We start from the raw sequence: 115,343 nt of genomic DNA, 5'->3' as shown, positions 1-115,343 counted from the left end.
TGCGCCACGGCTGCCTGCAATAAGGTTACCGGTGGAAACAAGATGCCTGCCAATGCGGCCGGTAAACGGCGCCGTGATGCGGCAGCGATCCAGATCGAAGCGGGCGTCGCGGATCTGCGCCGCAGCATCGTCGAGTGCGGCTTGCGCAGCATTCAGTTCGGACGTGCGCTGCTCGACGTTCTGCGTCGTGCCAGCATCATTGCGCTCAAGCTCCCGTGCGCGCGCCAACTCCTGCTTTGCCAGAACGAGGCGCGCCTCAGCGGTGCGCCGCAAGGCAGTCGCCTGCGCGAGCCGAATCTCATACGGCACGGGATCGATGGTGAACAGCAGATCGCCCTTGTGAACGATGTCGCCGTCCCTGAAGTGAATACCCGTGAGCGTACCGCCTACCTGTGCGCGCAGTTCCACCTGATCGACGGCCGAGAACTGCCCAAGAAATCCAAGTCGGGTGTCGAGGTCGCGTACCAGCGGCCGGCTGATCGTTACCTCATGGGGCGGCACGGGTCGAGCATTGGCGACGCTATCACCGCCATCATGCGAGTAGAGAAACCACGCGCCCCCGCTTGCCATGATCACAGCGGCTGCGGCAGCCCAGGTTCTGGCGCGTCGGCCCACCGTGCCATATCGCGCACGACGAACTGTTCTGCCGTCTTCCAGCCTTGTTTTCGTATCCAACTTCGATCACCTCGAAAAGTGTTGTCGTTCGCCTCGTCGCGAAACGGCGTCTCGACCAATCGGCGCACCAACTGATTGCGCGGACCGGACAACGCGGCTATTTAGATTTTGCACAACTTCTAACTGGCGTTAGATTACATGTGAAATCTAATACGTCAAGACTTTTCAAGGCGCTAACCAGTAGCTCTACCGGCCCTCAACCGATGCATCTCAGAACCAGCAACGCTTCGCCCGATTGTTCGCGCCTGGCAGCATGTGTATTCATCATCGACGGATTTATGCGAACAACTGGATCCGCTATGCTGTGCACGCTTTTAACTACTGTGCGCGTGGAATCGCTTTCGCGTGCCATGGCAGGTGATTGCGTTTGTTCTTTTTGCGGCATGAAGGAGCGCTCCTCCATACCGGTCCTTCTTTTGTCGCGGCGCACGTTCCCTGAAGTGCGCTTTTTTTTTGAGGCGCAAGACATGATCGGCGACGACGCGATGAGGCGATCCATTTATGAGCGCGAATCGCGTGCACACAGGCTGTCCCGGCAAGATGTGCTTTCCGACGTTCTCGATCTGATACGGCTACGAGGCGAATCAATCGAGATATACGAGACGGTCGAGGCGCAACGCAAGCCCTTTGATGCTGGACGCGCCCGCTTTCACTTTATTCAGGACGGCGCCTTCCGGCTCGACGCGATCGCTATCGGTACGACCACGTTAGTCGCCGGTGATCTTGTTTTGCTACCTAAGGGATGTGCGCATGTTCTCTCCGCAATCCATGCGCGTGACTCTCTGCCCGGATCACCCTCGCGACCCGATGAATGTCGCAGCTTCGCCGAAAAGCCCTTTCGCGTCCTGACGGGCTCGTTCGTATTCGAATCCGCATCCGCCGGCTCATTGATCGCGGGTCTCCCGGACGTCATTCATCTCCGGGCCGACGCATCGGGTACACCGGAATGGCAACACGCGATCCTGCGGTTCGTGCGGCTGGAAGCGAGCGAGCCGTCGCCAGGCGCTGCGCTCATGAGCGATCGCGAGTTCCTCCAGCGCAATCGCCACACGAAGACAGTTACCCGTCTTCGCGCCATACAGGGTAACGTCGGCGGACATTGTCAGGGAGCCGGCGTTTCGGGCATGACGATGCGCTCGTACTGGCCTCCGGCCGCAGCTTGCCGGTACGCAGGCGCGTCAATCATTGACTGCGGAAAGATCGGAGCCAATGCACTGGCATCATCCAGCCGCTCGACGTGATGCTGTGCAAGCGTGAGCTTTGCAGCGCCAAGGTATGCCGATAGCTGTTCGCTCGTCCGAGGTCCAATGATCGGCAGCGAACCCTTTAGCAAGACCCACGCTACTGCCACCTCGGATGGCGTGACCCCAAGCTCGGTCGCAACCGCGAGGGTGGCATCGACGATCGCCGTACGCTGGCCGGAATTTTCCTGCTGGAATACGGCACCGCCCAGTGCTTCAAGGCGCCCTTTCTCGCCCCGACGGTACTTGCCCGAAAGCAGTCCACCACCGAGCGGCGACCACGCCACCATCCCAAGTCCAAGTGCCTGGCCTGCCGGCATCAGTTCGTGCTCGGCTGTGCGCTCGACCAGGCTGTGCTCGAACTGCAAGCCGGCAACTCGCGCCCAGCCACGCAACTCGGCGATCGTTGCCGCCCGCGCAACGCGCCACGCAGGGAAGTCGGACAGTCCGATATAGAGCACCTTGCCGCTGCACACCAGGTCGTCCAGGCCTCGCACGATCTCGTCCGTTGGTGTGATGCCATCGGAAAAGTGCACCCAGTAGAGGTCAATGCGATCGGTCTTGAGACGCTTGAGGCTCGCCTCAACAGACAGGCGCATCGCGAGCCGGCTATTGCCCGTCGCCAAAGCGCCCGCGTTGGGCGCCGCTGCCTGAGTGTACTTGGTCGCAACCACGAAGTTATCGCGACGGCCCGAGAGGAGCTTACCGAGAAACTCCTCGGATTCTCCGAACTGATACACGTCGGCGCAATCCAGAAAGTTACCACCCGCGTCCGCATATCGGTCGACGATCTCGCGTGCGGCATCAAGATCTGATCCGTACCCCCACCGGCCGCCGAAGTTGGCTGTACCAAGAACCAGCTCAGACACGCGCAGGCCCGTATGTTTACCGAAGACACGATATCGCACGATTACACCCCTTGAAGCTTCGGGAGATACGGCGCCACGGCAGCTGCCGATGTGTCGGCAGGCGTGAGGACACGACTGGTGGTCGAACCGCCGATATAGCGCTCATAGATCCTCCACCCCGCCGCCGTCTTGCGCAGCCGGTCACGCATCGGCGAATACAGCCAGATCGCGGGCAGCCCGGTATCGTTGTGCATCACCTGGCCCGCACCGAGTTTCGACGCATCCTCGGGCGAGGCATAGCGGACCAGCAGGTTTTGATATCGCACGACCACGCCGTCTTCGTCCTCATCGACGATATGGTTTGTGGCATGACGCCCCACGCCAGGTATCAGATACGGATAGTCATGCTCGAAGAAGCGCCGGATTTCGGTGTGTCCATTAATCGTTCCGTGAAAGTGGTACGCCACGGCGTCGGGCAGGAATGCCTCGATCATGGCTTCGACGTCCCATGTCTCGAAGAACCAGTTGACGCGATTGACGAAGTCGACGGCGCTCGCCCGGTCTTCGGCGCTGACTGTGCTCACATGCGGAACGGAAGGAAAGGCTGTCATGCAAAGTCCTTGAAAGAAGACGTTGATCGGAATGAGACAGATAATATGTGCAATTACACATATGAACGAAAAATTTTCAGCCTGCAAAGACGACGGTCAACAGACCTGCCCGCAGTGCAGCCGCCTGTTTGCGACTGACGCCAGCTTCGAACTCCGCCTGCGCTGCTCGCCAGCAGGGCTCAGCCTCCGACAGCTTCGCCTTGCCCGCAGCGGACAGCGTGAACGTCAGTGCCGCTTTCGGACCTTCCGCATCGCTCGTCAACCAGTTTGCGTCCCTCAGGGGTCTGAGTGCACGTACCAACGTGGTCCGCTCCATCACCATCAGGTCCGCCAGATCGGCAACCGCGATTCCTGGATGCTCTTCAACGAGCGCAAGTATCGAAAATTGCGAGATCGAAATGCCCACGCCTGACAGATGGCTATCGTAAATACGCGACACGTACCTGGCAGCGCGACGTGCAGCCAGACAGTGACAAAGATCGGGACCAGTGAGCGGTTTCATGTTTCTTATTCTCATGTGCTATTACACATTTGTCAATGCTTCGGGATAGCGGCTCACGACTCAGCCAAAGAGGTGCTTTTGTGAGGGGCCGCCTCAGAGATCGGCCGACTTTTCCGTCGCCCACGCTTCGCCGGCCGACATTGCAACGGGCTGGCGGATACGGTCGTATCGACCATCGAAAAATCTTCTCTCTTATCTTTCGGACGCAATGTCATTGAAACCGGACGACGTGCAATAGGCGGCGCCCCTGAGCCCGGTTACCGTTCGTGTTGGCGTCGCGCTCGTCCTGATACTTCCTGTCGCTAGACGGGCGCGATATTGAAATCTCATTTGGCGTCTTAACGTTCCTAACATGAAGTCTTACATTCTGCGGCTCTTTGCTGCTCTTGTCGTATCGCTCGGTCTCGTCACCCTCGCATCCGTTGCGGCATGCGGCAGCTCTTCCGCAAGCACCACGGGCACGGTCGTACTCGTACACGGGGCGTGGGCCGACGGGTCTAGCTGGTCATCAGTCACGCGCGTACTGCAGGCGCGTGGCCTGAAAGTAGTGACTGTTCAGCTTCCCCGCACGTCGCTAGCCGACGATGCCGCAACCGTCACCCGTGCCATCGATGCCCAGCAGGGCCCCGTCCTCCTGGTCGGACACTCCTACGGCGGCGCCGTCATTACGCAAGCCGGCAGCATTAACAAGGTTGCAGGTCTCGTTTATGTGTCAGCATTCGCGCCCGCAGACAATCAGTCGATCTCGGATCTGACGAGTCCCTTTCCGAAGCCGGCCTGGCAGGCGGGTCTGGTATCCGACGAAACTGGATTCCTTACGCTCAACACTGACACCTACCTGAGCAGTTTCGCACCGGACCTTCCGAAAGACACATCCAGTGTGCTCGCCACGGCTCAGGGGCCGCTCAATGCGCGCTGTCTTACCGATAAGGTGTCTGTGGCCGCCTGGAAGTCCAAACCGTCGTGGTGGGTCTATGGCGACCAGGACCAGATCATTCCCGCGGCGCTCCAGCAGGCCGAGGCTAAACAGATCGGCGCGAAGATTACGTCGATTGCTGGCGCGAGCCATGTAGCACTGATGTCTCAACCTGCCGCAGTGGCCGCGGTAGTTCTCGACGCGGCACGAGCCACCGGCGTGCTCTGACTGGTCTCGAAAGCATCAGCGCGGCGGGGCTAACGCCCGCCGCGCCCGCCCTCTTGCGCAATAGCTCACGCAGTGACAGAGATATCATTTTCCTGACGACCTTAAAATGATCACACGCAAAATATTCGTGGTAGCTGCGACGCTTCTGTCGTCATTGCTATTTTCCGCTTGCATGGCAACCACATCCGGCCAATCAGCTACGCAACGGATCTCACCCGTCAGCGCTTCGCCTAATGAAACTGGCGTGAGCAGGAGCGACGTAGATGGCCAGCAGGATCAACATGCCGGCGACGCGGAAAAGCATAACCTCGAGATTCTTCGCTTTGTCCGCGGTTTCTAGCCGACAAGGAATGACGGTCACAGCGAGCGTAATGCGTTGCGATCTGGTGACGGGGTGATGTACCCCCAAGCAGAGATTTTAGGAAGGGGCAGCGACGTCTTCGTCCTGCCAATCTCCACGGCGTGCAGCATAGCGAGACCGTATTCAGCGATGGACCGCGTGTTGCGCCTTTCGCCGCTGCGTCGCATCGCGCCATGAAATACCGCAGTGGGTTATGACGTACGTCTCACTACGACTGGCTCCTTCCAAAGGGTGCGGCCAAAAAACGTCAGTGTGCGGTCCCACGCGAGTTGCGCCCAAATCGGATCGTATTGCGTGCCTGATATGCGCCCATCGCCCACGGCGGTTTCATTGGCGAACGCATGATGTGCAAGATAGCGATGGAATTCCGCCGAGACCTCACTGCGGGCGAACCTCTCCTCAAGCACATCCACACCCGCGGCAGGAAAGAATGCATCCTGTGTGGCCCAGTGCGCCTGGATGGGCGCTTTGATGCCAGAAGCGTCCAGGCGATCCAGCGGCGGGAATCCATACCATATAACGCCAGCCGCAAATTCAGGGACAGCGCTGAGGGCAAGAAGCGTCAATGCGCCGCCCATGCAAAACCCGGTCACACCGATATTTCTCGTGTACGTACTCAGGTATTGAACCGCGCCGCGAACGTCCTGAGAGATTGCGTCAGCAAAGTCCAGACTATCCATGTAGTGGTGAGCCTCTTCTTCCTCGACTGTAGACTTTCCTCTGTAGAGGTCGGGCACCAGCGCGATGTAGCCCGCGTGAGACAGACGGTCCGCCACGCCCCGGATCTGAGCGTTAAGCCCCCACCACTCCTGGATCACAACGATTGCCGGCGCGCCTTCCAGCTTCGCCGGATTAGCAAGATAGCCCTCAACGGCTTGACCGTCCGGACGGCAAAAGCTGACCATGGTTCCCACGTTGCGCATCGGATTTCCTCCCATAATTTATCGACAGTTCAAGTTAAGCGCGGCTGCCTGCTTATTGCGTGGTCAACCGGCTTTCAGAGTCGCAAAGGGCATCCGTGTACCGCCTATGACCACGGAACCCCGCGCCTGAGAGTTGAAAAACTCGTCTCTTGTCGCTGCGAGGTTTCTCCGTGGCTAGCAGCTATGAGACGATGAACATAAGCGAGCACCGGCTGCTGCATGAAGGTTCTAGTCTTCGCGATCGAGAAAGGCCGTGACATCGGCCACGAAGCGCTTGGGATACTGATACTGCGCCCCATGACTCGAGTCAGGGTACAGAATCAGCTGAGCGTTCGGCAGCTTCTCCTCCAGGGTGAACGAATTCACCGGATAATGAACGATGTCGTGATTGCCGCCCACGATGAGCACAGGCTGCTTGATGTTTTTCAGGTATGCATCCGCATCAGCGTGAGGCGCGCCCCATGCCGCGAACGCCGCTACCTGCGCCGGTGCGACCTTATCATTCACGTCCGGGTCACGATCGCGCGAACGAGCATGAAGGCGATTGAGGAATTCACGTCCCGCAGCGCGACTCGCGTCTGATTGCGTGAAGAACACATCAAGCAGCAGTTGATCGTTGTTTCCGCTGTCCTTCTTGATCATTTCCTGGAACTCTGGCGTAAGCGTGGCCATTCCAGCCCCGCCGCGAGGTCCGCTCCCCACCAACACCAGATGTCGAACAACTTCAGGGCGCTCAACGGCAACTTCCTGTGCTACGAGACTTCCCAGAGAAAATCCGAGAAGATCAGCCCTTTTGACGTTGAGTGCGTGAAGCAGGTCGATAGCATGCCGTGCCATCCCCTCGACGGTGCTGGGAACTTCTCCTTCTGAACTGGCGACGCCGGCGTTGTCGAACAGAATTACCTCTCGATTTTTAGCAAAACCGTCAATGACCGCAGGGTCCCAGTTGTCCATGTTGCCCACAAAGTGCTGGAAAAAGACCAGCGGCACATTGCCGGGTTTTCCGAAACGGCGATAGGCGAGCTTCGTACCGTTTACATCGATAAACCTCGTCGGCGCTGTCTGATGCGTGTAGACGGCGCGCAGATTCTGCCCTTCCCCTGCCGCATTGGATGGCGTAGTTGCGAAAGCGGCAGCTGTAGCAAGTACTAGCACCCCCGCCTTGACCGTCGCGATTTTTATCGGTTTTCTCACTTCAGTACTCCTGAATTCAACACATTAAAAAATATTCTTACTGCGCTCCGAGAACTGGCGTGGTGTTGGGGACGAACGCTGCTTACGCCGGATTCTTGACGGAAGAGCGCTCGTCAACCGTCTGCCGCCAATTGAGCAGCGCGGTGCATTCCTCGGGGACCCGAATGTTTGCAAAACCAGCGAACACGAGTCCCGCCCAAACTGTGATATCCGCCATTGAGAAGGATTCGCCCGCAACGTACGGTTGCGCCGTGAGCACCTTGTCAAAGTAGCGCATCCCGGCAACAGCCTTGTCGCGTGAGCGTTCACCCCATTCTCGGCGGCCCTCCCAATCGGGGCTCTTGTACGCCTGAAGCGCCGGTCCAAGACCCGGCGTCGCATGGTGAAAGTAGATCCCTACCGCATCGATCAGTTCTGACTCAGCCCGCTTCTGCATCATATGAACCAGCGCTTTCTCTTTTGGCGACTTGCCCGTCAGCACCGGATTGCCGTCAAGATTGTCAAGATACTCAGTGATGGCCGTGCACTCCGAGATGTACGTTCCGTCATCCAACTGCAGAACGGGCACAGTCCCGGTGGGGTTGATGGCGAGGAAGGCGGCTTGCTTGTGTTCCGCAGCGGGAAGATCAACTTTGATGAACTCAACCTTGGAAGCAAGATTTTTCTCCGCCAGCACGATCCGGATGCGAAGCGGGTTGGGAAAACCTGGAATGTCGAAAATTTTCATGGTCGGTCTCAAAAGGGTCGTTACCTATCGATAGGTAAGTGAAGCGCACTTTAGCGAGGCGTCCTCCCCGTGTCAACACTTACTTATCGATAGGTATCGTGTTAGAGTCTCCCACATGACAACTGACACCAAACAGCGCATTCTCGGCTCTGCCCGACGCATGGTTCAGGCGCGTGGATACAACGCGCTGAGTTTCCGCGAAATCGCCAAAGAGGTCGGCATCAAGAGCGCAGGCGTGCACCACCACTTTCCGACAAAGGGTGATCTAGGCGCGGCGTTGGCGCGCCAGTACACGGAGGAAGCGGTCACTTTGCTGCATGACCTTCTCGAACGGTTCGATAACGAGCAGCTGACGCTGGAGCGCTATGCGAGCATCTTTCGTTCGGCACTCGTGCAAGACAATCGAATGTGTCTTTGCGGCATCATGGCGGCAGAGCATCATGACCTTCCCGCCGAAGTCCGGGTAGAAGTCGATCACTTCACCGAGGTAAACGTCGACTGGCTTTTTAAGGTTCTGTCTCTCAGAGAGGACGGAAGAGATGCCGAGTCTATTAAGCGCCACGCGCTAGCAATTTTCGCGGCTATTGAAGGCGCGCAACTGGTCGCTCGTGGACGCGGCGACGTGTCGGTCTTCGACGCTACGGTCCAGGCATATCGAAGTACCGGCCTTTTTGCGTAAACAGCGCAGGCGCTGTGACTTTGCGATGCCGATCGGGTGCGGGAAAGTGAACATACCCTGTTCGTAGATTGCCCTCATCATGGCGGACGGCGCCAGCGGGCTTTTGACTACGTATCCGAGGTTCTGACCGTATTGTCGGTGGCGTTCGTTCCGGGCGAGGACCGCTGCGAATCGTGAGTTTCCGCCGGCCAAACGAGATGAACAGTGCGCCTATCGGGAGTGGCTCGAAAATCACTTCGATGACTAGCGCGGAAATGCACGATGTTCGCTCGCGCGGCGAAAGCTGCACTGACTGGGAACGTGTGCGCCGAAAAGCGGATCAGGATACGGAAGCGGCCATGGAAAACCACGCCATCGGCGAAGCCATTGGGCGCAAGCGTGACTGGCCGGTGGGCCGGTGAGCCGAAGGCCGCCATATCGGGCAATCTGCCGGGCTCCGTGGCGGGACAGTATGGACTGCTACCGGAAGTACTTCTGCCGAGGGCGGAGGACGAATTAAAAAGGAAAACGAAGCATTCATTCCAGCGGTACGACCGAGCAACTCAAGGTCCCGCAAGTCCGTGTTCTGTCGCGCTCCGATGGCTTCTGATGTCACGCAAACCGCCGCGACAGAATGGAACCAAGCTAGGTTGCTCCGCGCCCACTGGCCTCAACGCGGTCGACAATCCATGCATCAACGTCGGTCTCTAGCCATGCAACCCTACCACCACCGATTTGCACTGGCCGTGGAAACTTACCTCCGGCCAGATACCGATAGACAGTACTTGTGCCCAGGCCAACACGCAGACGCACCTCGCGAAGGCGAATCAAACTTTGCTTTGCCGGATTCTCCTTCGGGGGCGTAATAGACACGACGCTCGCAGACATCCCCGCGCAGTACTGCGACCAGTGGTCCATCATCTTCGGCGCCTCTCGAGCATGTCACCTCGCTGATACGCACGGCGGGCCTTGTTGCTCGTCTTGTGGGCAATCGCCTTGTCGGCTAGCACTTCGGGATACTCACCATACTCCTCCGCCCAGTCCTGAAATGTCGAACGGAACCCGTGCACCGTGATGTCTGTATATCCCATGCCATCGAGCAGTTCTAACATTGCCATATTCGAAAGCGGAGCGCCCTTTTTGTCGCCCGGAAAGAGGTAGCCATACCTGGCCGTCCGCATAGCTCTCTTCACGAGATCGCAGGCCGTATCACACAAGGGCACGCGGTGAGGAAGGCCCATCTTCATCCGCTCGCTGGGGATCGTCGAAATCTTGTGGCGTAAGTCAAACTCTTCGGGCCGCGCTCGCCGGATCTCATTCGTTCTACAGACGGTCAGGATCACCAGGTGCAACATCGCGGCCGAGCGTGAACCTTGGTCTTCCTTCACCTTAAGCTTTGGTATGAATTCAGGGATGTCGGCCCACGGCAACGTCGGAAAATGCTTCAGGGCGCGCCTGCGCTTTGCCAGCATCTTATCCAGGTGACCACGCCAGCGTGCAGGGTTGTCGCCGTCACGGTGCGCCGCGCCTCTTTACGCGCCTCGATCGGGTCAATCTTGTCCTTCACGAGTGCCCTGCATCGAGCCGCCTCGGTACGCGCTTCTGCAAACGAGACAGTCGTCATCGGCCCAAGCCCCATCTCGCGCGAACGCCCGAATAGTTGAACTGATAGATCCAGGAGCGCGAACCCGAGCCAGAAATCTGGAAATAAAGGCCGCCACCATCGGCGTAGTAACCGCGATCAACCAGCTTCGCTATGCGAAGCTGGCGAGAGCCAATGAGGTTGCCTGGATTGAGATTCCGCCATTTCCCACCCCTACTTTCACCCCAACTTGATGGGTCGATTCTGTCGGTACGAGCCGGAAGCAGCAAAGAAAAAACCCCGGAAGGCGCTTGTGGCGGCCTTCCGGGGTTTAGTCCGGGACATCGTGAAATGTCCCGGAAGGTGCTCCTGGCGGAGACGGAGGGATTCGAACCCTCGATCCAGGTTTTGGCCCAGATGCTCCCTTAGCAGGGGAGTGCCTTCGACCTCTCGGCCACGTCTCCCAAACTTTCGCTCGCGCAGGGAGTCAGCGCGACGAAGCCAAGATAATAGCGGGCCGGACCGCCAAGGTCAATGTCCGACGAACACTTTTTGTGCCAATGTCGTCATTGACGAAGGATTTTTTTCGCCAGGCCACGCATATGTACAACAACGAACGAGGCGCTCCTGCACGCCCCGCCGCTTCTACCAAATCACACCCAGTTACGCCTGATCCAGTTCGAACGCCTTATGCAGCGCGCGCACTGCGAGCTCCATATACTTCTCGTCGATCAGCACCGAAATCTTGATTTCGGACGTCGAGATCATCTGGATGTTGATGCCCTCTTCCGACAGCGTGCGGAACATCGTGCTCGCGATGCCCACATGCGAACGCATGCCCACGCCGACCACCGAAACCTTCGACACCTTCGGATCGCCCAGCACCTGCTCGGCCTGCACGTGACCCTTCACCTGGTTCGTGAGAATGTCCATCGCGCGCTGATAATCGCCGCGGCCCACCGTGAACGTGAACGCCGTTTTGCCTTCGACGCTCTGGTTCTGGATGATCATGTCGACGTCGATATTCGCGTCCGCCACCGGGCCGAGAATCTGATACGCGATGCCCGGCTTGTCGGGCACACCCATCACCGCGATGCGAGCTTCGTCGCGCTGGAACGCGATGCCCGAGATGACTGCTTTTTCCATGGTCTCGTCTTCTTCAAAAGTAATCAGGGTGCCCGACTTCATTTCAGCGTCGAGCGGGATGAGCGGATCGGTCAGGCTCGACAGCACGCGCGTCTTCACCTGATATTTGCCGGCGAATTCCACCGAACGGATCTGCAGCACCTTCGAACCCAGGCTTGCCATTTCCAGCATTTCTTCGAACGTCACGCGATCGAGCCGGCGAGCCTCTTCGACCACGCGCGGGTCGGTGGTATAGACACCGTCGACGTCCGTGTAAATCAGGCACTCGTCGGCCTTCAACGCAGCCGCGACCGCGACCGCCGACGTGTCCGAACCGCCGCGGCCAAGCGTCGTGATGTTGCCGTCCGGGTCGATGCCCTGGAAGCCCGTGATCACGACCACCTTGCCCGCGTCGAGATCGCGCAGCACGCGCTCGCCGTCGATGTCGCTAATGCGCGCTTTCGTGAACGCGCTATCCGTTTTGACCGGCACTTGCCAGCCCGCGTAGCTCACCGCGTCGACGCCGGCTTCCTGCAGCGCGATGGCGAGCAGCCCTGAGCTGACCTGCTCGCCGGTCGCGGCGATCATGTCGAGTTCGCGCGGGCTCGGCTGGCTCGTGATCTCTTTCGCGAGGCCGAGCAAGCGGTTGGTTTCGCCGGACATTGCCGACGGCACGACGACCATCTTGTGGCCGGCCTTTTGCCATTTCGCGACGCGCTTGGCGACGTTCTTGATGCGCTCGACCGAGCCCATCGAAGTGCCGCCGTATTTATGTACGATGAGTGCCATTGTCGTTCTGAACTGAAGGAGAAACCGCGCTGGCGCGCTCGCGACGACCGCACAAAAGCACACGGGCGCAACGTCTTGTGAACGGCGGCGGAGTGTATGGCGGCGTAGATGCAGCGCGCGTGCAGCACGCGCGGATTTGCCCGTGATTGATCGCTAATGGCTTACCGGAAAACTCGGATCACGATCGGAAAACCGACAAAAGCGAGGGCAAAAGCGGGTCGGGCAAACAAGTTAACGTACCCGATCAGAGGCAAAAAGACAAGCCGCGAAGGCCGTGGCGACGCGTGCCGCGGCGCTTGCGCGGCGTTCCGTAATGCATATTCGCGCTTTAGCTCGCGCTCAGAATCGCGCCCTATTTGGACGACAACCCGTTCGATGAAGCCAGTGCCCGACCGGCCGGTCAGGCGATCAGCAAGTCCTCGCGCCAGACGATTCGCACGCGCGCTTCGTCGGGCGCTACGTCAGCGTGCAACGCCGCGTGGTTCACGCCGAGCAACGGGACGAACAGCAGTTCGTCGCCGAGAAAAAGCAGCGGCACTTCGCGCTTCCACGCGGGAATGCCGTGCTCCTGGAACAGGTTCTTCAGCGTTCGACTACGCGCGCCCGGCGCGTCGCTCGCGCGCATGCGTTCGCCGCCGCTGCGCGAACGCGCGCGCAGTGGTGCGTGTTGCAGCAGGCTCATCGGAATGGTGTCGTTGAGCGCGGCGTTAATGGCATTGCTGGCATCCGCCGCGTTCACCGCTAAAGCGTCAACCGCTTCAAACACAAACGTCCCGCGCCATTGCGGCAAGCGCCACGTCGCTTGTCCCTGCCACACCAACTCGCTGACCTCGCGCGCCGCAAGCGAAGTTTCGTCGGCAGGATCGCTGCTGTCGCCCGCTTCCCAATACACCAGCCCGCGATAGCTGCGCAGCGCATGACCCGCATGATCGACGCGCAGACGATGCCCGTCACCGCCCTCGCCCACTTCGCGTAGTTGCCGCAGCGCATCGCCAAGACGCGCGCTCGACGCCGCGATGAAGCCCTGCGAGCGCATCCAGTAACGCATCAGATTGAGCGCGCGGTCGTCATCGAGTGCGATGAGCGCGTCATGCGAGAGCGCGTGCCCGTCGTCGCGCGAGACGGCGTCGAGGTCGATGCGCGCAAGCTCATCGAGCAAGCGCTGCGCCGACGCCGCATGCGACGCCGTGCGCGCGAGCGCGTCGCGGAAACCGGGGAAGTGAACGGCCAACGCGGGCGTGACCTGGTGGCGCAGCGCGTTGCGCGCATAGCGCGTGTCCGCATTCGATTCGTCGTCGATCCAGCGCAGTTCGTGCGCACTCGCATAGCGTTCGATCTGTGCGCGCAGCAGATGAAGCAACGGCCGCACGCGCGCCGCCGCGGCGCCCGCAGGCGAAAACTCCGGCGCCATCGCCGCGAGGCCCGCGAGGCCCGCGCCGCGCAACAGTTGTAGCAGCACGGTCTCCGCCTGATCGTCCGCGTGTTGCGCGAGCCATAACCAGCCAATGCCGTGTGCCGCGCACAGTGCGTCCAGCGCGCGATAACGCGCATCGCGCGCCGCGGCCTCCACGCTCACGCCGGCATCGCGCGAAACGTCGACGTAACGCACGACGAACTCGACCTCGCGTTCGCGCGCGAACGCCTCGCAATGCGCGAGCCACGCATCGGCGTTCGGACTCAGGCCGTGATGCACATGAAACGCGATGCAACGCGACGAGCCGGCGACACGCACGGCCGCGTCCAGCAGCACGCTCGAATCGACGCCGCCGCTAAACGCAACGGCAACGCGCGCGCTCGCGGGCAGCGCGGCAAACGCAACGCGGACCGCCTCGAGAACGAGGCGGTCCGCAGGCGATTCGGCAGTGGGAGTCATGTCGCTAGCGCGGTTGCATTAGTCATGCGTCGCGCCGATGGACGAAAGAAAACGCGCGGGCTCAAACGCCCGGCGTCGTTTCCTTGAACTTGCCGTACGACATCAAACGTTCGAAACGGCGTTCGCGCAAGTCGTTGATGCTCATGCCCTGGAACTGACGCAGCGAATCGGCGAGCGCACGGCGCAGCATCGCCGCCATGCCCTTCGGATCGCGATGCGCGCCGCCGAGCGGCTCGTTGACGATCTTGTCGATCAGACCCAGCGCCTTCAGACGATGCGCGGTGAGACCGAGCGCTTCGGCGGCTTCCGGCGCCTTGGCCGCGCTTTTCCACAGAATCGACGCGCAGCCTTCCGGTGAAATCACCGAATAGGTCGAGAATTGCAGCATCAACACGCTGTCGCCGACCGCGATAGCCAACGCGCCGCCCGAACCGCCCTCGCCGATGATCGTCGCGATCAGCGGCGTCTTCAGTTCGGCCATCACGTACAGATTGCGGCCGATTGCTTCCGACTGCCCGCGTTCTTCCGCGCCGATGCCAGGATAGGCGCCGGGCGTGTCGATGAACGTGAAGATCGGCAGGCTGAATTTTTCGGCGAGACGCATCAGACGCTCGGCCTTGCGATAGCCTTCCGGACGCGGCATGCCGAAGTTGCGCAGCGCGCGCTCTTTCGTGTCGCGGCCCTTCTGATGGCCGATCACCATGCAGGCCTGGCCATTGAAACGCGCGAGGCCGCCGACGATCGACAGGTCGTCCGCATAGTGGCGGTCGCCGTGCAACTCGTGGAAATCGGTGAAGAGTTCGTTCACGTAGTCAAACGTGTACGGGCGCTGCGGATGACGGGCGATTTGCGAAACCTGCCACGGCGTGAGGTTCGCGTACAGATCTTTCGTGAGCTGCTGGCTTTTCTTGGACAGCCGCTCGATCTCTTCCGAAATATCGACGGCCGAATCGTCCTGCACGAAGCGCAATTCTTCGATCTTCGCTTCGAGTTCAGCGATCGGCTGTTCGAAATCCAGAAAGGTGGTCTTCATTGGTTTTAATCCTTGGACTTACCGGCAGCGCGTATTCTAACCGCGCTCGCCGATGTCAAAACCACTTCGCAACTATCAAAATCTAACAATTGATAGTTTCGCCAAGCGGCATTGCTTCTTCTGCTTTCAGTAGTCGACCGGCAACGGGTCCAGACTACGCCACATATACCAGGTGGCGACGGTGCGCCACGGCTCCCAGTTCGCCGCGACCTCGCGCGCTTCGCTGCGCGTGACCGGTTCGCCGCTAAAGTAATTCACGCTGATGGCGCGGATCAGACCGAGATCGTCGAGCGGCAGCACATCGGGACGCGACAGGTTGAAGATCAGGAACATCTCCGCGGTCCAGCGGCCGATGCCGCGAATCTGCGTGAGTTCGGCGATCACCGCCTCGTCTTCCATGGACCGCCACTTGCCGACGTGCAATGCACCCGACACGAAATGCTGCGCGAGGTCGAGCACATACTCCGCCTTGCGCCTCGACAAGCCGCATGCCGTGAGCTTTTCCTGACCCAGCTTGATGAACTGCTGCGGCACGAGCTTCGGACAAGCCGCCGCGACCTTGGCCCAGACGGCCTGCGCGGACGCCACCGAAATCTGCTGACCGACCACCGAGCGCGCGAGCGTGACGAACGGATCGCCGCGGCTTAATAGATGCACCGGACCGAACTTCGGAATCAGCTTCTTCAGAATGCGGTCGCGTTTGACGAGGTCGGCGCACGCCTTGTCCCAGTAGTCCGGACGCGTGACTTCGGGCGCAAGCCCGGCGATCTGCACCGGCACCGCGACCTCGCTTGCGCTCGCCGCTTCGCCGCCCGCCGAAGACGACGCGCGCGTCTTGCGCACGATCTCGCCTTCCTGGTTCTCTCGCGTTTTCGCGACGCGCGCGAGCTCCTGCACGTCGCCCGCAAGTTCGGCCGGCAACGCGCCGTTCGCGCTACTCGGCTTCGCACGCGATGCCTTCGCGGACGACGCCTTCGTGCGCCGCGTGGCGGACGAAAGCGACGACGCCGCGGACGAACCCACATGCGCAGGCGCGGACGCGCCGTTCAACGCGCGCTTGACCGCCGTCTTCTTCGAGGCGCCCGCGGCGGTTTTTGCCGCCGCTCCCGCGCCTTTCGACGTTGCTGCCTTCACCGCGCCGCTTGCCGTGCGCGCCGACGTTCGAGTCGACTTGGGCGCGGCTGCCGCGTTTGTTTGAGACGTGGCTCGTTTAGCCGGCGTCTTCGTGGCCGTTGCCATCCTGCCTCCTGCCTGGCGAGTCGTTCAGAGGGAAGTACGAGGTGCGCTCACACGCGCCGCCACTCGGTTAGCCCGCCGGGTTTGTCTTCAAGTGCAACGCCGGCCTCGAGCAATTCCGCCCGGATCCGGTCTGCTGCTGCATAGTCCTTCGCCTGCTTGGCGGCCACGCGCTCGGCGATCTTCGCTTCGATCGCGGCGGGTTCCAGCGCGCCTTTTACCGCGGCGCCCGCTGCCTGCTGCAGGTATGCACGCGGCTCGCGCCCGAGCAGCCCGAGCACCGCGCCGAGCGAGCGCAGTTGACGGGCCAGCGCGGGGTCGCGCGTGCGGTTCACTTCAGTTGCCAGCTCGAACAACACCGACACCGCAACCGGCGTGTTGAAGTCGTCGTTCATGGCTGCCTGGAAACGCTGCGCATGCGCTTCGTTCCAGTCGAGCGCGGCGCCGTCCGGCGTCACGTCTTTCAGCGCCGTGTAAAGGCGGCCGAGGGCGTTGCGGGCGTCGTCGATATGCACGTCGCTGTAGTTCAGCGGCGAACGATAGTGCGCGCGTGCGATGAAAAAACGCACGACCTCGGCATCGTACTGCGCCAATACCTCGCGAATCGTAAAGAAATTATTCAACGACTTCGACATCTTCTCATTGTCGATCTGTACGTAGCCGTTGTGCATCCAGTAATTCACGAACGTTTGACCGGTCGCAGCTTCGCTTTGCGCGATTTCGTTTTCGTGGTGCGGAAACTGCAGGTCCTGTCCGCCGCCATGAATGTCGAAACGTTCGCCGAGCAGCGCGCACCCCATAGCCGAGCATTCGATATGCCAACCAGGACGGCCGCGGCCATACTTCGAGTCCCAGCCCGTGTCGGCGGGTTCGCCCTCTTTTGACTGCTTCCACAACACGAAGTCGAGCGGATCTTCTTTCGCGTCGTTCGCGGCGACGCGCTCGCCCGCACGCAGATCCTCGAGCGACTTGCCGGAGAGCTTGCCGTAGCCCGCGAACTTGCGCACCGCGTAGTTCACGTCGCCGTCGCTCGCCTGATACGCGTAGCCGTTCGCCTCGAGCGTCTCGATCATGCCGAGCATCTGCGGAATGAAGTCGGTGGCGCGCGGCTCGATGTCGGGACGCGCGATGCCGAGCGCGTCCGCATCTTCATGCAACGCATTGATGAAGCGATCGGTCAGCGACTTGATCGTCTCGCCGTTTTCGACGGCGCGGCGAATGATCTTGTCGTCGATGTCCGTGATGTTGCGCACGTACGTGACCTGGTAGCCGAGCGTGCGCAGCCACCGCTGCACGATGTCGAACACGACCATGACACGCGCATGACCGACGTGACAATAGTCGTACACCGTCATCCCGCAGACGTACATCCGCACGACGCCTGCTTGCAGGGGCACGAAAGTTTGCTTGTCACGCGCGAGCGTGTTGTAGATGCGCAGTGATTCCATAGAGAACGGTGCGTGGGCCGAAAGAAATCCGCAATGTGTTTCGTGCGTGCCGCCCCCGAACACGACGGCGGGGACGAATTGTTGCCGACTGTTGCCTATTGCCTGTTACCTGTTCGGACGGGCTCTGATCAGACTTCTTGATGACCAGACTATTGCCCGACGTGAAACACGCACAGCGGCGACTGTTGAAACACGCACAGCAGCAAACCGGTGCACCTGGTGCGGCGGTCAGACTGCTATCAAGGCGGAGACGACCACGAGTGGCGAAAAGACAGCCGGCGGTTCGACGGAACGCGCAGACCTTTTGTTAGAATGGCTCGGAGTATAACACCCAGACCCGAGCCTATGAAACCTTCCAGCGGCCGCGCGCGCAGCGCTGCGACCCTCGCCGCGACGGCGTTTGGCGGCCTTGCCGGCACCCTTGTTCGCGCCTCTATTCGCGGCCCTGTTCGCGCCCCGCTCCGCGCCTCTGTTGGCGCTTCGGTGCGTGGCTCAGTGCACGGCGCTGGCGGCAAGTTCGCGCGCGCCGTCACGCTGCGCGTCGCCGTGGCCGTCGCGCTCGGCATGCTGCCGGGCGCCGCCGCCTTCGCGCAGAAAACGCCTACCATGCCGCAAGGGCCCGCCGTGCGCGACAACACGCCGGAGATCGACGCGTCCATCGCGCAAAAGGACTGGCAAGCCTCGCTGACGCAACTCGATGCGCGCATCGCGTCGAATCCGCGTGACGCGCAGGCGAAGTTCAAGCGCGCCACCGTGCTCGCGCATCTGAACCGCGACGACGAAGCGATCACCGCGTTCACCGAACTCACGCAGTTGTATCCGGAGTTGCCCGAGCCGTACAACAACCTCGCCGCGCTCTACGCCAAGCACGGCCGCTATGCGGAAGCACGCGCGGCGCTCGAAACCGCGACCAAGGTCAACCCCGGTTACGGTCTCGCTTACGAGAACCTGGGCGACCTCTATCTGCGCATGGCCAACGAAGCGTATCGCCGCGCGCAAAGCCTCGGCAAGGCGAACGCCACGACCACGCAGCGCATCGCCGACATCCAGAAAATCGTATCGCCGCCGAAGACCGCGAAAGCGCCGAAACGGGCCGCGGCCGCGCCGCAGGAATACACGCCCGGCTCCACCGCGAACATGACGCAAACGCCGAGCTTCCAGTACGGCGGGCCCAACGGCTCGCTCGCCATGCCGCCTTACATGGCACCCTCGCAATAAGGCCGCCGTCGCGGTCATACGTTTTTTCCAACCCTGAGGATTTTCATGAAATGGTTGATGTTGGCGCTCGGCAGCGCCGCCCTGATCGCGAACGCACCCGCGTTCGCCCAGTCCGGTTCGCAAGCCGCGCATCCGTCCGTCCTCCTCAAGACGTCGGAAGGCGATATTCGCGTCGAGTTGTATCCTGAGAAAGCGCCCAAAACGGTCGCCAACTTTCTCGACTATGTGAAGTCCGGCCAGTACAGCGGCACGATTTTTCATCGCGTGATTCGCGGCTTCATGATCCAGGGCGGCGGCTACACGCAGAGCTTCGCGGAGAAGCCCACGCGCGCGCCGATTCCGCTCGAAAGCCGTAACGGTCTGAAGAACACGATGGGCACGCTCGCGATGGCGCGCACCAGCGACCCGAACTCCGCGACCGCGCAATTCTTCATCAACACGGTGGACAACGCGGGCCTCGACTATCCGAATCCGGACGGCAACGGCTATGCGGTGTTCGGCAAGGTCACGAGCGGCATGGACGTCGTGAAGAAGATCGAAGCCGCGCCGACCACCACGCGCGGTCCGATGGGCGACGTGCCGCAAAAGCCGATCGTGATCGAATCGGCTGCCGTGGTCGGCGGCAAGTAACGGAACAACCCAGAGCAACACGGAACAACACTGAACATCGCGCACGCGTAGAAGCGTCGAACTCACGCCCCGCGCGGCCCGCCGTCAAACGCATCGACGCGCACAGATTGCACAGCGCACGACGGCTCGCCGCGTCTTTTCCACCCACCCCGTTCATCAAAGGATTCCATCATGGTTGAACTGCATACGAACCACGGCGTCATCAAACTGGAACTGGACGCCGAGAAAGCGCCGAAGTCGGTTGAGAACTTCCTCAACTACGTGAAGGCCGGCCACTACGACAACACGGTGTTTCACCGCGTGATCGACGGCTTCATGATTCAGGGCGGCGGCTTCGAACCCGGCATGAAGCAGAAGCCGACGGCCGAGCCGATCAACAACGAAGCGAACAACGGTCTGAAGAACGTGAACGGCTCGATCGCGATGGCTCGCACGAACGACCCGCATTCGGCAACCGCGCAATTTTTCATCAACGTGAACGACAACGACTTCCTGAACCACTCGTCGCCGACGCCGCAAGGCTGGGGCTATGCGGTGTTCGGCAAGGTGGTCGAAGGCATGGACATCGTCGAGAAGATCAAGAAGGTCAAGACGGGTTCGAAGGGCTTTCATCAGGACGTGCCGGTCGACGACGTCGTGATCGAAAAAGCCGTGGTCGTCGACTGATTGCGGACGCGCCTTAACTAGAAAAACTGCGATACAGGCACCTTCAATGCTGCAAGAAAAGCCGCTGCGAAGCGTCGCCGCGGGCGTGCCTGGCGAGGGCAAACGCCCGCACGCCGCACGCCCGTTTTTGTTCCTCTCCGACATTCATTTGAGCGAGGCGATCCCGCGCACGGTCGCCGCGTTCGAACACTTCATTCGCGTCAACGCCGACCAGGCCGACTCGGTCTTTATTCTCGGCGATCTGTTCGAGTACTGGATCGGCGACGACATGCTCGCCGAGCCGTTCGTCGCGCGGATGGCCGCGCTGTTGCACACGCTGACCGAGCGCGGCATTGCGCTTTACATCATGCACGGCAATCGCGACTTTCTGCTCGGCAAGCGTTTCATGAAAGCGGCCGGCGCGATCTGGCTGCCCGACCCGTTCGTGATCACCGCATTCGGCACGCGCATTGCGGTCGCGCATGGCGACCGTCTGTGCACCGCGGATCGCGGTTATCAACTGTTTCGCGGATTCGCGCGCAACCGCCTTGCGCAGATGCTGTTTCTCGCGTCGCCCTTTTCGTGGCGTCAGGCGCTCGCGGAAAACATGCGGGCGAAGAGCGAGGGCGGCCGCATGCGTCCCGTTTCGCTCAAATACGACGTGACGCCCAAAGGCGTCGCCGCGTTGTTCAAGTGGTCGAAAGCGGCGACGATGATTCACGGGCACACGCACCGCCCCGCGCGTCATCGCGAGCCAGGCGGCATACGCTGGGTGCTGCCCGACTGGGATCTCGATCATGGCGAGCGACGCGGCGGTTATTTGCGCGTCGATTCGGAAGGGATTCGGGCGTTACCGCTCGATTGAGAGTGGTGGTGAGAGGTGGTGCGTTGCGCGGCGTGATGAGGTGGCGTTTCACCCGCGGCGTGACGAGGCGATGCGCCGCCACGGCGGCATGAAAAGGTCGTGTCTCACGCGTAGCAGCGAGACCACGCTGCGCCCCGCCTCCGGCCGCATGATGATGTGCTGCGCCGCCGACGGTGGCATGAAGAGGCGGCGCCGCGCTCACGGCTCCGCGCATCTTCGAGCCTTCAACGCGCGGCCACCGTCCCCTCCACCTTGCCCGCGATCGCCGCGGACAAACGGCGCAAATCGAGCAGCGCGGCATCGGCGCCTTGCAGGCCTTCCAGGCTCGTGCCCAGATGCTCGAGCGCCACGACGATTTCATCGATGCGCTTCGCTTGCGTCGCGGCATGATCGATCAGCCCGTGGATGGCGAGCGACACAGGATCGTCTGCATTCGGCGTGATGCCGTACGCGCAAAAATCGCTGCGCCTGGCGGCTAGCTTGCCGCGTTCATCCTCACGCGTTACGCCATTCGACGCAGCAGCGCCGTTCGCCGTGGCATCCGACGCTACACTCGCGCGGCCATTGACCGGCATGCCAACAGCGGCAGCCTTCGCCACGACAGATGCAGCAGCAGCCGCCGCCGGCACGATGATTCGCGCCGGATTGCCGACCGCGGTCCCGCCGGCGGGCACAGGCTTCGTCACCACCGCATTCGATCCGATCTTCGCGTCCGCGCCGATCGTGAACCCGCCGAGCACCTTCGCGCCCGCGCCCACGATCACGCCGCGCTCCAGCGTCGGATGCCGTTTCGCGCCGCGTGTAAGCGACGTGCCGCCGAGCGTGACGCCCTGATAGATCGTGCAATCGTCGCCGATCTGCGCGGTCTCGCCGATCACCACGCCCATGCCGTGATCGATGAAGACTCGCCGTCCAACCGTCGCACCCGGATGGATCTCGATGCCCGTCATGAAGCGCGCCATCTGCGAAACGAAACGCGCGAGCCAACGGCGCCGCGCACGCCAGCACGCATGCGCGAACCGGTGCAGCACCAGCGCGTGCAAGCCCGGATAACACGTGAGCACTTCCCAGGCACTGCGGGCGGCGGGATCGCGCTCGCGGATCGTGGCAATGTCTTCGCGAAGTCTCGTGAACATGGCAGGGACTATGTTATGTGGGGGAAGCCGCGCGCGAAACGTCATGCGCGCGTGCGCGGCTGCCGCATAGCAGATCGGCAGCTTTGCTTAGAAGGTTTCGAGGATTGTAGGACGGTTCGCGCAAACCTGCCGCAAGTCCATGTAGCGCAAAAGGTCGTCGTGCTAGTCGGTGGCCGCCAGCACGGCCGCTGATTGCTTGCTCATTGGCCGCTCATTGCTCGCTTATTGCTCGCTTATTGCTCGCTCATTGCTCGCTCATTGGCCCTTCATTCCCCGCGCCGCGCGCTAGCGTGCGCTGTCGTCCTTGCGGCCGGTTTTCAGCAGGATGTGCTTCGCAATCCCGCGCACGATGTTCACCTCCTCGCGCTCGAGGCCCGAACGCGCGAAGAGCCGCCGCAAGCGCGACATCAGCTTCTTCGGATTCGCGGGATCGAGAAACTCGAGTGCGACGAGCGCGCTTTCGAGATGCGCAAACATGCTTTCGATTTCATCGCTCGCGGCACGCGGACCTGCAGGCTCGGCCGATGCAGCGGCGCCGGTCGATGCAGCCGATGCAGCCGATGCAGCCGACCCAGTCGACGCTTGCGGCGCGCGGCTCGCCGATGCGTTGGCCTCCGCACCGCTCGTCAGATAGATCATGCGCAACTCATACGCGAGGACCTGCACGGCCTGAGCGAGATTCAGGGAACTGTAGGCGGGATTCGCGGGAATATGCGCAAGCGCGCTGCATCGCTCGACGTCTTCATTCGACAAGCCCGTGCGCTCGTTGCCGAACACGAGCGCGATCTCGCCGTGCAACGCCTCGTCGCGTGCGAGGCTTGCGGCTGCGCGAGGCGTCCATTGCGGCGGGCCGTACTCGCGCTGCCGCGCGGTCAATGCGATCGACCAGTGCACGCCGGAGAGCGCATCGGCAAGCGTCGGCACGACGTGCGCGGAGGCGAGCACGTCATCGGCGCCGCTTGCCATCGCTATCGCCTCCGAATCGCTCTGCACGTGCGGCACGCGCGGGGAAACCAGCACGAGCCGCGAGAAACCCATGGTTTTCAGCGCGCGCGCCGCGGCTCCGACGTTGCCCGGATGGCTCGGCTCGACGAGCACGAAACGCGTCGACGTGAAGCCGCCGCGCAAGTCCGCCACGGCGGGATCGGAAGAATGGTGGGTATGGTCCACGATGAAAGCCTGCGAGTCGGAGAACGCGTATGGTAGCGCCAACGCGCGAAGCCGCCGAACGGCGTGTGTGTGGGCGGGGGGGATTCAGGCTGCAAATGCGTCGTCAAGCGCGGCTGGAAGGCTGCGCGCCGGCGCGTGGGCAAGCGCGGTTGCAAGCAGTTCGAACGCGTCGCCGAGTGCGTGTGCAAGCGCGGCTGCGCGCCCGTGAGCGAGCGCCGCCGCAAGCAGTTGGAGCGCGTCTCCGAGCAAGTGCACGAGCGGCTGGGAGCGCTGTGCAAGCGCGGTTGCAAGCCGCTCAAGCGCGTCTCCAAGCGCGGGTTCGAGCGCGGCTGGAAGACCGTGCGCGAGCAGCTCACGCGCGCGCGAAACCGCGGCTCAAGCCCGTGCGCAAGCGGGTTGCAAGAGGCTCGAGCGCGTCTCCGACCGCCTCTTCAACATCACATTCAAATCCGCATGCAAGCGCCCACGCACGCCCACCAGCGCCCTCCCCAACCCGAACCCTGCCGCGCCTGGCAGACTCGGGTAAAATACCGGAATTCGCGTCCGGCCTGCGCCACGCCGATCTGCATACCGCACCAGTTCAAAGCAGTGCACGCAGTCAGGCAGAGCTATCAGCCAGAACCCGGCGCCTCGTTCTTATTCAATTCGTCTCCGTTGGCGGAATGCGCGCCGGTCCTGTACCGGGTGAGCGTTCCGTGCTGTTTCCGCGCCTCATCGAGGGCGCCCATTAGCGCGCGCGTCGCGCTTATTTACCGGCAAGCAGCCGTGCTGCCCCGGCACAAGGATCCGTCCATGCATCCCATGCTCAACATCGCTGTGAAGGCCGCGCGCCGCGCAGCCCAGATCATCAACCGCGCGTCGCTCGATCTCGATCTGATCCAGGTCAGCAAGAAACAGCACAATGATTTCGTCACGGAGATCGACAAAGCGTCCGAAGCCGCGATCATCGACACGCTGAAGACCGCTTATCCCGATCACGCGATCCTCGCCGAAGAATCCGGCAAGTCGGACAACGAGTCCGAGTACCAGTGGATCATCGATCCGCTCGACGGCACCACCAATTTCATTCACGGCTTTCCGTACTACTGCGTGTCGATTGCGCTGGCCCACAAGGGCATCGTGACGCAGGCCGTCGTGTACGACCCGACCCGCAATGACCTCTTCACCGCCTCGCGCGGCCGCGGCGCGTTCCTGAACGACCGCCGCATTCGCGTCGGAAGGCGCGATCGTCTCGCCGACGGCCTGATCGGCACCGGCTTCCCGTTCCGCGAAACCGACGGTCTCGAAGCATATGGCCGCCAGTTCGCCGAAATGACGCAAGCCTGCGCGGGCCTGCGCCGTCCGGGCGCGGCCGCGCTCGATCTGGCGAACGTGGCCGCGGGCCGCATGGACGGCTTCTTCGAGCAAGGCCTGAACCCGTGGGACGTCGCCGCGGGCAGCCTGCTGATCACCGAAGCCGGCGGCCTGGTGGGCAACTACACCGGCGACTCGGACTTCCTGCACGTGGGCGAAGTCGTCGCCGGCAATCCGAAGATTTACGCGCAGATGGTGCCGATCCTCTCGCGTTACAGCCGCACGCGTCAGCAAGCGGCATGAGTTGCGCGGCGGGCTGGCGGGTCGATCCGCAGCCCGACTGTAGCGGGCGCATGCGCGAGCTGTTGCTGAGTGAGGAGTGCATGAGTTTCGCGGCACGCGCTTCCGCGGCGTAGCGTCTGAAGCTCCAGTCCACAACAGCGCAACGAGTAGCGCGGCACTGCGCGCCTGCAATCACAACAAACACTCGACACAAGCGGCTTCGGCCGCTTTTTCATTAGCGCGCCTGCATCGTGCGAGCGTTCGTGCTACAAAGCGGGAAGCCGCGCCGGCCCTACGCTTTTCGCCGGCTGCATTCCGCGTCCCACGCTGCGCCCGCCTGCGCGTTGTGTGCGCAGCGATCCGCGCTCGCATCCGTGCGTCGTTCCTGCGTCCTTCGCGCCTCGTCTCGCGCGCCGCTTCCCATCCGCTTCATGAAAAAAGGCTTCTACACGATCATCGCGGCGCAGTTCATTTCGTCGCTTGCCGACAATGCCCTGCTGATCGCCGCCATCGCATTGTTATCGGTGATCCGCTCGGCTGCGTGGGTCACGCCCTTGCTGCAGATCTTCTTCACTGTCTCGTACGTGCTGCTCGCGCCATTCGTGGGCGCGTTCGCGGACGCCATGCAAAAGCGCCATGTGATGTTCATCTCCAATGCGCTCAAGGCGAGCGGCTGCATGATGATGATTGCAGGCGTGCATCCGATGATCGCCTACGGCGTGGTCGGCTTTGGCGCAGCCGCGTATTCGCCGGCGAAATACGGCATTCTCACCGAGTTGCTGCCCGCCGAAAAACTCGTCAAGGCCAACGCATGGCTCGAATCGGCGACAGTGCTCTCGACGATCGTCGGCACCATGGTGGGCGGCGCGCTCATCAGCACATTCGCCGATAAATTCGTCGCGCGCGCGCATCTGCCGCTGATCGGCTCGTCGGCGGATCTGGCGATGTTCGCGGTCATGCTCACGTACGCGATCGCCGCCGCCATCAACATCTTCATTCCCGACACCGGCGCGCGCTATCCGAATCGCCTGACCGAGCCGACGAAGCTCGTCGGCGACTTCTATCATTGCTTTAACGTGCTGTGGGCCGACAAGCTCGCGCAGATCGCGCTGTGGGTCACGACGCTGATGTGGGGCGGCGCCGTCACCCTGCAATTGCTGGTGCTGAAATGGGCCAACGTGAACCTCGGCCTGTCGCTCTCGAAGGCCGCGGTCATGCAAGGCGTGACCGGCCTCGGCATCGCTGTCGGCGCTGCGGCGGCGGCCGCGCTGATTCCGCTGCGCCGCTCGCTGACCGTGCTGCCGGTCGGCATCGTCACGGGCGCGGTGGCCATTGCGATGGCCTTCTACAACAAGAACCTTTTCCCCGCGGGCGCGGGCATCCACATCGGCTCATATGTCGTGCCGATCTACATCCTGCTCGCGTATCCGCTGATGATCCTGCTCGGCGCATTGTCCGGCTTTTTCATCGTGCCGATGAACGCGATTCTTCAGCATCGCGGCGCGACCCTGCTGTCGGCCGGACACTCGATCGCGGTGCAGAACTTCAACCAGAATCTCGCCGTATTGCTGATGCTCGGCGCGTACGCGCTGCTGCTCACGGCGAAGATGCCGGCGCAATGGATCATCGTCGTATTCGGCGTTTTTATTACGTTCATGATGTGGCTCGCAAAGCGGCGGAGTGCGGTAAACGAACGGTCTGCGAATATGCATGCGCTGCTGGAGGAATGACGGCGGCATGGGTGGCACGGGCGGACGCGAAAATGCAGGTCGCGCCATTCCCTAGCCGCACCCCTCGCAACCCGCATTGGCCATTCGGCCAGGGTCCGCTCGCGGCGTCGGCGGGTTAAACTCACGCCCTGAACAGCTAAAGCAGAAAGATACCGAGGATGGGCACTCAAACCGCAGCGGCCAGCGACGTCGCACAACACACCCCGATGATGCAGCAATACCTGCGCATCAAGGCGGAGCATCCGGGCACGCTCGTGTTCTACCGGATGGGCGACTTCTACGAACTCTTTTTCGACGACGCCGAAAAAGCCGCGCGTCTGCTCGACCTCACGCTCACGCAACGCGGCGCGTCGGCGGGCAATCCGATCAAGATGGCGGGCGTCCCGCATCACGCGGTCGAACAGTATCTGGCGAAGCTCGTGAAGCTCGGCGAATCGGTGGCGATTTGCGAGCAGATCGGCGACCCGGCCACGTCCAAAGGTCCTGTCGAACGCAAGGTCGTGCGCGTCGTCACGCCGGGCACGCTCACGGACGCCGCGCTGCTGTCCGACAAGAGCGACGTGTTCCTGCTGGCCATGTGCGTCGCGCACAATCGCCGCGGCGTCGCGACGAGCGTCGGCCTCGCATGGCTGAATCTCGCGAGCGGCGCGTTGCGGCTCGCCGAAGTCGCGCCCGATCAGGTGGCCGCCGCGCTGGAACGCATCGACCCGGCGGAGATCCTGGTCGCCGACACGACGGCCGATTCCACGAGCTGGACGCCGCCTACGGGCGCTCGCGCGCTCACGCGCGTGCCCGGATGGCACTTCGACGTCGCCTCGGGCACGCAGCGCTTGTGCGATCAACTGGAAGTCGCGGGCCTCGACGGCTTCGGCGCGCATTCGCTCACCTGCGCGTGCGGCGCGGCCGGCGCGTTGCTGTTGTACGCGGCGGCCACGCAAGGCCAGCAACTGCGGCACGTGCGCAGTCTGAAGGTCGAGTACGAATCGGAATATATCGGCCTCGACCCCGCGACGCGGCGCAACCTGGAAATCACGCAGACTTTGCGCGGCACCGAATCGCCCACGCTGTGTTCGCTGCTCGACACCTGCTGCACGACGATGGGCAGCCGTTTGCTGCGTCACTGGCTGCATCATCCGCCGCGTGAATCGGCGGTTGCACGCGCGCGTCAGCAGGCTATCGGCGCGTTGCTCGACGCGCCCGCGGGCGCGGGCACGGACGTCGACTCGCTGCGCGGCGTACTGCGGCACATCTCGGACATCGAGCGGATCACCGGCCGTCTCGCACTGCTGTCGGCGCGCCCACGCGATCTGTCGAGCTTGCGCGACACCTTCATCGCGCTGCCTGAACTGCGCGCGAGGCTCGTCGCCGTTTCGTCGAATGCGGAATCGCTTGCGCGCATCGACGCATCGCTCGAGCCGCCGCAAGCGTGCGTCGAGTTGCTCACGCGCGCCATCGCACAAGAGCCGGCCGCGATGGTCCGCGACGGCGGCGTGATCGCCCGCGGCTACGACGCGGAGCTCGACGAACTCAGAGATATTTCGGAGAACTGCGGACAGTTCCTAATCGATCTGGAAACGCGTGAGCGCACGCGCACGGGCATCGGCAATCTGCGCGTGGAATACAACAAGGTGCACGGCTTCTATATCGAGGTCACGCGCGGCCAGACCGACAAGGTGCCGGACGATTATCGCCGCCGTCAGACGTTGAAGAACGCCGAGCGCTACATCACGCCGGAACTGAAGACGTTCGAGGACAAGGCGCTGTCCGCGCAGGAACGCGCGCTCGCGCGCGAGCGTTCGCTCTACGACTCGCTGCTGCAGGCGCTGTTGCCGTTCATTCCGGACTGCCAGCGCGTCGCGTCGGCGCTCGCCGAGCTCGATTTGCTCGCCGCTTTTGCCGAACGCGCTCGCGCGCTCGACTGGGTCGCGCCGAGCTTCTCGCCGGATGCGGGCATCGAGATCGAACAGGGACGGCATCCCGTTGTCGAGGCGCAGGTCGAGCAATTCATCGCCAACGACTGCACGCTCACGCCGGAGCGCAAGCTGCTGCTGATCACCGGCCCGAACATGGGCGGTAAATCGACCTTCATGCGCCAGACTGCGCTGATCGCGCTGCTCGCGTACGTCGGCAGCTACGTGCCTGCACGGCGTGCGGCATTCGGGCCGATCGACCGGATTTTCACGCGCATCGGCGCGGCGGACGATCTCGCCGGCGGCCGTTCGACCTTCATGGTCGAGATGACCGAAGCGGCCGCGATTCTTAACGACGCGACGCCGCAAAGCCTCGTGCTGATGGATGAAATCGGCCGCGGCACATCGACCTTCGACGGCCTCGCGCTCGCATGGGCCATCGCGCGGCATCTGCTTGCGCATAACGGTTGCCATACGCTGTTCGCGACGCATTACTTCGAACTCACGCAGTTGCCGGCGGAATTCCCACAAGCGGCGAACGTGCATCTGTCGGCGGTGGAACACGGACATGGCATCGTGTTCCTGCACGCCGTCAACGAAGGTCCGGCGAACCAGAGCTACGGTTTGCAGGTCGCGCAACTGGCCGGCGTGCCGAACGCGGTGATTCGCGCGGCGCGCAAGCATCTTGCGTATCTCGAGCAGCAGTCAGCGGGGCAACCGGCGCCGCAGCTCGATCTGTTCGCGGCGCCGTCGCCGATGCTGCTCGAAGATGCGGACGACGAGCCGCAAACTGCTGACGCGTCGCCGGCTATGCAGGCGCTTGTCGAGCGTTTGCGCGGCATCGATCCGGACGATCTGCGGCCACGCGAGGCGCTCGATCTGCTGTATGAACTACACGAGTTGGCCGCTGCGCCGGATGCGGATCATTGAGGCACGCGGTCTTGCCGATCGTCCGCGCGAATTCCGCGCGGGGTCGGCTATAGCTATGGCGCCGAGGGTAGCGAGCAGAGTTGGGCTGCGCGTTGCAGGTCTCGTATCCACACTCGCCTTCGCACTTCTCCTTCCCACACCGCGGGCTCATGCAGCCGCGCCGAATTACAGCTTCGCGGTCATCGCGAACACGATGCAAAGTCCCGCCGACGAGGCCCCGACCCAACGGCTCATCGACGCAATCGGCCGCGAACGCGACGTCTCTTTTATCGTCTACGACGGCAATCTGAAAGGCCCGAAAGAAGCCTGCCGCGATGCGCTGTATGAACGGCGCCACGCGGTGCTGGAAACGTCGCGGCCCGCGCTGTTTTTTATTCCAGGCCAGCACGATTGGGTCGATTGCGCGAGCGCCGAGGCAGGCGGCTTCGACCCGGTCGAACGGCTCGACCAGTTGCGCCAGACGCTTCTCGGCGATGCCAACTCGATGGGCCAGAACCCGCTTGCACTGACGCGAGAGAGCGAGGTATCGCGCTTTCGCCCGTATCGCGAGAATGTGCGTTGGCAGGTGGGCGACACGGTGTTCGTCGGGCTCAATGCGCCGAGCCCCAACAATCACTATCTGACCGCCGGCGGGCGCAACGGAGAATTCGAAGACCGCGTGATCGCCAACGCATTCTGGCTCGAACATGCCGGCGAATTTGCGAAGCGCCGTGACGCACGCGCGATCGTCGTGTTCATTCAGGGCGACCCCGACGCCGAGCGCTACGAACGGCCAGAGCGTTTCGCATGGCTGCGCTTCGGACGCAATCCGCGCCGCGACGGCTTCCTCGAGTTCAAGCGCAGCCTCGTGAAGCTCGCGCAGATCTTCCACGGACCGGTGCTCGTCGTTCATTCCGACGACGAACACGCGAGCGCCGGCTTCGCAATCGACCAGCCGCTACGCAATGACAAAGGGAATCTGGTGACGAACCTCACGCGTATCGCGCTCGCGCCGCATGATCGTCTTAACCAGTGGATTCAGATTGATGCGGACTTCGGCAGAAAACCGCCGTTCCGCGTGACGGTGCGCGAGGTGCCGCGGCATATGCCGATGCCCACGACGCAGCCTCTGTTGCCGAGGGACGAGCCCGCCGCTTCGATGCCGGCGGTGCCGTCGCTCGGGCCGGCGTCCGACTTGCCGCCGCTTCTTCCTACGCCCGGCCAGTCACAACCCGACTCGCAGCAACTCGATCAGTTGCCGCGCATTCCGGCCGACCAGGGCGGCGGCGGATACGGACCCGCGACGTCGACTCCGCCAGGGCAGCGGAGTGCGCCGGGAGCCTCCAGCGCTTCAGGCACTTCAAGCGCTTCGGGTGCGGCCGGCTCAGGCGCTACCGGCTCGCAGCCGCACTCAGTGCAGCGTGGGCCCTGACTTGCCGCTCTCGTCGTCCGCGTCGTCGTCTTCGTCGAGCACTTCCAGGCCATCCGCGCCATGCGCATGCTCGTGCTGGATTTCGTCTTCGGTCGCGGGGCGCACGTCTTTCACGGTCAACGCGAAACGCAGCGCCATGCCGGCGAGCGGATGGTTGCCGTCGAGCACGACCTTGTCTTCAGCGACGTCGGTCACCACGTAGACGAGCGAATCGAGGTCGTCATCGCCTTCTTCCGGCGTGCCTTCGAACTGCATGCCGACTTCGAGCGGTTCCGGAAAGCGATTGCGCGGTTCGATCTTCACGAGTTCCGGGTCGTACTCGCCGAATGCGTCTTGCGGCTCCAGCTGGATCTGGGTCTCGAAGCCGGCCTCGTGGCCGTCGAGCTCTTCCTCGATCTTGGGGAACGTGCCATCATAGCCGCCGTGCAGATAGACCATCGGCTCGTCGCTTTCTTCAATCAGATTGCCCTGCGCATCCGACAGCTTGTAAGCGACCGACACGACGGTGTTCTTTGCGATTTTCATTCGATTCTCCAGAATACAACTCACATTATACGATGCCCAAGCGGCCCACTGACCACCCGGCCGAAGCAGCTTCGGCACGCAATTCTTCACCGGCTGCAAAGCCGGCTTCCGCGATTTTCCCGCCCTCGCCCGACACGCCCACGCCGCTGCTCGGCAACCTCACGCCGTCGCAATTCATGCGCCGCTACTGGCAGAAAAAGCCGTTATTGATCCGCCAGGCAATTCCCCACGTCGAAGCGCCGCTTTCGCGCGACGAGTTGTTCGAACTCGCGGACGAAGACGACGTCGAGGCGCGCCTCATCACGCACTTTCGCAATAAATGGCAACTCGAGCATGGCCCGTTCGCGCCTGACGAACTGCCGTCGCTGAAGCGGCGCGCGTGGACGCTGCTCGTGCAAGGCGTCGATCTGCACGACGACCGCGCGCGCGCCCTGCTCGACCGCTTCCGCTTCGTGCCAGACGCGCGCCTGGACGATCTGATGATCTCGTATGCGACCGACGGCGGCGGCGTGGGCCCGCACTTCGATTCCTACGATGTGTTTCTTTTGCAAGTAAAAGGCAAGCGGCGCTGGCGCATCAGCGCGCAGAAAGATCTGACGCTGCAGCCGGACTTGCCGTTGAAAGTTTTACAGAACTTTGAGGCAGAACAAGAGTGGGTGCTGGAGCCCGGCGACATGCTGTATCTGCCGCCGCATATCGCACACGACGGCGTCGCCGAGGGCGAATGCATGACCTGCTCGATCGGGTTTCGCGCGCCGTCGGCGGGCGAACTGACGGCGCAGTTCCTTTACCATCTGGCCGAGCGCGGCGAAGAGAACGGCCGGACCGGCGCGCTTTACCGCGATCCTCAGCAGCCCGCCGTCGACCGGCCGGCGGAACTGCCGGCGGCGCTCGTCGAACGCGTTGGCGCAATCCTTGCTGAGGTCAGATGGAATGAGCAGGACATTGCGTCGTTCCTTGGCACGTATCTCAGCGAACCCAAGCCGAGTGTCGTCTTTGATCCGCCGCAAAGGCCGCTCAACGAAGCGCGTTTTATCAGTGAAGCATCGAAGTCCGGAGTGCGACTGGACCGCAAGACGAGTTTGTTGTACAACCGCCGCTTTTTCTTCATAAACGGAGAGAAATTTCCGTTTGACGGCTCGAAAAAGTGGCTCTTTGATCTCGCAGATCACCGATGTCTGAGTGCGAAACGCTTTGTAACACTCTCACACGATTCGTCGGTGACAGCACGGCTACACGAGTGGTATCGTGCGGGCTGGATACGGATGGGCGAGCTTGCCTAGCCTCGCGTGTCTGTTATACACAGTACAGTGAAATTTTGTATGAGAAAGACAACGTATTGACCCCGGATTTATGGATTGTCAGTACGAAAGTGCATATAATTTCCGCCCAAGCCGTAGGGAAGATTCCTGCTCGTCAAAAGAGCGTCTCCACCAGCGGCCGAAGTCGGTGTTGGAGCACATTACCGGTATTATTTTGCGCTGTTGCTTACCTTTAACCATAAAAGGACGTGATCATGAAGAAATCCCTCCTCGTAGCATCCCTGTTGGCAGCTGTGGCACTGGCTGCATGCAACAAGAGCAACGATCAGGCCGCTGCACCGGCTAGCGACGCAGCTGCCGCTTCGGCACCGGCTGCCGCTGCTTCGGATTCGGCTGCTGCTGCATCGGGTGCGGCTGCTGCTGCGAGCGACGCTGCTGCTTCGGCTTCGACCGCTGCTTCGGACGCAGGCGCTGCTGCTTCGGCTGCTGCTCCGGCTTCGGGCGCAAGCCAGTAAGCTGTCGCGTAGGGTTCGCCTTCGGGCGAAAACCGCATCGGGAAATCATCGCGATTTCCCGAGCGGTAAAGCGAAACGCCACGGACTCACATCCGTGGCGTTTTGTTATTTCAGCGCCGTTATTCCAGCGCCGTTTTTCGCGGCGTGGAAATACGGCGATGCCATTTCGCCTATTGCGCGGCTTTGTCGTTCTCTTCAAAGAATTCGCGGACGACCTCGATTTCACGCGTGCGCTTAAACGGCGGCAGGCTTTGCCAGATCCGGCGCCCATAAGGTTTATCGACGAGACGCGTATCGCAGATCATCAGCACGCCGCGATCGGTTTCCGCGCGAATCAGCCGCCCTGCGCCCTGCTTGAGCGTAATGACAGCCTGCGGCAACTGATGAACCGCGAACGGGCTCAGACCTTTCTTCGTGAGCGCATCGAGCCGCGCCGACAGAACCGGATCGTCGGGCGGCGCAAACGGCAGCTTGTCGATCACGACGAGCGATAGCGCGTCGCCCCGCACGTCGACGCCTTCCCAGAAGCTCTGACTGCCGACAAGAATCGCGTTGCCGTACGCGCGAAAACGATCGAGCAATTCCGTGCGGCTCGCATCGCCCTGAACCAGCAGCGGATAGTTCCAGCCGCGCGCCTCGATCACATCGCGCAATTTCGCGGAGATGCGGTCCACGGCGCGCAACGTCGTGCACAACATGAAGACGCCGCCGCCCGAGGCCTCGATTGCCGGCAAGGCCGCGTCGAACACCGCGTCTGTGAACATCGGCGACGATGGCTGCGGCAGATTGCGCGGCACATACAACAGCCCTTGCGACGGATAGTCGAACGGGCTCGGCAAGGTCATCGAACGTTTGGCGTTCAGGCCCATTTGCGCGGCGTAGTGCGTGAAGTCGCCGCGCACCGACAACGTGGCCGACGTGAAGATCCACGCGCGCGGCACGCCGGCGCGCTGCTTCGCGAAAATCGGCGCGACCGAGAGCGGCGTCTCATGCAACTGCACCGTGTGCGCGAAGACTTCGATCCAGCGCACTTTTTCGTTCGGATCGGCGCGCTCGTTTTTGGCTTCGGCGGAAGCGCTTCGATCCGTATCCGCAGTCTGACGTTCGAGTTCGGTAGGCGGAGTCGTCCAGCCGGCGAGCACGCCCTGCAACTCGCGCGCGCGGCGCAAACAGGCGCCGATCGACTCCGCGCGCTCGGCCTGTCCGGCGAGCGCGGACTCGAGTGCGTCGAGTTCCGCTTCGAGCGCTTCGAGCGCGGCGAACAGCGGGTGATCGTCGGGCAACTGACCGATCGACAAGCGCACCGAATCTTCCTTGAACGCAAGCCGCACGTCGCGCGCGGCACGCTCCAACGTCGAACCGAGCTTGACCCAGTCGACGGCGTCGCGGGCATGCCCCAAGCCCTCGGCCACCGAATCGCGCGCGAGTTCGAGAAACTGCGCGGTGGAAAGCGTCTCGCCGAAAAACAGCGTGGCCGTTTCGGGAAGCTGATGCGCCTCGTCGAAGATGACCGTATTGGCCGTGGGCAGCAGCTCGGCCATGCCGGTGTCGCGCAGCATGATGTCGGCGAAAAAGAGGTGGTGATTCACCACCACGATGTCGGCCTGCTGCGCCTCGCGGCGCGCCTGCATCACGAAGCAGTCCTTGTAATGCGGACACTCCTGGCCGAGACAGTTGTCCCGCGTCGACGTCACCATCGACCACACCGCCGCCGTTTCCGGCACGCTCGCGAGTTCGGCTTTGTCGCCGGTTCGCGTGATCTTCGCGAAGCGGACGATGTCCTGCAGATACGAGGTTTCCTGGCGCGACGGCAAGCGGCCGTTATCGGCCGTGCGCTGCAGATAGTAGTGACACAGATAGTTCGCGCGGCCCTTGAGCATGGCCACCGACACGGGCACCGCCAGTGCGTCGCGCACGGTCGGAATGTCGCGCTGAAAGAGCTGGTCCTGCAGGTGCTTGGTGCCCGTGGAGACGATCACCTTGCCGCCCCACAGCATGGCCGGCACCAAATACGCATAGGTCTTGCCCGTGCCCGTGCCGGCCTCGACGATCAGCGTGTTCTCGGCGCCGTCGAGCGCCTTCGCTCCGTCGGCTTCGACGGTCTCGCTTGCGGCATCCGCGCCGGCAGTTTGCAGACGCCGCGCCGGACGTTTTTGCGCCTCGAACATCGCGGGCTCGGGCATCGCGCGGCCCGATGCTTCCATGGCGGCAGCGACGGCGCGCGACATTTCGATTTGCGACGCCCGTGAGCGATAGCCGTCGATCTGCCGCGCCAGCAAACCGTTGTCGGCGAAGATGTCGTTCAGTTCCGCGGCGCGGCGAGGATCGAGCGATGCGCTCAGCGCCGGCGCGGCGGGACGCGGCGCAGGTGTGCCGGTGTCAGAGGCGCTGTCGGCGGCACTCGCGCGTGATGAAGTTTCAAGCGAAGTTTCAAGCGGTGAATTCAAGGCAAGCGTTTCCTGCAAAGTCCGGCTCGCGCGGCGCGCGCCCGGCGCCTGCCAGGCCGCGAACTCAGGCGCGTGCGTCCGGTTCGAGCTGCAATTGCAGCAAGATGATGGTGTCCTTGACTTTGAGTTTGCGCTTTTTCAGGCGCTGCAACTCGAAGTCGTCGATGCCGGGCTCATCCGATATTCGGTCGATCAAACGGTCGAGCCCACTATGCTCCGATTGCAGTTGCAGAATCCGGTCGCGAAGTGTGTCCGCGTTGATGACGTGATGTTGATCGCGCATGCTCGCCTCCGCTCGACTGTGACACGGGCTGCATGTTCGCGATGTTCAGCCCGTTGCCTGAGGTTGCTGTCCGGCTCAAAACGCGTTACGGCGACTGTCTGCACTACGGCGCGCGCTGGCTACTGCGTGCACTACTGCGATATTACAACCGCATGGCACCCACCGTGCGGTTCGGTGCGATACCAGCACCATGCAAGCGCCATTTAACGCCATACGCATGTCACACGCACTGCGCACGGCGCGGCTCGCTACTGTTGCTGCTGTTGCTGTTTCTGCTGCTCTTCGAGCTGCTTCTGCTGTCTCAACTGTTCCTGGCGTTTCTGCTCGGCCTTTTCGGCGGCCTGCTTCTGGCGCGCTTCGACATCGGCCCGGTGCTGCGCGGCCTCGGCCTGTTTCTTTTCGAAGCTCTGCTGCTTCTCGACGCGCTCCTGCGCTTTCTGCGCGCCCTGCTTGCGAGCCTCGTCCAGCTTGCGCTGGAAGTCGCTCTGCTTCTGGTCGTAAGCCCGCTGATTGGCAGCCGCCTGCGACGGGCTGATGCCGCGCTTCGCCTGGTCGATTGCGTGCTGACGCTGCTTTTCCTCGTAGGCCTCGGCGTTGGCGCTGCGCTGCGGCGCCTCGGCACTGCGCTGCGCCTGGTCGAGCGCGTGCTGGCGCTGCTTGTCTTCGTAAGCCTGGGCGTTGCGCGCGTCTTCGGCAGCACGCTGCGGCGCGCTCGCCTCGTCTTGTGCGCGCTTGATCGCCGCCTGCTCGTCGCGCTTGCGCGCGCGCTCGGCGCGCTGCTCGCCGTCGAGTGCCAACTGCTCCTTGCGGATCTGCGCCTGAACCGTGCGCATCTGATCGCGCGCCTTGTTCAGACAGTGATTGACAAAGAACGTGCTGTAGCAGTCATGCTCGGCGACGCCATAGCGATAGTTGTTTTCCTCGGTGCGTTGATCCAGCGTTCTCTGCCGCGCGTCGAATTCGCTGTCCAGCGCCGCGGTGCTGCTTGCACCGTCGGCAGCGGCATTCGCATCACCGCCGGCACTGCTGCCCTGCACAGCCGATGCGGCCGCGGGCGTCACCGATTGCGCCGCAGCAGGCTCTGACATGGCCAGCGCCGCAGCCATCATGCACGCCGACGCTGCGCAAGACGCCATCGACGTTCTGCTGGAAACCCACGCGAAAAGGTCGGCACGACGCGACCCGGCTACACGCGAAGCGAACGGCCAGCGCGCGGCGAACAGCGGCAAATGTGGCGAGCGGGAAACCGGGCGCGAGCCCTGGCGGTTGAACAAAAAGGAGATTGGCAACGTGATTGGCAACGTCAGAGAGGGTCAACGGAACATGCCCGAAATTCTATCACCCCCGCGCGGTTGAGCCCTTTGGCATTTGTGGCAAAATGCCCCGCTCTAGCAAACTGGTCGCAGCGCGCACGCACTGCGTGCCCGGCGCCTCGTGTGTGTGCGAGGCGCCGCCGGCGCACGGCCCCTGACCGAGTCCGCAGGAAACCCAAGAGCTTATGACGGAAACCGTAGCACTCAAGATCGTACAGCGCATCGCCGCCGAACTGTCCGTCCAGCCGCGCCAGGTCGCGGCCGCGGTGCAACTTCTCGACGAAGGAGCGACCGTTCCGTTTATCGCGCGCTACCGCAAGGAAGTGACCGACAATCTCGACGACACGCAGTTGCGTAACCTCGAGGAACGCCTGCTGTATCTGCGCGAACTGGAAGACCGGCGCGCGGCGATCATCGCGAGCATCGACGAACAGGGCAAGCTCACCGACGAGCTGCGCACCGCGATCGAGGGCGCCGACAGCAAGCAGGTGCTCGAAGACCTGTATCTCCCGTATAAGCCGAAGCGCCGCACGCGCGCGCAGATCGCTCGCGAAGCCGGCCTGCAGCCGCTCGCCGATGCGCTGCTCGGCAATCCGCTGCTCGATCCGCAAACCGAAGCCGCCGCGTATGTCGACGCGGAGAAAGGCGTGGCCGACGTGAAGGCCGCGCTCGACGGCGCACGCGACATCCTCTCCGAGCAATTCGGCGAAACGGCTGACCTGCTCGGCAAGCTGCGCGACTACATGTTCAATCAGGGCGTGGTGTCGTCGAAGGTGGTCGAAGGCAAAGAGAGCGCTGAAGAAGAAAAATTCCGCGATTACTACGACTACGCGGAAACCATCCGCACGGTGCCGTCGCATCGCGCGCTCGCGCTGTTCCGCGGCCGCAATGCCGGCGTGCTGATGATCAAGCTCGGCCTCGGCGAAGAACTGGACGCGCAGGTGCCGCATCCGGGCGAGACGCTGATCGCACGTCATTTCGGCATTGCCAATCAAAACCGTCCGGCCGATAAATGGCTGTCGGACGTGTGCCGCTGGTGCTGGCGCGTGAAGGTGCAGCCGCACATCGAAAACGAACTGCTGACCAATCTGCGCGAGGAAGCCGAACACGAGGCGATCCGCGTGTTCGCGCGCAATCTGAAGGACCTGCTGCTGGCCGCGCCGGCGGGCCCGAAGGCCGTGATCGGTCTCGATCCTGGTATGCGCACCGGCGTGAAAGTCGCGGTGGTCGATCGGACGGGCAAGGTGCTCGCCACCGACGTGATCTACCCGCACGAGCCGCGCCGCGACTGGGACGGCTCGATTGCGAAACTGGCGCGCATCTGCGCGCAGACGCAGGCCGAGCTGATCAGTATCGGCAACGGCACGGCGTCGCGTGAAACGGACAAGCTCGCGAGCGAACTGATCGCGCGTCATCCCGAACTCAAGCTGCAAAAGATCGTCGTGTCCGAAGCGGGCGCGTCGGTCTACTCGGCGTCCGAACTCGCGGCAAAGGAATTCCCGGACATGGACGTGTCGCTGCGCGGCGCGGTGTCCATCGCGCGGCGTCTGCAAGACCCCCTCGCCGAACTCGTGAAGATCGAGCCGAAGGCAATCGGCGTCGGCCAATATCAGCACGACGTGAACCAGCGCGAACTCGCGCGCTCGCTCGACGCCGTGGTCGAAGACTGTGTGAACGCGGTCGGCGTGGATGCGAATACGGCGTCGGTCGCGCTGCTCGCGCGCGTGTCGGGGCTCAACGCCACGCTGGCTCGCAACATCGTCGACTATCGCGACGCGAACGGTCCGTTCCCTTCGCGCGAGCACTTGCGCAAGGTGCCGCGTCTCGGCGACAAAACCTTCGAACAGGCGGCCGGTTTTCTGCGCATCAACAACGGCGAAAATCCGCTCGACCGCTCGTCGGTGCACCCGGAAGCGTATCCGGTCGTCGAACGGATTCTCGCGAAGATCAACAAGCATGCCGGCGAAGTGCTCGGCAATCGCGACGCGCTGCGCGGCTTGTCGCCCGCCGAATTCGTCGACGATCGTTTCGGTCTGCCGACCGTGCGCGACATTCTGCTCGAACTCGAAAAACCGGGCCGCGATCCGCGCCCTGAGTTCAAGACGGCGACGTTCCGCGAAGGCGTCGAGAAGGTCAGCGACCTGACGCCTGGCATGGTGCTCGAAGGCGTGGTGACGAACGTCGCGGCGTTTGGCGCGTTCATCGACGTCGGCGTGCATCAGGATGGTCTCGTGCACGTGTCGGCCATGTCGACGAAGTTCATCAAGGACCCGCACGAAGTCGTCAAGGCCGGCCAGATCGTCAAGGTCAAGGTGCTCGAAGTCGATGTGAAGCGCCAGCGTATCGCGCTGACCATGCGTCTGGACGACGAGTTCGGCGCGGCCGCGGCACGTAGTGGCGGCGGTGCGCAGCAGGATCGCGGCGGCTCCGGCCGTGCGGGCGGCGGCAATGGACGCGGCGCGCCGCAGCAGCGCTCGCGTGAACCGGAACCGGGTGGCGCAATGGCCGCGGCATTCGCGAAGCTCAAGCAGAAGTAGGCGCCTCCGTGCGTTCGGTGTGCGAAGTGCTTATGCTGCGCCGCTGAATGCACACCGTCTCTCACGCGGCTGCCAACAAAAAACCCACGCAATGCGTGGGTTTTTTCGTTAGAGCTAATGCCGGCGACTGCGGGCTACTGCGGGCTACTCCGCCCGTCCGTCAAATCTCGATCTTCGTTCCCAACTCCACCACACGATTCGCGGGAATACTAAAGAAGTCGGTCGGCTTCGCGGCGTTCTGATGCATCCACGCGAACACACGTTCACGCCACACCGACATGCCGGGCAATTGCGTGGGCACGACCGTTTCGCGAGCGAGGAAGAACGACGTGTCCATCAACTCGAACGTCATGTCGTGTGTGCGGCCGATTTCCATGAGCACGGCCTTCACGTCCGGCGTTTCATTAAAGCCGTACGCGGCCTTCACGAGATACAGACCGCCGTCGATGTTCCTCACCGTCACGCGCTCCGCGTCATTCACATACGGAATGTCGCGCGTGATGAAGGTCAGGAAGATGGTGCGCTCATGCAGCACCTTGTTGTGCTTCAGATTGTGCAGCAGGCTGACGGGCACGAGCGTATCGCTGCCGGTAAGGTAGATCGCCGTACCCGACACGCGGTGCGGCGGATGCGCGAGCAACCCTTGCAGGAACGGCATCAGCGGAATACCGTCGGCGGCCGTGCGTTCCTTGACGATCATTCGGCCCTTGAACCACGTCATCAGCAGGAAGAACAGCAACGCGCCAATGCCGAGCGGCAGCCAGCCGCCCTCTTCCACCTTCAGCAGATTCGCGCCGAAAAATCCTAAGTCGATCGTGATGAACACGGCGATGATCAGTCCAACCAGGAACTTGTTCCAGTTCCACACCTTCACCATCACGACGCACGCGAGGATCGTGGTGATGACCATTGTCGCCGTCACCGCGATGCCGTACGCGGCCGCGAGGTTATCGGAACTCTTGAACGCGATCACGATGCACAGGATGATGAAGAGCAGCATCCAGTTCACGACCGGCACATAAATCTGGCCGATAGCAAGCTCTGACGTATGCAGGATCTTCATGCGCGGCACGTAGCCGAGCTGAATCGCCTGGCTCGTCAACGAATACGCGCCCGAGATCACCGCCTGCGACGCGATCACCGTCGCCACCGTCGACAGCACGACGAGCGGCAGCAACGCCCACTGCGGCGCGAGCAGGAAGAACGGATTCTCGATCGCCTTCGCGTCGTGCATCAGCAGCGCGCCCTGGCCGAAATAGTTCAGCACCAGCGAAGGCATCACCAGCACGTACCAGCCCATGCGGATCGGCTTCGCGCCGAAGTGGCCCATATCCGCGTAGAGCGCCTCGGCGCCCGTCAGCACGAGCACGACCGAACCGAGCACGACATACGCTTGCAACACGTGCGCGGCCATGAAGGAGTACGCGTAATACGGGTTCAGCGCGCGGATCACAGTCGGCGATTGCACGATATGCCAGAGCCCGAGCACGGCGAGCACGACGAACCACACGACCATGATCGGACCGAACAGACGGCCGACGGTGGCGGTGCCGTGCCGCTGAATCCAGAACAGCAGGATCAGAATCACGATGGTGAGCGGCAACACCAGATGAGACAGATGAGGCGCCGCGATCTCGAGACCTTCGACGGCGGAAATCACCGAAATGGCGGGCGTAATCACCGCGTCGCCGTAAAACATGCAGGCGCCGAAAATGCCGAGCATCATCAGCAGGCCGGCCATTTTCGATTTCTCATCCAGCGAACGCAGCGCCAGCGCCATGAGCGCGAGCACGCCACCCTCGCCGTTGTTGTCCGCGCGCATCACGAACAGCACGTACTTGATGCCGACGACGATCACGATGGCCCAGAACAGCAGCGAGATCACCCCCAGGATGGATTGATCGGTCAGCGGAATGCCATGCGACGGGCTGAACGCCTCTTTGAGCGCGTACAGCGGGCTCGTGCCGATATCGCCGAACACCACGCCGATCGCGGCGAGCGCGAGCGAAGGTAGTGGCTGTTTGTGCACGTGATTGTTATCTGTCATAAACGCGAGGAAATCCGTTTCCTGGGCGGAAAAAAGCGACCGCTATTCTAAACCGCCTGCCTGAGACCGCCCAGCTTATTGTGGATACACCACGTGGATGGTCCGCGCAGTGTAGCACTGCGATATGTGCGCGTCTGCTGCGTAACGTCTCGTGCGGCGAATGTCACTGCGCGCGGGCGAAGCGCCGCGTGCCGTTGCCCGCGCATAAAAAAACGGAGCCCTATGGGGCTCCGCTACGATGCGCTTTCGAGGCATCAATTTTCCGAGGACTCCTGCGCTTGCGCCATGCCGCGCTTGATCCACGCGCCGAGGTTATGCGGGCGAACCGTATCCCACTCCTCGAACGGTTGATGAATCCACGGATTGGTCGGCAAGTACTGCACATGATAGTCGGGCTTCACTTTCGAGCAGCCCTTGTACCAGAGCACCGCCGAACGCACCGCCGTGATGGCCGGATAGCGTTCCTTCAGATGCTGCTGAACACGTGCGAGCGTCACGCCGGAATCGACGAGGTCGTCGACGAGCAGCACGTTGCCGTGCAGTTCGCCGCGCGTCATCGTGATGTATTGCGCGATGTCGAGTTCGCCCTGCTCCGTGCCGGCCGCTTCGCGATATGAACTGGTTGCGAGAATAGCCAGCGGCAAATCGTAGATGCGCGAAAGCTGGTCGCCCACGCGCAAACCACCGCGCGCGAGGCACAGAATCTTGTCGAACTTCCAGCCCGATTCATGCACGGCGAGCGCCAGCAATTCGATCAGCCGGTGATACTCGTCCCAGCCGACCCACAGGTTTTTATCGTCGTTGCGCGGATCTTTCATCGCAATCATGGGGACACCTTGCACCATCGCTTAAGCCTTGAACGGATGACGAAGCAGAATGGTCTCGTCGCGATCCGGACCGGTCGACACCATGTCGATCGGAATGCCCGCCACTTCCTGCACGCGCGACAGATACGCACGCGCGTTCGCCGGCAGCTTGTCCCATTCCTTGATGCCGACGGTGCTTTCCTTCCAGCCCGCGAAGGTTTCGTACACCGGCACGCAACGCGCGACTTCCGACGAGCCACGCGGCAGCAGATCGACGTTCTTGCCGTCGACGGTATAGCCGACGCACAGCTTCACTTCGTCGAGGCCGTCGAGCACGTCGAGCTTCGTCATGCACAAGCCCGACACGCCGTTGATCTGGATCGAGCGGCGCAGCGCGGCGACGTCGAGCCAGCCGGTGCGGCGCGGACGGCCGGTGACCGAGCCGAATTCCTTGCCGACGGTGGCGAGTTCCAGGCCGATCGCTTCCTGGCGCGCGGCGTTGTCCGCGTCGTACAGTTCGCTCGGGAACGGGCCCGAACCGACGCGCGTGCAGTACGCCTTGGTGATGCCGAGAATGTAGTTCAGCTTTTGCGGACCGACGCCCGCGCCTGCCGTTGCCGCGCCCGCGACGCAGTTGCTCGACGTGACGAACGGATAGGTGCCGTGGTCGATGTCGAGCAGCGTGCCTTGCGCGCCTTCGAACAGCAGGTTGCTGCCGGCGGCGTTCGCGTCGTACAGACGGCGCGACACGTCCGTCACCATCGGCTTCAGACGGTCGGCGTAGCTCAGCATCGTGTCGAGCGTTTGCTGGAAGTCGACAGCGGCGACGCCCAGGTACTGCGTCAGCACGAAGTTGTGATAGTCGAGGTTTTCACGCAGACGTTCGGCGAAAGTCTCCGGCTCGAACAGGTCCTGCACGCGCAAGCCGCGGCGCGCCACCTTGTCTTCGTAAGCCGGGCCGATGCCGCGGCCGGTGGTGCCGATCTTGCTCGCGCCACGGCGCGCTTCGCGGCCCTGGTCGATGGCAATGTGATACGGCAGGATGAGCGTGGTGGCTTCGGAAATGAACAGGCGGTTCTGCACGTCGACGCCTGCGGCCTCGAGTTCGCCGATTTCCTTGAACAGCGCTTCCGGCGACAACACGACGCCATTGCCGATGTAGCACGCGACGCCGGCATGCATGATGCCCGACGGGATCAGACGCAAGATGGTTTTCTTGCCGCCGATGATAAGCGTGTGGCCGGCATTGTGACCGCCCTGGAAGCGAACGACGCCTTGAGCGTGGTCCGTCAGCCAGTCGACGATTTTGCCCTTGCCTTCATCACCCCACTGGGTTCCCACGACGACGACGTTACGCCCGGGGTTCACATTCACTGCGCTGGCAGACATGTTGTTTCGTAAGCTGGTTAAAAACGTATTTTACCTATGTTCGCGGACGCTTCCGGAATTTTTCCGTTTCCGCTCAACGGCATGCACGTTATGGTGGGTATCGTGAAAGGAGCGCGGCCGGTGGTGGCCGATGTTGGCCGAGGGTAGCCAATAGCCGCGCGATGTCCGGCGACGCATGCGGAACAACTGCTGCGCGCCTCGATGTGTCCGCGAAAAAACCGTGAGCGACGCTATTAAAACGCGCTCACGAGCGCGGTTCGACGGTCCATGCGCCGTTGCGCTCGACCAACACGCGGTCGAACGCGAATTCGTCGAGATCGTGTTCGTGACCGGGCAGCGCCTGGATCACGACTTCACCGGCGTCGCGCAACGCGGCCACGCTCACGCGCAGCGCGTCGTCGTGTTGCCAGGGCGCGAGAATCGCGCTGCTGCGCGCTTCGACGGGCGAAATGCGCGCGACTTCGCGAAGATCGAGCGAGAAGCCTGTCGCCGCGCGCGCCCGGCCATACGCCTGGCCGACGTGGTCGTAACGGCCGCCGCGCGCGACCGCGTTCGGCACGCCGTCGACATACGCCGAGAACATCACGCCGCTGTGATACGCGTAGCCGCGCAGATCGGCGAGGTCGATCATCACTTCGGCGCCTTCGACCTGGCTTGCGAGGAATGCGAGGTCGTCGAGCGCGCGTGCGATGGCCGGCGCATTCGGCAAACGCGCGCGCGCTTCTTCGAGCACCGACGCGTCGCCGTAGAGTGAAGGCAGCGCGCGCAACGCATCGCGCGTGACGGCCGAAAGATTCGCGGTCAATTCGACGAGCCGCGGCACGTCCTTGCCCGCCAGCGCGTCGTAGAGCGATTGGCCGAGTTCGGCGGCGGCCGGCTCCGCTTCGATCAACGCCGCGAGCACGCCCGCGTGACACAGGTCGAGGCGCACTTTGCCCAGGCCCGCGAGATGCAGCGCATCGAGCATCAGTTGCTGGATTTCAAGGTCGGCCTCGAGGCCCGCATGACCGTAAATTTCAGCGCCGATCTGAATCTGCTCGCGCGTCGCGTGCAGACCGCGCGGCCGCGTATGCGCGACATTCCCGGCGTAGCAAAGACGCGTGACGCCCTGACGGTTCAGCAGATGCGCGTCGATACGCGCGACCTGCGGCGTGATGTCGGCGCGCAGGCCGAGCGTGCGTCCGGACAACTGATCGACCAGCTTGAAGGTGCGCAGGTTCAGATCGTGCCCGCCGCCCGTCAATAGCGACTCGATGTATTCGAGCAGCGGCGGCATGACCATCTCGTAGCCGTACGAGCGAAAACGGTCCAGCAGACGACGCCGCAATTCTTCGATCTTGCGGGCCTCCGACGGCAGCACGTCGGCAATGTTCTCGGGAAGTAACCAGGTCGACATCGATACAGTCCTACGACGTTGAACACGGCGGCACAATGCGCCGGTAGTAAGTGTGAATGGCGGGCTCGGACTCGATTGCGGCGGCTTCGGCAGACGGCGGCGGAAGCGTACGGCTCATGCAGTCGCTACGCAGGAAGAGCGCCTGTCGAAACACGCGGCGGTCGATGCGGAAACATCGCGGGCTTGTTCACGCTGAGGCATCGCGCATCGCGCGTCGCCCCACGCTCCGCCTCAAGTCACGAAAAACAGCAGAATCAGTCCCAGCAGCATGACGATCAGGCCGCCGATACGGATCTGATGCGTGGGCCGTTCCGCTATTCTACGGAACGTGTCGCGCCACGCGCTCGGAAAAACGAATGGGAACATCCCCTCGATAACCAGCATCAACGCGATCGCGAGCAGTAACGAGCCGACTATATCCATGCGAAAGAAGGGGCCGCGATGCGAATGCCGCGGCGTTCCGGGTTATTAGTGTTTGCGCGAGGCCGCGGAAGCGTCCGGGGCTGCGCCGCCGGTCGGACTACGCATGAAGCGGAAAAACTCGCTGCTCGGGTCGACCACGATCACGTCGCCAGGCTTGAAGGTGTTCCGGTACGCCTGCATGCTTTGATAGAACTGATAGAACTCCGGGTCGCTGCCGTACGCCTGCGCGGCGATCTCGGCGGCTTTCGCATCGCCCTCGCCCTTGATGGTCTGCGCCTGGCCGTAGCCGTTAGCCAGAATGGCCTGCTGCTGCGCGACGGCGTCGGCCTTGATCTTGTCGGCTTCGGCGGCGCCCTTCGCGCGCTCGTCGGCCGCGATCTGCTGGCGCTCGGCGATCATCCGCTTGTAGACCGAGTCGGCCATGGCGGCCGGGAAATCGACCCGCGTCAACTGCACGTCCACCACCGACACACCGAGCGATGCCGCCGTCTTGTCCATCGCGCCGCGCGCTTCGTCGGCGAGTGTCTGCTGTTTGGCGAGCGCATCGGACAGTGTGTACTTGCCGAATGCGTCGCCGAGCGCGCCGCGCGCGACGAGCGCGAGACGCTCGGGCAGGCTTTGCACGTCGCCCTTCGTTTCGGCGAGCAGCTTCAGCGGATCGGTCACGCGATATTTGACGACCGGGTTCGCGAGCAAATCGTTCTTGTCGGCGGTTACGTAGCGGTCTTCGTCCGGCGCGTCGAGCGACTGGATGCGGCTATCGACGAGCGTCACCGTTTGCAACGGCGGCGGCAGCTTCACGTGCAGTCCGGGCCCGAGCAACGCCGGCGCCGCGTCGCCGCGCGACGACAACACCGCCATATGACGCTGGTCGACAACGACCACCATCGACGAAGCGGCGAACAGCACGATGACAACCGCGATGACGAGCGCAATGATCTTGTTCATGTTCTGCGCTCCTTATTGAACGTCGTCTTCGCGCATACGGCTGCGGAAGGACTCGCGCGAACGCAGCGCGTCGCTGCTCGCCGCCGCGCGGCTTGCAGGCGTGGCGGCTGCTGCGGATGCGGACCCGGAAGCAGCCGTCGATGCGGCGGCAGCCGATGCGGCATTCGCCTGCGCCGCCACGGCACCCGACGAATTCGCCGGCTGCGACGCACCCGCCGCTGCGGCGCCGGATGCAGCCGCGGCTGCCGCGGCGTCTGCCACACGCTGACGGTTCTGCTCGACGAGCTTGTCGAGCGGCAGATACAGCACGTTGTTGCCGCTCTTGTTGTCCACAAACACCTTGGTCGTATTCGAATAGATCTGCTGCATGGTTTCCAGATACATGCGCTGGCGAATCACAGCGGGCGCCTTCGAGTACTGCGCATAGACTTCCTTGAAGCGGTCCGCGTCGCCTTGCGCTTGCGCCACCGTCTTGTCGCTGTACTTCTTCGCGTCGTCGATCTGGCGCGCCACGTCCGCTTGTGCGCGCGGAAGAAGCTCGGCTGCATAGGCTTGCGCGTCGCGCTTCGCACGCTCGTTTTCCTGACGCACGCGCGCGGCGTCGTCGAACGCGGCCTGCACCTGATCAGGCACCTGCACCGCCTGGATCGTCACGCCCGTGACAGCGAGACCGGATTGGTATTGATCGAGCGATTTCTGGATTGCCGCGATCAATTGCTGGCGAATTGCTTCGCGATCCTGACCAAGAATGTCTTGTGTGCTGCGCGCGCCGACGATGCCGCGCACCGCGGCCTGCGCGGCCTGCATCACGCTCTGGTCGGGATCGACGCTGCGGAAAAGATAATCGGTCGGCTTGCGGATCTGGTACTGCACGGCAAAACGCAGGTCGACGATGTCCGCGTCGTGCGTCAGCATTGACGCGTCTTTCACGTTCGCAAGACGCACGACGTTGTTGCGGCCGATCTCCACCTGGCGAACCTGGCCGATATTGACGAGCTCGTGCGTTTCGAACGGATACGGCAAACGCCAGTGCACACCGTGCGCGGCCGTGTAGCGATATTTGCCGAACTGCATCACCACGCCGGCCTGGCCGTCCTGCACCACGAACACGCCGCTGCCGAGATAAATGGCGATCAGCACGCCGATCACGATGCCGACGCCGATGCGCGCGCCACGTCCGTTGTCCGGACGGCCGCCGCCGGCACCGCCGCCCTTGCGGCCGAACATCCGGCTCAAACGACGGTTGAAATCCCGCCACATCTCGTCGAGATCGGGCGGACCTTCACCTTCCTTGGCCTGCGGCCGCTTGGGCTCGACGGGCCGCTGGCGCTCGCCATTGCCATCGCCACGGCCCCAGCGCGGATCGTTCAGTGAAAGCATGGCGCGCATGCGCAGCCAGATACTCCGCTCGTTGTAATCGTTCACCTGTGTTCGTTCACCAGAGTAGACAGCGGGTCAGTGCAATTGGAACGGGTCAGTGCCCGAGTTCTGGAACCTTGCGGTGCTCGCGTGGTGCTGCCGACCGGTCTTCTTCCGACGAGTCCAGCAGCGTGTCGGGAAGAGGTTCGGCAGTAGCGATCTCAGCGATGGCAGCGCGCAATGTGTCCAGCCCTTGCCCCGTGCGCGCGCTCAAAAAGACGCGCGAAATATTACCATACTCGTCTCGCTCGACCGCCTCGCCGCGGGCCGCCAATTCGGGCACCGCGTCGATCTTGTTGAACACGAGCACCTGCCGGATGGTGTCCGCACCGATTGCGTGCAACACCTCGTTCACCTGATCGATCTGATCGAGACGCACGGCGCTGGAAGCATCCACGACATGCAGCAGCAGATCCGCGTGGATCGTTTCCTCGAGCGTGGCGCGAAACGCCGCGACGAGTTGGTGAGGCAGTTCGCGGATGAAGCCGACCGTGTCGGACACCACCACCTGCCCCGCTTCGTCGCCGAGATAAACACGGCGCGAAGTCGTGTCGAGCGTGGCGAAAAGCTGATCGGCCGCGTACGCCTGCGCCTTCGTCAGCGCATTGAAGAGCGTGGACTTGCCCGCGTTCGTGTAGCCGACGAGCGACACCGACATGGTCTGATTGCGCGAGCGCTGGCGGCGCTGCGTGCCGTGCTGTCGGCGCAATTTTTCGAGCCGCGACTTGAGCGCCTTGATGCGTTCGCCGATCAGCCGGCGGTCGGTTTCTAGCTGCGTCTCACCAGGCCCGCGCAAGCCGATACCGCCTTTTTGCCGCTCGAGGTGAGTCCATGCACGGATCAGCCGCGTGGACAGATACTGCAATTGCGCGAGTTCCACCTGCAGCTTGCCTTCGTGGCTGCGGGCGCGCTGCGCAAAAATATCGAGGATGAGACTCGTGCGATCGATCACGCGCCGATTAAGCGCTTGCTCCAGATTGCGCTGCTGGGCAGGCGCAAGAGCGTGATTGAAGATGACGAGTTCGATGTCGTTGGCCTCACACGCAAGGCGCAGTTCTTCGGCCTTGCCGCTGCCGACGAACATCTTCGCGTCGGGACTCGCCCGGCGCCCGGTGAGGGTGACTAGAGGATTCGCGCCCGCGCTTTGCGCGAGCAGGCTGAGTTCTTCGAGACTGGCTTCGAAATCGATCTTACCGAAGTCGATGCCGACAAGCGCTGCATTGATCAAATTGGAGGGTATCAAAATGAGGCGGCCGGAAGTAATCGCCAACGGGCGACGCTATGCCGGCCGCGACGGGGGTTAGGACTGTTCGGAATCCGGGTGGAAATTCACCGGACGGGCTGGCACGACAGTCGAGATTGCGTGCTTGTAGACCATCTGGGTGACCGTATTCCTGAGCAACACGACGTACTGGTCGAACGATTCGATGTTCCCTTGAAGCTTGATGCCGTTGACCAGGTAGATCGACACCGGCACATGCTCTTTACGCAGTGCGTTCAAAAACGGGTCTTGTAACAATTGCCCTTTGTTGCTCATAGCAAACTCCGTATTTTTTTGCAGGTTGACTGAATTGACGACAGAAGAAAAGGTATCTGCCGTCAACCGCTACACTATAGCCGATTTTCGTTTTCGCGCGGGGCCCCTGCCGAAGCGGCCAAACCCAACGCACACGCGGGTTTCAGCCTTTGTCCGCGTAAGGGTTCGTCGACGATCTGAACTCTATTCGCAATGGAGTCCCGGTCAGCTTGAAAGTTTCCCGGAAGCGGTTTTCAAGGTAGCGTTTGTACGTTTCGGTGATCGCGTCGAGCGCGTTGCCGTGAATCACGATGATCGGCGGGTTCTGTCCGCCCTGGTGCGCGTAACGCAATTTCGGCCGCACCGGACCGCGTCGGCGCGGCTGCTGGAATTCGACCGCCTCGATCAGCGCGCGCGTGAGCTTCGGTGTGGGCAGCTTCGACATTGCCGCGGCGTAGGCGTCGTCAACCGAACGCATGAGCGGACCGATTCCCGTTTTTTCCGCAGCGGAAATGAAATGGAATTTGGCGAAGTCGAGGAATTTTAGTTTGCGTTCCAGATCGGCTTTCGTGCGTTCGCGCACATGCGAATCGAGCCCGTCCCATTTGTTCACGCCGACCACCAGCGCGCGGCCCTGCTCGACCACGAAGCCGGCAATGTGCGCGTCCTGTTCCGAAATATCCTGGCGCGCGTCGAGCAGCAGAATGACGACGTTGGCGTCGGAAATCGACTGCAGCGTTTTCACCACCGAAAACTTTTCGATCGCTTCGAACACCTTGCCGCGGCGGCGCAGACCCGCCGTGTCGATCAGTGTGTACGGCTTGCCCTGACGCTCGAAGTCGACGTAGATCGAATCGCGCGTGGTGCCGGGCATGTCGAATGCGATCACGCGCTCTTCGCCCACCAGCGCATTGATCAGCGTTGACTTGCCCACGTTCGGACGGCCGACGATCGCGATCTTCACGCCGCGCGCTTCCTTGTCCTCGTCGGTCTCTTCGGGCTGGCCCGCGTACGCGACGCCGAGCGCCTCGTTGATCATTTCGGTGACGCCGTCGCCGTGCGCGGCCGAAATCGCGCGCGGATCGCCGAGACCGAGTTCGTAGAAGTCGGCGGCAACGGTGCTGTACTTCATCCCCTCGGCCTTGTTGACGACGAGGAAAATCGGCCGGCCCGTCTTGCGCAGATAGTCGGCGATCGACTTGTCTTGCGGCGCGAGACCATTGCGGCCGTCGACGATAAACACGACGATGTCCGACTCCTCCACCGCCTGGCGCGTCTGGCGCGCCATCTCGTGCAGGATGCCGTCTTTCGCGACCGGCTCGAAACCGCCCGTGTCGACGACGAGATACGGCCGCTCACCAGTGCGCCCTTCGCCGTAGTGGCGATCGCGGGTGAGGCCGGGCAAGTCGGCGACGAGCGCGTCACGCGAACGCGTGAGGCGGTTGAACAGCGTGGATTTCCCCACATTGGGGCGCCCGACGAGGGCAATAACGGGTTTCATCAGATGTTGTTCACGGTGAAACGCGGATCGGAATCGACCGTCCGCATAGCGACGCCATTGCGCCGCTACACGGCAGCGTTTGACGAAAATTATCACGAATTCGGCCAGCCCCGGATGCGCTGTCCAGATGCGCGCCGAGGCGGACGGGGGTTTGGCTGATGCGCAGCGTGATCGGCTGCGAGGTCATGTCCTGCTGCAGGTGGTTCGTTCGCCGGCTACGCTGCGTGTCTTGTGATGCGGCTGACTGCGCCGCTGACTGCGACACCACCAGCAACAAGCGGCATCACGCGTGCTGCTTTTGTTGATCGCTTGCGTGCATCGCTCGACTGCATCGCGTTCATGCGCTGCTGTGTTCGCCGTTCGCGGCCGATTGCTGTTATTCGCAGCGATTGTGCCGCTCGCTTTCGCAGCGTTTTTCGTTCTCACCGACTCAGCCAGTCCGGTGGAATCGCTTACTTACCTCGCGATGTTGCACGCGCGGTGTGCGTTGCCTGCACCGCCTGCCGGCGCCGGCGTCGGCGCACGCAAAGGTGCTACCACTACTACGCGCCTCAAAAAAACGCGCGGCCGGCAAAGCCGGCCTGCGCGCTCGACAGCGCTCCCGCCAATCAGCGCGGACGGTAACCGTACAGGTCGCCGTCGCGCGTTTGCACGACGAGCGTCTCGCCGGCCAGCACGGGTGCCGCGCTAATCGCGCTGCCGTCGGTCTTCATGCGTGCGACGAGCGTTCCGTCCTCGCGCGACAGAAAGTGCACGTAGCCCTGATAGTCGCCCAGCACCGCAGCGCGGCCGAGGATAAACGGCACGCCGAGTTCGCGGTTCTTGAGCTTGTCGTTCTTCCACAGCGGCGCGCCGGTGGCGACGTCGAACGCGGAGACGACGGACCAGTCGTCCGGTGCGACGACCGCGCGATCGTCCTGCGCGAGACCGCTCGCGCTCGAGAACGCCTTTTCCCACAGCGCGCGGCCCGAGTTCGCATCGAAACAGCCGATCTGACCTTGGAACGTCACCGCGCAGGTTTCCGAACCGACCAGCGTGGGCGGGCCGGTCACGTCGTTGATGCGCTCCACTTCCGTCACGCCCTTCGGATAGGACACCGGCGTTTGCCAGTAAGTCTCACCCGTTTGCAGATTGATCGCCGAGAACGATCCGCCAGGGAAACCGGCCAGCACGGCCGCGTCGCCCGCGAACGTCATGCCCGACGACACGCGCAGGTTCAGCGGCACAGCGCGATTGCGGTAATTCCACTTCTGCTCGCCGGTTTGCGCATTGAACGCGACGATCTGGCCGTCGACTGTACGCACGACCACGAGACCATTGCCGACGAGCGGCGGCGAGATGATTTCGCCGGGCGCCTTGGCCGTCCACAATTGCTTGCCGTCTGTGCCGAGCACATAGACGTCGCCCTTCAGACCGCCGACGGCCGTCAGCGTGCCGTCGCTGCCGACACCCGCGGAGATGTCGTCGTGCAGCTTGACTCGCCAGATGTCCTTGCCGGTTTGCGCGTCGATCTTCGCAACGGAGCCGTTCGCGCCGGCCGCGTACACGGCGTCGCCGATCGCAACCGGCGAGAACAGATAACGGCCTGCCTTGCCGACGCTCGTCTTCCAGGCTTGCTGTACGTCGAGCACGGGTTTGAACTCGGTGAGCGGCGTCGGCACGCGGCGCTCGTCTTTCGTGGATGAGCATGCCGCGAGAGCGAGGACGGTCATCGCACAGACAACGGGCACAGCGTAACGTTTCAGCAGATTCATCGGTGGACGAAGCATTCAGGAAATAGGTTAAAGAAAGGCCGGTTGATCTTGGCGCGCGACATTGCGCGCGCTGCTTAGCCGCCCAGCGCGTCCAGCTTGAACTGGATCAATTGGCGCTCCGAACTGTCGTTCTTCGGCAGCGATTCGAGCGCGAGCTTGTAGGCCGCGCGCGCGTCGTCACGCTTGCCCTGGGCGGCGAGCAGATCGCCGCGGCCGTTGGCCACGATGCCCTTGAACGCGTCGGATTGCGGTTCGGCGAGCAACGCGAGGCCCTGGTCGTAAGCCTTTTCGTCGAGCAGCAGCGAAGCGAGGCGCAGCCTGGCGATCTGCTTGAACTCGTCGTCCTTCGCGTGATCGATGGTCCATTGCAACTGCGCTTTCGCGCCGGCCTCGTCGCCGGCTGCGTACAGCGCCTTCGCGGCGCCAAGCGCCGTCATTTGCGCGTACGCGGTGCGGCTGAACTTGTCTTCCATGTCGGCGGCGACGCGGCTGATCTTCGCCTTATCGCCCGATGCCACCGCCTGCTGCACCTGGTCGTACAGCACGGCGGCTTCCGCGGCCTGACGCCGTTGCCAGAAATTCCAGCCGTTCCAGCCGGCTGCGGCGACCAGCGCCACCAGCACGATCCACGTGGTTGCATTGCCCCACTGCGCCCACCAAGCCTTCAGACCTTCAATCGATTCTTGTTCGTCGTGGTAACTCATTGCCCGGCGATTTCCTCTTTCTTGCTACGTGTGCGTGTCGAGTCTGATCGGTCACAAAACCGGCTCGACGACATCGCGATCAGTCGTCGCCGTCTTCGGCGGTTGCAACCATCGCATTGATTAGAAATTCGGTCAAGTCTTCGGCGGGCACGTTATGTTGCTCGTTTTTACCGCCGTTAGCATTTGTATCTCGCAGCGGTTTGACCCCGACCGTACCGTTCGCGATCTCGTCTTCGCCGAGCACCACGGCGAACGCGGCGCCGCTTGCGTCGGCGCGTTTCATCTGCGATTTGAAGCTCGCCGATTGACCGTCCGCGCTGCAATGCAGGATCACGTCGAGGCCGGTATCGCGCAGACGCTCGGCAATGATGAAGGCCTGCTCGCGTGCTGCGTCACCCTGGTGGACCACGTACACGTCGCAACCTTCGTCTTCGGGCACGAGTTGCTCTTCTTTCAGCAGCTCGAGAATCCGCTCGATGCCCATCGCCCAGCCGCACGCCGCCGTAGCCTTACCACCGAGCTGCTCGATCAGCGGATCGTAACGGCCGCCCGCGGCGACCGTGCCTTGCGCGCCGAGCTTGTCCGTCACCCATTCGAACACGGTCAGATTGTAGTAATCGAGACCGCGCACGAGACGCGGATTGATCTTGAACGGAATGTTGTTCGCTTTGAGAATGCGCTGCAAACCTTCGAAGTGCGCGCGCGATTCCTCGCCGAGAAAGTCGATCAGCTTCGGCGCGTTTTGCGCGACTTCCTGGAGCGCGGGGTTCTTCGTATCGAGCACGCGCAGCGGGTTCGTGTACAGACGCCGCTTTGCATCTTCGTCCAGCACGTCCATGTGCTTTTCGAGGTACGCGATCAGTTCGATGCGATGCGCCGCGCGTTGTTCCGCGAGACCGAGCGAATTGATTTCGAGCTTGATGCCCATGAGGCCCAGGTCGTCCCACAGACGCTGGCACATCATGATGATTTCAGCGTCGGCGTCGGGGCCGGCAAAGCCGAGCGCTTCGACGCCGACCTGATGAAACTGCCGATAACGGCCGCGCTGCGGACGCTCGTGACGGAACATCGGGCCGATGTACCACAGACGCTTCGGACCGTCGTACAGCATGTTGTGCTCGATCGCCGCACGCACCACCGCCGCCGTATTTTCCGGGCGCATCGTCAGATTTTCACCGTTCAACGCGTCGGTGAAGCTGTACATTTCCTTCTCGACGATGTCCGTCACTTCGCCGATACCGCGCGTAAACAGCTGTGTATGTTCGACGATAGGCGTACGAATATTCTGGTATCCGTACGAACGCAGCATCGACTTGACGGTCGTTTCGAAAAATTCCCACAGCCCGGCTTCCTGCGGAAGGATGTCGTTCATGCCCTTCACGCCGGACAGCTTCTCGAGCTTTTTCTTCTGTTCAGTCATCTGTATGCGATAGCCGATGTTTAGTTGAGCGCCTCGGCGCGGCCATAGCGGCGCTCGACGTAGTCACTCACGATTTGCTGGAATTCTTGCGCGATGTTCTCGCCGCGCAGCGTCTTGACCTTCTCGCCGTCGATAAACACGGGCGCAGCCGGATTCTCGCCCGATCCCGGCAGGCTGATGCCGATGTTCGCCTGCTTCGACTCGCCCGGACCGTTGACGATGCAGCCCATCACCGCGACGTGCATTTTTTCGACGCCAGGATACTGGTCGCGCCAGACCGGCATTTGCGTACGCAGATAGGTCTGGATTTGCGACGCCAGTTCCTGGAACAGCGTGCTGGTCGTGCGACCGCAGCCGGGGCAGGCAATGACCATCGGCGTGAACGAGCGCAGACCCATGGTCTGCAAAATTTCCTGGCCGACGATCACTTCGCCGGTACGCGGCGCGCCCGGTTCAGGCGTGAGCGAAATGCGGATCGTGTCGCCGATGCCCTGCTGCAGCAGCACCGACAACGCCGCCGTCGACGCGACGATGCCCTTCGAGCCCATGCCCGCTTCCGTCAGACCGAGATGCAGTGCGAAATCGCAACGGCGCGCGAGCTCGCGGTACACCGCGATCAGGTCCTGCACGCCGCTCACCTTGCACGACAGAATGATCTGGTTGCGCGAGAGACCGAGTTCGACCGCCCGCTCCGCCGAGCCGATCGCCGACTGGATCAGCGCTTCGTACATCACGCTTTGCGCTTCCCACGGCGTGGAACGCGCGGCGTTTTCGTCCATCATCTTCGCGAGCAGGTCCTGGTCGAGACTGCCCCAGTTCACGCCGATACGAACCGGCTTGTCGTACTTCACCGCCGCTTCGATCATCTGCGCGAATTGCGTGTCGCGCTTCGCGCCGTGGCCGACATTGCCGGGGTTGATGCGGTACTTCGACAACGCCTCCGCGCACGCCGGGTAGTCGCGCAGCAGCAGGTGGCCGTTGTAATGAAAATCGCCGACGAGCGGCACCGATACGCCCATGCGGTCGAGCTGCTCGCGCACCGCCGGCACGGCCGCGGCCGCCTCCGGCGTGTTGACCGTGATGCGCACCAGTTCCGAACCGGCTTGCGCGAGTTCCTTGATCTGGATAGCGGTGCCGATGGCGTCGGCGGTGTCCGTGTTTGTCATCGACTGGACGCGCACCGGCGCGTCGCCGCCGATGGTGACGAGCTGGCCGCCCCAACGGACGTCGACCGCATGCGACTTGCGCCGCGGCGCCTGTCCGCCGAACACCGGCTCGTTTGACACGATCTTGCTACTGGATTGGGATTGAGCTTCGGATTGCATCGAAAAACCCATTTACGCCGCAGTCGCCGCAAAAATGCAGCGCCTGAATTGAAAAAGCGCCGCGGTCCGGTTGGCCGCGGCGCACACCGTCTGTATCAAGGCAGCGCGAAGCGCGCCACGTTGCCTTTCGCCGCCGCATATTTCGACGGATCGACCGGCTGGCCGTCGAGCGTGATCGACTCGAGACCCGCCTTGTTGCCGACCGTAACCTTCAAGGGCGCTTCGCCCGTCACTTCTTTTGTGTCGCCTGCACGCACGAGGCCGGAGAACACTTCCTTGCCGTCCTTGCCGCGCACGCTGAACCAGCTATCCTGCGTGACGCGCAGCGCAACGATGGCCGAACCTGCCCGCGGCGCTGCAACCGCCGCCGATGCGCCCGCGACCACCGCCGGCGCGCTCGCCACAGCAGCAGAGGGCGCAGCAGGCGTAGCCGTGACGGGCGGCGCCGAAGCCGGCGCCGTGCCGGCAGCGAGCGGAGCGGGCATCGGTGTAGCCGACGACGCGCCTTGCGCCGCAGCGTCCGTCTCGGGCGCCGCCTCCTGAGCGGCTGCCTCCGAGCCGGCCGCCGGGCCTTGCGCGACAGCACCGGACGCACCAGTGGCGCCACCCGCGCCGCCGTTCGCGCTTGCTTTCAGGCGCGCGAGCCAAGCCGTGGAATCGCCGCCATTGGTATGCCACATGGCGAGCGCGATAACCGCGACGATCACCGCCGCGACGCCCCACAACCACGAGCGGCTTCTTTGCGCGCCCCCGCCGAGCGACAGCGACACGCGGCCGCGCGGCAAATCCTTGCCCGATGAAGCCGGCATCGACAGATCCGGCGCAGGCACGCCCTTCTCGCGACGCAAAGCCTGCGTAAACGGCGTGGGATCGGCGCCGAGCATCTTCGCATAGCTGCGCACGACGCCGAGCGCAAACGTGGTGTCCGGCAAGTGGCTGATGTCGCCCGCTTCGAGCGCGCGCAATTTGGCGGGCGCCACCTTGAGGCGGGCAGAAACGTCTTCGATCGACCAGTTCTTCGATTCGCGCAGTTGCGTCAAGCGCGCGCCAACCGCCGCCAGCGAGTCCAGGCCCGGCTGCCCCACAGGCTGCACCACCGCCCGTGCGACAGATGCCGGGCGGCCTTCGTTCGTGTCTGTGTCCTGCGGCTGCGGGTGCTGCGGCTCACTCATCCCAAATCCTTTCGCGTCGATTCTTTTTTCACTGTGCGACCGGACCGGTCCAAACCTCATGTCCGAATCGCAGACCGTTTATAACAAAATGCGCGGCCTCTTGTGCCGCTTCCGATCGATTCTGCAAACTTTCTTTTCAATTGCCGGGGCGTGAAGCGTTTTTGCGCATTCTCCGGCGCTTGCGCCGAATCTTCGCAGCCCCCCGCCCCTTCCTGCTAGACGGCGCGAACCTCGATGATCTTCGCTGCCTTCCCGGTGCGCTCAGCGAGACGCGTGCGGTCTTTCACCGCACCCGCCAACTGACCGCAGGCAGCGTCGATATCATCGCCGCGTGTTTTGCGCACGGTGGTGACGACGCCCGCGTCCATCAACACCTGTGCAAACCGCTTGATCTGTTCCGACTTCGAGCGCACCAGGCCCGATTCGGGGAACGGATTGAACGGAATCAGATTGAACTTGCACGGGACGTCGCGTGTGAGCGCGAGCAGCTCGCGCGCTTGCGCTTCGCTGTCGTTCACGCCGTCCAGCATGCAATATTCGAAGGTAATGAAATCGCGCGGCGCGACTTTCAGATAGCGCTGGCAAGCCGCCATCAATTCGCGCAGCGGGTATTTTTTGTTGAGCGGCACCAGCATGTCGCGCAGCGGATCGCTCGGCGCATGCAGCGATACCGCCAGCGCAACAGGCAGATCGGCGCCCAGCCGGTCCATCATGGGTACGACGCCCGAGGTCGACAGCGTGACGCGCCGGCGCGACAGGCCGTAGGCGTTGTCGTCGAGCATCAGGCGCATGGCGGGTACAACTGCGTCGTAGTTCAGAAGCGGCTCGCCCATGCCCATCATCACGACGTTCGTGACGACGCGCTCGCCCTTGCCTTCGCCGCCCACGGCGCGGCCGCCGGCCGCGCCGAGCGACGCGCGCAGCGCGAACTCGGCCATGCGCAACTGGCCGATGATTTCACCGGTGGTCAGATTGCGCGAGAAACCTTGCTTGCCGGTCGAGCAGAAACGGCAGTTCACCGCGCACCCCGCCTGCGACGACACGCAGAGCGTGCCGCGCGTTTCTTCCGGGATGAAAACGGTTTCGACCGCGTTGCTGTTGCCGACGTCGATCAGCCACTTGCGTGTGCCGTCGGTAGAAATATGGTCGCTGACGATGCCCGGCATCGAGATCGTGGCGCGCCCCTTGAGCTTTTCGCGCAAGGACTTCGCCAGATCGGTCATGCCGTCGAAGTCCGCAGCGTTGTACTGGTGGATCCAGCGCTGCAATTGTTTGGCGCGAAACGGCTTCTCGCCCAGGCTGTCGCAGTAAGCGACGAGCCCTTGGGCGTCGAGGTCGAGAAGGTTGACGGTGGAACTGCTCGTCATATCGATTCCTGCCATTTCAGTGCGAGACTGGTTCATGCAACAAGCTGCATGAACGCAAAACCGTTCGCGCCCATCCTGCTGCTTTTACCTTACTACTTTGCCCGGCGATTGGTGTGAATAAACGCATTGACTGCACCGGCCGCCGGGGCAATTCAGCATTAGCGCGAGTACACGTTCACTTGCGGGAAGAAGAACGCGATTTCAACTGCAGCCGTTTCAGCGGCGTCCGAACCGTGCACTGCGTTCGCGTCGATGCTGTCGGCGAAGTCGGCGCGGATCGTGCCCTTTTCGGCCTTCTTCGGGTCCGTTGCACCCATCAGATCGCGATGCTTCAGGACGGCGTTTTCGCCTTCCAGCACTTGGACGACCACCGGGCCGGAGATCATGAATTCAACCAGGTCCTTGAAGAACGGGCGTGCGGCGTGCACAGCGTAGAACTTCTCAGCGTCGGCGCGCGACAGATGGACCATGCGCGAAGCCACGATCTTCAGGCCGGCGTTTTCGAAACGGCTGTAGATCTGGCCGATCACGTTCTTGGCCACTGCGTCCGGCTTGATAATGGACAGGGTGCGTTCGATCGCCATAAAAACTCCAAAAAATTAAGAGGTTACAGATTCAAATGAATCCGCTATTGTAGCATGTTCCCATGTATGATTGCGATTGAACCCTTACAGCATTGAAAGACTCCAAGCAGGAGTTTGTGAATGCTGGTAGCGTAGGCCGTGTGGGACTTTCAACGCACTTTTCGCAGCATGAACGCATTGAAACTCCGGGCCATCGCACCGATCTTATGATCGGGTAGTTTGCGGCGGGCGGCGAACAGCGTCCGGCGCGGCGGCATATGGCAACAACGGGCACCACCGGGCAAGAACGCTGGACAATCCGCTGACAACATCACGCAACACGCTTCTGACGTAAGGAGAGACCATGAACGATCATCCGTATAGCTTTGGCCGCACTGGCGCGGTCAGCACGGTCGAAACGCGTAACCGGGTGCTACGAAACACCTACTGGCTGCTGGCGCTGTCCATGATTCCGACAGTGCTCGGCGCGTGGGTGGGTCTCGCCACCGGTTTTTCGCTGTTCGCCGCCACCAGTCCCGCCATGAGCCTGCTGGCGTTCTTCGCGATCGCCTTCGGCTTCATGTTCGCGATCGAGAAAACAAAAAATAGCTCCGCGGGCGTGTTCGTGCTGCTGGGCTTCACGTTCTTCATGGGCCTGATGCTGTCGCGCATTCTGGGCTTCGTGCTGGGCTTCTCCAACGGCCCGTCGCTGATCATGCTCGCCTTTGGTGGCACTGGTGTGATCTTCGCGTCCATGGCGACCATCGCGACCGTGAGCAAGCGCGACTTCTCCGGTCTCGGCAAGTGGCTCTTCATGGGCGTGATCGTGCTGCTGCTGGCGTCGGTCGCGAACGTGTTCCTGCACCTGCCGGCGCTGATGCTCACGGTGTCCGTCATGGCGATCGTGATTTTCTCGGCGTACATGCTGTTCGACGTGCAGCGCGTCGTGAACGGCGGCGAGACGAACTACATCACCGCGGCGCTCGCGATCTATCTCGACCTGTACAACGTGTTCGTGAACCTGCTGGCGCTGCTCGGCATTTTCGGCGGCAACCGCAACTAAGGTTTCACACCTCGCACCTCGGCGGCGCTCAACGCGCCGGCCTGGTGGAAATCGTGAAAAGCCCATAACGATCGCTCGTTATGGGCTTTTTTTACGCGTGCGATGACGATGCGCCCCGGCGACAAACCGCCGCGGCCCCGGACCTACTCGCGCATCACAAGCTGAGCCACTCGAATCCATCCGTCTGCGACGCGACCACCACCTCGGTCGCCGCGGCGCCGAGCACGCTCGCCATCGCGGCCTGCGCGAGTTCCGGCAGATTGTTCTGCTGACTCAAATGCGCGGCGACCAGATGGCGCAGACGCGAGCGATCGAGCGAAGCCAGAATTTCGCCCGCCGCGTCGTTGTTCAAATGCCCGTGATTGCCGCCGATCCGCGCCTTCAGCGATTGCGGATAGCGGCTGCCGGCCAGCATGCGTACGTCGTGATTGCATTCGAGCACCAGCGCGTCGCAGCCGCTCAACACAGTGCTGATATGAGGCGTGGACGTGCCGACGTCAGTCAGCACGCCAAGACGGCTCGCGCCATTCGAGAACACGTATTGCAACGGCTCGCGGGCGTCGTGAGGAACGGTGTAGGGAAGAACGCTCAGGTCGCCGATCGCCACGGCCTCGTCGCCCCACAGCACTTGCAGATCGACGTCGGCTTCGTCGGCACCGACCGCGCGGGCCGTGCCCCAGCTCATGTAGAGCGGAATCGACCACTTGCGCGCGAGCGTCAACGCGCTGCCAATGTGGTCGCTGTGTTCGTGTGTGATCAGAACGGCGTCGAGCGCTTCGGCGCTCGAACCGAGCCGGTTCAGGCGCCGCTCGACTTCTTTCGCCGAGAAGCCGCAGTCGAGCAGCACGCGCGTGGTGGTTACGCCGCTTTGCGCCTCCACCAGCAACGCGTTGCCTTCACTGCCGCTGCCAAGACTTGCGAACCGCACGGCCTGTTCAGTTCAGCTGTGCGTGCAGGAGCGTCACGAGGCGCTGCGCGTCGGACGAATTGTCGATCTGGCCGTTCGTGTCCAGCACCGCGACCTGCGTCACGGCGTCACCCTTCGGGCGCACGTTGACGAGGAACTGCTGACCAGGCTTCTTCGTCGAAGTGCCGCTGTAAAACAGCTTGCCGAGCAGCCCTTCCTTCTTCAGTTCCTGCATCGAATCGGCGTAGCGCACGTAGTAGATGCCCTTCTCGCGATCGCGGTTGTCGACCGTGAAGTTGGTGCGGTCGAGCGCCAGGCCCACGCGCAGCCACGCACGGTCGAACGATTCCTGCAGGTCGAGCGTCGACGCGCCCGCGCTCTTGTCAAGCGTGGCGGGAGCCGTGGCCGGACGCGCTTCCGTCAGCAATTGCTTCGACTGCTTTTCGGTGAGACCGAATTTCTGCATCAGCTTGGTCAGGAACAGCGCTTCGAGCGCCGGGTCGCGCGGACGCTCTTCCCAACGCGACGACGTCTTGTCCTGCCCCGTCAGCACTTCTTCCATCGCGCTATGCGTGACGGAAATGTCCGTGGTATCGGAAGGACCGCGCGACACGAGCGTACGGAAACTGTCCCGCGTGCCCGACGAATAGGCGAAGTCGATCACTTTGCCCACCGTGCGGCGGAACCAGTCGTCCGGAATGTTGGCGCGGTTTTCCGCCCAGTCGGTCACCATGATGCCGGTGGCCGGCGCGTCGGTCTTCAGTGCGAAGCCGTTTTCCTGCCAGAACTCCTGCAGCTGCGGCCACAGTTGTTCCGGCGAGCGGCCGTTCACCACCAGCCAGCGACGGTCGCCGTCGCGCTCGATGTGCATGCCGTACGGGTCTTGCGCGGTCGGCTGGCCTTCGGTCGAATTGCCGGCCGCCGTGACCGCGCGCTTGCTCGCGCCGCCCAACGCCAGATTGGCCGGCGGTGCAACGTAACGCTGATCAGTGCCGGTGGTGGTCAGGTCGCCGGGAATGGCGAGCGGCGGCGCGCTGCCCGCAGCCTTGTAATTCACACGATCGGAAGCGAACCAGTCGTTCAGGGTGTCACAGCCGGCGAGCGTCACCAGGGCAAGCGTCAGCGCCGCCATGCGGGTTGCGTGGAGGGAAAGTGCGGAACGTTTCATGAGGTCCTTCGTGATGCTGGAACGCGGTGCCTGGTTCTGGGTGCCGGGAACGTGGGCTGGATCGACGTCGGTTAAGGAAATGCCGGTGGCTGGGCGAGCGCTGACGGGTATGACAGGCCGCCCGGTTAGCCGAGCAGGCCCGCTTCGCGCAACGCGCCGCGCACCACTTCGTGGTATTGCGCGTCGAGCGGCGTGAGCGGCAGGCGGATGCCGCCCTGCACACGACCCAATTGCTGCAGTGCCCATTTCGCCGGAATCGGATTCGATTCGATGAACAGGTTCTTATGCAGCGACAAGAGCTTCAGATGAATTTCGCGCGCGGTCTTCGCGTCCGCCGCAAGTGCGGCCTTGCAAAGCTCGCTCATGGCGCGCGGCGCGACGTTGGCCGTCACTGAGATATTGCCGTGGCCGCCGAGCAGCATCAACGCGATGGCGGTCGGGTCGTCACCGCTGTAAATACCGAAGTGCGCCGGCGCCGACTTGATCAGATGCGCGGCGCGATCGATATTGCCGGTCGCTTCCTTCACACCGATGATGCCCGGCACCTGCGCGCAACGCAGAATGGTCTCGTTGCTCATGTCCGCGACCGTGCGGCCCGGCACGTTGTACAGGATCACCGGCAGATCGACCGTTTCGGCGATCTTCACGAAATGACGGTAGATGCCTTCCTGCGTCGGCTTGTTGTAGTACGGCACGACCTGCAGCGTCGCGTTTGCGCCGACTTCTTTTGCCTCGCGCGTGAGCTCGATGGCTTCGGTCGTGGAATTGCCGCCCGAGCCCGCAATCACCGGAATCCGGCCCGCCGTGTGCTCGACCGCGGTCTTGACCATCAGCACATGTTCCTCGACGGAAAGCGTGGCCGATTCGCCGCTCGTACCGACCACCACGAGCGCATTCGTGCCCTCGGCGATATGCCAGTCGATCAGTTTGCGAAACGCCGGCAGGTCGAGGCTGCCGTCTTCGAGCATCGGGGTGATGATGGCAGGAATGCTGCCGCGAATCTGAACGCCGTCGTTGCCGGCGGTGTTGCCCGAGTGTGTGCCGTTAGTCATGAAACGCCATGAATTTGATCAGGTAAACCGCGATTGTAGCGGATTAGCCAGCCAACTCGTAACAAGGCGGGGGCGCCGCCTGCGCGGGGTTGTCTGAGCGGTCCGCCTCGAGAATGGCGCAGATGCGCTGGACGTAAGCCGGGCGTGGCTGCGCGAGAAAACCGTCCTGAAACGCGACCACCCGCAAGTGCCCGCGCACGACCTCGAGCAGCTCGCCAGGCGCGAGCAGGAACGCGGGGTTAGAGGGCTTGCCGACCGTTTCGTTTCCTTGCGCGAAGGTCTCGTAAACCAGTACGCCGCCGGGCGCGAGCGACGAAACCAGTTGGCCGAAAAGCGGCCGATGCAGATAGTTGGTGACGACGACCGCCGCGAACTTCTCGTCCGTGCGCAACGGCCACGGAGCGCCTTCGATGTCGGCCAGGATACGTGTGACGAGCGGTTCGTCGGCGAGCGCATCGAGCGCGGCCGCGTCGCGGTCGATCGCGGTGACGGGATGCCCCAGCGACGCAAAAAAGCGCGCATGCCGCCCCGCACCCGAAGCGACGTCGAGCACCGCGCCGCCCGCCGCGACCAGATGCGCCCAATGACGCACCCAGCGCGACGGCTCGCCCAATCCATGCATGGCTGCGGCCGGCGTGCTCATGACGTGCGCGCCGCTCGTCAGTTGTACGACAGACCCATCGCCTCGCGCACGTCGCGCATCGTTTCCGTGGCGAAGCGGCGCGCCTTGTCGCAGCCGTCGGCGACGATCGCGCGCAACAGCGACGGGTCGTCCATGTACTTCTGCGCGCGCTCGAGCATCGGCTGCTGCTCGCGCAAGATGCCTTCGATCACCGGCTGCTTGCATTCGAGACAGCCAATACCCGCCGACCGGCAGCCCTTCTGGACCCACTGGTGGGTGGTTTCGTCCGTGTAGACCTGGTGCAACTGCCACACCGGGCACTTGTCCGGATCGCCCGGATCGGTGCGGCGCACGCGCGCCGGATCGGTCGGCATGGTGCGCACTTTCTTCGTGATGGTCTCGGCATCTTCGCGCAGACCGATCGTGTTGCCGTACGACTTCGACATCTTCTGGCCGTCGAGACCCGGCATGCGCGACGCTTCGGTCAGCATGGCCTGCGGCTCGACCAGAATGATCTTGCGCGAGCCTTCGAGATAGCCGAACAGGCGCTCGCGGTCGCTCATCGACAGACTTTGCGATTCCTGCAACATCGCGCGCGCCTGCTCGAGCGCCTCGTCGTCGCCTTCCTGCTGATAGGCGTTGCGCAGTTCGTGATACAGCTTCGCGCGCTTGCCGCCGAGCTTCTTCGCGGCTTCGTTCGCCTTGTCCTCGAAATCCGCCTCGCGGCCGTACAGATAGTTAAAACGCCGCGCGATTTCACGCGTCATTTCGACGTGCGGCACCTGGTCTTCGCCGACCGGCACGAGCGACGCGCGATACAGCAGAATGTCCGCCGCCATCAGCACCGGATAGCCGAGAAAGCCGTACGTGGACAGATCCTTGTCCTTCAGCTTTTCCTGCTGCTCCTTGTAGGTCGGCACGCGTTCGAGCCAGCCCAGCGGCGTACTCATGCCGAGCAGCAGCGATAGCTCCGCATGCTCGGGCACGCGGCTCTGGATGAACAGCGTGGCCTGCGCCGGGTCGATACCGGAGGCGAGCCAGTCGATCAGCACCTCCCAGACGTTTTTCTCGATGACCTCGGGCGTTTCGTAGTGGGTCGTCAGCGCGTGCCAGTCGACGACAGCGAAGAAGCACGGGTATTCGGACTGCAGCCGCACCCAGTTTTTCAGCACGCCGTGATAGTGGCCGAGGTGCAGCGACCCGGTGGGCCGCATGCCGGAGAAGATACGGTCTGGGAACATGATTATTTAGAAAAGCGAAACAAGTGGAGTCAGGATTGCGGTGATGCCGCTGTAGCCGAGCGCGACGAGCGGGCTCAACCAGTAGCGCGTCAGCGTGCCCGTCATGACCAGCGCCATGACGATAAAAAAGCCATACGGTTCGAGGCGCGACAGCGCGATGGCCTGGCGCGGCGGCAACAGCGCCATCAGCACGCGGCCGCCGTCGAGCGGCGGCAGCGGGAACAGATTCAGCACGCCGAGCACCAGATTCACGCCGACGCCCGCGCCCGCCATGCGCGTGAAGAACGGTTCGTCGACGGCCATCACGGCGAGCGCCACGCCGAACAGGCCCCAGATCAGCGCCTGGACGAAGTTGCATCCCGGCCCGGCGGCCGCGACCCACAGGCTGCCCCAGCGCGGATTGCGCAGATTGCCGAACGCGACCGGCACCGGCTTCGCATAGCCGAACATGAACGCGCCGCTCGTGGCGAAGTACAGCAGCAACGGAATGGCGATCGTGCCGAGCGGGTCGATGTGCCGCATCGGATTGATCGAAACGCGGCCGAGCACGTAGGCCGTATTGTCGCCGAGCCAGCGCGCGACGTAACCATGCGCGGCCTCGTGCAGCGTGATGGCGAAGATCACCGGCAACGCGTAGACCGCGATGGTTTGTATCAGGGAAGAATCCATAACTCGCTATTGTAACAATGCGATTGCGTGCGTCTGTCCGCTTTCGCTCATGCCGTCTCTTCGAGACCGAATGGCGCGAGAGAACCGCGCCCTGCCCGCACCAGCACCGGCTCGTCGCCGGTCAGATCGATCACCGTGGACGGCTCGCACACGCAAGCCCCGCCGTCGATCACGAGATCCAGTTGTTTTTCAAGCCGCGCGCGGATTTCCTCGGGCTCGTTGAGCGGCGCCGTTTCGCCCGGCAGAATCAGCGTCGAGCCGAGCAGCGGCTGGCCAAGTTCGCCGAGAATCGCGAGCGTGATCGCATGGTCCGGCACGCGCAGGCCGATCGTCTTGCGCGACGGATGCGAGAGCCGCCGCGGCACTTCTTTCGTGGCCTGAAGCACGAACACATAAGGCCCCGGCGTCACCGATTTGATCAGCCGGTACTGACGGTTGTCCACCATCGCGAAGTTCGCGAGTTCCGACAGATCGCGCACCAGCAGCGACAGCAACTGCTTCTCGTCGAGGCCGCGAATCCGGCGCAGGCGCTCCACGGCGTCCTTGTCGTCGAGATGGCACGCGAGCGCGTAGCTCGAGTCGGTCGGCAATGCGACCACGCCGCCGTCGTTGATGATCTGCACGGCCTGCTTCACGAGGCGCGGCTGCGGGTTATCGGGATGAAGCCGGAAGTATTGGGACATGGCGGCTAACGATGGCGACGGAGAAACAACGGTTTATAGCGCGGCTCAAGGCAAAACGACCGTGGACCGTGCGAAGCAAACGCGGACTTGACGAGCGGGAACGCGAGCGCGCCAGACCCCTGGCTCGCACACGACGTGCCGCGTCGGCACGGCGCGCGTTCACAGCCAGCGTTCCCAGACGGGCTTGAGATCGGAAGGAAGCGGCGGCAGCGTGCCCAGTTCGACACGCCCCTCGCCCGGCGCATGAAAATCCGACCCGCGCGACGCCTCGAACCCGAAGCGGCGCGCGACGTCGGCGTATTCGCGGTATTGATCGGGCGTGTGGCTGCCCGTGACGACTTCAATTGCCTTGCCGCCGAGGTCGATGAATTCGGCGAAAAACGCGTCGAATTCGGTCGGCGAGTACGCGTAACGGCCCGGATGGGCAACGATTGCCTCGCCGCCGGCCGCCTTGATCCAGCCGACCGCGTCGGCCAGTTTCGACCAGCGGTGCGCCACATAGCCGGGTTTGCCGTCGCCGAGATAGCGGTTGAATACGTCTTGCGTGGACGCGGCGTAGCCGCTTTCGACGAGGAAGCGCGCGAAATGCGTACGCGAGATCATGTCCGGGTTCGACACGTACTTGAGCGCGCCTTGATACGCGTCGGGAATGCCGAGCGTGGCCAGTTGCTCGCCGATTGCCTCGGCGCGCGCCGCGCGGCCGTTGCGCGTGCGCGCGAGGCCGTCGATCAGCACCGAGCTGGTCGGGTCGATGCCGAGCCCGACAATGTGAACGGTACGCGCCGCCCACGTCACCGAAATTTCCACGCCGCTCAGATAGCTCATGCCCAGTTCCGCGGCGGCTTCACGCGCTTCCTGCTGGCCGCCGAGTTCGTCGTGATCGGTCAGCGCCCACAAGGTCACGCCCCCCGCATGCGCACGGCGCGCGACATCGGCCGGCGCGAACTGGCCGTCGGAAACGGTGGAGTGACAGTGGAGGTCGGCGTTCATCATCGTCTGGAGAAGGTTTGCAGCCATTTTACTGCAACGCAGTAAGTGGACGCAGAGCAAATCTCGTAGGCGATTGCTCCGGCGGCTTCGCTGCGACGCTCGCGCCGGCGCTGTGCCCCCTTCCCCGCGCTACGCGCAGAATCCCTCGATCAGCGCCGCCACCTGTTCGGGCTGGTCGTGGTGCACCATGTGCCCCGCTTCGTCGATGAACTTCTCGCGCCAGTCGGCAAATGCCTGGAAACGCGCCTTGAATTCGTCGAGCGGAATCTCGCCGGCCAGTGTCGCGAGCGTCGGCGAATTGGCGGCTTCGACATGCAGCACTTTCGCGCTCACCTTGCGCCAGACGGCCATGACCTCGTCGAGCCGGTACAGCGTCGGGCCGCGCAGTTTGTGCGCCGGGTCGGCGAGCAGCATGAAACGCCCTTCGCCGTCGGGCTTCGACCAGTGCTTCGCGAGGAACTCCGCGCGGGCCGGGGCGAGCCGCGGATTCGTCTTGATGAGGCGCCCGGCGACCTCGTCAAGCGACGCGTAGCGCTTGAGTTGCGGCGGATCGCGCGACTCGTCGAGCCAGTTCTGCAGACGCTTCGGGGCTTGCGCCGGGTGCGCGGGCGCGAGTCCGAAGCCTTCCAGATCGACCACCCGCCGCACGCGCTCGGGGCGCGCGCCCGCATACAGGCAGACGACGTTCGCGCCGAGGCTATGCCCGACGAGATTTACCTGGCCGGTCGGCGCGTAGTGGTCGAGCAGCGCGTCGAGATCGGCGAGGTAATCGTGGAACCAGTAGTGGCCGCCGCCGCTTTGCGCCACCGGCCAGTCGGACAGGCCAAAGCCGCGCATGTCCGGCGCGATGACCTGCCAGTCGCCGCCGAGCGCATCCACGACGAACTGGAACGACGCGGCGACGTCCATCCAGCCGTGCAGCATGAACAGCATCGGCGCGTCGGGATGGCCCCAGCGCCGCACATGCAGACGGATGCCTCGGACGGCGACGAACTCGGAGCGGGAAGTATTCATGGTCGGATGCCCGCCAAAAAAGAATGATCGTTCGATTATAACGAGATAGGCCGACGATGGGCGGCGCCCGAGTGCGGACTAACTCAGTCGCGTGGAGACGCCCTACTTTTGCGGATCGTCCACGTCGAGGCCCGCCAGCGCCGCCAGTTCGGCGAGTTCCGCGTCGTCGAAACCTGCATCGCGGCGCGCCTCGAAATTGAACGGACCACGCAATTTCGGCGCGTGATACTGGTCGGCGAGGCGCGTGTAGGTCGTGTGCGGGTCCAGCCCGCCTTCGTCGCACAAATGACGAAACCAGCGATTGCCGATCAGCACGTGGCCGATTTCGTCGCGCAGAATCACGTCGAGAATCGACGCCGAAGCGTCGTCGCCCGCCTGCTGCAGACGCGCGCGAATCGGCGGCGACGCATCGAGGCCGCGTGCTTCGAGCGTGCGCGGCACGAGCGCCATGCGCGCGAGCACGTCGCCACGGGTGCGCTCGCACATGTCCCACAGGCCGTCGTGCGCGGGAAAGTCGCCGTACGCATGGCCGTAGTCCGCGAGCCGCGCGGACAGTAGCGAGAAGTGGTACGCCTCTTCGGCGGCGACTTTCAGCCAGTCGGTGTAGAAAGCGGCGGGCATGCCGGCGAAGCGCCACACGGCGTCGAGCGCCAGGTTGATGGCGTTGAATTCGATGTGGGCGAGCGCGTGCAGCAATACCGCGCGACCTTGAGGCGATTGCATGCTGCGCCGCCCGAGCTTGCGCGGCTCGACGAGTTCCGGACGTGCGGGCCGGCCGGGCAATTCCGGCGGTTCGTCGAGCGTGATATTGGCGGTACACGGCAGGCTGCCGTCGAGCACTGCCGCGTAGAGCGCGCGCGCGGCGTTTGCCTTGGTCGCCGGATCGGGTTCGCGCAGCGCGGCAAGGGCCGTTGTGCGTGCGCAAAGCGCGTCGTCGCCCATGTCAGACGCGGACTGAACGGACAAAGCGGACGAAGCGGACGAAGCGGACGAAGCGGCGGACATCATGGCAGCGTAATCGGTAGAGGGAAGTGAGAGCGACGGAGGTCGACGGACGTTTGAGGGCAGCGCGCGCCTGTCGCGGGCAAACAGCAAACGGAGCTGGCGTCGGTCGGGTCGCAAGCGCAGTTGCAAGCGCTTACAGGTCTGACGGCATGGCCGCACTGGCCGCTTCTGTCCGCACGCTGCAACACCATGCGACGGCAACCCGCCAGACCCACCAACCGCGCCCACCACCCCGCATATCGCACGAAGCGGCCGAACCACACAACCGTTTACAATACTCGATTCGACGCTCGCGAGAGCCCAAAGCGCCTCGCAGCAGCCAACGAAGAGCCGTCAAACCCGACACGCCGCGAGCCGTCCGCACGCCCGGCGACCGATCCGACCGATCCACGAGGAGACAACGTGACCATTTACAAGCTTGGCGACGCCGCACCGAACATCCACGAAAGCGTGTTCGTCGCGGATTCCGCGACCATCATCGGGAACGTGACGCTGGGGGAAAATTCGAGCGTCTGGTTCGGCGCGACGCTGCGCGGCGACAACGAGCCGATCACGCTCGGCGCGGGCAGCAACATCCAGGAAAACGCGGTGCTGCACACGGATCCGGGCTTTCCGCTGACCATCGAGGCCAACGTGACAATCGGGCATCAGGTCATGCTGCACGGCTGCACGATCAAGGAAGGCGCGCTGATCGGAATTCAGGCGGTGGTCTTGAATGGCGCGGTAATCGGCCGCAACTGTCTGGTCGGAGCGGGCGCCATCGTGACCGAAGGCAAGGTGTTTCCCGACAATTCGCTGATTCTCGGCGCGCCCGCGAAAGTGGTGCGCGAACTGACCGACGCGGACATCGCCAACATGCAGCGCGGCACGGCGAGTTACGCCGAGCGCCGCGAGTATTTCAAGGCGCAGCTCGTGCGTATCGGCTAACCGGCCGGGCGCGCGGCGCGCACGGCGTGTGCAGGGCATCTCGCCGTGCCGCGCCATTCGACAGAGGAAAAGTTGTGAGCGACCAGTTGCAAAAATTCATGTTCAGCGCGGCGCCGGTGCGCGGCGAAATCGTTTCGCTGCGCAATACATGGCAGGAGGTGCTGACGCGCCGCCAGTATCCGGCGCCCGTGCGGACGATTCTCGGCGAAATGATGGCCGCGTGCGCGCTGCTGTCCGCGAATCTGAAGTTCGACGGCACGCTGATCATGCAGATTTTCGGCGACGGCCCGGTCAAGATGCTGGTGGTTCAATGCAGCTCCGACCTGTCGATGCGCGCCACCGCCAAACTTTCCGGCGACGAAGACAGCGTGATCGGCGAGACGACGTCGATGATCGAACTGCTCAACGCAAGCGGTCACGGCCGCTGCGTGATCACGCTCGATCCGCGCGACAAGAAGCCCGGGCAGCAGCCGTATCAGAGCATCGTGCCGCTGTCGGGCGAAAACGGGCCGCTCGAGTCGATGGCCGAAGTGCTCGAGCACTACATGCATCACTCCGAGCAGCTCGATACGCGCCTGTGGCTCGCGGCCAATTCGGAGCGCGCGGTCGGCATGCTGCTGCAAAAACTTCCCGGTGACGGCGGCATCGTCCCGCATCCCGGCGAACTCGACGCGGATACATGGGAGCGCGTCTGCACGCTCGGCGGCACGCTGTCGCAAGACGAACTGCTGAAGGAAGAACCGGAGACGGTGTTCCGGCGCCTCTTCTGGCAGGAGAACGTCCAGCATTTCGAGCCGGCCAGCGCCCGTTTCGAATGCACCTGCTCGCGCGAAAAAGTTGGTTCGATGCTGAAGATGCTGGGTCGCGACGAAGTTGACGGCGTGATCGCCGAGCGCGGCCACGTCGAGATTCATTGCGAGTTCTGCAATCAGCGGTACGAGTTCGACCCCGTCGACGTGGCGCAACTTTTTTTCGCCAATGCACTCTCACAAGGTGTGACGCCGGCCGCTGAACAACGGCATTGAAGCGGTCGGCGGGTGGGCGCTTTGCGGGTTCGTTTAATGTCCGCAGAGCGTCCGCTTTGTGTCTGCTCAATGTCCGCTTAGGCTGCGCTGACGTATCGACCGATCGAGATTCAACATGAGCATTCCCACTTCATTGCCGCGTCCCGCGCGCACGCTCGCCGTGTTGACGGCGCTCGCCGGTCTCACCGCATTGACCGGTTGCATGATGGACCCGCCGGGTCCCTCGCCCATTTATAGCCGGCTGCCCGCCGACCAGTCGGGCATGGCCAGCACCGCACAACCGCTGACGCCGGCCGAGCGCGAGCGTTACGACGCAATCGACCGGCAGGTCATGGCCGAGCAGAACCAGGCCATCGCCGCCGAAAACGCCGCGCAAGCGTGGTCGCGTTATTACAGCCCGCGTGTGCCCGTCAGCGTGTACGGCAGCTACTACGGCGGTGGATGGGGACACGGCTGGGGCACCGGCGTCGGCATCGGCTATGGGTCGTACTGGGGCTGGTGATCCAGTGGCAGGTGCAATGCCGTAGAGCCGTCGTTCCGGTCGCCGAATGTGCGGCCCAAAAATGCAAAAAGGCGCGGTTCACAGACCGCGCCTTTTTTTGTCTACGTCGTTTCCCGCACCTGACCTTACGCGCCCCAAGCGCTACTGAACCACCATCACGCCGCGATCGACGCCCCACTCAGTGCGCCGGCTTCTTCTCTTTCGCCGCCTTGCTGCCGTGCTTACGCTCGGGCTTCGCGCGCGACTCCGGATTCGGCACCACGTGCAGCGGCGCAGCCGAAACCTCGCCGCGTGTCGACGCAGTAGTCGACGGCGCGTTCGCCGTCGGCAACGGCGCATTCGGCGACACGAACTGCACGAACACTTCGCCGTCCTTGACCATGCCCATCTCGTAGCGGGCGCGCTCTTCGACGGCAGCCGTGCCGTTCTGCAGATCCTGCACCTCGCCTTGAATACGCTCGTTGCGCAGCTTCGCGTCGGCGTTCTTTTGTATCTGCTGCGCGAGCTGCTGCTGCAGTTCGTGGACGCGCAACCACCCGCCGTGGCCCCACCACAGCGGGTACTGGATCAACGCCAGCAGAACGATCAGTACAGCAGTGACGAGCCGCATGAAGTAAGCACAATAAATACGCGCCGCCCTGCGCTTTACGCAGGGCGGCGAGGTCAATCAGCCACGAGGAAGAACCGGCTCATCGGTCAGCGCTAAAAAGTCCACTCAGAACCATTAGCGCAGATTGTAGAACGCCGACTTGCCCGGATAGCTGGCGATATCGCCGAGGTCTTCTTCGATACGCAGCAACTGGTTGTACTTCGAGATGCGGTCCGAACGCGACAGCGAACCCGTCTTGATCTGGCCGGCGTTCAGGCCGACGGCGATGTCCGCGATCGTCGAGTCTTCCGTCTCACCCGAGCGATGCGAGATGACAGCCGTATAGCCCGCGCGCTTCGCCATTTCGATTGCGGCGAACGTTTCGGTCAGCGTGCCGATCTGGTTGATCTTGATGAGGATCGAGTTCGCGATGCCCTTCTCGATGCCTTCCTTCAGGATGCGCGTGTTGGTGACGAACAGATCGTCGCCGACGAGTTGAATCTTCTTGCCGAGCTTTTCGGTCAGGAGTTTCCAGCCTTCCCAATCGCCTTCGTGCATGCCGTCTTCAATCGACACGATCGGGAACTTGTCGGCCAGCGTCGCGAGATAGTCGGCAAATTCCGCCGACGACAGTTGCAGGCCTTCGCCGGCCAACTGGTACTTGCCGTCGTGGTAGAACTCGCTCGCCGCGCAGTCGAGCGCGAGCAGCACGTCTTCACCGGCGCGGTAGCCGGCTTTCTCGATAGCTTGCAGGATGGTCGACAGGCACTCGTCGTTGCTGCCGAAGTTCGGCGCGAAGCCGCCTTCGTCGCCCACTGCCGTGCTCATGCCGCGGTCCGACAGAATCTTCTTCAGCGCGTGGAACACTTCGGCGCCGCAGCGCAGTGCTTCGCGGAAGGTCGGCTGGCTGACCGGCACGATCATGAATTCCTGGATGTCCAGGCTGTTGTTCGCGTGCGCGCCGCCGTTGACGATGTTCATCATCGGCACCGGCAGTTGCATCGCGCCCGAGCCGCCGAAGTAGCGGTAGAGCGGCAGGCCGGCTTCTTCAGCAGCAGCCTTCGCGACGGCCATCGAAACAGCCAGCATCGCGTTCGCGCCGAGGCGCGACTTGTTGTCCGTGCCGTCGAGTTCCAGCAGCGTCTTGTCGAGGAAAGCCTGCTCGGAAGCGTCGAGGCCCATGATCGCTTCGGAGATTTCGGTGTTGATGTGCTCGACAGCCTTCAGCACACCCTTGCCGCCGTAGCGGCCGGTTTCGCCGTCGCGCAACTCGATTGCTTCGCGCGAACCGGTGGACGCGCCCGACGGCACCGCGGCGCGGCCCATCGTGCCCGACTCGAGCAGTACGTCGCATTCGACGGTGGGGTTGCCTCGCGAATCGAGAATCTCTCGACCGATGATATCTACGATAGCACTCATGGTTTCCTCAAGAAATGACGATGAATTCTTTACAGCGACACGGTGTCGATATGCAAGCCGGCACGCGGCGAACGCGTGAATCAGTTGAAATCGCTTTCGAGGAACGGCGTGCGCTTGACGGCCTGATCGAGCGTGACGAGCGTCTCGAGCAGATCGGCCATGCGATGGAGCGGCACCGCGTTCGGACCATCCGACTTCGCTTCTGCCGGATTCGGGTGCGTTTCCATGAAGAGACCGGCGACGCCGACCGCCACGGCCGCACGCGCGAGCACCGGCACGAATTCGCGCTGACCGCCCGAGCTCGTGCCCTGCCCGCCCGGCAACTGCACCGAATGCGTGGCGTCGAACACGATCGGCGCGTTGGTTTCGCGCATGATCGCGAGCGACCGCATGTCCGACACGAGGTTGTTATAACCGAACGACACGCCGCGCTCGCATGCCATGAAACGGTCTTCGGAAAGACCCGCCTCACGCGCCGCGTCGCGCGCCTTGTCGATCACGTTCTTCATGTCGTGCGGCGCGAGAAACTGGCCTTTCTTGATGTTGACCGGTTTGCCCGAACGCGCGCACGCGTGAATGAAGTCGGTTTGACGGCACAGGAAAGCCGGCGTTTGCAGCACGTCCACCACTGATGCGACCTGCTCGATTTCGTGCTCCGCGTGAACGTCCGTCAGCACCGGCAAACCGAGCTGACGCTTCACTTCCGACAGGATGCGCAAACCTTCGTCCATGCCGAGACCGCGAAACGACTTGCCGCTGCTGCGATTGGCCTTGTCGTACGACGATTTGTAGATGAACGGAATGTTCAGCTTCGCGCAGATTTCCTTCAGGCGGCCCGCGGTGTCGATCGTCATTTGCTCCGATTCGACGACACACGTGCCCGCGATCAGGAAAAACGGCTTGTCGAGCCCGATTTCGAAATCGCCCAGTTTCATGCTTTCTCCCCGACTTCGCTCGCGACGCGCGACTGCTGATGCGCGAGCGCGGCTTCGACGAACGACTTGAACAGCGGATGGCCGTCGCGCGGCGTGGACGTGAATTCCGGGTGGAACTGCACGCCGACGAACCACGGGTGCATGCTGCGCGGAAGTTCCATCATTTCCGGCAGATCTTCACTCGGGGTACGGGCGCTGATGATAAGACCACCGGCTTCGAGCTGGGGCACGAAGCGGTTATTGACTTCATAACGGTGACGGTGACGCTCGTTCACGTCCTTGCCGTAAATCTCTTCGGCCATCGTGCCGGGCTTGATCGGGCAGCGTTGCGAACCGAGGCGCATCGTGCCGCCGAGGTCGGATTCTTCCGTGCGCTTTTCGACGCGGCCTTCGCGGTCGTACCATTCGGTGATCAGCGCGACCACGCGGTTCGGCGTTTCCTGATCGAACTCGGTGCTGTTCGCGTCTTTCAGCGCGACCACGTCGCGTGCGAATTCGATCACGGCCAGTTGCATGCCGAGACAGATGCCGAGATACGGCACCTTCGCTTCACGCGCATAGCGGATCGCGGCGATCTTGCCTTCGGTGCCGCGACGGCCGAAGCCGCCAGGCACGAGCACGGCGTCCAGATGCTTGAGACTTTCGACGCCCTGCGTCTCGATCTCTTCCGAATCGATGTACTCGATGTTCACGCGCGTGGACGTATGCATGGATGCATGACGCAGCGCTTCGATCAGCGACTTGTACGACTCCGTCAGATCGACATACTTGCCGACCATGCCGATCGTGACTTCGTGCTTCGGATTCTGCAGCTTCTCGACGAGTTCGGCCCACATCGACAGATCGGCCGGCTTCGGCGTGAGCTTCAACTCTTCGCAGATGATCGCGTCGAGACCCTGATCGTGCAGCATCTGCGGAATCTTGTAGATGCTGTCCGCGTCCCACACCGAAATAACGGCGTCTTCGGGCACGTTCGAGAACATGGAGATTTTCGCGCGCTCGTCGTCCGGAATGCGGCGGTCGGCGCGGCACAGCAGCACGTGCGGCGAGATACCGATTTCGCGCAGCTTCTGCACGCTGTGTTGCGTGGGCTTGGTCTTCAGTTCGCCGGCGGTGGCGACCCAGGGCACCAGCGTGAGGTGCACGAAGCACGCGCTGTTGCGGCCCATGCGCAGACTCATCTGACGCGCGGCTTCGAGGAACGGCAGCGATTCGATATCGCCCACCGTGCCGCCGACTTCGACGATCGCGACGTCCGGTTCGCCGCAGGTAGCGGAAGCTGCCCCACGCTCGATGAACGCCTGGATTTCATTCGTGATGTGCGGAATGACCTGCACCGTCTTGCCGAGATAATCGCCGCGGCGTTCCTTGCGGATCACCGATTCGTAAATCTGGCCCGTGGTGAAGTTATTGGCCTTGCGCATCTTCGTGCTGATGAAGCGCTCATAGTGGCCGAGGTCGAGGTCGGTTTCCGCTCCGTCTTCCGTCACGAACACTTCGCCGTGTTGAAACGGGCTCATCGTGCCGGGGTCGACGTTGATGTAGGGATCGAGCTTGAGAAGAGTGACTTTGAGACCGCGCGATTCGAGGATCGCGGCGAGGGAAGCGGCGGCAATACCCTTGCCGAGGGAAGATACTACGCCGCCGGTGACGAAAACATATTTGGTCATCGCTGGATGCTCGCGGGAAAAACGGATTATACCGTAAAGCAGGGTCTCAACCCCAGCAAAATGCGACCGCCCGCGGCAGGCCGATGCGCCGCGCGAGCCACGGCGATCGACGCGCGCCGCCTCAGCCGCGCTCGCTCAGTTCGCGCAACATCCGCTGCACGGCGCGCGCGGTTTCGATCGGCTTTTCCATCGGAAACAGATGGCTGCCCTCGATCCATTCGATGTGCCCGCCCGTCGCCCGGCGCGTCGCGCTCAAGCCGACCTGGCGAACTTCCTTCGAGCGCGTGCCGCCGATGAAACCCACCGGCACCGGCGCGCCGCGCGCGAGCCGCGCACCGAGCGTGTGCGGCAAGGTCCGGTAGATCTGATATTCGATCCGGCGATCGAACGCGAGACTGCGCGAGCCGTCGTGCGAGACCTGCGGAATGCCGAACTCGATGTAGTCGGACAGCATGCGCTCGTCCCAACGCGCGAACGCGGGCTTCGAATGGAAATGCCGCCACGCCTCGTCGCGGCTCGCCCAGTGCGTGCGGCGCGTGCGGGTCGCGGCCGCGGGCGACAGCCGCTCGTCGAGCCCGGTGAATTGCGACACGCGCAGGATGCTGCTGCGCCAGCCGGCGACCACCGGCGAATCGAGCATCACGACGCCTCTCACCCACTGCGGCTTTTTCAGCGCGGCCATGAGCGACAGATAACCGCCCAGCGAATGGCCGACGAGCCACACAGGCTGCTCATACGTGCGGCCGATGTCGTCAATCAATTGCTCGACGAGATGCGGCCAATCCTGCGTCACCGGAAAGCGCGGATCGTGTGCGATGCGTTCGATGTAGCGCACGTCGTAGTCGTCGGAGAGCTCGGCGAAAATCGTCCGGTAAGTCGAGGCCGGAAAGCCGTTCGCGTGCGAAAAATGAATGATGTTTTTCAACTGCGGTTATCTCCGTTCTGTTTTCGTTTTCGCGCGGCGGGTGAAGCGGTGCGGCATCTCGAAGGTATGCCGCAGTGTTCGCGGGTGCGCTCGTGGCGGCGCTTGTTGTCTGGCCGTCTGGCTGTCTGGCTGTCTGGCGGCACTGGCCATTTTCAGCCTCTCCTTTTGCGATGCGCCGATGTCCGCTGTCACGATCTGCGAACGTCGAGCGAACGTTGAGCGAGCATTCATCGATCCGTCCAGTAGCGCCGCTGCGTGTCGCGATAACGCTCGACCGTGAGCGCGGCGTCTGGCGCATGCGGAGCCTCGCGCGCGGCGAAGTAAGGATCGACAAGCACGCGCACCGCGCCGTCCGAATCGCTCCTGCCCAACTCGATGTGCCGCGCCGAATAGCGCGCCAGCACGCCCGCACTGGGATGATGAAACCGGTTGCGATAGCCTACCTGAAATAGCGCGACGAGCGGGTCGATAGAATCGAGGAACGGTTCAGTGGATGAGGTCTTGCTGCCATGATGCGGGACCACGAGCACCTGAGCGCGAAGCATCTCGCGATCGCGCGAAAGCAGCACGCGTTCGGACGGGGCCTCGATGTCTGCGGTTAGGAGCGCGGCGAGGGGCGTGGCTTGGGGTTGGGGGGTTGGTCCCGCGGTCGATGCGCCGGTCGGTGCGTTGGTCGATGCGCTGTTCGGTGCTGTGTTTGATGCGCTGGTCGGTACGCTGCGCACCGAGCTATCCGTATCACCCGTGCCATCCACGCGCGCACTCTCCGCACCGCTGCGCACGGCACCACGCAATTCCGACGCAACCGCCACCGGCAACGCACTCACGCGCAGCACGCAGCAATGCGCGTTCGGCTTGCCTTCCAGCGGCCCGGGGTCGGGCCAGAGCATCGCGAACTCGACGCCATCCCACTGCCACCGCTGACCCGCCGCGCACGGCCATGTGTCTGCGCCGCGTTGCCGCGCGTTCGCCCATAGCGCGTTGGCAGGCGCGAGCGCCGCGACCATCTGACGAACCTCGATGGCATCCAGCACGGCCGGCGCGCCGCCCGAATGATCGGAATCGGCATGGCTGATGATCAATGTATCGAGCGCATTCACGCCATGCGCTCGCAAATACGGCACCACTACCCGCTCGCCGGCATGCGTCGATTCGGGCCCCGGCCCGGCATCGAACAGCAGCGCGTGATGCGCGGTCTCGACGAGCACCGACGTGCCCTGCCCCACATCGAGCGCGGTCAGCCGGAAGCTGCCGTGCGGCGGCCCGGACGGCGCGGGCACGACGAGCGGCAACCAAGTCAGCGGCGCGGCCCAGCGCAACGGCCAGCCGCGCGGCGCAAGACACCAGAGCACGCCGGCCGAGGCGGCGGCGAGCGTCCATGCATTCGGCTGCGGCAGCCACCAGAGCACCCAACGCGGCCCGGACAGCCGTTGCAATCCCGCAATCATCACCTCGAGCAACGCGTGCGCGATGCGCCATGCGTAGGCATCGAGCGGCGCGGGCAACACGACGCCGGCCAGCACCGACGGCGTGACCAACACGCTCACCCACGGAATCGCGAACGCATTCGCGAGCGGGCCGATGAGCGGAATCTGGGCGAACCAGTAGACCGTCAACGGCGCGAGCGCGAGTGTGACAGCGAACTGGACATGGGCGGCGCCATGGAGCCGCTCGCCGAACGCACGAATGCGCCGTGCGGCGGCTGTGCGAAAGCGGCACAAGGGCAACGAGGGCGATAAGTGCGACAACCGGGACGCGCGCGATAGGCGGAACAACCGCGACAAGCCTAACGATCGCAACGCGTGTGACACCCGCGACGAGCACGATAGGCGCAACAACCGCGATACGTCGAACAACTGCAACGCGCGCGACAGCCGCGACGAGCGCGATAACGGCAACACGCCCAATAAGCCCAACAACCGCGGCACGCGGGACAAACGCAACGACCGCCACAAGCCAGTTGGCCCCGACGACGCCGCCAACACCCCTCCCGCGCCACCGCCATCGTCGTCGATCTCATCCATATGCTGCTCACGGCCCCACACCCGCGACCGCCCCGACGTCGCAAAAAGAATCGCCGCCACCGCGCAGAAGGACAACCAGAATCCCGCCGACACCACCGCCCACGGATCGATCAGCACCACGAGTCCGAGGGCCCACGCGAGCACGGCCGAGCGCGGCACATTGCGCCCGCTTACGTAGGCGAGCGCGACGACGCTTGCCATCCACAACGCGCGTTGCACGGGCACGTTGAAACCGGCCAGCGCCGCGTGCAGCGCGGCAAACAGCGCGCCGCCCGTCACCGCGACGATTTGCGCTGGCAGCCACAACGGCCAGTTGCGGCCGATCCATCCCGAGCGCCGCCAGAAAGCGCCCGCGAGCCAGGCGGCGATCCCCGCGGCAAAGCCGATATGCAAGCCCGAAATCGCCACGAGATGACTTGTGCCGGTGGCGCGCATCAGTTGCCAATCGGCGTCGCTGATCTCGTCCTGTGCGCCGATCGCCAACGCGACGACGATGCCGCGATGCGGCGCGCTGCCAAGCACCGCGTCGATTCGTGCCCGCAGCGCCGCGCGCCAGCGGTCCACGGTCACGCCGACACCGCGCGCGTCTGGCCGCAACCGCACCGCCTGCGCCGCCGCGCTGACATAGCCGGTGGCGCGCACATTACGCGCGAGCAGCGCAGCTTCCGCATCGCGCAGACCGAAGTTCGCATTGCCGTGCGGCCGTTTCAGACGCACGCGCAAACGCCAGCGCTCGCCGGGCCGAAGCGGCGGCGGAGCTTCGTCGGCAATCCATGCAAGCTGAATGACGCGAGGAAAGATGACCGGCACCGACGGCGGCGGTCCCGCTTCGTGTGAGTCCACCGACTCGACATCGAACAGAAAACGCGCGCCGTTATCGTCGCGCGCGGGCAATCCTTTGATGCTGCCGGTCACGTCGATGTCGCGGCCTTCCCACGCGAGCGGCAAGCTTGGAGCAAGCCGCGCGTCGGCGCGCCACGCGGCATAGCCGAAGCCCGCGCCCCAGGCCACACAACAGACCGCGCACCAACCGGCGAAAGAACGCCAGCGCCGCAAGGTCCAGTGTGCGACCGCGCTGTAGTCGCCGCCCGCGTCGCACTCGTCCGGCTGAATCTCCGCCCGCCGACGCACCCCCCAGATAGCAACAGCCGACGCCGCACACGCCAACGACACCAGCAAGCACCCGCCTCTCCAACCCGGCAACTCAGCCTGCTGCTGCAGCCAGATCACACCCAACGCAAACCCACACCACCATGCACGCATCCGCCCTCCGCCCGCCATCCACCGGACGAAACAACGAACACCCGCTCAACGCGCCGCGCAACGCACAGGCATGCCGGGACGTGTGTCTCGCCCGGCGCGAACCACTCACGAACCACTAAAAATCAATGGCTTCGATTATGCAGAGGAAAGTGCGAGCCGCGGCAGCGCGGCGAGCGCGTTAGCCGTTGTGCCTAGGGCGGTCTCGTCGACGGCCATGCCGCGCAATTGCGCGAGCCCCGCGCCGATGGCTGGAATCTGCTCGGGCGAGTTGCGCTGTTTGTAGATCCAGGAGGGTGGAATGTCGGGCGCGTCGGTCTCGACCACGAGCGCGTCGAACGGCAACTGTTCGGCGAGGCGCCGAATCTGCCGCGCGCGCTCGAACGTCAGATTGCCGCCGAAGCCGAGATGCATCCCCTGATCGATGTAGGCCTGCGCCTGCTGGAAGCTGCCGTTGAACGCATGCGCGATGCCGCGATGAATCTGGTGCCGGCGCAGTCCCTTGATCACCTGGTCCTGCGATTTGCGCACATGGCAGATCACCGGCAGATCGAATTCCCGCGCGATCTCAAGCTGGCCGTTGTAGAAGAATTGCTGCCGGGCGTCGTCGAGGCCGTCGACGAAATAGTCCAGACCGATTTCGCCGATGCCGACAAAGCGCGGATCGTCGAGACTCGCCTCGATTTCCGCGCGCAGCAGTTCGAGGTCGCCGTCCTGCGCGGAGGGCGTGAAGAGCGGATGAATCCCGAGCGCGTACGCGCCGCCTTCGAAGCGATGCGCCAGTTCGCGCACGGTCGCGAAGTTCTGCCGGCCGATTGCGGGAATCACGATACGCCCGACGCCCGCGCCTCGCGCCGCCGTCGCGACGTGCTCGCGATCGGCGTCGAATTCGGAAGCGTCGAGATGGCAGTGCGTATCGATCCACATGACTTGCCTCGCTAGCTGAGGAATTGAGTGAGCAAATGAGCCGCAGAGCAACAGAACGCTTTAAACGGAACGCGGCGCTGACTGGAACTAAGCGAACCTGGCAAACCCGTCCGCCACGCCCCTACTCCGCCCCGCCTCGCCGTCACACCGGCACGGGCGGCTCTTCGTACAGAACGCCGTCGCGCAGCCGCATGATACGGTCGCACCGGCCCGCGAGTTCCGGATCGTGCGTGACGATCACGAAGCTCGTTTCGAGCGTTCGCGACAGTTCCAGCATCAGGTTGAACACCGTATCCGCGGTGCCGCCGTCGAGGTTGCCCGTCGGTTCATCGGCGAGAACGCACGCCGGTTTCGTGACCAGCGCCCGCGCGATCGCCACGCGCTGACGCTCGCCGCCCGACAGTTCGCCCGGCCGATGTTTCGCGCGATGCGCCATGCCGACGCGCTCCAGCACCGCGAGCGCCTCGCGGCGCGACGCTTCGGTTGTCATGCGGCGAATTCGCAGCGGCATCGCGACGTTGTCGAGCGCCGAAAATTCCGGCAGCAAATGATGAAACTGATACACGAAGCCGAGCGCGCGATTGCGCAGGTCGTTGCGCTCGCGCTCGGAGAGTTTCGTGAACGGCTTGCCCATCACCGAGACGTGGCCCGCGCTCGGATCGTCGAGACCGCCGAGCACATGCAGCAGCGTGCTTTTGCCCGAACCCGACGCGCCGACGATCGCGAGTTTCTCGCCGCGCCGCACGCTCAACTGCGTGTTGTTCAGCACCTGGACATTCAGACCGCCCTGCACGAACGACTTGGAAATGCCGGTCGCTTCCAGCACGTAGGGATGCGGCGTCGTTTCCTGAGCGGTCATGGGTAAAGTTGCGGAACGGTCATTCATAACGCAGCGCCTCCGCGGGACGGACTTTGGCGCCGCGCCAGCTCGGGTAAAGCGTGGCCACGGCCGACATCAGGAATGCAATGATGCCGATGCGCGCGACGTCGGCGGGAATCAGTTCGGACGGCAACTCGCTGATGAAATACACCGACGGCGGCAGGAACTGCACGCCGAACGCATGCTCGATCATCGGCACGAGCCACGGGATGCTCCACGCGATCAGGCAACCGAGCGCAACGCCGGTCGCCGTGCCGATAAAGCCGATCGTGACGCCCTGCACGACAAAAATCTTCATGATCGAACGCGGCTGCGCGCCGAGCGTGCGCAAGATTGCGATGTCGGCCTGCTTGTTGGTCACCGTCATCACCAGCGACGACACCAGATTGAACGCCGCCACCGCGATGATCAGCGTAAGGATGATGAACATCATGCGTTTTTCGATCTGCACCGCCGAGAACCAGGTCTTGTTCTGCTGGGTCCAGTCGCGGATATACAGGTCGCCGGAGAGACTGCGCGCGAGTTGATGCGCGACTTCGGGCGCCCGCTGCATGTCGGCGAGGCGCAGCCGCACGCCGGTCGGCGCGGGCAGCCGGAACAGCGCCTGCGCGTCCTTGATGTTGATGAGCGCGAGCGTGCTGTCGTACTCGTAATGCCCGGACTCGAAGATGCCCACCACCGTGAACTGCTTCAGGCGCGGCAGCATGCCGGCCGGCGTGATGGTGCCTTCGGGCGCGACGAGCGTGATCTTGTCGTTGACGGCGACGCCCAGGTTGGTCGCGAGATCCGCGCCCAGCACGATGCCGAATTCGCCCGGCACGAGGTCCGTCAGCTTGCCGCCTTTCATTTCCTTGCCGATGTCCGAGACCTGCGGCTCGAGCGCCGGTTCGATGCCGCGCAGCGCGACGCCGCTCACCGCGTCCTGGCGTGTGAGCAGCGCCTGCGCTTCGACATAGGGCGCGGCGCCGATCACTTCCTTGTTCTGGCGCGCTTCCTGAGCGGTCAGTTGCCAGTTGGGCATCGACCCGGTCGGCGAGAAAATTTCGACGTGCGCGAGCACCGACAGCATCCGGTCGCGCACTTCTTTCTGGAAGCCGTTCATCACGGACAGCACGACGATCAGCGCGGCCACGCCGAGCGCGATGCCCGACATCGACACGAGCGCGATAAAGGAGATAAAACCGTTGCCGGTCGTGCGTTTGCCGGCGCGCGTGTAGCGCCAGCCGATCTGCCATTCATAGGGAAATTTCAAGCGAGTCCTTTTCTGCGTTCTTCGGCCACCGTTCTTCGGCCACTCCTGCCGCCGGGGCAGCCGCTGCCGCGCTGCTGCGGTTGCTTGCGATTGCCCGCGGTTGCGCATGGTTGCGTGGCCCGAGTGTCCTGATCATTGGTGTCGCGGCAATGCGGATGGTTCCAGTCTGGTCTGGCTGCGCAACTCCGCGCCAGACTCCACCCCGTATCGCCGATGCCGCCACCGTCAATCAAGCGCGAAGTTTGCCATACAATGCCGCGCCGCCGCGTAAAGGGACGGGTGACGAGCGACGGTTCGGTGAGGTCCGCGCGGTTGACGCGTGGGCGCGGTTGACCGGTTGCCGCAGTTGACGTGTCGCTGCGTGGACGCGTTGCCGGAGTTGACGCGTTCCCGCGGTGCGCCGTCTTGCGCGTTCACCGCCTTCGCCGCAAAGCGCCCTGCGGCGATCCCTCACGAGCCCGCCGCGGCGCAAATGCTCCCGCTGTCCGCCAGCCGCTCTACGCCCGCCCCAGCGCAAATGCTCCCGCCGTCCGCCAGCCGCTTCACGCCCTCCGCGACGCCAACGCCCACGCCCGCCATCCGCCGCGCCAATCGAAATCGCCGCACGCTTTGCCCTACAATGCGCAGCATCATGCACGCCAACCGCCTCCATCTTCTGCTTCCTTTCGCGCTGCCTGCCGCAGCCGATGCCGCCACTGCTCTCCACGACATCCGCAGCCCCGCCCTCGACCGGCTGATCGCGCGCGCGACGCTCGTGGAACGCGTGATCGGCGAGGATTTCCAGCGCACGCTGCCGCATGAACGGTGGATCGCTCGCCAGTTCGGCGCTTTATCGACCGGCGCGACGAGCGCGACGAGCGCGACCGACGCGACCAGCACGACCCGCCCCGCCGACGCCACCAATGCAAGCCCGGCCGCCGACGAAGCTCCGCTCGCCCCGTACATGCTGCGCGCCGACGGCGGCGATCCCGGCGACGCCACCTGGGCCTGCGTGCAGCCGGTGCACGTGCGCATCGCGCATGACCATCTGGTGCTGATCGATCCGGCGTCGCTCGAACTCTCGGACGAAGAAGCCAGCGCGCTGCTCGCGGTGGCGCGGCCGCTCATCGAAGAACTCGGCGTGCGAATCGAGGCGCCGAATCCCACGCGCTGGTATCTGTCCGGCGACGGCTTCGGCACGCTCGCCGGCGCGTCGCCGCTGCGCGCGAGCGGCCGCAACATCGAAATCTGGTTGCCGCACGAAGCGCATTCCGGCGAGCGCTCGCGCGCGTGGATGAAGCTGCAGAACGAAGTGCAGATGGCCTGGTTCGAGCATCCCGTCAACGAGGCGCGTGAAGCGCGCGGCCTGCCCGCCGTCAACTCCATCTGGTTTCATGCGCAAGGCGCGGCGCGTCCTGTGCAAAGCCCGTTCACGCAAGTTTTCTCCGACGCCGCCGCCACGCGCGGCCTCGCGATGACGGCCGGCGCGCCGGTCGCGGCACCGCCGGCGTCGTTCGCGGCGCTGGCGTCGTCGGCGTCGTCGCCGTTGGCTAAAGACGCCGGCAGCGACAACAACGCGACGCTCGTCGAGCTCGATCCGTTCTCGGCGCCTTACATCGAACAGGACTGGGCCCGCTGGAACGCGGCCTTCGCGTCGTTGCAGGGCGACTGGATCGAACCGGCGCTCGCAGCGCTCGAATCGGGCGCGCTCGCGCAACTCGGCCTGACGCTATGCGGCGACACTGGCTCGGTGACGCTCAGCATCACACGCGGCGATCTGCGCAAGTTCTGGCGGCGGCGCGTGCTCGCATCGCTGTTCATCGAATGATCGACCGCACGATCTAACGTACCCACGCCCCTATCGACGCACCAACCGACGCCCCTTCACAATGACCCGAATCGTTACGCGCGCCTGTTCTCCCGTCGACGCCGAAATCCTCGTGCGCCACGGCCTGCATCCGGTGCTCGCGCGCCTCTATGCGGCGCGCGGCGTGCGCCTGCCCGACGAGCTCGAAACCGGCCTCGCGCGCCTCGTGCCGCCCGCCGCGCTCAAGGGTTGCGACGAGGCCGCCGCGCTGCTCGCCGACGCCATCCAGCAGAAGCGCCGCATGCTGGTCGTCGCCGATTACGATTGCGACGGCGCCACCGCCTGCGCAGTCGCGGTGCGCGGGCTGCGCATGTTCGGCGGCAAGATCGATTACCTCGTGCCGAACCGCTTCGAATACGGCTACGGCCTGACGCCGGAGATCGTCGCGCTGGCCGCGCAAAGCGCGTCGGGCAAGCCGGAACTGCTGATCACCGTCGATAACGGCATCGCGAGCGTGGACGGCGTGGAAGCGGCGAACGCGCTCGGCATCGACGTGCTCGTCACCGATCACCATCTGCCCGGCGACCAGTTGCCGGCCGCGCGCGCCATCGTCAATCCGAATCAGCCGGGCTGCGAGTTCCCGAGCAAGTGCATTGCGGGCGTCGGCGTGATGTTCTATGTGCTGCTCGCGTTGCGCGCGGAATTGCGCCGGCGCGGCGCGTTCGGCGACGACTTTCCCGAGCCGCGTCTGGACGGCCTGCTCGATCTGGTCGCGCTCGGCACCGTCGCCGATGTCGTGAAGCTCGACGGCAATAACCGCGTGCTCGTCGCGCAAGGTTTGCAGCGCATCCGCAAAGGCAAGATGCAGCCGGGCATCGCCGCCCTCTTTCGCGCGGCCGCTCGCGACGCGCGCAACGCGTCGGGCTTCGACCTCGGCTTCGCGCTCGGTCCGCGCCTGAACGCGGCCGGACGGCTGTCCGACATGTCGCTCGGGATCGAATGCCTGACAACCGACGACATCGGCCGCGCATGGGAACTCGCGCAGCAGCTCGACACGATGAACCGCGAGCGCCGCGAGATCGAAGCCGGCATGCAGCAGCAGGCGCTCGACGACCTCTCGTCGATCGACCCCGACGGCGCGACCACCATCACGCTGTTCAATCCGGCGTGGCATCAGGGCGTGATCGGCATCGTCGCGGGACGGCTGAAGGAGAAGTTTCACCGGCCCGCGTTCACGTTCGCGCTTGCCGACGACAGCGGCCAGCTCGTCAAAGGCTCGGGGCGTTCTATCGCGGGCTTTCATCTGCGCGATGCACTCGATCTGATATCGAAGCGCGAACCCGGCATGATCGTCAAGTTCGGCGGCCACGCGATGGCCGCGGGCCTCACGCTCGCGACCGCCGACGTGCCGCGCTTCACGGCCGCGTTCGAAGCGGTCGGCCGCGAATGGCTGAGCGACGACGCGCTGTCGCGCACCGTCGAAACCGACGGCGAACTCGAGGACGCGTATTTCACGCCGCAATTCGTCGACATGCTCGACGCCGCCGTGTGGGGCCAGGGCTTTCCGGCGCCGGTGTTCTCGGGCGAATTCGACGTTGCCTCACAGGCGCTCGTGAAGGACAAGCACCTCAAGCTGCAACTGATGCGCGGCCGCCAGCGCTTCAACGCGATCTGGTTCAACCACACGGACACGCTGCCCGCGCGCACCACGGTCGCGTACCGGCTCGCGAGCGATACGTGGAACGGCGTGTCGCGCGTGCAGTTGATCGTCGAGCATGCGGTGAGCTAGCACGCTCGTCAACGAACTGCCGCGGCAGTGCACGCCCAACTCGCGCCCAACTCTCACACAGCGCGCACCGCGTCGAAAATCTCCGCAAAATCAACCGCAAACACGCGCCGGATCGCCACGAGGCCTCCGGCGCGGCACGCCGATCGGCTATAATTTCCCCTTTTTACGAAGCCACAAAGATCGACATGGAAGCGGAACGTCTCAACGCGATCGAAGCCTCTCTGGCGGACCTGCGCACGCGCGCGGCCGACCTACGGGGGTATCTTTGACTACGACGACAAATCTCGTCGTCTGATCGAAGTCAACCGGGAACTCGAAGACCCGGACGTCTGGAACGACTCGAAACACGCCCAGGCGCTCGGCCGGGAAAAGAAGCTGCTCGACGACACGGTCGGCAAACTCACGTCGCTGCACAACGACTTGCGCGACGCGCAAGACCTGTTCGAGATGGCGCGTGAAGAAGGCGACGACGAAACGCTCGTCGCCTGCGAAGCGGACGCGCAAGCGCTCGAGCAGCGCGTGGCCGACATGGAATTTCGCCGCATGTTCGCGAACCCCGCCGACCCGAACAACGCGTTCCTGGACATCCAGGCCGGCGCGGGCGGCACCGAGGCGTGCGACTGGGCCGCCATGCTGCTGCGCCAGTACCTGCGTTATTGCGAACGCAAGGGCTTCAAGACGGAAGTGCTCGAGCAGACCGACGGCGACGTCGCGGGCATCAAGAACGCCACCATCAAGATCGAAGGCGAATACGCGTACGGCTTTTTGCGCACCGAAACGGGCGTGCACCGCCTCGTGCGTAAATCGCCGTTCGATTCTTCGGGCGGGCGTCATACATCGTTCTCGTCGGTGTTCGTGTATCCGGAAGTCGACGATTCGATCGAAGTGGACATCAACCCGGCCGATCTGCGGATCGACACGTACCGCGCGTCCGGCGCGGGCGGTCAGCACATCAACAAGACCGATTCCGCGGTGCGTATCACGCACATGCCGTCGGGCATCGTCGTGCAATGCCAGAACGACCGCTCGCAGCACCGCAACCGCGCCGAAGCCATGGCCATGCTGAAATCGCGCCTGTACGAAGCGGAAATCCGCAAGCGTCAGGCCGAGCAGGACAAGCTCGAAGCCGGCAAGACCGATGTGGGCTGGGGTCATCAGATCCGCTCGTATGTGCTGGACAACAGCCGCATCAAGGATCTGCGCACCAACGTCGAAATCAGCAATACGAAGAGCGTGCTCGACGGCGATCTCGATCCGTTTATCAGCGCAAGCCTGAAGCAAGGCGTCTAAGCGACAACCGGCGCGGCACGCACAGCCGCGCCGCCTCTTTTTATTGCCTGAGGTTTTTCACCGACTGGCTGTTCGCAAGCGGCTCGACCCACGCGGACCACGAACACCAAGACCATCATGAACGAACCGATCCAACCGAACCTCGTGCCCGAGGTGGACGACAACAAGATCATCGCGGAGCGCCGCGAAAAGCTGCGCGAATTGCGCGAGCAAGGCGTCGCCTATCCGAACGATTTCCGTCCCACGCATCACGCCGAAGATCTGCAGGCGCAATTCGAGCACACCGACAAGGAAGCGCTCGAAGCGAATCCGCTCGAAGTCGCGATCGCCGGCCGCATGATGCTCAAGCGCGTGATGGGCAAGGCGAGCTTTGCGACCGTGCGCGACGGCTCGGGTCAGATCCAGTTCTTCATCACGCCGGCCGACGTCGGCCAGGAAACGTACGACGCCTTCAAGAAGTGGGACATGGGCGACATCGTCGCGGCGCGCGGCGTCCTGTTCCGCACCAACAAGGGCGAGCTGTCGGTGCGCTGTACCGAACTGCGTTTGCTGTCGAAGTCGCTGCGTCCGCTGCCCGACAAGTTTCATGGCCTGTCGGACCAGGAAATGAAGTATCGGCAACGCTATGTCGATCTGATCGTCACGCCGGAAACGCGCAAGACATTCGCCGCGCGAACCAAGGCGATTTCGTCGATCCGTAAATTCATGGCGGATGCCGGCTTCATGGAAGTCGAAACGCCGATGCTGCACCCCATTCCCGGCGGCGCGGCGGCCAAGCCGTTCACCACGCATCACAACGCGCTCGACATGCAGATGTTCCTGCGCATCGCACCCGAGCTGTATCTGAAGCGTCTCGTGGTCGGCGGCTTCGAGCGCGTGTTCGAGGTCAACCGGAATTTCCGTAACGAGGGCGTCTCCGTGCGCCACAATCCGGAATTCACGATGATCGAGTTCTACGCGGCCTACACCGACTACAAGTGGGTGATGGATTTCACCGAGCAGTTGATCCGCCAGGCCGCCATCGACGCATTGGGTACAGCCACCATCACGTACCAGGGGCGCGAGCTGGATCTGGCGAAGCCGTTCCACCGTTTGACGATCACGCAGGCCATCCAGAAATACGCGCCGCAATACACGAACGAGCAGCTCGCCGACAGCGCGTTTTTGCGCACCGAGTTGAAGAAGTTCGGCGTGGATGCGTCGCAGCCGCAGTTCCTGAACGCGGGCGTGGGTTCGCTGCAACTCGCGCTCTTCGAGGAAACCGCCGAGTCGCAGTTGTGGGAGCCGACGTACATCATCGACTATCCGCTCGAAGTGTCGCCGCTCGCGCGCGCGTCGGACAAGGTCGAGGGCATTACGGAGCGCTTCGAGCTCTTCATTACCGGCCGCGAGATCGCCAATGGCTTCTCGGAGCTGAACGATCCGGAAGACCAGGCCGCGCGCTTCAGGAAGCAGGTCGACCAGAAAGACGCCGGCGACGAAGAAGCCATGTTCTACGACGCGGACTATATCCGCGCGCTCGAATACGGCATGCCGCCGGCGGGCGGCTGCGGCATCGGCATCGACCGTCTGGTGATGATGCTGACCGACAGCCCGAGCATCCGCGACGTGATTCTGTTCCCGCATCTGCGTCGCGAGGACTGAAGACTGCGGTTTTTGCTTGCGGTTGGTTTGTGGAAACGCCCGGCTCGATGTCGGGCGTTTTCTTTTGCACGCGCCGCATTGGGCGCCGTTTGTAACGATAGGTAAAAGCCCCGCTGCCCACAGCCGTCGCACGACGGCTTTCCGGCAAATCGTTACAATTCGAAACGCCTCGGGGATCGAATTCCGCGAGACTGGGTCTCACTAGAAGTCACTCTGCCGAAGACGGAGGTCAAGATGGACAAGCCCAACACGCAACCCGCCACACAAGCTACCCCGCCGACGCCGCCGACTCAGCGGCGGCTTCATCCGCTCGTCGCGACTGCCGCGGGCGCGGTGATCATCGCGAGCCTCGTCGCCACGGCGGCCGTCACCGGCATGTTCCCGAAGGCGTCGAGCAACGGCGAACCGACGAATCAGACGCAAGCGGCGCAGGTTGTGCCGCAAAGCGCGCAGCAACAGCAACCTGTGGTCGATTCGGCGGCGCCGGCGAATCTGGCTGCGCAGCAGCCAGCGCAGACAGCCGCCGCACAGCCCGCCGAGCCGCAACGCGCACCCGCACCCGTGCAGCAGCAATACGCCCAACAGCAACCCGCGCCGCAACCACAGGCCGAGCCCGCGCCTCAATACGCTCAGCCACAGCAGCCTGTACAGCAGGCGCATTGCTCGACGTGCGGCACGGTGGTCGCGATCTCCGCGGCGCGTCAGGAAGGACACGGCACCGGCATCGGCGCAGTCGGCGGCGCAGTGGCCGGCGGCGTGGTCGGCAACCAGTTCGGCAGCGGCAACGGCCGCACCGCGATGACGCTGCTCGGCGCGCTCGGCGGCGGGCTCGCCGGCAACTCGGTCGAAAAACATATCCGCAGCACGACGTCGTATTCCGTGCGGGTACGGATGGAAAACGGCAAGACGCGCTACTTCACGTATCACGAAGCGCCGCCCTTCCAGCAAGGTCAGCGCGTTCGCGTGCAAAACGGCACGCTCGTCGCGGACTAAACGCGGACAAAACGCCGCGGCGCTTAAACCTCACACGCACACGAAGTCAGCGGGCATAAAAAAGGCGATTCCAATGATGGAATCGCCTTTTTCCTTGCAGCCTCGGCATCCGCCGAAACCGCTTCGCAACCTCAGTAATCCGCGTCTTCAATCCATGCAGCCTGAATCGCCTCGAGAATTTTTTCGTTCGACCGGTTGGGGTCGTCGTCGAATCCTTCCAGCTCCGTGACCCAGCGATGCAGGTCGGTGAAGCGCACCTGCTGCGGATCGACGTTCTGATGCTTGTCGGTCAGGGCCATCGCGATGTCTTGCGTATCGGTCCACTTCATGGCTGCGTCCTCCTGTTAGTGGTTTTCCTTCGCGTGATTGATCGAGTAACGCGGGATTTCAACGACCAGGTCCTGCTCGGCCGGCACGATCGCCTGGCACGACAGACGCGAAGCCGGCTCGAGCCCCCACGCCTTGTCCAACAGATCGTCCTCGTCTTCCTCGGACGGCGTCAAGGCGGCGAAACCCTCACGCACGATCACGTGACAGGTCGTGCACGCGCACGACTTCTCGCAGGCATGCTCGATTTCTATGCCGTTATCGAGCAGGTTGTCGCAAATGCTCTTGCCGGGCACGGCTTCGATCACCGCGCCTTCCGGGCACAGTTCGACGTGAGGCAGCACAACGATTTGAGGCATACATTTTCCGTTTGGGTCTGAGGCGCGGCCTCAAACAGGCTTCGCACCATTTTACTGGCGACGCGCGGAGTTTTTAAGTCCGCGTGTCTTTAAGTCCATCGCGCTCATGGGTTTGCAGCGGCGAACCGCGGCTGGCCACGTGAGCGCGGCAAGCGTCAGATCTCGTCGAGCTTGCGGCCGGCGAGCGCGCGGCGAATGCCTTTGTTCATGCGGCGGGCGGCGAATTCGTCGGTGCCTTCGGCGAGCTTTTTCGTCGCCGCTTCGATTGCGTCGACGTCGTCGCTCTGCGCCACGTCGCGCAAGCCGTTCAGCAGCGCGTCGAGTTCCGCGCGTTCGCTGTCGTCGAGCAGTTCGGCGTCGGCGGCGAGCGCCGCGCCGGTCGCTTCGATCAGACGCCGCGCCTCGACTTGCGCCTCGCGCAGTGCGCGGGCGCGCATGTCGACTTCGGCGGTCGAGAAGCTGTCCTCCAGCATGCGCGCGATGTCGTCGTCGGCGAGACCGTACGACGGCTTCACGACCACCGACGCCTCCACGCCCGAGCCCAGCTCGCGCGCGAACACGGACAAGAGGCCGTCCGCATCCACCTGATACGTCACGCGGATGCGCGCGGCGCCCGCCGCCATCGGCGGAATGCCGCGCAGCTCGAAACGCGCGAGCGAGCGGCAGTCGCTGACGAGTTCGCGCTCGCCTTGCACGACGTGGATCGCCATCGCGGTCTGGCCGTCCTTGAAGGTCGTGAAATCCTGCGCGCGCGCGACCGGAATGGTCGAATTGCGCGGGATGATCTTCTCGGTCAGCCCGCCCATCGTCTCGACGCCGAGCGACAGCGGAATCACGTCGAGCAGCAGCCAGTCGTCGCCGTCCGCGCCCCGGTTGCCCGCGAGCAGATCGGCCTGGATCGCCGCGCCGAGCGCGACGACCTGGTCAGGGTTGAGATTGGTCAGCGGCGGCTGGCCGAAGAACGCTTCGACCGCGCGGCGAATCACCGGCATGCGGGTCGCGCCGCCCACCAGCACGACGCCCTTGATGTCCTTCGTCGCGACTTTTGCGTCACGCAGCGCTTTCTTGGTCGGGCCGAGCGTGCGTTGCACGAGCGACTGTGTGATGGCCTCGAAAGTAGCCTCGGCGATCGTCAGATCGATCCTGGTGCCGTTCGAAAGCGTCGCGGCGAGGGTTGCCTCAGGCGCGTCCGACAACGCCTCCTTGGTCGTGCGCACGCTGTCGAGCAGCAGCCGCACGTCTTCCGGCGCGAGCGACTGCGGCGCGATGCCGGCCTGCTGCAGCACATGGCGATAGAGCGCGTGGTCGAAATCGTCGCCGCCGAGCGCGGAGTCGCCGCCCGCCGCCAGCACTTCGAACACGCCTTTCGTGAGCTTCAGAATCGACAGGTCGAAGGTGCCGCCGCCGAGGTCGTAGACCGCGTACAGGCCTTCGGAGCCGTTGTCGAGGCCGTAGGCGATTGCGGCCGCCGTCGGTTCGTTCAGCAGGCGCAGCACGTTCAGGCCGGCGAGGCGCGCGGCGTCTTTCGTGGCCTGGCGCTGCGCCTCGTCGAAATAGGCCGGCACCGTGATGACCGCGCCGACGAGTTCGTCGCCGAGCGTGTCTTCCGCACGCTGGCGCAGCGTCGCGAGAATTTCCGCCGACACTTCGACCGGACTCTTCACGCCGTCGACGGTGCGGATCTGCACCATGCCGGGCGCGTCGATGAAGTCGTACGGTGCGTTTTCGGCGCCCTCGACTTCCGCCTTGCCGCGGCCCATGAAGCGCTTGACGGAGACGATCGTGTTGCGCGGATCGGTCGCCGCCTCGGCCTTGGCCGCGCGGCCGATACGCCGGCCGCCCTTTTCCAGGTAGCGCACGACAGAGGGCAGCAACACGTGGCCATCTTCGTCAGGCAGCACGTCGGGCACACCGCTGCGCACGGCGGCGACGAGAGAATTGGTCGTGCCGAGATCGATACCGACCGCCAGACGCCGCTGATGGGGCGCCGGTGCCATGCCGGGTTCGGAGATTTGCAGTAAGGCCATCTGGATCTTCTCGGAGCCGCGAAGCCCCGTCCTGAATTTTGCGTTGCTGGATGTAGTGCCAAAGCCGCGTCAGCGCCGATGCGATGCGACGCGATGCGCCGGTATGCGATGCGCTGAACGAGGCTAGCTCTCGAGCCGCTCGATCTGCGAGCCGGTTTCCGACGCCACCCGTTCGATGAACATCAACTGCCGCACCGCCTCGCCCGCCGCCTGGTCCGCGCCGCTGTCGAGCAATGCGCCGAGCTTGTCGAAACGCACGCGCTCTTCGTCGCGCAATTCGCCGAGCAACGCATCGAGCGCGTCGACGTTCTTCGCCGCGGCGGCGTCTTCGATCGCTTCGCGCCATTCCATCTGCTGCATAAGAAACGCCGGCTCCATCGCCGTGTTGTCGTGCGCGCCGATGTCGATGCCGCGCAGATGCAACAGATACGTCGCGCGCTTAAGCGGATCGCGCAGCGTCTGATACGCCTCGTTCGCGCGCGTCGCCCATTGCATCGCGATGCGCTTTTGCGCGTCGCCGGCCGCCGCGAAGCGGTCCGGATGCACTTGCGCCTGCACCGTGCGATACGCGTGATCGAGCGCGGCGGGATCGAGCGCGAATTGCGCCGGAAGACCAAAGAGGTCGAAGTGGCTATCGTTCAGCGAGGCCATCGGATAGAAGTTTCCGTTCATTCAAAGGAGCGCATGCAAAGCGCAGTCCCGCGGTGCGATCGTGCGATTGTGCGATCTTGCGAAGCAAACTAAAAAGGCGGCCCGCGCCGCCTTTGGTCCGCTCCACGCGGAAGTTCCGGTTATACGCGGAACGACTCGCCGCAACCGCACTCGTCCTTCACGTTCGGATTGTTGAACTTGAAGCCTTCATTCAGGCCTTCGCGCGCGAAATCGAGCTCGGTTCCGTCGATATAAGCGAGGCTCTTCGGGTCGACAATGATCTTCACGCCGTTGCATTCGAATACCTCGTCTTCGGGCGCGAGTTCGTCCACATACTCCAGCTTGTAGGCCAAGCCGGAGCAGCCGGTGGTGCGCACGCCCAGACGCAGGCCCACGCCTTTACCACGACGGATCAGATACTTCTGCACGTGCTGTGCTGCCTTTTCGGTCAACGTAATTGCCATAGCGTTTCTCATTGCGCGGTGCGTGCCGACGCCCCGCTGCCCTGCCTGCATCAAATATCGCTCATGCGTGACGGCGCCAACCCACCGCGCCGTTCGCTTCCGCCGTTCGCTTCAACTCGCCCGATCGCTTTCGAACTCGTGGCTTCAGGCGTGCTGCTGGTCGCCTTCCACTACTGCTGCTTCGCCGTGACGTTGCTTGTAGTCGGCGACCGCTGCCTTGATCGCGTCTTCCGCGAGAATCGAGCAGTGGATTTTCACCGGCGGCAACGCGAGTTCTTCGGCGATCTGCGTGTTCTTGATCGACATAGCCTGATCGAGCGTCTTGCCCTTCACCCACTCGGTGACGAGCGAGCTCGACGCGATCGCCGAACCGCAGCCGTACGTCTTGAACTTCGCGTCTTCGATGATGCCGTCCGCGCCCACGCGGATCTGCAGCTTCATCACGTCGCCGCATGCGGGTGCGCCGACCATGCCGGTGCCGACCGCGTCGTCGTCCTTCGAGAACGAGCCGACGTTGCGCGGGTTTTCGTAGTGGTCCAGAACCTTGTCGCTATAAGCCATGATTACACTCCTTGATTCGTTTCAATCTGCGTGTTCGTAAATTGCGCGGTGAACTGCGCGGTAAATTGCGCGATCGTTTCGACTAGCCGGCGCGTCAGTGCGCTGCCCACTGAATCGTCGAAATATCAATGCCGTCCTGGTGCATCTCCCACAGCGGCGACAGATCGCGCAGCTTCGCAATTTTCGTCTTCAGCAGATTGATCACGTAGTCCACGTCCTGCTCGGTCGTGAAGCGGCCCACCGTGAAGCGGATCGAGCTGTGCGCGAGTTCGTCGTTACGGCCAAGCGCGCGCAACACGTACGACGGTTCCAGCGAAGCCGACGTGCACGCCGAACCCGACGACACCGCCACGTCTTTCACCGCCATGATCAGCGATTCGCCTTCGACGAAATTAAAGCTGATGTTCAGGTTGTGCGGCACACGCTTTTCCATGTCGCCGTTCACATAGACTTCGTCGATCTCCGACAGCCCACGCAGCAACCGGTCGCGCAGCATGCGAATGCGCTCGTTTTCCGTTGCCATTTCCTCGCGCGCGATGCGGAACGCCTCGCCCATGCCGACGATCTGATGCGTAGCCAGCGTGCCCGAACGCATGCCGCGCTCGTGACCGCCGCCGTGCATCTGCGCCTCGATACGCACGCGCGGCTTGCGGCGCACGTACAGCGCGCCGATGCCCTTCGGACCATACGTCTTGTGCGCCGAGAAGGACATGAGGTCGACCTTCAGCTTTTGCAAATCGATATCGATCTTGCCGGTGGCTTGCGCCGCGTCAACGTGAAAAATAATGCCTTTTTCACGGGTGATTTCGCCGATTGCCTCGATGTCCTGAATCACGCCGATCTCGTTGTTCACCGACATCACCGACACGAGAATCGTGTCCGGGCGAAGCGCGGCCTTGAACTTCTCGAGGTCGATCAGACCGTCGTCCTGCACATCCAGATACGTGACTTCGAAGCCTTCACGCTCCAGCTCGCGGCAGGTGTCCAGCACGGCCTTGTGCTCGGTCTTCACCGTGATGATGTGCTTGCCCTTGCTCTTGTAGAAGTGCGCGGCGCCCTTGATCGCGAGGTTGTCCGACTCGGTTGCGCCCGAGGTCCAGATGATTTCGCGCGGATCGGCATTGACGAGCGCGGCGACGTTTTCGCGCGCTTCTTCGACCGCGCGCTCAGCCGTCCAGCCATACGAATGGCTACGCGACGCGGGGTTGCCGAACTGCTCGCGCAGATACGGAATCATCTTGTCCACCACGCGCGGATCGACCGGGGTCGTGGCGCTGTAGTCCATGTAAATGGGCAGGTGGGGAATCTCGTTGTTCATGTATCGCTCCGGGGACGTCGTGTGCTCTGGCTTCTGAATTCGTGATCGCGCTGCGGTATGCCGCGCCGCGTCTTACGAACCGGCCATGTTGAAAACGGAATTAGGACCTTTGGGCGCCACGCGAACCGGCTCGACCGCCGGCGCCTCACTGCGCCTGTCGCGCAGAACGGCCGGCGCGCCTTCGCGCGAACGTTGCTGGTCGACCAGATCTTTCAGCGAGACCGAATCCAGGTACTCGACCATTTTCTGGTTCAGCGTGGACCACAGCTCATGCGTCATGCAATGGCCGTCGTGCTGCTTGGTGCCCTCGCACGAGCCCTTGCCGCCGCATTGGGTGGCGTCGAGCGGCTCGTCCACCGCGATGATGATGTCGGCCACCGTCACGTCTTCGGCGCGGCGCGCGAGATTGTAGCCGCCGCCCGGCCCGCGCACGGACTCGACGATTTCATGACGACGCAGCTTGCCAAACAGCTGCTCGAGGTACGACAGGGAGATATGCTGGCGCTGGCTGATACCTGCAAGCGTCACCGGGCCCTGCTCCTGGCGCAATGCCAGGTCGATCATCGCCGTGACGGCGAAACGGCCTTTCGTGGTGAGTCTCATATGTATGGGGAACCGCTATTCTCGACAAGTTTTGTCAAGTATAAATACATGACCGATTTAGTCAAGTATCCCTCCTGGGATGTGGGTCATTACTTAATTGCTCGCGCGTTTTTTCCCAGCGACGCCGCGACCTAGTCGATCAATTGGGGGCGCAATGCGGCGATGAGCCCGCGGCAAGCCGCCTCGCATTGATCCAGCACCTGCTCGAAACCTTCCGCGCCGCCGAAATACGGATCGACGACTTCGCGCGAGCCGCTCCAGCGAGCGTCGCTTTCGGGCACGAATTCCATCAGCAGGCGAATCTTGTCCTGCTGGTCCGGCGGACACACCTGGCGCAGCGCGGCGACGTTCTTGTCGTCCATTGCGATCAGCAGGTCGAAGCGGTCGAAGTCGATGTCCGCTATCTGCCGCCCACGCAGTGCCGCGAGATCGTAGCCGCGGCCGCGCGCGGCCTGCTGCGCGCGCTCGTCCGGCGGCTGGCCGATGTGCCAGTCTCCCGTGCCGGCGGAGTCGATCAGAATACGCCCACCGAGCTTCGCCTCGTCGACGAGACGGCGCATCACGGCTTCCGCGGTCGGCGAACGACAGATGTTCCCGAGGCAGACAAAGCAGATGGACACAGTTTTCATCGGAGGCTTCTTTTGCGCTTTTCGGCGCGGTGAGGTGCGAATGGCGGCAAATACGCCGCGACGCGACGCCCGCCGCGCGGTGCCGCGATTATACAAAGGCGCACGAAATCGCGCCGCGGACGCCGCCCGGCATTGCTTCGGCCGCTCGCGGGCTCAGGTTCAAGTTCAGGACGCCTGCGCCAGAGGCAGCGCGGTCACGGTGCGCAACGGCTTGACCGGCGCGGACGACGCGTCGTCGATCATGCCGTAGGACGCCGCCCGCGCCAGTTCGGCGGTCAATTGGTCTGCCGCCAGCGGCGCCTGCGAGCCGCGCGCGGACAGATCGCCGCAAATGTGCAGATACGCCACGGCCGCTAATCCGACGACCAGTGCGAGAGGCCAGTACACCGCTATTGTCTTTTTCATGATGTCGTTCTTCCAGAGGAGGGGTAGCTAAGCTCATCGCTTACTATGCCCATGACGAATCCTATAGGAATAGCCAATCGGGAAAAACCGGCTCAGGCGCGATACAGCGTTGTCGGAAATGGAACAGTGATTGGATGCGGACACGATCAGGCGCGATCGGCTCACGCCTGGCACGAAAAATAAGTCCTTACAAAAGCATACAAAGCTACCGCCACGGATGCGCATAATTGCGGTCTCATTACTACGAAACCTACTGTCTCGGGCTTGAAATGAAACGCTTCGCACCCTTTGCCGCTGTCGCCGTCGCCGCCCTGCTCGGCGGCTGCGCCGTCTATCCGGACGGCACGCCGATGTACAGCAACGGCTACAGCACCTACGACGGCTACTACGACGCGTACGGCGCGCCCGTCCCGCAGACGAACGTCTACATGGGCTACAGCAATTATTACGGTCCGGGCTATTACGGCGGTCCGGGGCGCTATTACGGTCCAGGATACGGCGGATACCGAGGGCGGCCGTACTACGACGGAGACCACGGCAATCGGGGCGGAAACGGTGGGCCGCATGGCCAACCCAACGGTGGACCTCGCGGCCAGCCCAACGGCGGACCGCCTCCGCAAGGAGCGGTCGCGGGTCCGCGCGGTCCGAGCGGCTCGAATGCGCCGCGGCCCGGCGTCGCGCCGCCGCCCCCGCCGCCGCCCGCGCCGGCGCCAGCACCGCAGGCGGGCGGTCGCGGCGATGCCGGCGCACCCGTGTTGAGAGGCAATCCGGCTCGGGGCATGACGACGCATTAGAGCAGCGCTTTAGCGGCGGTGAACGGGACGCCGCGGGCACGCCACGGCGTCTCAAGCGACTTGCCACGCGGGCCAGCCTTGGCGTATGGCACCGGCGCCGTCGCAACAGCGGTTGGCTCTCGCGAAAACTTCTACCGGCACGTTGCACAACTCACTAGCAGTAGCAGTAGCACTCGCGCGACGGCAGAGCGCCGCCCCAACCTTCTTCAGCCGATATGACTGCGTTGCGCGGCGTACAACTCCCGGAACGTGCGTCCAACCGGCGCGGGCATATCCCGCGTATTCGTCCAGCCGGCGCCGCCCAAAGGCAGCTTCGCAATCGACCGATTGCGCCCGCCCATGCGTTCGAGCACGCGCACAGCGAGTTTCGTGACGAGCGCGTAAGCGTCCGGATGCATCGCCAGAAAACCCCACACTGCGAGACCCGCGCGCTCCTTCCACGGACGCAGGCGCCGTTCAACCTGCTTCTCGCGCAGTTTGCGCAGCAGATCGGACAACGGAATGCCGACCGGACATACGCTATTGCACTCGCCGCACAGCGTGGCTGCTTGCGGCAGATCGAGCGCCTTATCGAGGCCGACGTAGCTCGGCGTCAGCACAGAACCCATCGGGCCGGGATACACCCAGCCGTAGGCATGGCCGCCGACTTTCTGATACACCGGGCAATGATTCATGCACGCGCCGCAACGAATGCAGCGGAGCATCTCCTGAAAATCGCCGCCGATCAGCCCCGTGCGCCCGCCGTCGACGAGCACCACATACATATGCTCGGGCCCGTCCTGATCGCCCTCGCCTCGCGGCCCGGTCAGCACCGAGAAATAGTTGGACGTAGTCTGGCCCGTCGCCGAGCGCGGCAGCAAGCGCATGGCCGTCGCGAGGTCTTCGAGCGTGGGCAGCACCTTTTCGATGCCGGTGACGGCGACATGCACGCGCGGCATCACCGTACACATGCCTTCGTTGCCCTCATTGGTGACGAGCACCACGGAGCCGGTTTCCGCGATCACGAAGTTGCCGCCGGTCACACCCATGTCCGCGCTCATGAAGTGCGGGCGAAGCACCTGTCGGGCTTCCAGCGTCATATCCGGAATTTCGGTGAGCCGCGGCCGGCCGTGCGTTTTGGCGAACAGGTCGGCGATCTCGTCCTTATCCTTGTGGACGACGGGCGCGATGATGTGGCTAGGCGGCTCGTTGTCGTTGATCTGCAGAATGTATTCGCCGAGATCGGTCTCGATGGATTGCACGCCCATCTGTCCGAGCACTTCGTTCAGGCGCATTTCCTCGGTGACCATCGACTTGGTCTTGATCACCTTCTTCACATCGTGCCGGCGTGCAATTTCGCCGACGAGCCGCGCGGCCTCCTGCGTGGTCTCGGCAAAGAGCACCGTGACGCCACGCCGGGCCGCCTCGCGTTCGAACGTCTCGAGCCACACGTCCAGATTTTCGAGCGCCCGGTTGCGGCGCTCCTTCAGTGCGTCCCGCGTGGCGGGAAAGTCGATCGCGGTCAGCGCCGCGGCGCGCGCGGAGACGAACTTGGTGGACAGTTTGGTCAGGTTCTGCTGCAGCCGCTGGTCCGCAAGCTTCTGACCGGCGCGCGCCTTGAATTGCATCGATTGGATTTGCATGGCGGTCCCCTTACCCCGTTACACGTCGCCGGCCAGTACCTGCGCGATGTGCAGCACGCGCGTCGCGGTATCGCCGGTGCGCCTCAGGCGCCCTTCGATATTGAGCATGCAGCCGAGGTCGCCGAGCACCACCGCGCCCGCGCCGCTGTCGCGGATATTCGCGCATTTTTCGTCGACGATCGCCGTGGAGATGTCGCCGTACTTCACCGCAAACGTGCCGCCGAAGCCGCAGCAGTGCTCGCAGCCCTTCATTTCGGTCACCGCGACGCCCACCTGGGCGAGCAGTTCGCGCGGCTGCGCCTTGACGCCGAGTTCGCGCAGACCGGAACACGAATCGTGATAGGTGACCTGTCCGGCGAATTCGCCTGGCTGCAACCGCACTTTCGCGACGTTGACGAGGAAGTCGGTCAGCTCGAACACCCTGGCGCGCAGGCGGCCGAAGCGATTCATCAGTTCGGGGTCGTCGGCGAACAGGTCGCCGTAATGCGCGCGGATCATGCCGCCGCACGAGCCTGACGGCACCACCACGTAGTCGAACTGCTCGAATTCGCGCAAGGTTTTCTCGGCGAGGTCGCGGGCGATGCGCCGCTCGCCCGAGTTGTACGCGGGCTGGCCACAGCACGTTTGCGCCGGCGGCACCACCACTTCAAAACCGGCGCCTTCGAGCAGCTTGATCACCGAAAAACCGATTTCGGGCCGCATCAGGTCGATCAGGCAGGTGACGAACAATCCGACTCGCATGAGCCATCCTCCAGGAAAACGTCCCTGATTATCCGCTGTTTGGCGCACAATACCAACGCCCGGAAGGCATAGGACGAACGCCTCGCCGAATTCGAAGGCCGCTTCCAAGTGCGTTCGCTTTTTTCACGATACGAGATACAATCAGTTTCCGCTGTTTGACGCGTCAACCGATTCTTCTTATGAGCGACACGAACCCGGATCCCAAAACTTCGATCCAGGTGATCGAACGCATGATGCGCCTGCTCGACGCACTCGCCGCGCATAGCGACCCGGTCAGCCTGAAAGAACTCGCCATCCGCACGGAACTGCATCCGTCCACCGCGCACCGCATCCTGAACGACATGGTGATGTGCCGGCTCGTCGACCGGTCCGATCCCGGCACGTACCGGCTCGGCATGCGCTTGCTCGAACTCGGCAATCTCGTGAAGGCGCGGCTGTCCGTGCGCGACGCGGCGCTCACGCCGATGCGCGAGCTGCATCGGCAGACGGGCCAGACCGTGAACCTGTCGGTGCGTCAGGGCGACGAGATCGTGTACATCGAGCGCGCTTATTCCGAGCGTTCGGGCATGCAGGTCGTGCGCGCCATCGGCGGACGCGCGCCGCTGCATCTGACGTCGGTCGGCAAACTCTTCCTCGCCGCCGACGAATCGACGCGCGTGCGCGCCTACGCGACCCGCACGGGCCTGTCGGGCCACACGCAAAACAGCATCACCGACTTAGCCAAGCTCGAGCGCGAACTGTCGCATGTGCGCCAGCAAGCGTGCGCGCGCGACAACGAAGAACTGGAGCTCGGCGTGCGCTGCATCGCCGCGGGCATCTACGACGACACGGGCAAACTCGTCGCGGGTCTGTCGCTTTCGGCGCCGGCCGACCGCCTGCAGGATTCCTGGCTAGGTCAGCTCAGCCAGACGGCGCTTGTGATTTCCGAGGCGCTGGGGTATCGGCCGCAGGCTTCGCAGGATCATGGGCATCATCCGGGCTCGCATGCATAGGCCCTAAGTTGCGAATCGACGAATCGACGAATCGACGAATCGCAGCGTGCAACGAAAAAGCCCCGCAAATGCGGGGCTTTTCAATTGTGGCGACCGATTCTTAAACCGACCGCAAACCCAGAAACACAGCGCGCTCAGGTGCCCGGCCCGCCGGCGTCCGCGCTCGTGATACGCGCCTGATCGCCGCCGTTGTCGAGCCACGTGCGCAGCCGCGTGGCGTCGGCGAAACGCGAGTACTTGCCCGACGAGTCGAGCAGCACGAGCACCATCGGACGGCCATGAATATTGGCTTGCATCACGAGGCACTCGCCCGCTTCGTTGATGAAGCCGGTCTTTTGCAGACCGATCTCCCACGTCGGGTTACGCACGAGCGCATTCGTGCTGTTGTACGCGAGCGTGCGCTTGCCCGTGTACACCTCGTAGCTGCGGTCCGTCGAGAACCGGCGGATCAGCGGATATTGATACGCGGCATTGACCATCTTCACGAGATCGCGCGCGCTCGACACGTTCTGGCTCGTCAAGCCGGTGGGATTCTCAAAGTGCGTGTCGGTCATGCCGAGTTGCCGCGCCTTCGCGTTCATGGCCGCGAGGAACGCCGGCCGGCCGCCCGGGTAGTAGCGCGACAGCGCGGCGGCAGCACGGTTTTCCGACGCCATCAGCGCGATATGCAGCATGTCTTCGCGCGACAGCACCGAGCCGACGGACAGGCGCGAGCCAGTGTTCTTTTCGTAGTCGCGGTCTTCGTCCGTGACTTCGAGCTGATCGGTCATCGGCTCTTTCGAATCCAGCACGACCATCGCGGTCATCAGCTTCGTGATGGACGCGATCGGCACCACGGCGCGCGAGTTTTTATCGAAGAGCGACTCGCCGGTGTTCTGGTCGACCACGTACGCGACGCTCGAGCGCAGCATCAGCGCGTCCGGCGTCTCGTGCAGGCCGAATGCCTGGCCGACGGTCGGCTGGCGCGGCTCATAGGCAACGCGCCGCACCACCGAGTGGTGACGGCCGTTCGACGTATAGGTCACGCGCTTGCGCTTGACGCTCGCGCGCGGCGCGTCGTCATCAGCGGCGGCGGCCTTTGCGACCGCGCCTTTGCTGCCGGCTTTTACAGCTTTGCCGGAGACCTTGGTTGCGGCGGCGGGCTTCTTGGCGGCCTTCGCGTGCTTCGAAGTTTTTGCGGATGCAGCGGGCGTCGCGGCAAAAGTGCTCACGGGCGTGCCAAGCGCCGCCGCGAGGACCATGGAGGCGGCCACCGACAAAGCGGTGCTGCGCGCCGCGCCGTGGATCACTTTTAGCGACGAAAACATGTCGGTTTTCATGGGTGTTCTGTAGGGAGCGGCGAGAGGGTTCCGCAAGTGTAGTAAAACAACGAAAAATTAGCAATTTGAAGCACTTATCTGCGCTCCTTAAACCAGCTTATAAGCTCCGATCGCAAAAACGCAAATAAGTGCCGCGCTTCGATCGATAAAAACGATCGGAGCGCCGCGCCTCGCCACCACCGTCACCCTGAAAAAGGGTGTGGTCCTTTCAGCATAACGGCAATTTCGAGACAACCTTGATGAGGGGAAACACGGCTGTCGCGGCCAACGAGGTCTCGCGCCGCGGACGCAAGCGAGCCAACACGCGCAGCGGACGTTGTCTTAAATGCCCGCTGCAAATCGCAGACGCGCGTTCGACCGGCATCAACGATTAACGTTCCGTGACAGTTTATGGTTTACATCAATTCGCATCCGCGCCGAGCTTTTGTTAAATAGACCCTCACGGTTTTTTCTGCGGTGCACGCAAAAGCGCCTCGGAGAGGTTGTTGGAGCCGGAACAAAATACCGTTTTCGGACTTTCCACTGGCAAGAGCGGTCAATCGTTCCGCGTCATGCGGCTGTCATTCAGAGCGCATAAGCTATTGTTTCCTAAGTGGTTTCTTAAGATTGTGCAATGCACAAAAACCACTTGACATTCCTTGGCGCCATCTTAAAATAGAACTCATTGCTGCGATGCACAATACATCGCGGTCCGGGCAGACGAATTTGTGCGTCTCGCCACCACCCCAATGCGGTCGCAGAGTTCGGCCGCGATCCAGGAGCGTAAACCATGACTTTGCTGACCCCCGAGCAATTCGCTGCAGCCCAGAAAGCCAACTTCGAAACGCTGTTCGGCCTCACCACCAAGGCATTCGAAGGCGTCGAAAAGCTGGTCGAACTGAACCTGCAAGTCGTGAAATCCACGCTCGCGGAAAGCCAGGAAAATGCCCAGCGCGCGCTGTCGGTGAAAGACGCGCAGGAACTGCTGGCACTGCAAGCGAGCCTCGCGCAGCCGGTCGCTGAAAAGGCGCTGTCGTACGGCCGTCACGTGTACGAAATCGTTTCGGCAACGCAAGGCGAGTTCGCCCGCGTAGCGGAAGCGCAGTTCGAAGAGCAGAACCGCAAGGTTCAGTCGCTCGTCGAAAACGTCGCGAAGAATGCACCGGCCGGTTCGGAAACCGCTGTCGCCGTGATCAAGTCGGCCATCACTGCCGCCAACACCACGTACGAAACGGTCCACAAGGCCACGAAGCAAGCTGTCGAAATCGCGGAAAGCAACTTCAACGCAGCCGCCACGGCCGCTTCGAAGGCTGCATCGCAAGCCGCTGCACAAGCTTCGCGCTCGGCCAAGAAGCCGGTCTAAGTTTCCGGTCTGCTTCCAGGCTCGCTGTCGGAGCCTGGGTCGACTGACCCGAGGCCTTGCTTCGGGCATCGTTTGCGCCGGCCCAGCTTCATCGCTGCGCCGGCGTTGCTGTAAGCAACAGCGTCGTGCCGTTGCCGCTCACACGGTTTCAATTGGCCGAACGCTCCGATACGTTGAATGACGTATCGTTTGCCCGGCGAAGCGCCGGGATTTTTTTGCGCGGCGTTCGCGGCGTTGCTTCGTTTCGGGCCGCGGCTCGAATGCGATTGAGCTTCAGATGAAAAACGGCGCGCCCCGCAAAGGGCGCGCCGTTTCTTTTGAGCGCCATCCGCACGCATGCGGATGAGCCAAACGCATTACTTCTTTTTCTGCGGCGGCAAATCGGTACAGACGCCTTCGTACAGTTCGGCGGCCATCCCGATCGATTCGCCGAGCGTCGGGTGCGGATGAATCGTCTTGCCGATGTCTTCCGCGTCCGCGCCCATTTCGATCGCGAGGCACACTTCGCTGATGAGGTCACCCGCATTCAGACCGACGATACCGCCGCCGATCACGCGATGCGTTTCCTCGTCGAACAGCAGCTTCGTGAAGCCCTCGTCGCGGCCGTTGGCAATCGCGCGGCCCGATGCGGCCCACGGGAACACCGCCTTGCCGTACTTGATGCCTTCTGCCTTCAACTGGTCTTCGGTCTTGCCGGCCCACGCCACTTCGGGATCGGTATATGCCACCGACGGAATCTGCAGCGCGTCGAAGTACGCCTTCTCGCCGTGAGCGGCTTCGGCGGCAACGTGTCCTTCGTGGACGGCCTTATGCGCGAGCATCGGCTGACCGACGATATCGCCGATCGCGAAGATGTGCGGCACGTTGGTGCGCATCTGTTTGTCGACGTCGATAAAGCCGCGATCCGTCACCGCCACGCCGGCCTTGTCCGCGCCGATCTTCTTGCCGTTCGGCGAGCGTCCGACCGCGACCAGCACGAGGTCATAGCGCTGCGCTTCCGCCGGAGCCTTCTCCCCTTCGAACGACACGTAGATGCCGTCCTCTTTCGCTTCGGCCGCGGTGGTTTTGGTCTTCAGCATGACGTTGGCGAAACGCTTGCTGTTGTACTTTTCCCAGACCTTGACCAGATCGCGATCCGCGCCGGCCATCAGACCGTCGAGCATTTCGACGACGTCGATCTTCGCGCCGAGCGTGGCGTAGACCGTCGCCATTTCGAGCCCGATGATGCCGCCGCCGATCACCAGCATGCGTTGCGGAATCTGACGCAGCTCGAGCGCGCCGGTCGAATCGACCACACGCGGATCTTCCGGAATGAACGGCAGCTTCACCGCTTCCGAGCCCGCGGCGATGATCGCCTGCTTGAACCTGACGACCTTTTTGCCGCCCTCGGTTTGCACTTCCATATGGTTCGGATCGACGAACGCGCCGGTGCCCGTGACCACTTCGACCTTGCGCATCTTCGCCATGCCGGCGAGACCGCCGGTCAGCTTCTTGACGACGCCCGACTTGAAGTCGCGCAGCTTGTCCAGATCGATCTGCGGTTTGGAAAACGTGATGCCGTGCGCGCCGAGCGCTTCGGCTTCGTCGATAACGAGCGCCGTGTGCAGCAGCGCCTTCGACGGAATACAGCCCACGTTCAGGCACACGCCGCCAAGCGTCGAATAACGCTCGACGAGCACCGTCTTCATACCGAGATCGGCGGACCGGAATGCAGCCGAATAGCCGCCAGGGCCCGACCCGAGCACGAGCATGTCGCACTCGATGTCCGCGCTGCCCGAGAAGCTGCCCGCTTGCGGCGCGGGCGCAGCGGCGGCAGCCGGCGCGGGTGCAGGCGCTTTTTCCGCGGCCTTCGGTGTTTCTTTAGCGGGCGCTGCTTCGCCGGACGTTTCGACGAGCGCGATGACGGTGCCTTGCGATACTTTATCGCCGGCTTTGATACGGATTTCCTTGACGATGCCGGCGGTATCGCTCGGCACTTCCATGGATGCCTTATCGGACTCGAGCGTCAGCAGCGACTGTTCTTTTTCGATTGCATCGCCCGGTTTGATATTGACTTCGATGACATCGACGTCCTTGAAGTCACCGATATCCGGCACTTTTACTTCGACGAGACTCATAGTGTCCCCTAGTCTTGTTGATGGTGATGAGAAGAACCAGCCCAGGGCCCAAAAACTGGCAGCGCGCCAAACAGAATCACCCTTTGCAGTCCGCCGAAGGACGCGCCTTTCTTTTGCCTACTTTTCTTTGGAAGACAAAGAAAAGTAGGTGCCGCCCCGCACAGGGGCGACGCCAATAGACCACTAAGAAAACAGGTTCTACAGAGAGACACTGATCACAGAAAAAAACCAGCGCCCCGCGCAACACCACATCAAAGAATCACACGCCGAAAATCGGCAAGAATCGCCCCAAGATACGCATTGAAGCGCGCAGCCTCAGCCCCGTCGATCACCCGATGGTCGTAAGACAACGACAGCGGCAGCATGAGACGCGGCACGAACTGCTTACCGTCCCAAACCGGCTTCATCGCGCCACGCGACAGCCCAAGAATGGCGACTTCAGGCGCATTGATAATCGGCGTGAAGTTAGTGCCGCCAATGCCGCCCAGCGACGAAATCGAGAAGCAGCCGCCTTGCATCTGATCCGGCTTGAGCTTGCCTTCACGCGCGGCCTTGGAAAGATCGGTCATTTCCTTCGCGATCTCGACGAGACCCTTCTTGTCCGCATCGCGAATCACCGGAACGACGAGACCATTCGGCGTATCGGCGGCAAAACCCACGTGGTAGTACTGCTTGAACACGAGGTTGTCGCCGTCGAGGCTCGCGTTGAACGTCGGGAATTTCTTCAACGCCGACACAACGGCCTTGATGACGAACGCCAGCATCGTGATCTTCACGCCGGCCTTTTCGTTTTCCTTGTTCAACTGCACGCGCAACGCTTCGAGTTCGGTGATGTCCGCTTCGTCGTTGTTCGTGACGTGCGGAATCATGACCCAGTTGCGATGCAGGTTCGCGCCCGAAATCTTCTTGATGCGCGACAGCGGCTTCGCTTCGAACGGGCCGAACTTCGAGAAGTCGACCTTCGGCCACGGCAGCAGATTCAGCTCGCCGCCGCCGGCTGCGGGCGCGGCTGCGCCGGCCGGCGCGGCACGCTGGCCCGTCATCACGCCCTTGATGAACGCGGTGACGTCGGCTTGCGTAATGCGGCCCTTCGGACCTGTGCCCTGAACCTGCGTCACGTCGACGCCGAGTTCGCGCGCGAACTTGCGCACCGACGGCGAAGCGTGGCTCGCGCGGCGCGAACCGCCCTCGCCGGCCGGGATCGAAGGCGCTTGTGCGAGTGCGGACGGAGCGGCCGGTGCGGGCGACGGCGCGGCAGGCGCATCCGACGGCTTCTCGGCTTGCGGCTTGGCCGCAGGAGCCGGCGCGGGCGCCGCAGCGCCGCCTTCGGCTTCCACGACGACGATCACCGAGCCTTCCGACACGGTATCGCCGACCTTGACCTTCACTTCCTTGACGACGCCGGCCGCGGAACTCGGCACGTCCATCGTCGCCTTGTCGGATTCCAGCGTGACCAGCGACTGCTCTTTCTCGACGCGATCGCCGACCTTCACCGCGACTTCGATCACGGGAATGTCTTTGTAGTCGCCGATATCCGGCACTTTGACTTCCTGCAGACCGCCGCCGCTTGCAGCCGGTGCAGCGGCCGGAGCCGCAGCCGGTGCAGGCGCGGGAGTAGCCGCAGGTGCGGGTGCAGGCGCAGCCGCCGGAGCAGCCGCAGCCGCGCCGCCTTCAGCGCCATCCAGCACTACGATCAGCGAACCTTCCGACACGTTGTCGCCGACCTTGACCTTCACTTCCTTGACGACGCCGGCCGCCGAACTCGGCACATCCATCGTCGCCTTGTCGGACTCCAGCGTAACGAGCGATTGCTCTTTCTCGACGGTATCACCCGCCTTGACCAGCACCTCGATCACAGGAATGTCCTTGTAATCGCCGATGTCCGGCACCTTGACTTCGATCGCTTGACTCATTGTTAGTGTCTCCTGGGCCGCGCACGCGACTGCCGCTGCCGGTCGGAACCGGTCAGTGGCGGGCGCGCACGCCGTGGCACACGGGGAATGATGCCTTAGACGGTCATCGGGTTGGGTTTGGCGGGATCAAGGTTGTACTTCTTGAGCGCCTCGGCGACGACCTTGCGTTCGATCGTGCCCTCGTCTGCCAGTGCATTCAACGCGGCAACCGTGACCCAGTAGCGGTCGACTTCGAAGAAGTGGCGCAGCTTCTCGCGCGTGTCCGAACGGCCATAGCCGTCCGTGCCCAGCACGACGAACTTCTGCGGCACGAACGCGCGAATCTGCTCGGTCAGCGCGCGAACGTAATCGGTCGAGGCAATGACCGGACCAGGCGCGCCCTTCAGCAGCTTCTCGACGTGCGAGAGCTTCTTTTCTTCCGTCGGATGCAGCATGTTCCAGCGCTGCACTTCGTGACCTTCGCGAGCGAGTTCCGTGAAGCTCGGCACGCTCCACAGATCGGCGGCGACGCCCCAGTCGTTCTTCAGCAGGTCGGCGGCGGCGATCACTTCGTTGAAGATCGTGCCCGCGCCCATCAGTTGAACACGCGGCGCTTTCTTGTCAGCGTCGGCTTTGCGGAACGCGTACATGCCCTTGATGATGTCGGCCGCTACATGCTCGCCCTGCGGAATCGCCGGGTGCTCGTAGTTCTCGTTCATCACCGTGATGTAGTAGTACACGTCTTCCTGCTCCGCGACCATGCGGCGCAGGCCGTCCTGCATGATGACCGCGAGTTCGTAACCGAACGTCGGGTCATAGCTGATGCAGTTCGGCACCGACGCGGCCCACAGCAGCGAGTGGCCGTCTTCGTGTTGCAGACCTTCGCCGTTCAGCGTCGTGCGGCCCGCCGTGCCGCCCAGCAGGAAGCCGCGCGAGCGCATGTCGCCCGCGGCCCATGCCAGATCGCCGATGCGCTGGAAGCCGAACATCGAGTAGAAGATGTAGAACGGGATCATGATCTCGCCGTGCGTCGAGTACGACGTCGCGGCTGCGATCCAGTCGGACATGCCGCCGGCTTCGTTGATGCCTTCCTGCAGGATCTGACCGGTTTCCGACTCGCGGTAGAACATGAGCTGGTCGGAATCTTCCGGAATGTACTTCTGGCCGTCCTGATTCCAGATGCCGATCTGACGGAACAGACCTTCCATGCCGAACGTACGCGACTCGTCCGGGACGATCGGCACGATGCGTTTGCCGAGCGCCTTGTCCTTCAGCAGGATGTTGAGAATCCGCACGAACGCCATCGTCGTGGAAATTTCGCGGCCTTCGCCCGTGCCCTTCAGGAGCGGCTCGAATGCCGCAAGTTCCGGCACCGGCAGCGACTCGGCCTTCTGACGGCGCGCCGGCAGATAGCCGCCGAGTTCCTGGCGGCGAGCGCGCATGTACTCGAGTTCCTTCGAACCTTCTTCGAACTTGAGGTACGGCACGTTGACGAGGTCTTCGTCGGAGATCGGCAGACGGAACTGGTCGCGGAATTTCTTCAGCTGCTCCACCTGCATCTTCTTCTGCTGGTGGGTGATGTTCATCGCCTGGCCGGCTTCGCCCATGCCGTAGCCCTTGATCGTCTTCGCGAGGATGACGGTCGGCTGGCCCTTGGTCTGCGTGGCTTCGTGGAACGCGGCGTAGATCTTGTGCGGATCGTGGCCGCCGCGGTTCAGGTTCCACACGTCTTCATCCGACCAGTCGGCGACCAGCGCCTTCAGTTCCGGCGTATTGAAGAAGTGCTCGCGAACGAACGCGCCCGACTCCGACTTGTACGTCTGATATTCGCCGTCGACGACTTCCATCATGCGGCGCATCAGCGCGCCCGACTTGTCGCGCTGGAACAGCGCATCCCAGCGGCTGCCCCACACGACCTTGATGACGTTCCAGCCCGCGCCGCGGAATTCGCTTTCCAGTTCCTGGATGATCTTGCCGTTGCCGCGCACCGGACCGTCGAGGCGCTGCAGGTTGCAGTTGATCACGAACACGAGGTTGTCGAGCCGCTCGCGGCCGGCCATGCCGATCGCGCCGAGCGATTCCGGCTCGTCCGTTTCGCCGTCGCCGAGGAAAGCCCAGACCTTGCGGCCGTCGGTCTTCGCGATGCCGCGCGCCTGCATGTACTTCATGAAGCGCGCCTGATAGATCGCCATGATCGGGCCGAGGCCCATCGAGACGGTCGGGAATTGCCAGAAATCCGGCATCAGCCACGGATGCGGATATGACGAGATGCCCTCGCCGCCCACTTCCTGGCGGAAGTTGTCGAGCTGCTGCTCGGTCAGGCGGCCAAGCAGGAACGCGCGCGAGTAAACACCCGGCGACGAGTGACCCTGCACGAATACGAGGTCGCCACCATGTTCGGGCGACGGCGCGTGCCAGAAGTGGTTGAAGCCGACGTCATACAGCGTGGCCGCCGACGCGAACGACGCGATATGGCCGCCGACGTTGGTGTCCTTGCCCGCGCGCAGCACCATCGCGATGGCGTTCCAGCGCGTGTACGAGCGGATGCGGTGTTCGATGTCCTGGTCGCCGGGAATCTTCGCCTGGCGCGCGACGGGAATCGTGTTGATGTACGGGGTGTTAGCGGAGAACGGCAGATGTTCGCCATGCACGCGGGCGAATTCGATCTGTTTCTCGATCAGGTAGTGCGCACGGTCGGGGCCAACAGCAGAAATCACGCCATCCAGCGCTTCCAGCCATTCGCCGGTTTCCTGGGGATCGTCGTCTTTTTCAGCGGCGACATATTTCATGACTTCGTCGGGTACAGCGGACATGCTCGTCTCCTGGATATAGAGGAACGCTCTTTGAACAGACGACGCGGACGAAGCACGGCCGCGGCAGCTTCGGCCGATTGTAATAAGGGTCCCGACGTCCACGCAACAAAATTTTCGAATTACGAGATCGGCTCTCATAATGCGGAAAATTGTTGCAGCGCAACCTGATTTGACTGCCTTTCCCCGGATACGTCGGCTAGTGTGCGCCGAATAACGGCACTTTCAGTGATTTTTTGCGTGATTTGCTAGCTACGCGCTGCGCTACAATGCCACGCATGTTGACCGAACGGCTTTTCGCTCGATCGGCGCGCAACGCTGGTTCGCCGGCGGATTCGTCGCCGTCCTCCCGCTGGCACCATGGGCCCTGGTGGTCCAATTCCTATTTGCTGACGCCGCTCCTGTCGATCCTGGTGTTCCTGGTCGTCATGAGCCTGATTTTGTGGAGCCTGAACCGGCGCGAGCAGCAGCAGCAGGAAGACACGCTTTACCGCAACGTCGCGTGGGCCCAGCAGCAGATTCGCCTGTCCATGACCGGCGCGCAGGAACAGATCCAGGCGCTCGCGCGCGACCTCGCCGCGGGCCACGCCGATCCGCAGTCGTTCCAGGTGTCTACCACGGACATCATGCAGGGGCATCCCGAAATCCTCTACATGAACTGGTACACGAGCCAGCAGCAGCCGCGCTGGCCCAATACCGCGCTGCCCGTGTTCGGCCAGCGTCTCGCCAAGCCGAACGACACGCAAATGGACGAAGCGGTCAAAGCCGCGTTCGCCGAGGCGCGCAGCACGCGCCGCCAGGTGTATTCGCCGCTCATCTACGACGACCTCGGCAACGGCTACATCACACTGCAAACGCCGGTCTTTCGCGACCGCGAATTTCTCGGGTCGATCGCCGCGGTGTTTTCGGTCGAAGGCATTCTTAAGCACGATATTCCGCCCGAGCTGTCGGCGAAGTACAAGATTTCGATCGTCGACGCGAACAACCGCGAGCTGACCACCACGTCCACGCGTCCGCGCCTGCCGCGCGACATGTTCTACGATCTGCCGCTCGATCCGCCGGGCCAGGGCGTCTCGGTGCGCGTGTACGCGTTCCCGCAGATGACGAACTTCACCAACAACACGCTCGTGTGGCTGGTGGCCGGTTTGTCGTGCTTCGTGTTGTGGAGTTTGTGGAGCTTGTGGAAGCACACGCGGCAGCGCTTCGAGGCGCAGCAGGCGCTCTACGCCGAAGCGTTCTTCCGCCGCGCGATGGAAAACTCCGTGCTCATCGGCATGCGCGTGCTCGACATGCACGGCCGCATCACGCACGTTAATCCCGCGTTTTGCCGCATGACCGGCTGGGACGAAAGCGACCTCGTCGGCAAGACGGCGCCGTTCGCCTACTGGCCGCGCGACGCCTATCCGGAAATGCAGCGCCAGCTCGACATGACGCTGCGCGGCAAGGCGCCGTCGTCGGGATTCGAATTGCGGGTGCGCCGCAAGGACGGCTCCACGTTCCACGCGCGTCTGTATGTATCACCGCTGATCGACAGCTCGGGCCGCCAGACCGGCTGGATGTCGTCGATGACCGACATCACCGAGCCGAAGCGCGCGCGCGAGGAACTCGCCGCCGCGCATGAGCGCTTCACCACCGTGCTCGAAAGTCTCGACGCGGCCGTGTCCGTGCTCGCCGCCGACGAAGCCGAACTGCTGTTCGCCAACCGCTACTACCGGCATCTGTTCGGCATCCGCCCGGACGGTCATCTGGAATTGGCGGGCGGCGGGTTCGATAGCGCACAGGCGTCGTCGGATTCGATCGATATGGTGGACACATACGCGGGACTGCCCGCCGCGGCGTTGACCGAAAGCACGGCCGACGCGCAGGAAATCTACGTGCAAAGCATCCAGAAGTGGTTCGAAGTGCGCCGTCAGTACATCCAGTGGGTGGACGGCCACCTCGCGCAGATGCAGATCGCAACCGACATCACCACGCGCAAGCAGGCGCAGGAACTGTCGCGCCAGCAGGACGAAAAGCTGCAGTTCACGAGCCGTCTGATGACGATGGGCGAAATGGCGTCGTCGCTCGCACACGAACTGAATCAGCCGCTCGCCGCCATCAATAACTATTGCTCCGGAACCGTTGCGCTGGTTAAATCCGGTCGGACGACGCCTGACAATCTGCTGCCCGTGCTCGAAAAAACCGCACAGCAGGCAGTGCGCGCCGGCATGATCATCAAGCGCATTCGCGAGTTCGTGAAACGCAGCGAGCCGAAGCGCCAGGCGACGCGCGTCGCGGACATCGTCGCGGACGCCGTG

100 protein-coding genes, 1 tRNA gene and 1 pseudogene (2 of these 102 only partly in view) are annotated in these 115,343 nt (G+C 63.3%); 28 read left to right on the top strand and 74 right to left on the bottom strand.

The window, feature by feature from the left end:
* Positions 1 to 570: the 5' portion of an efflux RND transporter periplasmic adaptor subunit gene (locus C8K18_RS02875; RefSeq protein WP_258196047.1), read on the bottom strand. It extends 564 nt beyond the left edge of the window; 570 of the gene's 1,134 nt are visible here — the first part of the coding sequence; it begins with the start codon at positions 568 to 570; the stop codon falls past the left edge of the window.
* 308 nt (positions 571 to 878) lie between these two features.
* Here C8K18_RS02875 and C8K18_RS34020 point away from each other — a divergent pair.
* Positions 879 to 1,640 (top strand): annotated as a pseudogene (locus C8K18_RS34020) (cupin domain-containing protein); the annotation flags it as partial.
* A 137-nt stretch (positions 1,641 to 1,777) separates the two neighbouring features.
* Here C8K18_RS34020 and C8K18_RS02860 read toward each other — a convergent pair.
* The 3 genes from C8K18_RS02860 to C8K18_RS02850 all read right to left on the bottom strand — a co-directional run bounded on the left by C8K18_RS02860 (position 1,778) and on the right by C8K18_RS02850 (position 3,877).
* Positions 1,778 to 2,824 (bottom strand): aldo/keto reductase, encoded by a 1,047-nt coding sequence (locus C8K18_RS02860; protein ID WP_107706586.1) that lies wholly within the window; start codon positions 2,822 to 2,824, stop codon positions 1,778 to 1,780.
* Between the two features lie 2 nt (positions 2,825 to 2,826).
* On the bottom strand, positions 2,827 to 3,375 hold the full coding sequence (locus C8K18_RS02855) for a nuclear transport factor 2 family protein (RefSeq protein ID WP_107706585.1): 549 nt from the start codon (positions 3,373 to 3,375) through the stop codon (positions 2,827 to 2,829).
* Between the two features lie 76 nt (positions 3,376 to 3,451).
* Positions 3,452 to 3,877 (bottom strand): MarR family winged helix-turn-helix transcriptional regulator, encoded by a 426-nt coding sequence (locus tag C8K18_RS02850; protein ID WP_107706584.1) that lies wholly within the window; start codon positions 3,875 to 3,877, stop codon positions 3,452 to 3,454.
* Between the two features lie 352 nt (positions 3,878 to 4,229).
* Between C8K18_RS02850 and C8K18_RS02845 the strand changes: the two genes are divergently transcribed.
* Positions 4,230 to 5,021 (top strand): alpha/beta fold hydrolase, encoded by a 792-nt coding sequence (locus tag C8K18_RS02845; RefSeq protein ID WP_107706583.1) that lies wholly within the window; start codon positions 4,230 to 4,232, stop codon positions 5,019 to 5,021.
* A gap of 552 nt (positions 5,022 to 5,573) precedes the next feature.
* On the opposite strand, the gene C8K18_RS02840 is transcribed toward C8K18_RS02845, so the two are convergent.
* The 3 genes from C8K18_RS02840 to C8K18_RS02830 form a co-directional block, all read right to left on the bottom strand.
* Entirely contained in the window at positions 5,574 to 6,305 is a 732-nt protein-coding gene (locus C8K18_RS02840) for a dienelactone hydrolase family protein (protein WP_258196046.1), read from the bottom strand.
* A gap of 228 nt (positions 6,306 to 6,533) precedes the next feature.
* Positions 6,534 to 7,499, bottom strand: a complete 966-nt coding sequence (locus tag C8K18_RS02835; RefSeq protein WP_006051397.1) for an alpha/beta fold hydrolase — start codon at positions 7,497 to 7,499, stop codon at positions 6,534 to 6,536.
* 82 nt (positions 7,500 to 7,581) lie between these two features.
* Entirely contained in the window at positions 7,582 to 8,226 is a 645-nt protein-coding gene (locus C8K18_RS02830) for a glutathione S-transferase (RefSeq protein WP_053858345.1), read from the bottom strand.
* A 115-nt stretch (positions 8,227 to 8,341) separates the two neighbouring features.
* On the opposite strand from C8K18_RS02830, the gene C8K18_RS02825 reads away from it, so the two are divergent.
* On the top strand, positions 8,342 to 8,905 hold the full coding sequence (locus tag C8K18_RS02825) for a TetR/AcrR family transcriptional regulator (protein WP_006051394.1): 564 nt from the start codon (positions 8,342 to 8,344) through the stop codon (positions 8,903 to 8,905).
* A 624-nt stretch (positions 8,906 to 9,529) separates the two neighbouring features.
* Here C8K18_RS02825 and C8K18_RS02820 read toward each other — a convergent pair.
* The 9 genes from C8K18_RS02820 to cysS all read right to left on the bottom strand — a co-directional run bounded on the left by C8K18_RS02820 (position 9,530) and on the right by cysS (position 17,970).
* Positions 9,530 to 9,772, bottom strand: a complete 243-nt coding sequence (locus tag C8K18_RS02820; RefSeq protein ID WP_107706804.1) for an AlpA family transcriptional regulator — start codon at positions 9,770 to 9,772, stop codon at positions 9,530 to 9,532.
* 29 nt (positions 9,773 to 9,801) lie between these two features.
* Entirely contained in the window at positions 9,802 to 10,356 is a 555-nt protein-coding gene (locus C8K18_RS34015) for a site-specific integrase (protein ID WP_308810907.1), read from the bottom strand.
* Positions 10,329 to 10,451, bottom strand: coding sequence for a hypothetical protein (locus tag C8K18_RS34010; RefSeq protein ID WP_308810912.1), 123 nt, complete (start codon positions 10,449 to 10,451; stop codon positions 10,329 to 10,331). Before C8K18_RS34010 ends, C8K18_RS34015 begins: the two co-directional genes overlap by 28 nt.
* Positions 10,452 to 10,836: 385 nt before the next feature.
* Positions 10,837 to 10,930, bottom strand: a tRNA-Ser gene (locus C8K18_RS02810).
* 199 nt (positions 10,931 to 11,129) lie between these two features.
* Entirely contained in the window at positions 11,130 to 12,380 is a 1,251-nt protein-coding gene (locus tag C8K18_RS02805; RefSeq protein WP_006051483.1) for an aspartate kinase, read from the bottom strand.
* Between the two features lie 400 nt (positions 12,381 to 12,780).
* Entirely contained in the window at positions 12,781 to 14,253 is a 1,473-nt protein-coding gene (gene tilS, locus C8K18_RS02800; RefSeq protein ID WP_107706582.1) for a tRNA lysidine(34) synthetase TilS, read from the bottom strand.
* Between the two features lie 61 nt (positions 14,254 to 14,314).
* On the bottom strand, positions 14,315 to 15,286 hold the full coding sequence (locus tag C8K18_RS02795) for an acetyl-CoA carboxylase carboxyltransferase subunit alpha (protein WP_006051481.1): 972 nt from the start codon (positions 15,284 to 15,286) through the stop codon (positions 14,315 to 14,317).
* A gap of 126 nt (positions 15,287 to 15,412) precedes the next feature.
* On the bottom strand, positions 15,413 to 16,525 hold the full coding sequence (locus tag C8K18_RS02790; RefSeq protein ID WP_107706581.1) for a DNA-3-methyladenine glycosylase: 1,113 nt from the start codon (positions 16,523 to 16,525) through the stop codon (positions 15,413 to 15,415).
* Between the two features lie 47 nt (positions 16,526 to 16,572).
* Positions 16,573 to 17,970: a cysteine--tRNA ligase gene (cysS, locus tag C8K18_RS02785; RefSeq protein ID WP_107706580.1), complete on the bottom strand. Its 1,398-nt coding sequence runs from the start codon at positions 17,968 to 17,970 to the stop codon at positions 16,573 to 16,575.
* A gap of 345 nt (positions 17,971 to 18,315) precedes the next feature.
* Between cysS and C8K18_RS02780 the strand changes: the two genes are divergently transcribed.
* The 4 genes from C8K18_RS02780 to C8K18_RS02765 all read left to right on the top strand — a co-directional run bounded on the left by C8K18_RS02780 (position 18,316) and on the right by C8K18_RS02765 (position 21,328).
* On the top strand, positions 18,316 to 19,188 hold the full coding sequence (locus tag C8K18_RS02780) for a tetratricopeptide repeat protein (protein WP_107706579.1): 873 nt from the start codon (positions 18,316 to 18,318) through the stop codon (positions 19,186 to 19,188).
* Positions 19,189 to 19,233: 45 nt separating this feature from the next.
* Positions 19,234 to 19,818: a peptidylprolyl isomerase gene (locus tag C8K18_RS02775; protein ID WP_029970740.1), complete on the top strand. Its 585-nt coding sequence runs from the start codon at positions 19,234 to 19,236 to the stop codon at positions 19,816 to 19,818.
* 171 nt (positions 19,819 to 19,989) lie between these two features.
* Positions 19,990 to 20,484, top strand: coding sequence for a peptidylprolyl isomerase (locus tag C8K18_RS02770; protein ID WP_006051475.1), 495 nt, complete (start codon positions 19,990 to 19,992; stop codon positions 20,482 to 20,484).
* 46 nt (positions 20,485 to 20,530) lie between these two features.
* Positions 20,531 to 21,328 carry a UDP-2,3-diacylglucosamine diphosphatase gene (locus tag C8K18_RS02765; protein WP_006051474.1) on the top strand — a complete coding sequence of 266 codons (798 nt, stop codon included), beginning with the start codon at positions 20,531 to 20,533 and terminating at the stop codon, positions 21,326 to 21,328.
* A gap of 224 nt (positions 21,329 to 21,552) precedes the next feature.
* Here C8K18_RS02765 and cysE read toward each other — a convergent pair whose 3' ends face one another.
* Both cysE and C8K18_RS02755 read right to left on the bottom strand, forming a co-directional pair.
* Positions 21,553 to 22,464 carry a serine O-acetyltransferase gene (gene cysE, locus C8K18_RS02760; RefSeq protein WP_107706578.1) on the bottom strand — a complete coding sequence of 304 codons (912 nt, stop codon included), beginning with the start codon at positions 22,462 to 22,464 and terminating at the stop codon, positions 21,553 to 21,555.
* Between the two features lie 285 nt (positions 22,465 to 22,749).
* Positions 22,750 to 23,634, bottom strand: coding sequence for an RNA methyltransferase (locus C8K18_RS02755; RefSeq protein WP_107706803.1), 885 nt, complete (start codon positions 23,632 to 23,634; stop codon positions 22,750 to 22,752).
* Positions 23,635 to 24,426: 792 nt separating this feature from the next.
* Here C8K18_RS02755 and C8K18_RS02750 point away from each other — a divergent pair.
* The 4 genes from C8K18_RS02750 to C8K18_RS02735 all read left to right on the top strand — a co-directional run bounded on the left by C8K18_RS02750 (position 24,427) and on the right by C8K18_RS02735 (position 31,190).
* On the top strand, positions 24,427 to 25,230 hold the full coding sequence (locus C8K18_RS02750) for an inositol monophosphatase family protein (protein ID WP_029970735.1): 804 nt from the start codon (positions 24,427 to 24,429) through the stop codon (positions 25,228 to 25,230).
* A 410-nt stretch (positions 25,231 to 25,640) separates the two neighbouring features.
* Complete coding sequence (gene lplT, locus C8K18_RS02745) at positions 25,641 to 26,939, top strand: lysophospholipid transporter LplT (RefSeq protein WP_107706577.1); 1,299 nt, start codon at positions 25,641 to 25,643, stop codon at positions 26,937 to 26,939.
* Positions 26,940 to 27,097: 158 nt separating this feature from the next.
* Positions 27,098 to 29,779 (top strand): DNA mismatch repair protein MutS, encoded by a 2,682-nt coding sequence (mutS, locus tag C8K18_RS02740; protein ID WP_107706576.1) that lies wholly within the window; start codon positions 27,098 to 27,100, stop codon positions 29,777 to 29,779.
* Positions 29,766 to 31,190, top strand: a complete 1,425-nt coding sequence (locus tag C8K18_RS02735; protein WP_258196058.1) for a hypothetical protein — start codon at positions 29,766 to 29,768, stop codon at positions 31,188 to 31,190. The genes mutS and C8K18_RS02735 overlap by 14 nt, the downstream gene beginning before the upstream one ends.
* Here C8K18_RS02735 and C8K18_RS02730 read toward each other — a convergent pair.
* Positions 31,170 to 31,715, bottom strand: coding sequence for a peptidylprolyl isomerase (locus C8K18_RS02730; RefSeq protein WP_006051465.1), 546 nt, complete (start codon positions 31,713 to 31,715; stop codon positions 31,170 to 31,172). The genes C8K18_RS02735 and C8K18_RS02730 overlap by 21 nt on opposite strands.
* Positions 31,716 to 31,747: 32 nt before the next feature.
* On the opposite strand from C8K18_RS02730, the gene C8K18_RS02725 reads away from it, so the two are divergent.
* Both C8K18_RS02725 and C8K18_RS02715 read left to right on the top strand, forming a co-directional pair.
* Complete coding sequence (locus C8K18_RS02725; protein WP_107706574.1) at positions 31,748 to 32,998, top strand: cupin domain-containing protein; 1,251 nt, start codon at positions 31,748 to 31,750, stop codon at positions 32,996 to 32,998.
* A 233-nt stretch (positions 32,999 to 33,231) separates the two neighbouring features.
* Positions 33,232 to 33,492 (top strand): hypothetical protein, encoded by a 261-nt coding sequence (locus C8K18_RS02715; protein ID WP_081652994.1) that lies wholly within the window; start codon positions 33,232 to 33,234, stop codon positions 33,490 to 33,492.
* Between the two features lie 170 nt (positions 33,493 to 33,662).
* Here the strand turns inward: C8K18_RS02715 and C8K18_RS02710 are convergent, their stop codons facing one another.
* The 3 genes from C8K18_RS02710 to C8K18_RS02700 form a co-directional block, all read right to left on the bottom strand.
* Positions 33,663 to 35,939, bottom strand: coding sequence for an ATP-dependent DNA helicase (locus C8K18_RS02710; protein WP_107706573.1), 2,277 nt, complete (start codon positions 35,937 to 35,939; stop codon positions 33,663 to 33,665).
* Between the two features lie 64 nt (positions 35,940 to 36,003).
* A complete protein-coding gene (locus tag C8K18_RS02705) occupies positions 36,004 to 36,222 on the bottom strand; it encodes a DUF465 domain-containing protein (RefSeq protein ID WP_006051328.1) in 219 nt (72 codons plus the stop codon).
* A gap of 248 nt (positions 36,223 to 36,470) precedes the next feature.
* Positions 36,471 to 37,331 carry a hypothetical protein gene (locus C8K18_RS02700; protein ID WP_107706572.1) on the bottom strand — a complete coding sequence of 287 codons (861 nt, stop codon included), beginning with the start codon at positions 37,329 to 37,331 and terminating at the stop codon, positions 36,471 to 36,473.
* On the opposite strand from C8K18_RS02700, the gene C8K18_RS33200 reads away from it, so the two are divergent.
* Both C8K18_RS33200 and C8K18_RS02690 read left to right on the top strand, forming a co-directional pair.
* A complete protein-coding gene (locus tag C8K18_RS33200; protein WP_165919780.1) occupies positions 37,309 to 37,578 on the top strand; it encodes a hypothetical protein in 270 nt (89 codons plus the stop codon). The two genes, C8K18_RS02700 and C8K18_RS33200, sit on opposite strands and share 23 nt — an antisense overlap.
* 142 nt (positions 37,579 to 37,720) lie before the next feature.
* Positions 37,721 to 40,072 (top strand): Tex family protein, encoded by a 2,352-nt coding sequence (locus C8K18_RS02690; RefSeq protein ID WP_107706571.1) that lies wholly within the window; start codon positions 37,721 to 37,723, stop codon positions 40,070 to 40,072.
* A gap of 160 nt (positions 40,073 to 40,232) precedes the next feature.
* Here C8K18_RS02690 and C8K18_RS02685 read toward each other — a convergent pair whose 3' ends face one another.
* From C8K18_RS02685 to ndk, 17 genes are all read right to left on the bottom strand, one after another.
* The gene (locus C8K18_RS02685; protein ID WP_029967434.1) at positions 40,233 to 42,119 is read right to left on the bottom strand and encodes a potassium transporter Kup; all 1,887 of its coding nucleotides are present in this window, start codon (positions 42,117 to 42,119) and stop codon (positions 40,233 to 40,235) included.
* Between the two features lie 254 nt (positions 42,120 to 42,373).
* Positions 42,374 to 42,964, bottom strand: a complete 591-nt coding sequence (locus tag C8K18_RS02680) for a phosphoribosyltransferase (protein ID WP_006051322.1) — start codon at positions 42,962 to 42,964, stop codon at positions 42,374 to 42,376.
* 3 nt (positions 42,965 to 42,967) lie between these two features.
* Positions 42,968 to 44,314, bottom strand: a complete 1,347-nt coding sequence (locus C8K18_RS02675) for an adenylosuccinate synthase (protein ID WP_006051321.1) — start codon at positions 44,312 to 44,314, stop codon at positions 42,968 to 42,970.
* A gap of 244 nt (positions 44,315 to 44,558) precedes the next feature.
* On the bottom strand, positions 44,559 to 45,710 hold the full coding sequence (locus C8K18_RS02670) for an ATP phosphoribosyltransferase regulatory subunit (protein ID WP_053858424.1): 1,152 nt from the start codon (positions 45,708 to 45,710) through the stop codon (positions 44,559 to 44,561).
* Positions 45,711 to 45,941: 231 nt separating this feature from the next.
* Positions 45,942 to 46,133, bottom strand: a complete 192-nt coding sequence (locus tag C8K18_RS02665; protein WP_006051319.1) for a DUF2065 domain-containing protein — start codon at positions 46,131 to 46,133, stop codon at positions 45,942 to 45,944.
* A gap of 45 nt (positions 46,134 to 46,178) precedes the next feature.
* Positions 46,179 to 47,081: a protease modulator HflC gene (gene hflC / locus C8K18_RS02660; RefSeq protein WP_006051318.1), complete on the bottom strand. Its 903-nt coding sequence runs from the start codon at positions 47,079 to 47,081 to the stop codon at positions 46,179 to 46,181.
* A gap of 12 nt (positions 47,082 to 47,093) precedes the next feature.
* Positions 47,094 to 48,506 (bottom strand): FtsH protease activity modulator HflK, encoded by a 1,413-nt coding sequence (gene hflK / locus C8K18_RS02655; protein ID WP_107706570.1) that lies wholly within the window; start codon positions 48,504 to 48,506, stop codon positions 47,094 to 47,096.
* Between the two features lie 49 nt (positions 48,507 to 48,555).
* Positions 48,556 to 49,728: a GTPase HflX gene (gene hflX / locus C8K18_RS02650; protein ID WP_035569768.1), complete on the bottom strand. Its 1,173-nt coding sequence runs from the start codon at positions 49,726 to 49,728 to the stop codon at positions 48,556 to 48,558.
* Between the two features lie 72 nt (positions 49,729 to 49,800).
* Positions 49,801 to 50,037 (bottom strand): RNA chaperone Hfq, encoded by a 237-nt coding sequence (gene hfq, locus C8K18_RS02645; protein ID WP_006051315.1) that lies wholly within the window; start codon positions 50,035 to 50,037, stop codon positions 49,801 to 49,803.
* 142 nt (positions 50,038 to 50,179) lie between these two features.
* Entirely contained in the window at positions 50,180 to 51,517 is a 1,338-nt protein-coding gene (der, locus tag C8K18_RS02640; protein ID WP_029967444.1) for a ribosome biogenesis GTPase Der, read from the bottom strand.
* Between the two features lie 608 nt (positions 51,518 to 52,125).
* The gene (gene bamB, locus C8K18_RS02635; RefSeq protein ID WP_107706569.1) at positions 52,126 to 53,271 is read right to left on the bottom strand and encodes an outer membrane protein assembly factor BamB; all 1,146 of its coding nucleotides are present in this window, start codon (positions 53,269 to 53,271) and stop codon (positions 52,126 to 52,128) included.
* 74 nt (positions 53,272 to 53,345) lie between these two features.
* Positions 53,346 to 53,975, bottom strand: a complete 630-nt coding sequence (locus C8K18_RS02630; RefSeq protein WP_006051312.1) for a tetratricopeptide repeat protein — start codon at positions 53,973 to 53,975, stop codon at positions 53,346 to 53,348.
* A gap of 79 nt (positions 53,976 to 54,054) precedes the next feature.
* The gene (gene hisS, locus C8K18_RS02625; protein ID WP_107706568.1) at positions 54,055 to 55,395 is read right to left on the bottom strand and encodes a histidine--tRNA ligase; all 1,341 of its coding nucleotides are present in this window, start codon (positions 55,393 to 55,395) and stop codon (positions 54,055 to 54,057) included.
* Positions 55,396 to 55,415: 20 nt separating this feature from the next.
* The gene (gene ispG / locus C8K18_RS02620; protein ID WP_053858428.1) at positions 55,416 to 56,732 is read right to left on the bottom strand and encodes a flavodoxin-dependent (E)-4-hydroxy-3-methylbut-2-enyl-diphosphate synthase; all 1,317 of its coding nucleotides are present in this window, start codon (positions 56,730 to 56,732) and stop codon (positions 55,416 to 55,418) included.
* 83 nt (positions 56,733 to 56,815) lie between these two features.
* Positions 56,816 to 57,892, bottom strand: a complete 1,077-nt coding sequence (locus C8K18_RS02615; RefSeq protein ID WP_029967453.1) for a helix-turn-helix domain-containing protein — start codon at positions 57,890 to 57,892, stop codon at positions 56,816 to 56,818.
* 215 nt (positions 57,893 to 58,107) lie between these two features.
* Complete coding sequence (rlmN, locus tag C8K18_RS02610) at positions 58,108 to 59,259, bottom strand: 23S rRNA (adenine(2503)-C(2))-methyltransferase RlmN (protein ID WP_029967454.1); 1,152 nt, start codon at positions 59,257 to 59,259, stop codon at positions 58,108 to 58,110.
* Between the two features lie 158 nt (positions 59,260 to 59,417).
* Positions 59,418 to 59,843, bottom strand: coding sequence for a nucleoside-diphosphate kinase (gene ndk / locus C8K18_RS02605; protein WP_006051306.1), 426 nt, complete (start codon positions 59,841 to 59,843; stop codon positions 59,418 to 59,420).
* Between the two features lie 343 nt (positions 59,844 to 60,186).
* Here ndk and C8K18_RS02600 point away from each other — a divergent pair, with 343 nt between their 5' ends.
* Positions 60,187 to 60,885, top strand: a complete 699-nt coding sequence (locus C8K18_RS02600; RefSeq protein ID WP_006051305.1) for a Bax inhibitor-1/YccA family protein — start codon at positions 60,187 to 60,189, stop codon at positions 60,883 to 60,885.
* A 154-nt stretch (positions 60,886 to 61,039) separates the two neighbouring features.
* On the opposite strand, the gene C8K18_RS02595 is transcribed toward C8K18_RS02600, so the two are convergent.
* The 10 genes from C8K18_RS02595 to C8K18_RS02550 form a co-directional block, all read right to left on the bottom strand.
* Positions 61,040 to 61,813 (bottom strand): MBL fold metallo-hydrolase, encoded by a 774-nt coding sequence (locus tag C8K18_RS02595; protein ID WP_107706567.1) that lies wholly within the window; start codon positions 61,811 to 61,813, stop codon positions 61,040 to 61,042.
* Between the two features lie 7 nt (positions 61,814 to 61,820).
* Positions 61,821 to 62,960, bottom strand: coding sequence for an outer membrane protein assembly factor BamC (bamC, locus tag C8K18_RS02590; protein ID WP_107706566.1), 1,140 nt, complete (start codon positions 62,958 to 62,960; stop codon positions 61,821 to 61,823).
* 125 nt (positions 62,961 to 63,085) lie between these two features.
* A complete protein-coding gene (gene dapA / locus C8K18_RS02585; RefSeq protein ID WP_006051302.1) occupies positions 63,086 to 64,012 on the bottom strand; it encodes a 4-hydroxy-tetrahydrodipicolinate synthase in 927 nt (308 codons plus the stop codon).
* A gap of 43 nt (positions 64,013 to 64,055) precedes the next feature.
* Positions 64,056 to 64,655, bottom strand: coding sequence for a bifunctional 2-polyprenyl-6-hydroxyphenol methylase/3-demethylubiquinol 3-O-methyltransferase UbiG (locus tag C8K18_RS02580; protein ID WP_107706565.1), 600 nt, complete (start codon positions 64,653 to 64,655; stop codon positions 64,056 to 64,058).
* A 17-nt stretch (positions 64,656 to 64,672) separates the two neighbouring features.
* Complete coding sequence (locus C8K18_RS02575; protein WP_006051300.1) at positions 64,673 to 65,875, bottom strand: tryptophan--tRNA ligase; 1,203 nt, start codon at positions 65,873 to 65,875, stop codon at positions 64,673 to 64,675.
* A 6-nt stretch (positions 65,876 to 65,881) separates the two neighbouring features.
* Complete coding sequence (locus C8K18_RS02570) at positions 65,882 to 66,544, bottom strand: site-2 protease family protein (protein ID WP_006051299.1); 663 nt, start codon at positions 66,542 to 66,544, stop codon at positions 65,882 to 65,884.
* A gap of 47 nt (positions 66,545 to 66,591) precedes the next feature.
* Entirely contained in the window at positions 66,592 to 67,227 is a 636-nt protein-coding gene (locus tag C8K18_RS02565) for an L-threonylcarbamoyladenylate synthase (RefSeq protein WP_006051298.1), read from the bottom strand.
* Positions 67,228 to 67,386: 159 nt separating this feature from the next.
* Entirely contained in the window at positions 67,387 to 68,217 is an 831-nt protein-coding gene (locus tag C8K18_RS02560; protein ID WP_029967460.1) for a 3',5'-nucleoside bisphosphate phosphatase, read from the bottom strand.
* A 129-nt stretch (positions 68,218 to 68,346) separates the two neighbouring features.
* Complete coding sequence (locus C8K18_RS02555; protein ID WP_029967461.1) at positions 68,347 to 69,231, bottom strand: alpha/beta fold hydrolase; 885 nt, start codon at positions 69,229 to 69,231, stop codon at positions 68,347 to 68,349.
* Between the two features lie 102 nt (positions 69,232 to 69,333).
* Positions 69,334 to 70,239 (bottom strand): ferritin-like domain-containing protein, encoded by a 906-nt coding sequence (locus C8K18_RS02550; protein WP_107706564.1) that lies wholly within the window; start codon positions 70,237 to 70,239, stop codon positions 69,334 to 69,336.
* A gap of 399 nt (positions 70,240 to 70,638) precedes the next feature.
* Between C8K18_RS02550 and C8K18_RS02545 the strand changes: the two genes are divergently transcribed.
* The 3 genes from C8K18_RS02545 (at position 70,639) to C8K18_RS02535 (ending at position 72,690) form a co-directional block, all read left to right on the top strand.
* Positions 70,639 to 71,163, top strand: coding sequence for a gamma carbonic anhydrase family protein (locus tag C8K18_RS02545; RefSeq protein ID WP_029967466.1), 525 nt, complete (start codon positions 70,639 to 70,641; stop codon positions 71,161 to 71,163).
* A 74-nt stretch (positions 71,164 to 71,237) separates the two neighbouring features.
* Positions 71,238 to 72,188 carry an Hsp33 family molecular chaperone HslO gene (hslO, locus tag C8K18_RS02540; RefSeq protein WP_006051293.1) on the top strand — a complete coding sequence of 317 codons (951 nt, stop codon included), beginning with the start codon at positions 71,238 to 71,240 and terminating at the stop codon, positions 72,186 to 72,188.
* 115 nt (positions 72,189 to 72,303) lie between these two features.
* A complete protein-coding gene (locus tag C8K18_RS02535; RefSeq protein WP_029967468.1) occupies positions 72,304 to 72,690 on the top strand; it encodes a hypothetical protein in 387 nt (128 codons plus the stop codon).
* A 178-nt stretch (positions 72,691 to 72,868) separates the two neighbouring features.
* Here the strand turns inward: C8K18_RS02535 and ftsB are convergent, their stop codons facing one another.
* The 9 genes from ftsB to C8K18_RS02490 all read right to left on the bottom strand — a co-directional run bounded on the left by ftsB (position 72,869) and on the right by C8K18_RS02490 (position 84,571).
* Positions 72,869 to 73,300: a cell division protein FtsB gene (gene ftsB / locus C8K18_RS02530; RefSeq protein WP_107706563.1), complete on the bottom strand. Its 432-nt coding sequence runs from the start codon at positions 73,298 to 73,300 to the stop codon at positions 72,869 to 72,871.
* Between the two features lie 114 nt (positions 73,301 to 73,414).
* A complete protein-coding gene (eno, locus tag C8K18_RS02525; protein ID WP_053858435.1) occupies positions 73,415 to 74,698 on the bottom strand; it encodes a phosphopyruvate hydratase in 1,284 nt (427 codons plus the stop codon).
* An 80-nt stretch (positions 74,699 to 74,778) separates the two neighbouring features.
* On the bottom strand, positions 74,779 to 75,633 hold the full coding sequence (gene kdsA, locus C8K18_RS02520) for a 3-deoxy-8-phosphooctulonate synthase (RefSeq protein WP_029967470.1): 855 nt from the start codon (positions 75,631 to 75,633) through the stop codon (positions 74,779 to 74,781).
* Positions 75,630 to 77,303, bottom strand: coding sequence for a CTP synthase (locus C8K18_RS02515; RefSeq protein WP_006051288.1), 1,674 nt, complete (start codon positions 77,301 to 77,303; stop codon positions 75,630 to 75,632). Before C8K18_RS02515 ends, kdsA begins: the two co-directional genes overlap by 4 nt.
* A 121-nt stretch (positions 77,304 to 77,424) precedes the next feature.
* Positions 77,425 to 78,228 (bottom strand): alpha/beta fold hydrolase, encoded by an 804-nt coding sequence (locus tag C8K18_RS02510; RefSeq protein ID WP_006051287.1) that lies wholly within the window; start codon positions 78,226 to 78,228, stop codon positions 77,425 to 77,427.
* A gap of 227 nt (positions 78,229 to 78,455) precedes the next feature.
* On the bottom strand, positions 78,456 to 81,515 hold the full coding sequence (locus C8K18_RS02505) for a ComEC/Rec2 family competence protein (RefSeq protein WP_107706562.1): 3,060 nt from the start codon (positions 81,513 to 81,515) through the stop codon (positions 78,456 to 78,458).
* 135 nt (positions 81,516 to 81,650) lie between these two features.
* The gene (locus C8K18_RS02500) at positions 81,651 to 82,439 is read right to left on the bottom strand and encodes a TatD family hydrolase (protein ID WP_107706561.1); all 789 of its coding nucleotides are present in this window, start codon (positions 82,437 to 82,439) and stop codon (positions 81,651 to 81,653) included.
* A gap of 142 nt (positions 82,440 to 82,581) precedes the next feature.
* Entirely contained in the window at positions 82,582 to 83,325 is a 744-nt protein-coding gene (gene lolD, locus C8K18_RS02495) for a lipoprotein-releasing ABC transporter ATP-binding protein LolD (protein WP_029967476.1), read from the bottom strand.
* Positions 83,318 to 84,571, bottom strand: a complete 1,254-nt coding sequence (locus tag C8K18_RS02490; RefSeq protein WP_006051283.1) for a lipoprotein-releasing ABC transporter permease subunit — start codon at positions 84,569 to 84,571, stop codon at positions 83,318 to 83,320. The genes lolD and C8K18_RS02490 overlap by 8 nt, the downstream gene beginning before the upstream one ends.
* A 619-nt stretch (positions 84,572 to 85,190) precedes the next feature.
* On the opposite strand from C8K18_RS02490, the gene C8K18_RS02480 reads away from it, so the two are divergent.
* The 5 genes from C8K18_RS02480 (at position 85,191) to C8K18_RS34005 (ending at position 92,073) form a co-directional block, all read left to right on the top strand.
* Complete coding sequence (locus C8K18_RS02480; RefSeq protein ID WP_107706558.1) at positions 85,191 to 86,378, top strand: regulator; 1,188 nt, start codon at positions 85,191 to 85,193, stop codon at positions 86,376 to 86,378.
* A gap of 61 nt (positions 86,379 to 86,439) precedes the next feature.
* Positions 86,440 to 88,146 carry a single-stranded-DNA-specific exonuclease RecJ gene (recJ, locus tag C8K18_RS02475; RefSeq protein ID WP_107706557.1) on the top strand — a complete coding sequence of 569 codons (1,707 nt, stop codon included), beginning with the start codon at positions 86,440 to 86,442 and terminating at the stop codon, positions 88,144 to 88,146.
* A gap of 185 nt (positions 88,147 to 88,331) precedes the next feature.
* Positions 88,332 to 89,436, top strand: a protein-coding gene (prfB, locus tag C8K18_RS02470) for a peptide chain release factor 2 (protein WP_107706556.1) whose coding sequence is annotated in 2 segments (ribosomal slippage) — positions 88,332 to 88,412 and positions 88,414 to 89,436 — 1,104 coding nt in all. Because the reading frame shifts where the segments join, the coding sequence is not laid out codon by codon here.
* 117 nt (positions 89,437 to 89,553) lie between these two features.
* Positions 89,554 to 91,080, top strand: a complete 1,527-nt coding sequence (lysS, locus tag C8K18_RS02465) for a lysine--tRNA ligase (RefSeq protein WP_107706555.1) — start codon at positions 89,554 to 89,556, stop codon at positions 91,078 to 91,080.
* Positions 91,081 to 91,314: 234 nt separating this feature from the next.
* Positions 91,315 to 92,073, top strand: coding sequence for a glycine zipper 2TM domain-containing protein (locus tag C8K18_RS34005; RefSeq protein ID WP_107706554.1), 759 nt, complete (start codon positions 91,315 to 91,317; stop codon positions 92,071 to 92,073).
* 131 nt (positions 92,074 to 92,204) lie between these two features.
* Here the strand turns inward: C8K18_RS34005 and iscX are convergent, their stop codons facing one another.
* The 10 genes from iscX to C8K18_RS02410 all read right to left on the bottom strand — a co-directional run bounded on the left by iscX (position 92,205) and on the right by C8K18_RS02410 (position 99,417).
* Positions 92,205 to 92,402 (bottom strand): Fe-S cluster assembly protein IscX, encoded by a 198-nt coding sequence (gene iscX / locus C8K18_RS02455; protein ID WP_006051276.1) that lies wholly within the window; start codon positions 92,400 to 92,402, stop codon positions 92,205 to 92,207.
* A 15-nt stretch (positions 92,403 to 92,417) separates the two neighbouring features.
* Positions 92,418 to 92,759 carry an ISC system 2Fe-2S type ferredoxin gene (gene fdx / locus C8K18_RS02450; RefSeq protein WP_006051275.1) on the bottom strand — a complete coding sequence of 114 codons (342 nt, stop codon included), beginning with the start codon at positions 92,757 to 92,759 and terminating at the stop codon, positions 92,418 to 92,420.
* Positions 92,760 to 92,914: 155 nt separating this feature from the next.
* A complete protein-coding gene (gene hscA, locus C8K18_RS02445; protein ID WP_006051274.1) occupies positions 92,915 to 94,786 on the bottom strand; it encodes a Fe-S protein assembly chaperone HscA in 1,872 nt (623 codons plus the stop codon).
* Positions 94,787 to 94,909: 123 nt separating this feature from the next.
* Complete coding sequence (gene hscB / locus C8K18_RS02440) at positions 94,910 to 95,437, bottom strand: Fe-S protein assembly co-chaperone HscB (protein WP_029967488.1); 528 nt, start codon at positions 95,435 to 95,437, stop codon at positions 94,910 to 94,912.
* Positions 95,438 to 95,577: 140 nt separating this feature from the next.
* Positions 95,578 to 95,901, bottom strand: coding sequence for an iron-sulfur cluster assembly protein IscA (iscA, locus tag C8K18_RS02435; protein WP_029967490.1), 324 nt, complete (start codon positions 95,899 to 95,901; stop codon positions 95,578 to 95,580).
* 144 nt (positions 95,902 to 96,045) lie between these two features.
* Positions 96,046 to 96,462: a Fe-S cluster assembly scaffold IscU gene (gene iscU, locus C8K18_RS02430; RefSeq protein ID WP_006051271.1), complete on the bottom strand. Its 417-nt coding sequence runs from the start codon at positions 96,460 to 96,462 to the stop codon at positions 96,046 to 96,048.
* Between the two features lie 94 nt (positions 96,463 to 96,556).
* Positions 96,557 to 97,780, bottom strand: coding sequence for an IscS subfamily cysteine desulfurase (locus tag C8K18_RS02425; protein ID WP_006051270.1), 1,224 nt, complete (start codon positions 97,778 to 97,780; stop codon positions 96,557 to 96,559).
* A gap of 72 nt (positions 97,781 to 97,852) precedes the next feature.
* Positions 97,853 to 98,383, bottom strand: coding sequence for a Fe-S cluster assembly transcriptional regulator IscR (iscR, locus tag C8K18_RS02420; protein WP_006051269.1), 531 nt, complete (start codon positions 98,381 to 98,383; stop codon positions 97,853 to 97,855).
* Between the two features lie 131 nt (positions 98,384 to 98,514).
* The gene (locus C8K18_RS02415) at positions 98,515 to 99,012 is read right to left on the bottom strand and encodes a low molecular weight protein-tyrosine-phosphatase (protein WP_107706553.1); all 498 of its coding nucleotides are present in this window, start codon (positions 99,010 to 99,012) and stop codon (positions 98,515 to 98,517) included.
* Between the two features lie 165 nt (positions 99,013 to 99,177).
* Positions 99,178 to 99,417, bottom strand: a complete 240-nt coding sequence (locus C8K18_RS02410) for a hypothetical protein (protein ID WP_107706552.1) — start codon at positions 99,415 to 99,417, stop codon at positions 99,178 to 99,180.
* Positions 99,418 to 99,686: 269 nt separating this feature from the next.
* On the opposite strand from C8K18_RS02410, the gene C8K18_RS02405 reads away from it, so the two are divergent.
* Positions 99,687 to 100,211, top strand: coding sequence for a hypothetical protein (locus tag C8K18_RS02405; protein ID WP_044021733.1), 525 nt, complete (start codon positions 99,687 to 99,689; stop codon positions 100,209 to 100,211).
* 206 nt (positions 100,212 to 100,417) lie between these two features.
* On the opposite strand, the gene C8K18_RS02400 is transcribed toward C8K18_RS02405, so the two are convergent.
* Both C8K18_RS02400 and C8K18_RS02395 read right to left on the bottom strand, forming a co-directional pair.
* On the bottom strand, positions 100,418 to 101,833 hold the full coding sequence (locus C8K18_RS02400) for a lactate utilization protein B (RefSeq protein WP_006051263.1): 1,416 nt from the start codon (positions 101,831 to 101,833) through the stop codon (positions 100,418 to 100,420).
* Positions 101,834 to 101,851: 18 nt separating this feature from the next.
* The gene (locus C8K18_RS02395) at positions 101,852 to 102,574 is read right to left on the bottom strand and encodes a (Fe-S)-binding protein (RefSeq protein WP_006051262.1); all 723 of its coding nucleotides are present in this window, start codon (positions 102,572 to 102,574) and stop codon (positions 101,852 to 101,854) included.
* Between the two features lie 179 nt (positions 102,575 to 102,753).
* Between C8K18_RS02395 and C8K18_RS02390 the strand changes: the two genes are divergently transcribed.
* Positions 102,754 to 103,566, top strand: coding sequence for an IclR family transcriptional regulator (locus C8K18_RS02390; RefSeq protein ID WP_006051261.1), 813 nt, complete (start codon positions 102,754 to 102,756; stop codon positions 103,564 to 103,566).
* A gap of 134 nt (positions 103,567 to 103,700) precedes the next feature.
* Here the strand turns inward: C8K18_RS02390 and pbpG are convergent, their stop codons facing one another.
* Positions 103,701 to 104,885, bottom strand: a complete 1,185-nt coding sequence (pbpG, locus tag C8K18_RS02385) for a D-alanyl-D-alanine endopeptidase (RefSeq protein WP_107706551.1) — start codon at positions 104,883 to 104,885, stop codon at positions 103,701 to 103,703.
* 769 nt (positions 104,886 to 105,654) lie between these two features.
* Here pbpG and C8K18_RS02380 point away from each other — a divergent pair.
* Positions 105,655 to 106,227, top strand: coding sequence for a phasin family protein (locus C8K18_RS02380; RefSeq protein ID WP_006051259.1), 573 nt, complete (start codon positions 105,655 to 105,657; stop codon positions 106,225 to 106,227).
* 356 nt (positions 106,228 to 106,583) lie between these two features.
* On the opposite strand, the gene lpdA is transcribed toward C8K18_RS02380, so the two are convergent.
* The 3 genes from lpdA to aceE all read right to left on the bottom strand — a co-directional run bounded on the left by lpdA (position 106,584) and on the right by aceE (position 113,049).
* On the bottom strand, positions 106,584 to 108,344 hold the full coding sequence (lpdA, locus tag C8K18_RS02370; protein ID WP_107706550.1) for a dihydrolipoyl dehydrogenase: 1,761 nt from the start codon (positions 108,342 to 108,344) through the stop codon (positions 106,584 to 106,586).
* 251 nt (positions 108,345 to 108,595) lie between these two features.
* Entirely contained in the window at positions 108,596 to 110,257 is a 1,662-nt protein-coding gene (aceF, locus tag C8K18_RS02360) for a dihydrolipoyllysine-residue acetyltransferase (protein ID WP_006051257.1), read from the bottom strand.
* Positions 110,258 to 110,352: 95 nt separating this feature from the next.
* Entirely contained in the window at positions 110,353 to 113,049 is a 2,697-nt protein-coding gene (gene aceE / locus C8K18_RS02355; RefSeq protein ID WP_006051256.1) for a pyruvate dehydrogenase (acetyl-transferring), homodimeric type, read from the bottom strand.
* Between the two features lie 275 nt (positions 113,050 to 113,324).
* On the opposite strand from aceE, the gene fixL reads away from it, so the two are divergent.
* A protein-coding gene (fixL, locus tag C8K18_RS02350; RefSeq protein ID WP_006051255.1) for an oxygen sensor histidine kinase FixL crosses the window boundary here: on the top strand, positions 113,325 to 115,343 show its 5' portion. The gene runs 498 nt beyond the window's last position; only the first 2,019 of its 2,517 coding nucleotides appear in the window; it begins with the start codon at positions 113,325 to 113,327; the stop codon falls past the right edge of the window.

The organism is Paraburkholderia sp. GV068 (assembly GCF_003058125.1).
Lineage (GTDB): Bacteria > Pseudomonadota > Gammaproteobacteria > Burkholderiales > Burkholderiaceae > Paraburkholderia > Paraburkholderia graminis.
The sequence above is the reverse complement of the archived record's forward strand: the minus strand, read 5'-3'. Positions and strand labels throughout refer to the sequence as shown.

Coding starts and splice junctions, on each gene's coding strand:
- C8K18_RS02825 (WP_006051394.1), top strand. CDS start 8,342: ATGACAACTGACACCAAACAGCGCATTCTCGGCTCTGCCCGACGCATG.
- C8K18_RS02850 (WP_107706584.1), bottom strand. CDS start 3,877: ATGAAACCGCTCACTGGTCCCGATCTTTGTCACTGTCTGGCTGCACGT.
- C8K18_RS02405 (WP_044021733.1), top strand. CDS start 99,687: ATGAAACGCTTCGCACCCTTTGCCGCTGTCGCCGTCGCCGCCCTGCTC.
- cysE (WP_107706578.1), bottom strand. CDS start 22,464: ATGTTCACGAGACTTCGCGAAGACATTGCCACGATCCGCGAGCGCGAT.
- C8K18_RS02425 (WP_006051270.1), bottom strand. CDS start 97,780: ATGAACAACGAGATTCCCCACCTGCCCATTTACATGGACTACAGCGCC.
- C8K18_RS02670 (WP_053858424.1), bottom strand. CDS start 45,710: ATGTCGACCTGGTTACTTCCCGAGAACATTGCCGACGTGCTGCCGTCG.
- C8K18_RS02690 (WP_107706571.1), top strand. CDS start 37,721: ATGACGGAAACCGTAGCACTCAAGATCGTACAGCGCATCGCCGCCGAA.
- C8K18_RS02480 (WP_107706558.1), top strand. CDS start 85,191: ATGCGCAGCATCATGCACGCCAACCGCCTCCATCTTCTGCTTCCTTTC.
- C8K18_RS02415 (WP_107706553.1), bottom strand. CDS start 99,012: ATGAAAACTGTGTCCATCTGCTTTGTCTGCCTCGGGAACATCTGTCGT.
- hflC (WP_006051318.1), bottom strand. CDS start 47,081: ATGAACAAGATCATTGCGCTCGTCATCGCGGTTGTCATCGTGCTGTTC.
- iscX (WP_006051276.1), bottom strand. CDS start 92,402: ATGAAGTGGACCGATACGCAAGACATCGCGATGGCCCTGACCGACAAG.
- iscR (WP_006051269.1), bottom strand. CDS start 98,383: ATGAGACTCACCACGAAAGGCCGTTTCGCCGTCACGGCGATGATCGAC.
- der (WP_029967444.1), bottom strand. CDS start 51,517: ATGAAACCCGTTATTGCCCTCGTCGGGCGCCCCAATGTGGGGAAATCC.
- C8K18_RS02555 (WP_029967461.1), bottom strand. CDS start 69,231: ATGAATACTTCCCGCTCCGAGTTCGTCGCCGTCCGAGGCATCCGTCTG.
- C8K18_RS02845 (WP_107706583.1), top strand. CDS start 4,230: ATGAAGTCTTACATTCTGCGGCTCTTTGCTGCTCTTGTCGTATCGCTC.
- ftsB (WP_107706563.1), bottom strand. CDS start 73,300: ATGCGGCTCGTCACTGCTGTACTGATCGTTCTGCTGGCGTTGATCCAG.
- C8K18_RS02820 (WP_107706804.1), bottom strand. CDS start 9,772: ATGTCTGCGAGCGTCGTGTCTATTACGCCCCCGAAGGAGAATCCGGCA.
- C8K18_RS02770 (WP_006051475.1), top strand. CDS start 19,990: ATGGTTGAACTGCATACGAACCACGGCGTCATCAAACTGGAACTGGAC.
- lolD (WP_029967476.1), bottom strand. CDS start 83,325: ATGAATGACCGTTCCGCAACTTTACCCATGACCGCTCAGGAAACGACG.
- C8K18_RS02780 (WP_107706579.1), top strand. CDS start 18,316: ATGAAACCTTCCAGCGGCCGCGCGCGCAGCGCTGCGACCCTCGCCGCG.
- C8K18_RS02600 (WP_006051305.1), top strand. CDS start 60,187: ATGAACGATCATCCGTATAGCTTTGGCCGCACTGGCGCGGTCAGCACG.
- eno (WP_053858435.1), bottom strand. CDS start 74,698: ATGAGTGCTATCGTAGATATCATCGGTCGAGAGATTCTCGATTCGCGA.
- aceE (WP_006051256.1), bottom strand. CDS start 113,049: ATGTCCGCTGTACCCGACGAAGTCATGAAATATGTCGCCGCTGAAAAA.
- hscB (WP_029967488.1), bottom strand. CDS start 95,437: ATGGCCTCGCTGAACGATAGCCACTTCGACCTCTTTGGTCTTCCGGCG.
- C8K18_RS02580 (WP_107706565.1), bottom strand. CDS start 64,655: ATGAGCACGCCGGCCGCAGCCATGCATGGATTGGGCGAGCCGTCGCGC.
- C8K18_RS02395 (WP_006051262.1), bottom strand. CDS start 102,574: ATGCGAGTCGGATTGTTCGTCACCTGCCTGATCGACCTGATGCGGCCC.
- C8K18_RS02630 (WP_006051312.1), bottom strand. CDS start 53,975: ATGAGTTACCACGACGAACAAGAATCGATTGAAGGTCTGAAGGCTTGG.
- fdx (WP_006051275.1), bottom strand. CDS start 92,759: ATGCCTCAAATCGTTGTGCTGCCTCACGTCGAACTGTGCCCGGAAGGC.
- cysS (WP_107706580.1), bottom strand. CDS start 17,970: ATGGAATCACTGCGCATCTACAACACGCTCGCGCGTGACAAGCAAACT.
- C8K18_RS02840 (WP_258196046.1), bottom strand. CDS start 6,305: ATGCGCAACGTGGGAACCATGGTCAGCTTTTGCCGTCCGGACGGTCAA.
- aceF (WP_006051257.1), bottom strand. CDS start 110,257: ATGAGTCAAGCGATCGAAGTCAAGGTGCCGGACATCGGCGATTACAAG.
- C8K18_RS02715 (WP_081652994.1), top strand. CDS start 33,232: ATGAAGAAATCCCTCCTCGTAGCATCCCTGTTGGCAGCTGTGGCACTG.
- C8K18_RS02830 (WP_053858345.1), bottom strand. CDS start 8,226: ATGAAAATTTTCGACATTCCAGGTTTTCCCAACCCGCTTCGCATCCGG.
- C8K18_RS02515 (WP_006051288.1), bottom strand. CDS start 77,303: ATGACCAAATATGTTTTCGTCACCGGCGGCGTAGTATCTTCCCTCGGC.
- C8K18_RS02560 (WP_029967460.1), bottom strand. CDS start 68,217: ATGAACGCCGACCTCCACTGTCACTCCACCGTTTCCGACGGCCAGTTC.
- C8K18_RS02565 (WP_006051298.1), bottom strand. CDS start 67,227: ATGTCCCAATACTTCCGGCTTCATCCCGATAACCCGCAGCCGCGCCTC.
- C8K18_RS34015 (WP_308810907.1), bottom strand. CDS start 10,356: ATGCTGGCAAAGCGCAGGCGCGCCCTGAAGCATTTTCCGACGTTGCCG.
- kdsA (WP_029967470.1), bottom strand. CDS start 75,633: ATGAAACTGGGCGATTTCGAAATCGGGCTCGACAAGCCGTTTTTCCTG.
- C8K18_RS02665 (WP_006051319.1), bottom strand. CDS start 46,133: ATGGATATAGTCGGCTCGTTACTGCTCGCGATCGCGTTGATGCTGGTT.
- lysS (WP_107706555.1), top strand. CDS start 89,554: ATGAACGAACCGATCCAACCGAACCTCGTGCCCGAGGTGGACGACAAC.
- ispG (WP_053858428.1), bottom strand. CDS start 56,732: ATGGGTTTTTCGATGCAATCCGAAGCTCAATCCCAATCCAGTAGCAAG.
- C8K18_RS02685 (WP_029967434.1), bottom strand. CDS start 42,119: ATGACAGATAACAATCACGTGCACAAACAGCCACTACCTTCGCTCGCG.
- lpdA (WP_107706550.1), bottom strand. CDS start 108,344: ATGAGTCTCGTCGAAGTAAAAGTGCCGGATATCGGTGACTTCAAGGAC.
- C8K18_RS33200 (WP_165919780.1), top strand. CDS start 37,309: ATGGCCAGCGCCGCAGCCATCATGCACGCCGACGCTGCGCAAGACGCC.
- C8K18_RS02535 (WP_029967468.1), top strand. CDS start 72,304: ATGAGCATTCCCACTTCATTGCCGCGTCCCGCGCGCACGCTCGCCGTG.
- tilS (WP_107706582.1), bottom strand. CDS start 14,253: ATGACTCCCACTGCCGAATCGCCTGCGGACCGCCTCGTTCTCGAGGCG.
- C8K18_RS02750 (WP_029970735.1), top strand. CDS start 24,427: ATGCATCCCATGCTCAACATCGCTGTGAAGGCCGCGCGCCGCGCAGCC.
- C8K18_RS02725 (WP_107706574.1), top strand. CDS start 31,748: ATGCCCAAGCGGCCCACTGACCACCCGGCCGAAGCAGCTTCGGCACGC.
- hisS (WP_107706568.1), bottom strand. CDS start 55,395: ATGACTGAACAGAAGAAAAAGCTCGAGAAGCTGTCCGGCGTGAAGGGC.
- mutS (WP_107706576.1), top strand. CDS start 27,098: ATGGGCACTCAAACCGCAGCGGCCAGCGACGTCGCACAACACACCCCG.
- lplT (WP_107706577.1), top strand. CDS start 25,641: ATGAAAAAAGGCTTCTACACGATCATCGCGGCGCAGTTCATTTCGTCG.
- hfq (WP_006051315.1), bottom strand. CDS start 50,037: ATGAGCAACAAAGGGCAATTGTTACAAGACCCGTTTTTGAACGCACTG.
- C8K18_RS02805 (WP_006051483.1), bottom strand. CDS start 12,380: ATGGCACTCATCGTACATAAATACGGCGGCACTTCGATGGGCTCGGTC.
- C8K18_RS02390 (WP_006051261.1), top strand. CDS start 102,754: ATGAGCGACACGAACCCGGATCCCAAAACTTCGATCCAGGTGATCGAA.
- bamC (WP_107706566.1), bottom strand. CDS start 62,960: ATGAAACGTTCCGCACTTTCCCTCCACGCAACCCGCATGGCGGCGCTG.
- C8K18_RS02550 (WP_107706564.1), bottom strand. CDS start 70,239: ATGATGTCCGCCGCTTCGTCCGCTTCGTCCGCTTCGTCCGCTTTGTCC.
- iscU (WP_006051271.1), bottom strand. CDS start 96,462: ATGGCTTATAGCGACAAGGTTCTGGACCACTACGAAAACCCGCGCAAC.
- pbpG (WP_107706551.1), bottom strand. CDS start 104,885: ATGAAAACCGACATGTTTTCGTCGCTAAAAGTGATCCACGGCGCGGCG.
- recJ (WP_107706557.1), top strand. CDS start 86,440: ATGACCCGAATCGTTACGCGCGCCTGTTCTCCCGTCGACGCCGAAATC.
- C8K18_RS02410 (WP_107706552.1), bottom strand. CDS start 99,417: ATGAAAAAGACAATAGCGGTGTACTGGCCTCTCGCACTGGTCGTCGGA.
- dapA (WP_006051302.1), bottom strand. CDS start 64,012: ATGACTAACGGCACACACTCGGGCAACACCGCCGGCAACGACGGCGTT.
- bamB (WP_107706569.1), bottom strand. CDS start 53,271: ATGAATCTGCTGAAACGTTACGCTGTGCCCGTTGTCTGTGCGATGACC.
- C8K18_RS02700 (WP_107706572.1), bottom strand. CDS start 37,331: ATGATGGCTGCGGCGCTGGCCATGTCAGAGCCTGCTGCGGCGCAATCG.
- C8K18_RS02500 (WP_107706561.1), bottom strand. CDS start 82,439: ATGTGGATCGATACGCACTGCCATCTCGACGCTTCCGAATTCGACGCC.
- C8K18_RS02615 (WP_029967453.1), bottom strand. CDS start 57,892: ATGAGTGAGCCGCAGCACCCGCAGCCGCAGGACACAGACACGAACGAA.
- ndk (WP_006051306.1), bottom strand. CDS start 59,843: ATGGCGATCGAACGCACCCTGTCCATTATCAAGCCGGACGCAGTGGCC.
- C8K18_RS02795 (WP_006051481.1), bottom strand. CDS start 15,286: ATGAAGACCACCTTTCTGGATTTCGAACAGCCGATCGCTGAACTCGAA.
- C8K18_RS02705 (WP_006051328.1), bottom strand. CDS start 36,222: ATGCGCGATCAACATCACGTCATCAACGCGGACACACTTCGCGACCGG.
- C8K18_RS02575 (WP_006051300.1), bottom strand. CDS start 65,875: ATGTTCCCAGACCGTATCTTCTCCGGCATGCGGCCCACCGGGTCGCTG.
- C8K18_RS02735 (WP_258196058.1), top strand. CDS start 29,766: ATGCGGATCATTGAGGCACGCGGTCTTGCCGATCGTCCGCGCGAATTC.
- C8K18_RS02675 (WP_006051321.1), bottom strand. CDS start 44,314: ATGTCTGCCAGCGCAGTGAATGTGAACCCCGGGCGTAACGTCGTCGTC.
- C8K18_RS02505 (WP_107706562.1), bottom strand. CDS start 81,515: ATGCGTGCATGGTGGTGTGGGTTTGCGTTGGGTGTGATCTGGCTGCAG.
- hscA (WP_006051274.1), bottom strand. CDS start 94,786: ATGGCCTTACTGCAAATCTCCGAACCCGGCATGGCACCGGCGCCCCAT.
- C8K18_RS02730 (WP_006051465.1), bottom strand. CDS start 31,715: ATGAAAATCGCAAAGAACACCGTCGTGTCGGTCGCTTACAAGCTGTCG.
- C8K18_RS02790 (WP_107706581.1), bottom strand. CDS start 16,525: ATGGCAACGGCCACGAAGACGCCGGCTAAACGAGCCACGTCTCAAACA.
- C8K18_RS34005 (WP_107706554.1), top strand. CDS start 91,315: ATGGACAAGCCCAACACGCAACCCGCCACACAAGCTACCCCGCCGACG.
- rlmN (WP_029967454.1), bottom strand. CDS start 59,259: ATGACGAGCAGTTCCACCGTCAACCTTCTCGACCTCGACGCCCAAGGG.
- C8K18_RS02775 (WP_029970740.1), top strand. CDS start 19,234: ATGAAATGGTTGATGTTGGCGCTCGGCAGCGCCGCCCTGATCGCGAAC.
- C8K18_RS02680 (WP_006051322.1), bottom strand. CDS start 42,964: ATGGTGCAAGGTGTCCCCATGATTGCGATGAAAGATCCGCGCAACGAC.
- C8K18_RS02400 (WP_006051263.1), bottom strand. CDS start 101,833: ATGCAAATCCAATCGATGCAATTCAAGGCGCGCGCCGGTCAGAAGCTT.
- C8K18_RS02380 (WP_006051259.1), top strand. CDS start 105,655: ATGACTTTGCTGACCCCCGAGCAATTCGCTGCAGCCCAGAAAGCCAAC.
- C8K18_RS02855 (WP_107706585.1), bottom strand. CDS start 3,375: ATGACAGCCTTTCCTTCCGTTCCGCATGTGAGCACAGTCAGCGCCGAA.
- C8K18_RS02570 (WP_006051299.1), bottom strand. CDS start 66,544: ATGGATTCTTCCCTGATACAAACCATCGCGGTCTACGCGTTGCCGGTG.
- C8K18_RS02765 (WP_006051474.1), top strand. CDS start 20,531: ATGCTGCAAGAAAAGCCGCTGCGAAGCGTCGCCGCGGGCGTGCCTGGC.
- iscA (WP_029967490.1), bottom strand. CDS start 95,901: ATGGCAATTACGTTGACCGAAAAGGCAGCACAGCACGTGCAGAAGTAT.